This is a genomic window from Moritella sp. JT01 (assembly GCF_001574435.1).
Taxonomy (GTDB): Bacteria; Pseudomonadota; Gammaproteobacteria; order Enterobacterales; family Moritellaceae; genus Moritella.
Genome location: NZ_LOCN01000007.1, coordinates 115,344 through 224,182, shown reverse-complemented (window position 1 = coordinate 224,182; position 108,839 = coordinate 115,344). Strand labels below are relative to the sequence as shown.

The following is a 108,839-nucleotide window of genomic DNA, read 5'->3' as shown; positions in this document are numbered from 1 at the left end:
TTAAGGCTAGCCGCCTAAGTCATTTGTGGCGGTAGGTAGTACCGACACGTTAAATGCTTGTAAGAGGTTTTAGAAGCCTAAAGTGATTTATATCACAATGCTTAAACTGTTGACGACAAGAATCACCTTGCTTTAGCTGGGTGAGCTTCAAAAGCACTTTTACCATGTAGGATATTGTTGGCTTTAACCGCGAGCAGTAAGGCAATAGCCAAAGATAAAAAGGAGACCACTACGGCAAAGCCAAGGGTGAAAAAGACAGATCTTAAATATTCAGCTGAATTAAAAATAATGCTGTAGTTTTCTAATCCGACAAATGTAGATGATAGACCCCAAGGATCTTCTAACATAAATGATAGATAAACGGCTTCAGCGGCTGGATAGAAAAAAAACACAGCGATAATTGCAATTTGTGGTACTAAAAGAATATAAGGCAATGCCGAGTGGGTAAATTGTTGGCGTTGTTCCACAATAAAAACCTAATGAATTAAAAGGAATAGGTTAACTGTGGCACACACGATGTGTACCACAGTCAGTAATAGGCTATCGCACAGTTCGAGCGAAACGATTTAGGATAACCTGGCTTTCTTTATCGATATTGTTAAGCGCTTTTTCTACCGAAGTTCGGTTAGCAAATACGTTATCAAACTCACGATGCATGACTTCTTGGATTTGTGAGTAGAAACCTAAACGGTACCCTAGTGTCCATTTACCACCGGGTAGACTAAGTTGTTTAATGCCCACTTCTGCATCTGGTTGTTCTTGGTAGTAACCTGATTTTTTGGTTAGCGCATAAGCCGCTTTTGTTACGGTTACGTAACCCGTTGACTTATGCCAAAACATTTGTGTTTCAGGACTTGTTAAGAAGCTAAAGAATGCGGCTGCAGCTTGCTGTTCTTTCTTCGGTTTACCATCAATAGCGAATAAAGCCGCACCACCAATAAAAGTACGACCCGCATCTTTATTAATTGATTTCCAGTACGGTAGGTAGGTTGTGCCTAAGTCAAAGTCAACGCGATTTCGTAAACCACCAAATGAGCCTGATGACCCCATCCACATGGCTACTTGCTGCCTTTCAAACGGTATTTGGTTTGTATCCCAATCTGAGCCGTAATATTTGTAATAGCCGTTGTCAGACCATTCTTTTAATTTGTTAAAGTGCATCTGCATATCAGGCGTATTGATCATAATTTTGCTTGCAGGTGCATCAAAGCCATTATTTTTATTCGCGACAGGTAAGTTATGACGAGACTTGAAATTTTCGAACATGATCCAAGGTGTCAGCGATTATGAGAAAGTGGCGTAACCTTGTGTTTTTAGTTTCTTAGCGACTTGTTCCATTTCTTCATAGGTTTGAGGTACGTTAACACCGACCTTATTTAGAATATCTTTATTGTAATAAAGTACAGGTGTCGAACTGTTGAAAGGCATGCCAATCATTTTACCGTTACTGTCAGCATAAAAATTACGAACACCCGCAATATAGTCTTGATTATCAATCGCTTTTTCATCTCAATCCTTAATGATTATCTAGTTAATACCTGTAAATGTGATGATACGTATTTAATCATCGCGTGATGACTGGTTCGGTTTTGATTGATGGGTTAATGAACGAATGGTAAACAAGGTAAATTATGGTCATGAAGAGTAAATACTCTTGAGTCGATTTGTAATATTGATTATCTTCACGTTTTTCAAAGGCATACTGTGCTTGCTTGATGCGCTATTTAAAAAATATTTAGCCATCAGATTCACTACCGTCTTAACTATTTATCACTTTTACTATCAATTTAAGCATCGACTTAACTAATAATGGGATTGTTCATGAACAACATAAATAAAGCGCTATCTTTCACATTGGCAACACTTGTATCTACGTCAGCTCTTGCTGACACGATAGACACCGATGATTTTTCTTTTGGTGGGCGTGTTGAAGGGTGGGGAGGGCTTGTTGATAGTTCTTATGAAGATAATTTACGTGTTCGTTTAAATGGTCAAGGTAAACACCAAATCAATGACGCTATCACGGCGGTTGGTAAATTGGAATTTGAGGCTACAGGAATGCAGTCTTCATCTGATAAAATTAGCGATTATACACGTTATGCATACGTTGGCGGTGAGACTGCTTACGGAACACTAACATATGGTACTCAAGATAATGCTGTTACATATCTAACTGATTTTACCGATATGGCTGAAATTTTTAGTGGTTATACAAACACTGGCATTGTAGCAAGTGACGATAGGGCTGAAGATACAATTCTTTATAGCCTGACCAAAGGTGATTTTAAATTTAATGCATCTGCTAACCTAAAAGGAAATGTAAGTGGCGGCGGCGTGATGCTTGCTTATCAGTTACGCAAGGACATTGAAGTTAGCGCAGGCTATGCGAAAACAGAAACGATGTGGTATAACAAATCCTCATCAGATGTATACATGCTTGGTGCTCGTTATACTAAAGATAGTTTTTTACTTTCAGGCTTAGTACAACAAGGTACTATATATGATGCTGACTTCGATGCCGTTGATGCATTTGCATCTTATGAATTTGGTCAAAACAAGGTAAGTGTTTCATATAACTATTTAAGTGCTGACGATAAACGCCATTTATTAGATGTTAACTTTATCGCATTTGAGTATGGTCGTTATATTGGTGATTTAGCGCTATATACTGGCTACAAAGTTGCATTAAGCAAGGACACTTCAGCTTCAACTGGCACGAATGCTGATGAATTTATGTTGGGTGCTCGTTACTCTTTCTAATACGGACTTATAATTCAGTAAGTAAAAACATTAAAAATAGAAAGGCACACTTTAACGTTTTGTTGAAGTGTGCCTTTTTTGTTTTTACTAAAGAGCTCTAATGCCTAATCGGATTGTCTACACTAGAGATTGCTAATTTTCGTTGTAGCTTCTTAATTTATAAACGTATGTGCGCACGTAATGCTGCATTCAAGTTAGATTTTTGTTTGATGGGTTAACGTACTAATGGTAAAAAAAGTAAATTATGGTCATGAAGAGTAAACACTCTTGAATCGATTGCGAATATTGATTATCTTCACGTTTTTCAAAGGCATACTGTGCTTGGTTGATGCGCTATTTAAAAAAACATTTAGCCATCAGCTTCACTACCGTCTTAACTATTTATCACTTTTACTATCAATTTAAGCATCGACTTAACTAATAATGGGATTGTTCATGAACAACATAAATAAAGCGCTATCTTTCACATTGGCAACACTTGTATCTACGTCTGCTATTGCTGACACGATAGACACCGATGATTTTTCTTTTGGTGGGCGTGTTGAAGGATGGGGAGGGCTTGTTGATAGTTCTTATGAAGATAATTTACGTGTTCGTTTAAATGGTCAAGGTAAACACCAAATCAATGACGCTATCACGGCGATTGGTAAATTGGAATTTGAATTTTCAGGACCGCACACTTCATCTAATGGCATTAGAAATTATACGCGCTATGCATACGTTGGTGCTGAAACTGCTTACGGAACTCTCACATATGGTACTCAAGATAATGCTGTTACATATCTAACTGATTTTACCGATATGGCTGAAATTTATAGTGGTTATACAAACGACAACATTGAAGCGAGTGACGATAGAGCAGAAGAAACAATTCTTTATAGTTTGAGCAAAGGTGATTTTAAATTCAATGCATCTGCTAACCTAAAAGGAGATGAAAATGGCGGCGGTGTGATGGTTGCTTATCAATTACGCCAAGATGTTGAAGTTAGCGCTGGTTATGCTGCCACAGAAGCGACTGGGCGTAACTCAAACTCATCAGATGTATACATGCTTGGTGCTCGTTATACTAAAGATAGTTTTTTACTTTCAGGCTTAGTACAAAAAGGCACTATATATGATGCTGACTTCGATGCCGTTGATGCATTTGCATCTTATGACTTCGGTGAAAATAAGGTAAGTGTTTCATATAACTATTTAAGTGCTGACAATGCACCCAATCTACATGTTAACTTCGTAGCATTTGAATATGGCCGTTATATTGGTGATGTCGCTCTATATACTGGCTACAAGGTTGCACTAAGCTCGGATACTTCAGCGGGTGGTGGTCAAAATGCAAATGAGTTTATGTTGGGTGCTCGTTACTCTTTCTAATACGGACTCATTCATTTAAGTCTAAATTTAGGCAAAATAGCTCTGTTCCTTCAAGCCGTTGACGACTCTTATAAGTATCGTTGACACCTTGAGGGAATGGAGCGTTTTATTTATACATTTAAATTAATATAAGCAAATTAATACAAGCAAATTAAAAGGTCTTTGCTATGAGAAAAAGTCTCATCATTTTATTGTTTACGACATTTATATCTGGTTGTGCGGGTCTCGGTGTAGCGACTGTAGGTGCCGTTATGTATTACAAAAGTCAAAACCATGAAGTCGCAACTGTCGATATTAAGGCATCTGCGAATAACGTTTATAATGCCGCTCTTAATATTTTGAATAGTAATCCTGACGTAGAAATTGAGAATCAGGACGATGCTGCAATGCTGTTAGATATTCGCCAGGCGGATACCGCTGCGACTATTAAAGTCGCGAAAATTAATAGCAATATTTCTCAGCTGACAATCAGTGCTGATGCGAGTGTTAATAATGGCGTCAGTAGTGTTCTAGGGGGGGTATTTAGAATCTGTAAGGAGCTTAATGTTGAATGCGAATTGAGTAAACAGTAAATCTCGTCACGTGCTACAATTGATAGTCGATAAGAAAGAGGGAGTTGTAGTATGTTCGGAGTAACAGAACTGTGGTTATTTGTGGTATCAGGCATCATGTTAAACTTGATCCCCGGTCCTGATTCTTTATATGTTATTGGACGTAGTGCAAGACAAGGTTTTCGTGCGGGTTCTGTCGGCTATTTTAGCCACATCGGCGATGGCATTTACTGTGGTTAAAGTAATTGGCTGTATATACTTGTTATATATTGGTTTCAGTATGCTGTTATCAAAGAGTAAAGCGGCTAATGTTGATATTGAAGCGAGTGCCGAAAATAGAAATACATCATTATCAAATATCTTCTTTCAAGGTTTTTTGACCAATGTGTTAAATCCCAAAGTTGCCTTGTTCTTTTTAGCTTTTGTCCCGCAATTTATTGCTATGGATTACCCAGACAAAGCGCTGTCATTTATTTTTCTTGGCGTGATTTTCAATATTAACGCGATGATCTGGTGTCATATTTTAGCTTGGTCATCATCGTCAATTAGCGGTAAGGTTAAACATAACCAGCGCTTAACAACTTATTTAACGAGATTCACAGGCGGTTTGTTTCTGTTTTTCGGTGTTAAATTAGCGATGAGTAAACAAGGCTAATTTCGTACAGTTCCCACTTTTGATGTTTAGACCATATTGGCTATAATTAAAAACCAGTAAGTGACTTGCTGGTGAAATAAGGGCCAATAATGCAATTTATCAATAATTACAGAGGAATTGCTATTCTACTCATAGTGTTGATTCATGCCATTGGCACGATCAATAATGATGACTCTGCAATATTATTCGGCATTGGCTTGTTACTCGAAAACTCGACAATATTATTTGTTGTTGTTGCGGGCTATTTATTTTCGGCTTTATCAGTAAATTTTGATTACCTTAAATTTCTAAAACATAAATTTAAGGTAATCATTGTACCTTATTTTTTCGTCTCACTTCCCGCCATCGTAATTTACATGACAGGTCTTAAAAGTACCCATTTTTGGATTGATATGGACTGGTTTCGTAGCCTAAGTCTAGCCTACCAATATTTGTATTTAATGGCTTCGGGTTCTCACCTTGTCACGTTATGGTTTATTCCGATGATTATTCCATTTTACCTTCTGAGTCCGGTTATTCTTTATATCAAAAGTAAGTGTTTATTAGAGGCTTTTTTTATCGTGTCATTAGTGCCCGCTTTGTGGTTTGGTCGGCCGTATTTTAGTGAGAATAATTTGATATGGAGCGTGTATTTTTTGCCTGCTTATTTACTGGGCATGGTGCTTTGGCAGCGACCGCGTATTTATGAAGTACTGGTCGAATATAGCGGATATATTTTAGTCGGTTATATCGTTGTTTATCTTTCTAGTACATGGTTTTCTGCGTTTAGTTCGTCGGTTGATTTACTGTGGAAGATGAGCTTGTCTGTGATTTTAATCGCCTGCTCTAAACGTCACCTATCGAAGAAGAATCGGTGGTTAAATATGTTTGCTCACTTAAGTTTTTATCTGTTTTTTGTGCATGGTTATTTTATTGGTGTGATTAGAATTTTGTATAAACACTACTTTAATACCGAGGTGAGCGGCATTATTGCAGCATCGGCCAGTTTCTCAATCACAATTATATTGTCGTTATTGTCTTTTGTTATTATTAAACTGATTCTAAAGGAAAAATCAAAAATATTTGTTGGTTTATAGCCCTGCGGTTATGACTAATACTGATGTCGTTTATTCGCTGTCATGTACGTAAATCGAAAGGGGGCGCTATGTTTTTTAATGATTTACGGTTATTTAAAAATAATACTGCGTTGATCGATGCGAAAAGTGGTGAACAAATCACTTATTGTGAGCTTGATGATCAAGTTGATGTTTTAGCGACGGAGCTTGGTTGTCACAAAGAATTAGTGTTTATTGAATCAAGGAATACGATCAAATCGGTAATTTGCTATTTAGCATGTCTAAGGGCCAATAAAGTTATTTATCTTGCAGATGATTTTGAGAATGAAAAGTCCGCGCAACTCATTCATTATTACCAACCGAACCTACTTATTGATGGGTTTGGGCATATCCGCCATCATTCACACCGTGTTTATCTTTTACATACTGATTTAACCTTGTTGTTGTCTACGTCTGGCACCACAGGTACCCCTAAGTTTGTTAAATTAAGTTCGCATAACTTGCAGTCAAATGCCGAGTCTATTGTCGAATACCTGCATTTAAATAAAACGGATATTGCGTTAGCACACTTAAAGCTACATTACTCTTATGGTTTATCAATTTTGCATACGCATCTACAAGTCGGCGCATGTACTGTTTTTAGTCAGCAAAGTGTATTGGACACGGGGTTTTGGGACGATTTAGTCACTTATTCCGCGACCAGTTTTGCGGGTGTTCCCTATACATTTGAAGTGTTATTAAAAACCAATTTTGATTTTAGTTGTTATCCAAGTTTACGTTATGTTACTCAGGCTGGTGGCAAGTTAGAGGATTTTTTAGTGAAGGAATATGCTTTGCAAGCGCAGGTAAATGATATTGAATTTTTTGTCATGTATGGGCAAACAGAAGCATCACCGAGAATATCGTATCTTCCACCCGAGTTAACGGTGGACTTCCCCGGTTCTATTGGTCGTGCTATCCCGCAGGGTGAATTGTTTATTGTTGATGATGAGGGGCAAAAGATCAATGCGTTAGACATACCTGGTGAACTGGTATATCGAGGTGAAAATGTGATGATGGGTTATGCTAGGTCGATTGATGATTTAGCGATCGATACAACCCCGTCTATGTTATTTACGGGAGATATTGCTTGTCGAACACAGCATGACCTTTTTTATCTTATTGGTCGGACTAAGCGCTTTGTTAAGTTGTTTGGGCTACGTATTAACCTTGATGATGTCCAAAGCTTTGTGAAAAAGCGGTATCCGCACAGTGCGGTGACCGGGAGCGATGAAAGCATTATTATTGCGTTAGAAAACGCTCAAAGTGGGCAGGGTAAAGTGCTAAATGGTGCTGAGAGTAAAGCGCTGATCACTCGCTTAAGTGACGCTTATGCGTTGCCACGTGATAAATTTATGATCTTGACGTTTCAATCGCTTCCACTACTCGAAAATGGTAAATATGATTTACGTACTATCGAGCAGCAAGTTTATAAGAAACACAGCATCGGTTTTTTACAACGCTGGCTTAATACCATCGCGGCCATTCTAGAATTGGATACAAAAGAATGGGACAGTATCTCTTGTCTATTTATGGCGGCTTTAGGATTAAAAGTATTGACGCTAAGTGACAATTTTAATGATTTAAATTCAGACTCATTGTCATTTGTCTATTTATCTGTAGAGCTCGAACATTGTTTAGGTAACGAACTTCCTGATAACTGGCAAACGTGTAGTATCGAAGAACTTGAGTTAATTTATACTGCTGTACGGTTTGATGATTGAAGTAGTTTGGGTATCTAAACAATTATATCTTTCGTTACTGTTAATGATAAGTTAACACAAGGTTTCTTTAAGGTTTAAACCACCCCTATAGGGTTATTTTTGAACTTGTTGATTTAGATCAGTTTTTTAGTTTTCCAGTACGCTAGTATCCCGATTAATTAATTTAATCAAGGAGGCTATGTTGGTTAACACGTTTAAAACCCTGCTTAAATTTATGTTAGGGAGTATCAGGGATCTTGCTCCTATCATTCTTGTCATCCTATTCTTCCAGTTAGTTGTTATTCAGCAACCTTTACCGAATGTCGGCCAACTGCTTATTGGTGTTCTGTTCGTATTATTAGGATTAACCTTCTTTATTCATGGCCTTGAACAAGGCTTATTTCCTATTGGCGAATCTATGGCTCACGCATTTGCGCGTAAGGGCAGCGTTGGTTGGTTGTTAATTTTTGCATTTTGTCTTGGTTTTGGTACGACGGTTGCGGAACCTGCATTAATTGCTGTTGCAGCAGAGGCGGCGAGGGTTGCCGCGAGTGGTGATCTAATCGGGTCAACACAAGCGGCAATGGATGAATATGCACAAGGTTTAAGAATGAGTGTGGCCTTGAGTGTCGGTATTGCGATTGCAATTGGTGTGCTGCGTATTATCAAAGGCTGGCCATTACAGTGGTTCATTATTGGTGGTTATATATTGGTGGTGATCATGACTATGTTTGCGCCAGCTGAAATCATTGGTATTGCTTATGATTCGGGTGGTGTAACGACGTCAACGATTACTGTACCGCTCGTAACTGCATTAGGCGTGGGACTTGCTTCTTCTATTAAAGGCCGAAATCCGATGATTGATGGCTTTGGTCTTATCGCGTTAGCGTCGCTTAACCCGATGATTTTTGTAATGGCTTATGGAATGGTGATGCTATGACCTTTATTGATATGTTAAATCAAATTGGCTCGACAATCATGACTACGTTTCATGACGTTTTACCTATTGCCGCGATATTATTTGGTTTCCAGTTTGCTGTTATTCGTAAACCTTTACCTAATTTAGGCCGAGTATTAATGGGTTTTTTGTGGGTATTACTTGGTTTGTCACTGTTTTTGATTGGCTTAGAGTGGGCATTGTTTCCACTTGGTCGTTTGATGGCGCAACAACTAACAGACCCTATGTTTCTTGCCAGTGTTAACAATATCGATGTTGTGACTGGAAGTGTACGTGAACTGGTTTGGAGTGATTATTATTGGGTATACCTGTTCGCATTCTTCATCGGTTTTGCAACGACGATCGCGGAACCGTCTTTGATTGCGGTGGCAATAAAAGCCAATGAAGTATCGGGTGGTGCGATCGGCATTTGGGGTTTACGTTTATCCGTTGCGCTAGGTGTCGCGATTGGTATCTCGCTTGGTTGCTATCGTATTGTAGTGGGCGACCCTATTCATTGGTACATCATGGCGGGTTATGTGGTGGTTGTTTTACAAACCCTTGTCGCGCCAAAGTTAATTATCCCACTGGCTTATGATTCAGGTGGTGTAACGACGTCTACAGTCACAGTGCCGCTCGTTGCCGCATTAGGATTGGGGTTAGCAGAAACGGTGCCGGGGCGTAGTCCGATTATCGATGGTTTTGGTCTTATTGCCTTTGCAAGCCTGTTTCCGATCATGTCGGTGATGGCGTATGCACAAATATCGCAGTGGGTCAGTACGCGTGACAAGAAAATCGCTACCCACTAATTAGCGAATGTTGACGAGTCAATACAGTTAAAAATTATGAATTGTTGGAGAAAAAAATGCATTTTAAATTAATCGTCGCCTTTGTCGAGGCTGGTCTTACTGATGGGATCATGGATGCTGCGCGCAGTGCCGGTGCAACAGGTGCCACTATTATTAATAACGCGAGAGGTGAAGGCTTAAAGCAATCAAAAACCTTCTTTGGTTTGACGCTAGAAACGCAGCGTGATGTTTTATTGTTTATTGTTGAAGAGCATTTAAGTCGACATATTTTAGAAGAAATTAATAAAGTCGGCCAGTTTGATGAAAAGCCGGGTTCGGGTATTGCGGTTCAAATCGACGTGGAAGATGCGGTTGGTGTGAATCATCAAATTAGTCAATTAACTAAAGTTGTGGAGAATGAACTGTGACCAAAAATTTAATTAAAGCCAATGCTGTGATGACGCAAGATTATATTTGTATGGATGGTATGCAGACCATTCGTGAAGCGATTGATGCGATGAAAAATAATGATATCAAAGTGATCATCGTGAACAAACGTGACCAACATGATGCTTACGGTATTTTGGTATTATCAGACATCGCCAAGCAAGTATTAGCCAAAGACCGTTCACCCGATCGCGTTAACATTTATGAAGTGATGGCAAAACCAATCGTATCTGTGCCGCCGCAAATGGATATCCGTTACTGTGCTCGGTTATTTGAGCGTTTTGGCTTATCTCACGTACCTGTGATTGAAAATGAAGATATTCTAGGTTTGATTGGTTATAAAGAGCTGGTTCTACACGAGCTGTAATACGTTAGTCGAGTCAATCAATGATATGAAAATGGCGGCCATGTCACTATTATTGCAATAGGAAGTAGCCGCCTTTTTATCATTTTTGACGAATTAAGTCAGACGTTGATAATGATTAAGATGCTAGCACTAGAATGATGAGTACAGGGCAAACAATACGTACATACCAAGGCCATATTTTCCAAAATAAACTATCTTCGAGCTCTGTACTGCCTTGTTTAATTTCGGCAAGTAGTTGGTCTCGACGCCATATCCAACCCACTAATAATGCGAAGATTAGCGAAAGAATAGGCTGCGCATAAACGGTCGTTGCTGTGATCACTAAGCCAAACAAATCGGCAAAGTTAAAGATGATCACTGCTGAAATCAACGTAATAATACCGCCAATCCACCAAACTACTGTTGAACGGTCCTTATTCAATTCTTCGGTCGCACAAGATACAGGTACTTCTAACATTGCGATTGATGACGTTAGGGCGGCAATAAGCATTAATACAAAGAACAAAATGCTGATAACAATGCCCATCGTACCCATGGTATCAAACATCGCAGGTAATACATTAAACACTAACGTATCAGAGCTAAGCAGGGCTCCGGCAGCATCATAAATTTCAACGCCATTTTTCTGTGCCACGAACATAGCAGGTAAAATCAGTAGACCCGCACCAAATGCAACGCCAGTATCGAGTAATGCGACTTGCATGGCTGTTGTTGGAATATTGGTATCTTTACTTAAATATGAGCCATATACCATCATTGCACATACGCCCAACGATAATGAGAAGAACGCTTGACCCATCGCACTGATCACTAAGTCTGAACTTAGGTGTGAGAAGTCGGGAACAAGGTACATTTCAAGACCTTCACTCGCGCCATCGAGTGTTAAGATATAAGCGGTCAGCAAACCAAATAAGATGAACAGTAATGGCATTAAACGTGAAGACCAGCGTTCGATACCATCGGTAACGCCGCTTTTAACAACGTTGATAGTCATTAACATAAAGATAACCATCATTACCAAGTTACGTTCTGTACCAAATGCATTCACCCATTCAGCCGCAGCATCAAGACCGATAAGTGTAAACAGTGGAGACAGTAATGAACCTAATAACCAGCCCGCAACAATTGCGTAAAAGCTTAAGATCATTGATACCGCAACCATACCTGCAATACCTAAACCAGCAGCAGCCATTTTTTGTTTTGGCCAAATCGATTGAATGGATTTAATTGGATTAGCTTGACCGTGACGACCGATGGTTAGCTCTGCCACGAGTAATGGGTAAGCTAGAATAAACACCATGAATAAGTAAACAAGTAAAAATACAGCCCCACCGTTACTCGCTGCTTGTGTGGGGAAACCCCAAATATTACCGACACCGACTGCAGAACCTGCTGCTGCCATGATGAAGCCGAATCGAGATGAAAATTGTGCTCTTGAACCTGTTGCCATTTTTATTCCAACGTATTTCTTGCCGAGTTAGTGGTTAATTTTGCGAATTGTGTACATGGTCTATTGTGGTGTAAACCTTTCTGTACACGTGAGCAAAATTAGATTTCAATTGTATTGGTGACAAGTAGAACAGTTTTATCGTATTATTAAAAGCCCGAAGGGCATATGTTTCATTTATTAATGTGTGTGCAGTTTATAATTTAACCAATTCATTTATATTTAGCTTATCCACCTCATCTGAATCTTTATACTCAATATATAAAACTACAGCAGCGTGCTCTGGTATTATCCCAGATCTTACTCTCATTCTCTAACCAGCTGAATTTGATAACCTATGATTTTCTCCAAACTTAATAGTAAAACACTCCATTTTTCCGATCACAAAAAGGGATTAATAGCTTCAATATTCGCTTCTTGTTTATTTGCATTGCTGCCCTTGTATGTACAGTTCCAACCGACCTGGCCAGAAACAGGTGTTGCCGGAGGCGCTGGTCATTGGCTAGCCGGGCAAAGAGTGTTGTGGAGCGCTGTTATTATGCTATTGGGTTTAATCGTAGTAGGGCGAATATCATTGTTGTGGGAACAATTAAAACAATGGCGATTATGGCCGCGATTTTTACTTTCCGCCTGTTTAATTGCGCCACAGTTTTGGATTTTTATCTGGGCGCCTCTACAGGGGGAAATACTCTCGGTGGCATTAGGCTATTTTGCGCTACCTCTGACGTTGGTTGCCGTTGGTTATTTTGTCTATGGTGAGCAATTAACCCGTGCACAGTTATTCGCATGCATCATTGCAGCTTGTGGTGTTGTTTATGCTTATGTTATTGCTGATGGCATCTCTTGGATTGTGTTTGTGATTGCTTTAGGTTATCCGCTGTATTTTATGAATCGCCGACGTTACCCAATGGCGAGCGATCTGGTATTCACCTTAGACAACATTTTTTTACTACCAGTTGCACTGCTTGGCATGCTTTATTTACAACCCTTTAATGATTGGCTACAAATCGACGTCTGGTCTTGGGCTTATTATCTAGGACTCGCGATTACAGGCACACTACCGATGTTATTATTTTTATACGCTTCACAAATGCTCCCACTTAGCCTGTTTGGTTTATTGACTTATTTAGAGCCGACATTAGTTTTTTGTGTTGGCTTATTACTTGGTGAGCGCATTGAATTAATCCAATGGCCAATCTATGGGGCTATTATGCTTGCCTTGGTATTAATCGCTGTAGATAGTTATAAACGACGCGGTTAGTACTATATTGGGAATAATGAATGCGCAAATTAGGAATGGATTGATCTAAGCCATATTTGGACATCAATGGCTTAGAGTATACGGTTCTCATTACAGAAAGTGCTCTTCTCCGCGTAGGTGAGCACCGCGTTAATGGGAAAAATATAGGTAATGGCTAGCTAAGCCTACCTTGTAAAATGTTTAAATCATTGCATGGTAAACCTTACATTTCTTCTTCTTCGTTCTCGGCTTCATCCATCTTAATCGCTGAGAATGGAACTGAGGTGCACTCTTCCCATTCGTCACTATACGGTAGCCATACACTATACGTATAGAAAGGAGAAATAATACCATCGACTATCGCTTCAGTCCCAGCAGGGACATCACTTGTACAGCCGCATTCATCAATACTGCATGCCTTTGTAAATACAACAGAGCTTTCGATTTCAAAACTCTTATTAAAAACAGCAGCCTCAAGCTTTCTTAGGCGTAAATCGACGTCATCATCTGCAAAGGCATTGCCCGATAAGCATGCAAACCCCATTAATGTCGTTAACGTTATTATTTTTAGTGACTTCATTTTAATTCCTTTTTAGTTATTTTTGAGTAACTTTCCATGTTAGGTCGGAAGTATTCCACGGATCATTATGAGGTACAAGAGCCTTGTCTTTAAGTGGGTCTGGTAGTTCTGCCATTGTGGTTAAGCGCATAATTTTAATATCTCCACTGGGATCTACTTCTCATTCATTCACTCGCTATAGCTAATGACATCATTGCTTCCAAAAGGATTGTAAGCACATGATTTAAAACCAATAAGGTACATAATCACTAATGTCGAAACTTAAGGGGATAATAAACAAGATGGACAAACAAATAGCCCCCGATGGCCGTAATGCCGAACAGTTAAGAAAAATATGTTCGGTTAACTGATCCTTCTCAGCAGTCAAAATCCAAGTCTTCTAAAACACTTGGATTTTTTATGAGCATATTACGGGAAAGCCAAAGCTCTAACTCATTTCGGGGCATAAGTGAGTTACAAAATAGATAAACCTTCTGCTAGCTGCTTGAGATGTTCTTAGCTCATTTTTCAGACACTCACCACTGACGTGTTGTTAGTCACGATAACGGGTTTGCGAATGGGCACTGTTGCGTATCGTGTCTATAGTTATCCATAGAGTAACCTCCTGTATACCCAATGACTTAAATGTAAATAACTGTGCGTCTTCAGGGTATCTGTAACCCAAGGTTGGAGAACCGTTTATGGCAAGCTACATTGAATCGAGAGAGTCGGGAGCATCGACCGATCTATTTGACATGGCTGAACAATATCCATTCAGCGATGTGCACTTCTGGCGAGACCCAGAAACACAATTACAAGCAATCATCGCCATTCATAGTACTCAATTAGGCCCTGCTATTGGTGGCTGTCGAATGATTAATTACCCTTCAACTCAAGCTGCGGTTAAAGATGCATGCTGCTTAGCGGCTGGTATGAGCTATAAAACAGCAATCAACCGACTACCTTTTGGTGGGGGTAAAGCGGTTATTTTAAAACCTGCACATTTAATGGATCGTAAGGCGTTATTTACGTCGTTTGGCCGCTTTGTCGAAAGTTTAAATGGTCGCTATATTACGGCAATGGACAGTGGCACGACGATTAATGATATGGATATTATCGCCAGCCAAACCAAGCATGTTATGTGTACCACAACCGCAGGATTAGCCTCGGGTGATCCCTCTCCCCATACGGCGAAAGGCGTTTATTACGGTATAAAAGCCGCGGTGAAGTTTAAGTTGCAGCAGGAATCGCTTGCTGGTCTTCATATTGCTATTCAAGGGGTAGGTAATGTGGGTTATGCATTGGCTAAGCTACTGCACAATGACGGAGCTAAGTTAACCGTTGCTGATCCAAATAAACAGGCAACACAGCGACTTATTCATGAATTTGACGTAGATGTTGTGACTGGTGATGCGCTTTATGCTGTGAATTGTGATGTCTTTTCACCGTGCGCATTAGGCCAAGTTATTAATACCAGTTCTATCGCTCGATTAAATACCTCTATTATTGCAGGTTCTGCAAACAATCAATTACAAAGTCGCAGTATGATTGACGCGTTGGCAGCAAAGGGGATTTTATATGCGCCTGATTATGTCATTAATTCTGGTGGCGTATTACAGATTAGCTACTTAAATAAACCCGATGTGATGCAGCATAAGCTGGCGGCGTTGTATGGCACATTACTGGATATATTTACCCAAGCAGAGCAACAAAATAGGTCGACGGTTGATGTTGCCAATGGTTTAGCTGAAAAGATACTGACGGAACCATTCGCAGGAGCTAATTATGAATAAACATACGGTCAAGGCTGAAAATATATTCCGCGTCGGTTATACCCAATATCTGGATGAAACAGGCAGGCTATCAGAATCATTGCAACAGATTTCTATTGCGGGCGTTAGCAGTGAATTACTTGTTGAGTTTTACCGTTGGATGTTATTTACCCGTACTTTTGATTGCAAAGCAATTGCGCTGCAACGTACTGGGCGTCTTGGCACCTATGCCTCATGCCTTGGTCAAGAAGCGGTCGGCACCGCAATTGGTAAAGCGATGCGCAAAGAAGACGTGTTTATTCAAGCTTACCGAGAAACGGCCGCAGTACTTATCCGTGGCGTAAAACCGGAAGAAATTTTGATGTATTGGGGGGGCGATGAACGCGGTATGGATTTTCAGGGGCCGCGAGAGGATATGCCTTGTACCATCCCAATTGCGAGCCAGTGTTGTCATGCTATCGGTATCAGTTATGCGATGAAGTTACGGAAAGAACCGCGTGTTGCTGTTGTTGTTTGTGGTGACGGGGCAACATCCAAAGGTGATTTTTATGAATCCATTAATGCTGCAGGCGTGTGGCAGCTCCCGGTTGTCTTTATTATCAATAATAATCAATGGGCTATTTCTCTGCCGCGGAATGATCAATCGAGTTGTGTAACCCTAGCGCAAAAAGCCATTGCAGGCGGTATCAGTTGCGAGCAAGTTGATGGCAATGATGTTATTGCTTGTTATATCAAAATTAAGGACGCTATCGACAGAGCCAGAAAAGGCCAAGGCCCTCACCTGATTGAAACAATTTCTTATCGTTTATCCGACCATACTACCGCCGATGATGCGTCTCGATATCGTGATGAGGATAACGTCGGGGAGGCTTGGCAGAAAGAACCCATGACACGACTACGCCGTTTACTCTTAGATGAATTTATTATTGATAACACAGGGATAGAGCAGCTAGAAAAAGAGTGCAGTGATGAAATTGACGCTGCAGTGGCGCGTTATCTTGCTATTCCCCCCGCGTCGCCAACCACGATGTTTGAATATTTGTATGAAACCTTGCCCGACCATTATTTAGATCAATTAGAACAAGTCAGAAACTCAAGTTTGCAGGGAGGTGAAGAATGAAAGACATGACTCTCATTGATGCAGTCAATAACGCCTTGTTTGATGCAATGACAGAAGATAAAAATGTCATCTTACTGGGTGAGGATATTGGTGCTAATGGTGGTGTGTTTCGCGCGACGGAAGGACTGCAGTCTGAGTTTGGTCGTGAACGCGTCATTGATACCCCATTAGCGGAGTCTCTCATTAGCGGTATGGCAATCGGTTTAGCGGTACAAGGCATGAAACCCGTAGTCGAAATCCAATTTATGGGCTTTATTTATGCCGCGTTCGATCAGTTTTTATGTCATGCAGGGCGAATGCGCAATCGTACGCGTGGCCGTTTAACCTGTCCTATGGTATTACGTGCGCCTTATGGCGGTGGGATCCATGCGCCAGAGCATCACAGTGAAAGTACTGAAGCTATCTTTGCGCATCTTCCAGGTATTCGCGTGGTAATCCCATCTTCTCCTGGACGTGCCTATGGTTTATTGCTTGCTGCTATCCGCGATCCCGATCCTGTGGTGTTTTTAGAACCGAAACGTATTTATCGATTACAAACTGAATCTGTCGAAAACAATGGTAAAGCACTGCCGTTAGATGTGTGTTTTACCCTGCGTGAAGGCTCGGACGTGACCTTAATTAGTTGGGGGGCGATGTTATATGAAACGTTGCAGGCTGCGGATCAGCTAGCAGAACGCAATATATCTGCTGAAGTTATCGATCTTGCCACGATTAAACCGATTGATAAAACCACGATATTAAGCTCAATTGAAAAAACGGGCCGCTGTGTGATCATATCAGAAGCCGCACGCAGTGGTGGCGTTGCGTCAGAAATTGCAGCCATTATTGCGGAGGAAGGGCTGATGACGTTATTGGCACCCGTCATGAGAGTGAGTGGTTATGACACCATTATGCCACTGGCTAAAATGGAAAAATATTATATGCCAAGCGTTGAGAGAATTATTTCCACCGTTAATAATGTCATGGAGTTCTGATGCATATATTCAAATTACCTGATTTAGGGGAAGGACTGCCCGAAGCTGAAATTGTTGAATGGTTTATAAAACCCGGAGATGTGGTGAAGGTAGACCAGTTAATGGTGTCGATGGAAACGGCAAAGGCAATTGTTGAGATCCCGTGTCCAGAGTCCGCTACCATCGTGAAACTGTATGGGCAAAGCGGTGACATTATTCATACTGGCGATCCGCTTGTTGAGTTCTCTGAAGAGGGCGTGACATTATCGAGTAAAGTAGAGGCAAACACCGAACAGCCTAAAGCGTCGACATCTGTGGTGGGAGAGCTGCATACATCCGAAAGCAAGTTAAAAGAGACGGCGCAATCGGTATCGGGAAACAGTATCGGGGTGAAAGCAACCCCCGCAGTACGGGCATTAGCGCATCGATATAATATTGATTTAGCGATTGTGACCCCGTCTGGAGCACACAGCACTATTACAGCAGCAGATGTAGAGCGTGTAGTGAAAATATTTGCGGACGTGGGTGAGCTAGTCCCATTGAAAGGTGTGCGTCGTAGTATGGCAAAAGCGATGACGCAAGCGCATGCCGAAGTTGTCCCTGTGACGATACATGATGATGCGAATGTGTCGACTTGGTTTACTCAAGGTGATATCACCGTCCGGCTGATTCGTGCAATGGCGCTCGCCTGCGAAGCGGAACCCACATTGAATGCTTGGTATGACAGTCATTCGATTGGTCGTCGTATTATTAAATCGATGCATTTAGGTTTGGCCGTTGATACTCAAGATGGTTTATTCGTACCCGTGATCCGAGATGCACAAAGCTATAGCGCTGAGGCGATGCGCGACAAAATTAATACCCTCAAAGAATTGGTATCACAACGCAAAATTGCGGCCGATGATTTACGTGGTAATACCATCACCTTATCTAACTTTGGCAGTATGGTGGGTAAATATGCAAATCCTATTGTTATGCCTCCCACTGTTGCAATCTTAGGTATTGGGCGCTTATTTCAGCAGTTGGCCTACATGACACCGGGTGAGGGCGATATTATTGAGCATACCTTATTACCCTTGTCTTTAACTTTTGACCATCGCTCTATTACGGGTGGTGAAGCGGCTCGATTTTTAGCGGTGTTAATGGCTGATTTAGCCCTAGATAGTTAATATGATATGGCGAATGTAAGTGAGCCAGATTGAAAGTAACATTTATCGGAGTGAAGAGTGATGAAAACGACTTCAACCAAGTTTCCTTTGCGTATTTTAACTGCGACCTGTTTATTTGACGGCCACGATGCTGCGATTAATATTGTGCGGCGGTTACTGCAGGCTCGGGGAGTTGAAGTCATACATTTAGGTATTAACCGATCGGTTCATGATGTTGTCACCGCGGCATTGCAAGAAGATGTTGATGCTATTGCAATGAGCTCTTATCAGGGCGGGCATAATGCTTATTTTAGTTACTTATTATCGAGTCTTGCTGACGCTGGGGCTAAGCCCGCTATATTTATTGGCGGCGGCGCGACTATTACCGCTGATGAAGCAAGGGCATTAGAGGAGCAAGGTGTTTCGCGTGTTTACACCAGTACGGATGTGCTGTGTTTAGATGAGATGATCAGTGATTTATTACAACGCTTAATCGCGGTTAAGCCCAAAAACAAAGCAAAATTTAATGTAAAAAAATCAGCCGTTGAATCTGCAACCGATATGTATCTGGGGCAATTAATCACGGCTATAGAGCAGGGTAAGATTAAAAGTCCAAGTCGCGTTACAGCGGCTTCTGTCACGTCCGCTAAAAAATCGCTGGTGGTGGGGATCACAGGGACAGGCGGTGCGGGAAAAAGTACGTTTAGTGATGAATTATTACGTGCGTTATTGCAGCTCTATCCTGATATCAACATTGCGTATTTAGCCGTGGATCCCAGTTGGCAAAAAACCGGAGGTGCCTTGTTAGGCGATCGTATTCGCATTAATACCTTGCCACATGACCGTTTGTTCATGCGTTCTATTGCCACACGACAAGCCAATGTATCAGTGAGCCAGTCATTGCAAACTTGTGTGCCAATGTTAATAAACCAAGGTTTTGACCTTGTGTTAATTGAAACTGCGGGCATTGGTCAAAGTGATAGTGCGATTGTTGAACTGGTGGATTTCAGTCTTTATTTAATGACCAAGGACTATGGTTCCAGCAGTCAATTAGAAAAAATTGAGATGTTACAATTTGCCGATGTTGTAGTGTTGAATAAAGCAGATCAGCAAGGGAGTGAAGATGCGTACAATGCTATTCAACAGCAATGGCGTTTTAACCAGCAGCAAGCGCTGGCCACGAATGGCGAATTACCTATTTTTCCCGTTGTTGCAAGCCATTATAACGACCATGGTTTTAGTCGTTTTATAGCATTTTTGATGACGAAGCTGTGTTTTACACCAGAGGCTGGTTTAAAGTCGCATTACCAACAAATACTGACAACATATCCTCGTTATGATTGGACGTTAACAGAAAGCCTGTTACAGCTGCAAACGCCAGATTATCTCACCGCTATTTATAACCATTATGTACAAGTCACAGACCAAAATCAGCAGCAAATAGAACAAGTACGCCAACTGCATAGTTGCTATCAAATGTTGAGTGATTTGGGTGACCCTTGTTTACCTCCTAAGTTAGCCCGTTATCCACAAGCTGATTTAGAGAGTGATATCGATGCGGATAGTTTCTTAGTGACAGATGCGTCTTTGAAGGTGTTATTACCCCCGTTACGATTACGCTATAACAAATTTCTTGCGCAGATAACGGTACCACTTAGGCATGCACTATTGGCTTGGTTTAGAGACGATGAAGAATTAGCGTTAAAACGTATCGAGGAGGGGGTTGATACAATTGGTTCTCATCAAACCTATGGTGAGCATAAAGACCATTTTGTCAGCTTAAGTGGTACCGTGATCCCGCATGTAGCCAGACCAAACGAAAATCACTGGGATAACATTACGGCATTTCTGCTTAATGAGAATATCCCTGGTCACTTTCCTTATACCGCGGGTGTATTTCCAACACGACATAATGATGAAGACCCGACGCGGATGTTTGCGGGAGAAGGTTTACCCGAAGATACCAACAAACGTTTTCATTATTTAATTAAAGGTCAAAAGTCGATTCGGTTATCGACGGCATTTGATCCTAATACCTTGTATGGACATGATCCTGCAATAAGCCCGGATATATGCGCTTGTATTGGTATGTCGGGGGTGTCTATTGCAACGCTTGATGATATGAAAGTATTGTATTCAGGCATTGATTTATGCGATGCCGCAACCTCGGTATCGATGACAATTAATGGCCCCGCGCCGATACTGATGGCTTGGTTTTTACATACCGCCATTGATCAGCAAGTCGAGTTGTATTTAACACAAGCGAACTTATGGTCAAAAGCCCATAAACAGATTAAAGCTTATTTTTCATCTTGTGGTATTACAGCTAAGCAAAGACCTGTTTACCGTGACGTATTACCTGAAGGGCATAATGGGTTAGGGCTCGCGCTATTAGGTATTTCAGGGCAAGTATTGATGGTCGAATTACTTGGATTACAGGATGAATACATAACGCTTAAACAAGCCACTTACAATAAAGTCAGAGGGACATTACAAGCCGATATTTTAAAAGAAGAAATTGCTCAGAATGAATGTATTTTCTCATTGGATTTTGCGCTGCAATTAATGGCGGATATGCAGGGCTATTTTAGTGCGAATGCTATCGTGAAATTTTATCCCGTCTCTGTGAGTGGTTATCATATTGGTGAAGCGGGAGCCAATCCGATAACCCAATTAGCCTTTACATTGGCCAATGGATTTACCTTACTCGAATATTATTTAGCGCAGGGATTGAAGATCGACGATGTGGCACCAAGGCTCAGCTTCTTTTTTAGTAATGGTATGGATCCTGAATATGCAGTGATAGGGCGGGTTGCTCGCCGGATATGGGCCCGCACATTAAAATCCGTTTATAATGGTAATGATCGCAGCCAGAAATTGAAATATCACATTCAAACATCGGGGCGCAGTTTGCAATCGAAAGAAATAGATTTAAATGATATTCGCACTAGTTTACAAGCCATTTATGCACTTTGTGATAATTGTAATAGTTTACACACGAATGCTTATGACGAAACTATCACAACCCCGACTGAAAACTCTGTTTATCGTGCGTTATCGATTCAATCCATTATTAATCGTGAGTTTGGGTTAAATAAAAATCAAAACCCGCTACAAGGCAGCTATGTCATTGAGCTGTTAACCGATCTTGTCGAAGAAGCGGTGTATGCTGAATTCAATCGCTTAGCACGACGAGGTGGTGTGTTGGGGGCGATTGAAACGGGGTATCAACGCGCTCAAATCCAACAGCAAAGTATGTATTATGAGAAATTAAAAAGTACAGATAAATTTGATATGGTCGGGGTTAATTGCATGTCTAGAAGCCATGGACACAATGATGGCACTGACACGGTGAAGATGAGTGAGAAACAGCTAGTGCGTTGTCCTGACGCAAAGAAAAAACAGCAAATTGAGGCCATATCACAATTCCATAAACAGCATAAGGAACGCAGTGAATGCGCATTGGTTTCGATGAAAGTAGCGCTATTATCAAGGAGTAATAGCTTTGGAGCATTAATGAATGCAGCACCTACGGCTAGCTTGTCGCAACTGGCGGATATTCTATATTTAGTCGGTGGTAAATACCGTCGAAATATGTAGGAAATCGATAAAACGCACACATTGGTCGCCATTACATAGGTTTAAATCTTAATATGGAAAGCAATATTGTTTGTTTGATTATGTGATACGTTTCAAATGAAAGCTTGTATTGTTGTTTTTTTATGTTACATTGGTCACATCTTCTCGAGAAGATATAAAAATGCTCAAAGGATGAGTCCGTTAAACCGCCTCCAAGGAACCGAGATCAACTGAGCCATTTGGTTCGATTTTTGATTAATGATTTAGAAGGTGACCCCTATGAAAAATTCAGTACCTGCAACACCTGTTTTTGGTGATTTATATAACTCGAAATTCACTTACCCAAGACATTTAGGCTACTAATTTCTAGGCATTCAGAATTTGACGCCATCTATCTATAGATGGCGTTTTAGTTTCTGATATTCGACGTCTGCCCGTTATACTTTATCTCTTACCGTTTTATTTGTTCAATTTCATATACCTTCGTACTTACTTTCTCATTTGATTATTTTTTAATGAGTTACCTCTCTTTTTATCCTCGATATTTTAAAACACCGCATTCTGCTGTAATTCTGGTTATACTGGTGAGCTAAAATCGAGTTACGATCAGGAATTGATCGTTTAGTCTTTAAACAGAGGAGTGTTGTTTTGACTCAGTTTCGTCCTTGTATTGATTTACACCAAGGTAAAGTAAAACAAATTGTTGGTGGTAGCTTGAATGATCAAGGTGCTGCGACTAATTTTATCAGTCAATATGACGCGGCATATTATGCCGATATTTATCGTCAACATGATTTACGCGGTGGCCATGTGATTGCATTAGGCCCCAATAATGAAACTGAAGTGCTAAAAGCATTAGAAGCATGGCCTCAAGGACTACAATTTGGTGGTGGTGTTAACTTAACTAACGCCGCCCGGTATATAGCGGCTGGCGCATCTCATGTCATTGTTACATCATATCTGTTTGATGGTGACGAGTTTAGCTGGGAAAAATTAGCGCAGTTAAAAGCATTAATCGGAAAAGAGCATTTAATTTTAGATCTGAGTTGTAGAAAAACGGCACAGGGTTGGAATATTGCAACGAACCGTTGGCAGACAATCACGAGCACCGTCATAAATGCAGACACATTAGCGCAACTTTCTGAGCATTGCGCTGAGTTTTTGATTCATGCTGCTGATGTTGAAGGGTTGCAAAATGGCATAGATCAAGAGCTTGTTACTTTACTCGGTCAGCATACGACAATACCAGTGACTTATGCTGGTGGCGCTCGCAGTATTGATGATCTTGCTTTAGTTGAGCAATTATCAAAGGGTAAAGTGGATTTAACGATAGGCAGTGCGTTAGACATATTTGGCGGTTCTGGTATTACATTACAGCAGTGTATTGATTGGAATCAGAGTCATTAATACTGACTAATTTAGTTGGCTTTATGGAATTCTTTCATAAAGCCATTTAAACAATGGCCCAACATTATTTAAACTTTCATCATAATTAATCATTTCTGTCATAGAACATCCACATAATCCATTTCATATATATTCTAAAAACATTCTAAACAATAATTAAAACAAAGGTTTCTACAATGAAATGGAATTTTACTCGTCGTGACTTTCTTGCTACGTCAGCAAAAGGTGTTGGTATCGCAATTCTTTCAAATGGCTTAGTCGCTTGTACTGTCGAAGATGATATCGAGCGTTATAATTTGGTTGAAATTGACTCTCAATTCAAACATGGGGTTGCCAGTGGTGACCCGACTCAATCAGCCGTTATTATTTGGACTCGACTTAGCCCTGAACAAGAAAATACATCAGGTAATGATGTGATTAGAGTGGCTTGGGAAGTCGCGCTAGACGAATCATTCAACCAATTAGTGACGACGGGTGAAACGCTGACTAGCGCATCAAAAGACTTTACTGTTAAAGTTGATGCAATTGGTTTAGAAGCAAATACACGTTATTACTATCGCTTTACTGCTCGTGAGCAAGTATCTATGACAGGTACAACAAAAACATTACCTGTAGGCCGGGTGGAGCAAGTAAAGCTCGCGGTCTTTTCTTGCGCCAACTATCCTGCTGGTCATTTTAATGTTTATGACTTGGCTGCACAGCAAGACGATATTGATGCTGTATTGCATTTAGGCGATTATATTTATGAATATAGCCGTGATGGTTATGCAAGTAATAACGCCGACGCGTTAAATCGTCAGGTATTACCTGCTGGAGAGCTACTGACATTAGAAGATTATCGTCTTCGTTATGGCCAATACCGAAGTGACGCTAAACTACATGGACTACATCGTAAAGTACCGTTTATAACTGTATGGGATGATCATGAAGTTGCTAACGATACGTGGAAGGACGGGGCTGAAAACCATAACGAAGATGAAGGTGATTTTGAGGTTCGTAAAATGGCTGCATTACAAGCCTATTTTGAATGGTTACCAATCCGACCATGGTTCGAAGGTAATAATTTAGAAATCTACCGTTCCTTCCAATTTGGCGATTTACTTGACTTACACATGTTAGACACTCGTGTTTTAGCACGTGATAAGCAGTTAAATCATGCTGATTATTTTTTCCCGAATAACGACTTTATCCACAACGGCTTACCAGAACGCTTTGATGAAATTAAATTCAGGGGCGATGCAATGAACAGCGATAGAACATTGCTTGGTAAACCGCAGCTCAGCTGGCTACAAAATAAGCTTGAAACATCAAGTTCGCGCTGGCAGTTACTTGGACAACAAGTATTGATGGGTAAAATGCACCTATCAGCTTCTGTTGTTAACAAGCACCTTAGTTTTGTGCAGTTTGCTAAAATGAAAAAATTAGTCGAATTAGAAGTACGTAAACAAGCTAACGACACGACATTAAAACGTCGTGAACTGGCTTATTTAAAACTCAATCAGTATAAATTGACTGAAGAAAAAAAAGCGTTAATCAAGATGCCATCAATTCCGTATAATCTAGATGCTTGGGATGGTTATGCGTATGAGCGTGAAGAAATTCTGGCTACAGCAAAAGCAAGTAACAGCAACCTTGTTGTTATTGCTGGTGATACACATAATGCATGGGCAAGTGATCTAAAAGATGAACAGGGTGACGCTGTGGGTGTTGAGTTTGCAACATCTTCGGTATCATCACCCGGTATGGAGTACTATCTTCAAATTGCTGAGGTACTACAAAGCGAAGTACAAGATGCTGTGGTTGGTTTGGTCGAAGGCTTAAGGTACGCTAATCTACGTGACCGTGGTTTCATGACGTTGACATTCACAGAAGATCGAGTACGTACTGACTGGCGTTATGTGAATACTGTATTATCAGGTGATTATTTCGAAGATACGGATAAGAATTACAGTGTGTTTTGTAACCATGACGAACATCAAATTATACCTGTGTGAGTAAGTTAGTAATTGATTAAATACGATTAAAACCAAACAACCTGTTATATTTAGACGTAATTACCGAGTAATGTGTGAGGGATATCAATTTTCACTGTTATTAATCGAATCTAATATAAAAACATCTTTATAATCGTATATATATACAATAATATGCCATTTCAGTTTTGTTTTGTGGTTTATTATGAGTGGTATCAAAGTTTCTGTGGATCGTATTCAAGTGGGTAATTACGTTAAGTTACCTTTAGGTTGGTGCGATCATCCTTTTATGTTCAATAATTTCAAAATTGATACTCAAGAAAAACTGCTACTTATTCGTAAGCTTGGTATTGCGCACGTGACAGTTTACCCACAACGCAGCGATAATGGCTTACTACCCCCGCCATTGCCAAATGCTGCACCGCAAGCAGAGTGCTCTGCTATGCGTGATGTCGATATTGAGCAGATTAAGCGTGAGTTATGGGAACGTAAACAGGAAAAAATAGAAAAGTTAAAAAGCCATCGCCGTAAAATAACCAAAACAGAAAAAAACTTTCAATCAGCTATGATCCAAGTGCGTTCAGTTATGGGGAAGCTGTCTAGTCGACCTCTTAATGCGATTGATGAGGCTGAGCAACTCATCGGTGATATGGTTGATTCTCTGTTAAAAGAAGAACATATCGTTTTACACTTAATGAGTGAAACCAAAGAAAATGAAAATATTTATTACCACTCATTAAATGTATCAGTGCTTGCAATGCTTGTCGCCAAGATGAAAAATTTAGATGCCGATTCCATTAAGACTATTGGTATGGGCGCGTTGTTTCATGATATGGGTAAGTTGAAAGTACCCCCGCAAATATTACGTAAAAAGACAGAACTTACCAACGTCGAGCAAAACTTTTTAAAATTACATCCTAAATATGGACTCGATCTTGTTAATTTAGTGAATACATTTCCGGATGCAGCGAAGGCTATTATTGCGCAGCATCATGAGCTATTAGATGGTAGTGGCTACCCTAAAGGCTTAAAAGGTAATGATATCGACCTATTTACTCAACTTGTGAGTGTCGTGAATAAATACGATACACTTTGTCACCCTAATGATGTAACGAAAGCACGAGTACCGTCTAATGCCTTATCTTGGCTGTATAAAAATAGCGCGAATAAGTATAATCAAAGTGATTTAAAACTGTTAGTGAAGGTGTTGGGCATTTACCCTCCAGGCAGTGTTGTACGATTATCAAATGATCAGATAGGATTGGTATTGTCAGTGAATTCAGATCGATTATTGTATCCTAACATCCTTATTTATGACGTGGAAGTACCTCGGGCAGAAGCCCCAATCATTGATCTTGAAGAGCGTGAGCTGTCAATTACAGGTGTCATTAAACCGGATAAATTGCCTGAACATATTTATGAATACTTAAACCCGAGAAGTCGTATTAATTATTATTTTGAAAGTGCGCAAAATAATAATTAATTAATAGGTTTATAATTAGAATGTTTACACTATAATTGCAGCGAGCTTATCTTAAAGGTGTCCAGTTTTGAATACGCAACAACGTGGTTTTACTCTTATCGAATTAGTCATTGTTATTATTGTTCTTGGGACACTATCTGCTACCGCAGTGCCCCGATTTTTGAACTTAGCTGATGATGCTGATATCGCCGTTGTCAAAGGAACAGGTGGCGCTTTAAAAAGTGCAGTAAACCTTGCGCACAGTAAGTGGCTAATAATAGGCTCTCCAGCTGATCACAATGCTCGAAATGATTTACCATTGTATGGTGCTGGTTTGGATGGTCAAATTGATCTTAATACTGCAGGATGGCCTGCGCAGAGCTATGCAGGTTCTGATACAGTATTAAACGCTGATAATGCAGCTGATTGTACTTCTTTGTGGAATGCAATTTTAAACACTGGCAGTGATAAAATTGATGAGTTAGCAACGAGTGAACCATATATTGTAGAATATCAATACAAGGGAATTTGCCTTTATAAGTGGAGTAAAAATACTGAACTATACATTCGTTATGATTCCAATACTGGTGATGTGAGTGTTCATGTATCGTAATTTAAAAATGCAATGATATGTATTTGACACATTTTAATCCTTTCTTTAAATGCTTAAAGCCTTAAATAAGCATGTTTACATTCTATCTAGAATAAAATTATTTATTTTGGATAAGCTGAAATACATTATAAAACAATAGTATTAAACCTTCTGAATTAACCACCATAAATTTATTTACAAACGCTGACATAACGCTCCATAATTTCAATTTAGAATGCATCTTTTCTAACGCTAAACGACATGTTCGGTGTATTTATAATTATAGAGAGGATGTCAATGACATTAGTACAATCGACAGCTATGGCTGTTTTATTATCTGTTTTCCTAACTGCTTGTGGCGGTGGCGGCGGTGGTTCTACGACTACTAAAGGGAGTCATACGAAGGATACAGATGGTGACGGTGTTATTGACAGCCTTGATGCATTTCCGAATGACAAAAATGAAACAAAAGACAGTGATGGTGATGGCGTAGGTGATAATGCCGATGCATTTCCGAATAACAAAGATGAAACTAAAGACAGTGATGGTGATAGTGTAGGTGATAATGCAGATGCATTTCCGAATGACAAAAATGAAACAAAAGACAGTGATGGTGATGGCGTAGGTGATAATGCCGATGCATTTCCGAATGACAAAAATGAAACAAAAGACAGTGATGGTGATGGCGTTGGTGATAATGCCGATGCATTTCCGAATGACAAAGATGCTCATTCATACAAACCCAAATTTGATGTTGGCTTTAGCGATATAGTTAATCTTAACGATGATGCTAATACAAAAACTGAAAAGGTAGAAAATATCGCGAGGCTGGTAAATGAAGCTTACGATAACACAGTGCAAAAGATAATTGCTGCTATTGCAGACGAATCGGGTGTTGGACCAGAAAGCACGTTGGAAGGTGCAGTCGCAACCTGGAATTCTTTGTCGAAGAAGGAATTTGATTATACTGATCACAAAGGTATAAAGTACTCTTTTTCTTTGCTCGAGTATCATAATGAGTCTTCTTTTCGAGTTATGATTCGCAGCAGCATTGATAAAGATAAAAAAGAGAGATTGTACACTGTACCTAGTTCTGAATTTTTTAAGAAAGAAATTTTAGAGTCCAATACTGATGATGCGGTCGATCGTAAGTTGAAACAATTTTCTAATAAGCCTATGCACGTACGGGCAACGATTACCGTAAGGGACGACGAGACTGTATGGATGAACTGGTCGAGTATGCGTAAAGATTTACCTAAGATGAATGCTTACATGGACGTTTCTGAATCTATCGTCAGATATATAATTAATACTGGCTTGCCTAAAGACATCCCACAAGGATTTCCTAGCGGGAATGTATCATATGATAAAAATACTGCTGAACTTAAACTTGGGCATGGAAAAGTTCAAGCGAATTATATTCAAAATAAAGACACATTAGAGTGGATTAAATAAACAACGTCTCTTTGTACGTCTAAATTAGTCATCATGGCTGGTTTAGACGCCAATCATATTTGAAATCGATACTCCCTGGATCTTGTTGAAATAATATCAACGCTTGTTTTAATAAAGGTCTTGCATAGCGTTTAAAATGCTCAATCAGAGCCTGCTGATTATCCCCGAAATCTTCCGAATACCACTTGTAAATACTTGAGACCTCTAAATCGTCGCCTTGAATTGAAACGCCTCTTGGATGATTGATATAAGCATAGGCACCTGCAGTTAATAGTTGTTCGGTATTACTTGCCATAAATGCCGTGGCAGATAAATTGGGGCAACCATAACTGGCACAGTTTACGGCATAATGGATACGCGGATCTTTCCAAATAGGGCGCAGTATTTCATGCTCTATATCATTCAAGCTGAGCGTTTGACCATTGACTGTCACCGCCTTATCATCCCACGGACCAAAAGAAAAGAAGCGTTCGCCTAATTTTGTAATGGATTTTACCGGATAATTTTCAAGAATCAGTTGTATGGTCTGTGCGTTATATAAGTTTATCCAGTAGGCTTGTTGCTGTGCTTTAGTGTGTTGCAAGGGGTTGATGTTTTGCAGTTGAACGAGATATTGTCTGAGAATTGCTTTGTCTGCATTGGTCACGTTTTTGTAATTAAACAAGTTAATCGCATTCTTATTTTTATCCACTATTAAATAGCGATTTAAAACATATTGCCATTGACTGTGGTCGATATCCTGCGATGTTGCTTCGTTACTTTTATTCCAGTAGGCCGTCGTTGTCGCCATGACATTAATAGAGTAGAAGCCACTAAATAACATGATTAGTAGCCCAATAACTATACGTGTTTGTGGCATTAATAATTTTAAGTTGTGGATCACATTGATACCTGTTTTTGTATTTATATTAATAGTATTAATTCCATTTTATAGGGTTAATTATAGCTCAATAGTATTGGGACTATGACATTTACACGCTGGGATCGTGGTTTATATTTACTTTATTATTTAGTCATTTGATTACATTATTTTACATTTTTTTACTGTATTCGCCGTATACACTTTGGCGGTTTTTGGCTATCTTCCGCACTTCATATTTTTATTAATAAATATTTATTATTGTTTGGAGTGTTAGTGGTTTATAAGAGTATCTGTTTCTCGTTGTTGTCTTCGGCATTACTCGTGACAAGCAAAGTTAATGCAGAAGATGTTGCCAATATAATGACTGAAAATAATGGGATGGAAAGGCCTGCGTTTGATACTAAAGTTGCAGTAGTTCCTTTAGTCATATCAACTGAAAGATTGGGTGCTGCACTTGGTGTATCAGGAGTAATAAAACATGCTGGGCAACCACAAGCATCAATATTTGGTCTTGGTTTGTACAGTAATAATCACAGTAATATTAGCTTTATCTCATTTAATAATTATACATTACCAAATGTAAAACAATGGCTGTTTTCAACAGAATATTATCGTGGTGACTTTAAATCGGGGATATATTTTCTGCCTACGGCAAAGGCGCCTGAAGATACCTTGTTGACTGATGAAATAATCGCTGAAGGTGTTGAATCATCTCTCCGTGTGAATGCAAGATACGTATTACCATGGGGGATAGGTGTTAATGGTGCCGCGCGTAGCCTTGTCCGCCAACATAGTGAAACAGGGGGTAATCCACTTGAATTTGGTGTTACAAGCATTAATATTACCCCGTTTCAACAAAGACGTGATGTGGTAGGTTATGGTTATTTACCTGATGTTTCGCAAGGGTTAGAGTTACAGTTTGATTGGGATAATCGCGATAGTATTGGCGATACGACGTCGGGTAGCCAAACTCGATTTACTGTGCGACGTGACTTCGGTGATGATGACCGTAATAGTTGGACTACATGGCAATTAGATCAAAGCGCTTATGTTTCTTTTGATGAAAATACTTTGTTTAAAGAACAAGTATTGGCATTTAACTATTATCTTGCAGACACACCAACATGGAATAGCGGTTCGGAAGCCGATCAGAAACATCGTCCACCCTCTTTTTCTGGTATCAAACTTGGTGGTTTTAACCGGCTACGTGGTTATTTACCAGGACAATTTCATAGCCGAAGTGCCGTTATGTATAGTGCCGAATACCGAGTAAAGCCACATTGGCAGCCGTTACATCATTTACCATTTTATAATTTTCCTTGGTGGCAATGGTCAGCATTCGTTGAAGCTGGTCAGGTTTCAGATACTTTTGATTTAGTGGAATTAAATAGTGACTTGAAATGGACTGCGGGTTTAGGGTTACGATTTAACGCTGAAGGTGTGATTGTACGTATTGATTACGCACAAAGTGAATCAAATAAACAATTATGGTTTATGGTTAACCAACCATTCTAGCGGAAAAATAATAAAGCCGTAACAGTGTGTAATTTAATCGGATACTGTCACGGCTTTTTAGGAACAGCAATGAGGTATTATTTTTTGAACATTGATTTTAAATCAGCAAATGGGTTATAAGTCGCTGAATCTTGATTATTATCACCCGCTTCAATTTCTGTCGCGTATTGATCATGTTCGGTATATTTAGAATGCTCATTGTCATGGCAATATAAGCAAAGCAATTCCCAGTTGCTACCGTCATTCGGGTTGTTACTGTGGTCATGGTCCATGTGGTGAACAGTTAACTCTCTTAAGTTAGAATAAACAAATTCGCGGGTACAGCGGCCGCATATCCAAGGGAATAACTTAAGTGCTTTTTCGCGATAACCTTGTTCCATGCGCTTATACGTTACGCTGGTACCTAAAGTATCTGATGACATAATTGTTCATCCATAATTATAAAAAGGTTATTGTAAAAGTATATCTAGCACTGATCAATAGCTATTTTAGTCTGTTCTAGGCTACCAGATTAAAACTGGATCAGGTAAAATATGTGCAATTCAAATTACCAGTATCCAATCTTACTTATGTCAGTTTCAAAAATAGATTCAACGGCTCTTAAATATCTGTCAGCCTATTCAGACCAAGTTCAAAGCAAAGTAAAGCTGATGTTAGAAAAAGACACGCTAGGTCAATTTTTATTAACGAAGTATCCGAGTACACATTCAATTACCAGTGACAAAAAGTTACGTGAATTTGTCATGGATCTTAAGAATAGTTATTTAAAGAAATCATCGCCTATCAGTAAAATCATTTATGATCCTAAAATTCATGTGGTTAATAACGCGCTTGGTTTACATACTTTTGTATCGCGGGTGCAGGGCAATAAATTAAAGAGTAAGAATGAGATCCGCATTAGCGAAATGTTTAGGCGCTGCCCAGAACCTTTCTTGCAGATGATCACGGTACACGAACTGGCGCACGTAAGAGAAAAGAATCACGACAAAGCCTTTTACAAGCTTTGTGAGCATATGTTACCTGATTATCATCAGTTCGAGTTTGAAATGCGTTTGTATTTAACACAGGTTGAATTTAGAGGTGAGATCTATTAGTTAAGCGGAACTAACAGAGTCTGTGAAATATTGAGTAGCAGTTACTTCATTGTCACTTTACCACCAACCATTTTATAAGCGGGTGTACCTCGAATTAACGTGTCTCTTGCAAAGACTTGTCCACACTTAGGGCAAGTACAAGGGGTTTCACAGTAGTCTGTCACGATCCGCTCTTTAAAACATTTAACGAGATTGCCTTTACCGCCTTTACGGTATTTAAACAGCAGTGTTTTACATTTTTTGCATGATATTTCAACTGTTTGAGTTGGGCCTTTTTTATTCGGTTTTGCCATTTAAATGTTTCGTATATGAAAGTAGTATTAAAGTGACTACAGTTTACACGCTTCTGGTTCATCGACAAATCAATAAGCATAGATATTTATATTCTAATAATCATACTTAATGTCCCATTTTTAGTGTTGTCATGAGCGTGTAATACTTGATTTAGTTATGCTTGTCGTTCAGGATAAGTGATTAGATTAATAAAGGCTATTTCCTCAATGTCGGCGTCGCATAAAACAAAACAAACCTCGAATAACGTCAAACTTTGGATTATAAGCCTGCTTATTCTTGTCCTATTAAGTGTCGCGATCATGTTTACATACCGCGAACGCATTATCATGAAGGTTAGCAATCATTTTTCAATTCCCTACGGTGTTAAAGTTGCACAGTTACATGGATTAACGATTAAATTTGATATGCAACAGCCCTTTTTTATCGATAAAATTATGCTTGACCAAGTTAAGCTAAATGTTGATTATTTGCAATTTGAGCAAGCAATGCAGGACCAAAATACCGATCAAGTTGGGGTTCAAGTTGTTACTGTCGTACCCATATTACCCGCGTTACCGGATTGGATACCCGATCTTCATATTGAAAATATAACCGTGCAGGGCACTAATCTACCTCCTTTACCTGACGTATCAAAAACACAAAGTCTGTCTTTATCGAATATTAATTGGGAACAGCTTGACCTTAACCTTATTGATTTTAAAGCCATAGATTTCAGATATGTCGATAACAACGCTGAATTTGGTTTTTCAGTGTGGCAGCAAGATCAACGCTTGCTACAAGTTAAGTTGAACTACGTATTAAAAGAGACCAACAATACAGATAGCCGCAAGTTACTTAAAGTGCAACTGAACACGGACTTAAGCAAACTTAGTGCAAGCGTTAAGCATGTTTTACCCGCGTTTAATGCCGAATTTTATGGTATTGCAATGCTTGATGTAGACGTTGACTTACAGCGGATGGAACGTATTTCCTTAAGGTTCTCATTGGTTGACGGGGCAGTGAGCTATGATCAGCAAAAGCTTATTGCGAATGCAGACTTTTCTGTCGATACGGAGTTAGTACTGGATGATAAATCGTGGTTGCCTGAACACGTCAAGTTGAACATAACGGACATTGCACCTATTACGCTGACGGCAAAAACGTGCGCATCGTTTACTGCATTATTGAGTGTGGACAAAAGTGTTTGTCAGCCGTTTAGTAACAATGCATCACCAACACTCGCCCCTATCGTTATCACGCCTAAATTACCTTTATCTTTACAGGCAGGGATACAAGAACGCGATATTACTCGTTGGAAAGTACAGGCCAAGCAAGCCGCGATGACAGTAATGATGTCTGATAATATGTCTAACAATAGCCTAGCAGTAAAGGTGGATGAATTGATGTTAACGCCTCAATCTTGGCAGAGTAATTGGTCGTTAGCCGTTATAACAAATAGCCGTTATTTCAGTGAGCTGAATGTACCGTTCCAAGTGACATCGAAAGGTCACGTAGAAGTTAACCCCACGGATACATCGATAAACACCAAGCTCACAGTTAATAGTGGAACATTAACCGCACATAAATTTAAATATTCAGATGTGTCGAGTGAGAATATCAAGGTTTCTTTACTTGACGCTATGACGGTGAATATTAGCAACAATAGCGTATTACCGTTCGATTTTGCTTTATCGACAGTGTCGTTTAATAATAAATATCAGAATGAATACAAGATAGATAGATTTACGGCGCAGCATCGGGGACATTTTAATTCCCAAGCTTTGAGCGTGAGCTCAGATTGGCAGTTAGATGATGTGGTAATGAAAAGTACAAATACCGTTACGTTATTAAATTTAACGCCGTACAAAATTGCAGGGCATTGGCAATACCTTCAGCAAGCAATTCCTTCTTTAGTAACTGATAAATATCCTTTACCCGTAGGGCTATACCTACCTGGGTTGGTGGAAAGCAGGCTTGATTATCAGCTGATGTTAAATGAAAAACAAGGTTATTTAACCGCAAGTATGTCGGGTGAATTCACTGCCGATAGTAGTACTTATAATGACATAACGGCCACCGATATTAATGCGAATTGGCGTTGTAAGATTGAGGCGGCCAAACCTGATTTAGTGGCATCTTTAAATACCAATTGTCTTATTAACAGCAACATTTCATCTGTTGATATGGGGCCTGTCGCGACCAATGTTAATTTTACTGGCTTGGTGACGTTTGCTCATGAACAGTTACAAGTGGCGATTGATAACGCCTCAGCAAATGCGTTTTCTGGTACAGTGTCATTGGTACCATTGTTAATTACCGATTTTGATCATATTGTTGGTCAAGTGCGTGTTCGCAATCTATCTTTACCTGAGGTACTTGAATTATATCAAGTTCCAGGTGTTAAAGTGACTGGATTATTAAAAGCGGATATCCCTTTTATTGCTAAAGGTAGCGCAGTATCAATAATCGATGGCACGATAGAGCAGCAAGGTGCCGGTGGGGTGATCCAAATAAAGGATAATGCCACGATAGATCAGTTAAAGTTAACACAACCGCAATTGCGTTATGCTTTAGAGCTGTTAGAAAATCTGCATTATGATAGTTTACATAGTGATGTGAATTTTAAGCCGAGTGGAGATACTAAATTAACGATTAGTATTAAAGGGCGGAACCCTAGTATTGAACGCCCAATTGAATTTAATTATTCCCACGAAGAAAATATATTGCAGCTATTTCGTAGTTTAAGAATTAATGATGCGATGTATGATGCGCTTGATAAAATGAATAACCCATAAGGATATAATATGAAAGCACTGTTATTTAGTGCAAGTTTACTTGTACTTATTGCTGGTTGTACGCCGACAGTACAACTTGCCGTTCCCGATAAGCCAATTGTGATTAATTTAAATGTAAAAATTGATCACGAGATTAAAGTGAAAGTAGATAAAGAGCTAGATGATGTGTTTAGCGATGATGAGTTATTCTAGTCAAATGGAGATTACAATGAGAAGAATTTTTTCAACCTTGATTATTTTAGTCGCTATGTCATTTTCGGTACAGGCGATTGATTTACAAGACGCGAAGCAATCAGGATTGGTTGGTGAGCAAACGAATGGTTACCTTGGCGCTGTGAAACCAAGCAGTGAAGTGAATGCATTAGTTAAAACGGTAAATGATAAGCGTAAAGCTAAATATCAAGAGCTAGCAACCAAGCATAATGTGTCGGTTAAGGCCATTTCTGTACGTGCAGCGAAAAAAGCAATATCGTTGACAGAAAAAGGTCAGTTTATTGAATCTTCTCCAGGTCAGTGGAAGAAGAAGTAACGACAACTTAATTAAATAAAAAGCGCTATTGAATATAGCGCTTTCTATTAACGGTTGGTTACATTAATTACGAATAAGAGTGTTGTTACTCACATCGTATGAAGCTGTATGGTCAATGCTCAGTTTAAAGAGACTCTCACCAGGTTTTTTAGTTTCTCGAGCTTCTAGTTTACCAATGTCTACTGCCTGACTATTATAGTCATGCTTAGTATAAAATGAATTTTCGTCGTCATTGTTATTATAATAAGCCACCATTCTTTCTTTATTATTCCTGAACGTATATTGATATCGTCCATCAAATTCGCCACTTTCATTAACAGTTTTAAGTTTAACTATAAATTCATCCTGTTTTGTCACTGCTAATTTAATTTCAACTTGTCCTATATTATGGTCGTTAATATAATAGTTTTCCGCAATAACCGTCACCATATATTTTAATTTCGTTGTCGCTATAAGTTTCGCACTTATATTACCGAGTTTAGGGTGAACCCAATTTGGCTTTGAGTCATGGGTATATTTATATTCTTTCAGTTCCTCTACCATACCGCTAATGTCACGAAGATTGTGTCCCGAACTTTCGGCTCCACTATTAAACCGTAGAACTTGAGATTTAAGTGTCGGGTATCGATCAAACTCGCCAAATGCAACTATAGCGTAAACTTCAATTATGGTTTCAGCAGCATTATCTACCACATTGAGGACTTTTTGGATGTTATCTTTGACGCTCTTAGCGTCTGGGCTATCCTGACTCGTGACGTTGGCAAGTGAGGGTAAAAGAGCATTATCACTAGGTCCATATAGTCCTGAAAGCGTTCTATCTAGCTTGAACTGTTTTTCTTTCGTCGGAGTCGTCGGTTTTACCGGAGTGGTTTTATCACCACCACCGCCACATGCAGTGAGAAGTACCGACAATAAAGTCGTGACTACGAGGGATTTAATAGATTTCATTTGGAATATCCGTCTTTATAGAGTGAAAATCAAAACGAATATATCGTTTAACGTTTTTCATATAATTATTGGTGGCGGATTATACTTATCAGAAAAAATTTATCAAAATGTTATTTGTCAGTAAATGTAAGAATTCTATCTTTTTGGAGATTTATGATTTTTGTAAATTCATTGTGGTGATTTCCACTGTATAAGCCCTATTTAAGGGGAATATTAAATTAATCAGCGTGTTATTAATCTTATAAAAATGAATGTTAGTGACAAATCAGCCCTGCTATGATGAATAAATTACATCATAGCAGGGCTTCTTATATAGCTATTTTAAGTCAGCTATTCTAATCGATTTCACATTGGTATAGCGACCATCAGGTGTAGTTGGTAATGCTAGTTCACCTTCATTAACTTGCTTACGAGCGATTTCGCGTTCAGCATGATGGCCAGTAAGTCCAATCACTGACCAGTCATTTTCTGCTTTACCAATGATCTTGCCCTTTTTAACTTCAGAGATATAGCGGATAGTTAGGTTTCTAATTGTGCCTGCTTCTTCGCCATATTCTGCTTTAGAGTCAGATAAAACAGTAAATGTACGTCCTTCTAATACACCACCTTTTTTCGTTAAGTGGCCCATACGATAAGCGTTCATACCAATGTGGATGACAGTTTTATCTGTAACAGGTTTACCATTCATTGCTAATTCAACAATTCGCTTTCCTGCAGGCTGGCGAAGATCAATTTTATAAGTAACACCGCCAAACATATCATGCGTGCTGTATTTCGATGAACGACGTTTTTCATCAAAGCTGTAAGTTAAATCACCATCATGTGTCTGGTTAAAATATCCTGCAGACCATTCCATATATTTCTTAAGATCTTGGCCTGTCATTGCATAAACAGTATATTCACCGCCAGCATATTCATAGTTATAAGCAATATCTTTTGCTGTAACCGCCCCAAGATCCATTTTAGGATTCATATTGTCTAGGTGAATAGCAATTACATTCGCTTGTGGTGCAAAATGAAAACCAACATCCTGAAATAAGCTGGTTAATCCGGTATCGTGTAATTGTGTTTCTGGTATACCGTTTATTCTATTTTTTGGTGTTAATGTTTCGCCACTTAATGTACCAATAACACGATTTGCATTATCACGTAATTTCTGATGATAAGGACTGAAAATAGTTTCAAGTTGTTTATCTGATACTTGATTGTTCATATTATAAGTAAAACTATTCTTATTAATTAGGTTAACTTTACCGTTATCTTGTCGCGTAAATGTCAGATCAATACGTGATAACGCTCGACCATATTTATAGGGTTCGGTAATGATAACGCCATTAATAACGACTTTATCTATTTTTACATGCATGTGACCAGCTACGATCGCGTCGAGTTCCGGATTAGCTCTCGCAATATCCCCAACACTGGTATCTGCGATATTATTTTCGTTGTCTATTCCCATATGCGCCACCAACACAAGGGCATCGACTTTGTCTTTAATTTCAGCAATCACTTTTTTGACTTCAAGGCTTGGGTTGGTGAAATTAATCCCATTAATTCTATCGCTGCCTTTTGCAAAGTGTTCAACCATTGGCGTATCCATACCAATAATGCCGATTTTGATACCATCACGTTCTACTATTTTATAGGCAGGAAGAAAACGACGCTTATCATCATGAAAAATATTACCCGCAAGCGGCGTATCATTGAAAGTGTTAAATGCATTGTTAAGCGCATCTAAACCAAAATCAAATTCATGATTGCCTAATACCCAAGCATCATAATGCAATGCATTAAAACCTAACATCATAGGATTAACTGGCTCATGCTTAAACGTCTCTATCCCGTTACCTTGGATCGCATCACCGGCATCGACTAAAATAACGTTTTTTTCGGTGTTGCGGATCTCTTTCACTTTGGACGCAATTTGGCTAAGACTTCCTTTTGGATTCGGTTTATCTGTAGAGTAATCCCAAGGGATAAAGCGTCCATGCAGATCGGAAGTACCAAGAATGGTCACATTTACATTTTCAGATGCAAATGAAGGTGCGATGAACAAAGGTGCAAAAATTAATGCGGCCAGTTTTACTTTCATGGTATAGCGTCTCTAAAATAATTAAAATATCGTGAATCATACACAAGCAGTGTAAATACACTAAATATAGTAGCTTAAATAGGGCGAACAGTTTATTCATCCTCAGTTTTAGTCTGAAAATCGAACTCTACAAGGGGATGATATACACTAAAAAGAAAAACTCTTGTTGAGCCGCTAGGTTTTGTTTATGAAAGGGAGTTTGAATTTAACTTTAAGTTATAAAAGGCGCTATTGAACATAGCGCCTTTTATTTTTAACGAAACTTTTATTTTCGGGTTAGTGTGTTATTACTCGCATCGTAGGATGCTCTGTATTTTATGTTACTAGTGCTTTTAAATGGTAACTCACCAACAGTGATTACCTGACTGTTATAATTATGGTTAATTAAAATTGAACTATCGTAGTCATTGTTACTATAGCTGACTAGCATTCTTTCTTTATCGCTTCTGAAGGTATATTCGTATCTTCCATCAAATTCGCCGCTTTCATTAATAGTTTTAAGTTCTACGTTGAATGCACCTTCGTCTAATTGAGCTAGTTGAATCTTAACTTTACCTATATTTTTGTCGTCAATATAATAGCGGTCCGAGGTGACATTCCAAAAATAAACTTCACCGCCTGCATGGGTTAGGGGTGCTTTTATATTACCAAGTTTAGGATGAGGCCATGAATGTCTTCTATTATGGCTTATTTGTTGAAATCCCAAGTTATTTCTTATCGAATTAATGTCATTAACGTTGTAAATACTCTTTAACTCTTTAACTTTAGCGTCAAGTGTTGGAAGTTGTTCATCGAATACTGAGCTGCCAAACATAACCAGAGCATTAACTTCAATAATTGTCTCTGCAATATTATCTACCACCTTAAGGACTTTTTGGACGTCATTTTTTATGTTCTCAGCGTCTGGGTTATCCTTACCTATAACATTGGCAAGTGGAGGTAAAAGAGCATCACCATTCGGCCCATATACGCCTAAAAGAGTTCTATCTAGCTTGAACTCTTTTTCTTTTACCGGTTTTGTCGGTTTTACCGGAGTTGTCGGTTTTACTGGAGTTGTCGGTTTTACTGGAGTCGTCGGTTTTACCGGAGTCGTCGGTTTTACCGGAGTTGTTTTATCGCCACCGCCACCGCCACATGCAGTAAGAAGCACCGACAATAAAGTTGTGGCCACGAGAGATTTAATTGGGTTCATTTGGATTATCCGTCTTTTAAAGTTCACAAGTTCAAACGAATATATCGTTCAGTGTTTTGCATTACATTGTTGGGTGGCGGATTATACTTATCAAATAAAACTTCTCAAGCCTTAATTTGTAAATGAATGTAATCGTACTATCTTTTTTTAATTTAATGATGATTTGGTTTTTTGTGGTGATTTAGACGCGGTAGAAAATTATTTTGGGGAATATTAAATTAATCAGCGTGTTATTCATCCTCAGTTTTAGTCTGAAAATCGAACTCTACAAAGGGATGATATACACAAAAAGTAAGACTCTTGTTGATCCGCTATTCTAGATTCAACCTTAATGAGTTTGGATCTCGGCTTCCGAACATATCGAATACTGTATTGGATTATTCGCCAAGCACAGGGATGTTGGTACGACTGCATTATAAATTTTAATTACAAAACAGCCCAACAATGATGAATAAATTACATCTTAGCTGGGCTGTTTTATATTCGACTATTCAGTACTATTCAGTACTATTCAGTACTATTCAGTACTATTCAGTACTACTTAGGTACGAGGTTAACCAACCGCTGGGATCATTTTCGCCATTTGCAAAAACTGCGATGTGATAATCAAACAACCCATTAGGCTTGCAAGCACGAGCGTTACGTTACCACCGATAACTCTATAACCATTTGCTTGTGCTTTACGTTGTTTAGACACCATAGCAACTGGTAAAAAGATTGCAAGGATAACCAGTGCGATTGCTGCGTAGCCTAGCGCTGTAATGAAACCTTGTGGGTAAAACAGTGCGAAAGCCAGCGGAGGTACAAATGTGACCAATGCTGTTTTGACACGGTGTGATTTACCGTCTGCGTTAGTACTATCGTCGCTGTCATTATTATGAATACTCGTATTCGCGCGTTTCATCATGCCTGATAACAAATCAAACAAACCTAAACTCACCCCCAAGAATGAGGTCGCGAGGGCAAGGTCTGCAAAAATAGAGACTGATTGACTGACTTGCGGCTGTTGTAACACTGAGCTGAGCGATGCAATGAAACTGGTTAACGAGTTGTTTGCCATTAAAGTCGTTTGGCTTAACACACCTTGCGTTGCAACTTGCCATAGCAGGTAGATAACAAGTGGCGCAGATGCACCGCAGATCATCACTTTCTTCAGTGTTTTAATATCAATACCGACATAACGTACGATTGACGGAATACTGCCGTGGAAACCAAACGAAGTGAAAATTACGGGTAAAGCCGATAGCAATAATCCTTGCTCTACTGGCATTTCTAATAAATTAATAGACTGCACGTGTGGAAATAACAGACTGAGCGTGAGTGCTAAGACAATAATTTTTACGCTAAACAATACACGGTTTACGATATCAACCGAATGCGTGCCAATCGACACCACAGTCGCGACAATGATGGTTAGTAACACAGCACCAAATTGTGGGGTTAATTCTAAACTCAATAAATCGTTTATTTTGTTGGTTAACTGCGAACCGCCACCGGCAATATACGCGGCACAAAGGGCATAGAATAAGAAGAAAGAAGCAAATGTTGCGAGATATTGACCGGGTTTACCCAGTAAATTTTTTGCAAGCGAGTTAAGTGTCGCATCTTGTTCGGCATGCTGATGTATTTCTAACATCAACAACGCTGTATACGTCATTAATGCCCAGTTGACGATAATCAAAAAGGCGGCGGTATAGAAACCTAAACCAGCTGATGCAAGGGGTAAAGCTAACATACCGCCACCAAGTGCGGTACCAGCAACAATAAGGGTACTTCCTACTATCTTACTCACAGTTATAAAACCTTATTCACAGTCATAAACATTCCATTACGGATTGCAATTAAAAATTCGTAAACATTTGTTTACAATAAACACCTTAAATATTCATAAACCATTAAGGTGTAGCGAGTTTACTTATTTTATATGGGTTAGTGCAATGTAAAAAGTGTAAAAAGTGTAAATTGTATCGTAAAGTAATTGTTACACCTGTCTGATCTGGTTTTTAATAGTATTAATTTCTGCTGTCGATTGGTTGGTAACCTTGTGCGGACTACGAACTTTATCAATTACGTAGTACTATAGGGGGTCTTTTATTTGCTCAGATAATAATCCTTTATGTTTAAGTTTTTTGAAAAATGGTCTTCGGCTTTTCCCAAGCATCAACCTGAACAGCCGCCGCAAGATATGGTGGCGTTTTGCCGTTATTATACCCGTGGCTTTGAGTCGCCTTTATTAGCGATGGCAGTATTAAGTGCGATGATTGCTATTTTAGAAGTGTCATTATTTGGTTTTATGGGGCAACTGGTGGATTGGTTATCAAACCATGAGCCACAGAATTTCTTAGACGATGAAAGCGCTAGCCTCATTGGCCTAAGCGTATTGATACTGGTGGTGATGCCATTGTTGGTATTATTACATTCATTAATCATGCATCAGACATTACTGGGCAATTATCCTATGTCTATCCGCTGGTTAGCACATCGTTATTTGTTACGTCAAAGTGTGTCTTTTTTCCAAAGTGATTTTGCCGGTCGTATTGCCACAAAAGTGATGCAAACAGCCTTGTCTGTACGTGAAACCGTGATGAAATTACTGGATGTATTGGTCTATATCTCGGTGTATTTCATTGCAATGCTCGTGATGATTGGCCAGGCTGACATACGACTCATGTTGCCTATGCTGGCGTGGTTTATTGGTTTTGTCGCTATTCAATTGTATTTTGTGCCGAAGCTTAAACAGATCTCGACAGAGCAAGCCAATGCACGCTCAATGATGACAGGGCGATTAGTCGACAGTTATACCAATATCACCACGGTTAAATTGTTCTCGCATAACTCTCGTGAGATGGTGTATGCCGAAGAAGGCATGGACGAATTTCTTGTGACGGTGCATAAACAGATGCGTTTGGTTACGGGGTTCACCTTTTGCGTCGAGTTATTAAATTATTTATTACTCTTTGGTGTTGCTGCTATTTCGATCATGCTGTGGTTAGACGCCAGTTTAAGTGTGGGTGTTATTGCTGTCGCGATCAGTTTGGCGTTACGCCTTAACAGCATGTCTAAATGGATCATGTGGGAAATTGGTGGTCTGTTTGAAAATATGGGCACAGTGATCGATGGCATGAATACCTTAGCCAAGCCTATTGATATTGAAGATAAACCAAATGCTAAACCGCTAATTGTATCAGCGGGTGAAATCGAGTTTGATAATATTAGTTTTCATTACGGTGAGTCAGCTGGCGTGATTGATAACTTAAACCTTAAGATTAAGCCGGGTGAAAAGGTCGGTCTAGTAGGGCGCTCTGGTGCGGGTAAGTCGACCTTGGTTAACTTGTTAATGCGTTTTCATGACGTGGAGTCGGGTGCGATCAAAATTGATGGTCAAAATATCAGTGATGTCCAGCAAGACAGTTTACGTGGTCAGATTGGCATGGTTACACAGGATACATCCTTACTACATCGTACTATTCGCGATAACATCATGTATGGCGATCCGGATGCGAGTGAAGCGCAATTGCTTCAAGCAACAAAACAAGCATGTGCGCATGAGTTTATTAGCACCTTAACGGATACCTTTGGTAATAAGGGCTATGACGCACAAGTTGGCGAGCGGGGGGTTAAACTTTCGGGTGGTCAACGTCAGCGTATTGCTATTTCTCGCGTGTTATTAAAAGATGCGCCGATTCTGGTGTTAGACGAAGCAACGTCAGCGTTAGATTCTGAAGTTGAAGCAGCCATTCAGGATAGCTTAAATGAACTGATGGACGGTAAAACTGTCATTGCAATTGCGCATCGTCTGTCAACAATTGCAGCGATGGATCGTCTGATCATTTTAGATGAAGGCCGTGTTGTAGAGCAAGGCTCACACAAAGAGCTCTTAGCGAAACAAGGTATTTATGCACAGCTCTGGGCGCATCAAACTGGTGGCTTTATCGGTGAAAATGATTAATCGTTCTTAATTACAGATTTGTGCAGCTCATATATTATTCAATGTGCTGAGCTGCATATATTCATTTACTACACAAAAACCACTCTATAAACCCTGCTGTTATATAAAAGTACTACTTTGGTGTTGTTTTTTGGCTGTTTTGGCTATTTCGTTTATAGCGTATTGATTCATATCAATAGTTATTTATACTGCAAGCGTAAAATATGAATAATAATAGTTATCATTAGGATTAGGTGAAGATATGAAGTTAGCGCTATTAAACGATGGTGTTGTCGCTAAAATTACCGATATGTCAGGCTTACCTGCTGACACGCGAAAGAAGTTAATGGTAATAGGTGTGCTACCTAATACCCAAGTCACATTAATTCGTCGTGCGCCAATGGGTGACCCGTTACAAATATCTGTGCGTGGAGTCTCGGTTGCGATCCGGAAGAAGTTAGCACAACAGATTGAAGTTGAGGTCGCTTAATGTTGTATCAAATCTTAACTATTGGTAATCCAAATAGTGGTAAAACAACGCTATTTAATGCGTTAACGGGTGCGAATCAACGTGTTGGTAACTGGGCCGGTGTGACGGTTGATAAGAAAACCGGACGCTATAGCCATGCGGGTGATGAGTTTTTATTAACTGATTTACCGGGTATTTATGCCTTGGACAGCAGTAACGAAGTGAATAGTGTCGATGAAATGATCGCGTCGAAAGCAGCGTTGGATCATGCGGCAGACCTGATCATTAATGTTGTCGATGCTTCGTGCTTAGAGCGCAGTTTATATATGACACTGCAATTGCGCGAGTTAGGTCGTCCAATGGTGGTGGTGTTAAACAAGATGGACGTATTAGCGCGTCAACGCCAAGTTTTAGACGTTAAAAAATTAGAAAAAGCCCTTGGCTGTCCAGTACTCGCACTCTCTGCAAATGCCAAAAATGAAGTGAGCAGCTTTAAACAAGACTTACACTCAATTGTGCAAAGAGGCGTGGTTACTGTCCCGCTTGCGATGGACTACGGAACAGAAATAGAAGCGGCGATTAGTGAACTAGACGTTTATTTTTTCGATCACGATGCCGCCCCACGTTCACTCGCTATTCGTGCACTCGAAAATGATGCGTTAATTGTCGATCTTATTAGTCTTGATGCCTTGATTGTGATTGCAGACATTAAAAATAAAGTCGCAGAGTCAATTGAGACCGATTTCCATATTGCCAACGTTCGATATACGTATTTACACCAACTTTGTAATAAGGTGCGTCGTCAGGAAGGTAAATTAAGCCGTTCATTCAGTGATAAAGTCGACCAAGTGGTGTTGAATAAATACATTGGTATTCCATTCTTTTTTGCTGTGATGTACTTAATGTTTATGTTCTCTATCAATATTGGTGGTGCATTCATTGATTTCTTTGACATTAGCTTTGGCAGCGTACTTGTTGATGGCGGACACTATTTATTAGATGGATTATTGCCTGTTTGGCTTGTTACTATTATCGCAAATGGTATTGGCGGTGGTATTCAAACTGTTGCCACTTTTATTCCCGTGATTGGTTTTTTGTATTTATTCTTATCGTTACTTGAAAGCTCGGGTTATATGGCGCGTGCTGCATTTGTACTTGATAAAGTAATGCAACGAATTGGCCTCCCTGGTAAAGCATTTGTTCCGTTAGTATTGGGCTTTGGCTGTAACGTACCTGCCATTATGGCAACGCGTACACTCGAACACGAGCGTGAGCGTCGTTTAGCTGCGGCTATGGCACCGTTTATGTCATGTGGCGCACGATTACCTGTGTATGCATTATTCTCGGCGGCATTCTTCCCTGAGCATGGCCAAAATATTGTCTTTGCGTTATACATTATTGGCATTTTAGTGGCGGTATTTACTGGGCTCATATTACGCTGGAGTTTGTATCCTGGCCGCAGTGATAGCTTTATCATGGAAATGCCGGATTATGAATTACCGACAATGCAGAATATGCTTATCATCACTTGGCAAAAACTAAAACGTTTTGTGTTTGGTGCGGGTAAAACGATCGTGTTGGTTGTCGCATGTCTTAGTTTCTTTAATTCATTGGGTACTGATGGCAGCTTTGGTAATGAAGAAACTGAAAGTTCAGTATTATCGAAAGTTGCACAAGTAGCAACGCCGTTACTTGCACCTATTGGTATTAAAGCAGATAACTGGCAAGCAACCGTGGGTATTATTACGGGTATTTTTGCCAAAGAAGCGGTTATCGGCACGTTAAATAGCCTGTATTCAAGTGCAGAGGAAGATGATGCTGAATTTGATTTATTGGCCAGTTTACAAAAAGCGGTATTATCAATCCCTGCGAATTTGGCGAATTTAAGTTATTCAGATCCATTGGGTGTTGATGTAGGTGATTTAACGGATATGAATGCGGTTGCTGACGATCAAGAAGTGGATGTGACAATCTTTGGTAACTTGAAAGAGAGCTTCAGTTCCGACGCTGCTGCTTTTGCATTCTTATTATTTATTCTTTTATACACACCTTGTGCTGCGGCAATGGGCGCTTATGTGCGCGAATTTGGTCGTCCATTTGCTGTATTCATTGCTGGCTGGACTATGTTCTTAGGTTATTTTGTTGCCACTATGTACTACCAAATCGTTGAGTTTTCAGCACACCCTGCATCAAGTATGGGCTGGATAGGCTTCTTCAGTGTGTTGATGTGCGTTGTGATTGCACTACTGAAAAAACAGGGAAATAAAATAAAACTACAAGAGGAACAGGGCAAATATGATTTTAACACGTCTGAAAGATCATCTTGTTGTTAACGGTAAAACCAACAGAACTGAGCTAGCCAAAACCTTTGGCATTAGTGAAGACGGTATCGATGCGATGCTGGCACTTTGGATAGCGAAAGGCAAGATATCGACAACAATCAGCGAACGTCCTCGACTGGGACAATCAAACTGCGATGTTTACTATCGTTGGAATGACGAGTGCGAACTTGCGGTCACTGTTATTAACTAAAACTGTGTTCAGCTAGACCAGATCTAATATCATCAATAAAAAGGCAAATACTTGACTAAATAAGTTGGGTATTTGCCTTTTGTCAATTACAGACCTTTTGTTACCACATATACTCAATCTCAATTACTATTTAAAAGGTTAAATCAATGCAAATTACAGACTTGGCGGCGGAACAAAAAATCCTCCCAGTATTACGTCTTGGCTTTCGTCCTTTCTTCTTAGCAGGCGCTTTGTTTAGTATGGTTGCATTGTTGTTATGGGGCGCAATGTTATCTGGTTATATTACCTTTCAGCCTTACGGTGGCGGCTTGTGGTGGCATATACATGAAATGTTGTTCGGTTTTGGCTGTGCAATAGTTGCTGGTTTCTTGTTAACCGCGATCCAGAATTGGACTGGGGTTCGTGGTATTTCGGGGCTACCCTTACTTGGTTTATTCATGCTTTGGCTGGCAGGTCGAATTGCTTTACTTTTACCCATGTTATTAAATGATTACGTTATCATATTGATTGATTTAAGCTTTCTGCCTGTAGTTGCTTATGTTTTAGCCAAACCCTTGGTAAAAATAAAACAGTACCGAAATTTATTTTTTGTACCTTTATTAGTTTTATTTACCTTGGCAAATATTGAAATACATTTGGCTAAATTAGGTTTAGCGAACATGACAGTCAACCAAGCTGCTTATGCATCCGTAATGCTAATGGCATTTTTAATGTCGATGATGGCTGGTCGTGTTGTGCCGATGTTTACTGCCAACGGGACTAAAACCGCAAAAGTATTACCACTTCCTTGGTTGGAAAAATTAGCAGCAGGCAGTTTAGGTGTTATTACCCTACTGTTATTAATTCACCCTTTATTTTCTGTTCCTAAGCCTGTATTTGGCATCTTATTTATTCTCGCAGCATGTTGCCAAGCCATTCGCTGGTATCGCTGGAAGCCTTGGATTACCTTGGGTGTGCCGCTGTTGTGGTCTATCCATGGCTCGTTATTTTTTATCTGGGCAGGACTATTTACCATAGGCATGAGTTACTTTATTAATGTCCCAATTGTTAACCATTTGTGGCATTTAATTACAATTGGCGGCATGGGTGGATTAATTTTGGCGATGATATCTCGTGTTTCACTGGGTCATACAGGACGTATGCTGCAACAGCCTAAAGCGATGTTCGTGGCATTTTTCAGTATTTTTATGGCGGTCATAATACGCGTAATAGGCCCTATTTTTTGGATGCAGTATTATATTACCTTTATTAATTTGAGCATTGTATTTTGGTTAATTGCATTTGGCTTGTTTGTTTATCATTACACGCCGATGTTGTTTAAAGCGCGACAGGATGGCCGCCCAGGTTAGAACCGTTTGACAGCTAAACAAGGTTTATATAGAGTGGCGGCATGTGCCACCTAAAATGAACTTAATTATGGATTTACTCCAGTTTTACAAGTGCTTAGCAGATGATACTAGATTGAAAAGTCTATTGTTAATACTGAGAGAAAATGAATTGTGTGTGTGTGAATTAACGCATGCATTAGAACAAAGTCAACCAAAGGTGTCACGCCATTTGGCCCTGTTACGTCAGAAAAAACTGGTCATTGATAGACGGCAGGGCCAATGGGTGCATTATCAAATTAACCCTAATATACCTGACTGGGCACAAGAAATATTGTCACTCACGTTAGCGAATAACTTGAATAGTATTCAACAAGAAGTACAGCGTTTAAGTTCAATGACATGTCGCCCTAATCGTGAAGTATTGTGTGATTAACCTAAAATAAACATTCAATACATTCGTTTAATATTATTTCTTTAAGCATGCCCCTGCCAGGATAACTTGCTGTTTTAAATTTATATTTGGCGATATTAACCCTGACAAAACGAGACTAGGTGTCACCTTGTTGTGTTACTATGGTAGTGAACCATAAACAGGGATGATTAATGAATAACATGACTAGTCACGCACTTGATGCGTATTTTGATGAATTACAAAAATTTAGTCAGCTGCTGTCTAAACAGGAAGAATACGACACGGCCGTTGCTGCAGCCAGTGGGGATAAATCTGCTCGGGACACGATGATCCAATCAAATTTGAGATTGGTTCTTATGGTGGCGAAGAAATATAAAAACTATTCACTTGATTGGGATGAGATAATTCAAGAGGGTAATACAGGCTTAATGCATGCGGTCGATAAGTTCGATCCAGAACGAGGTTGCCGATTTTCAACTTATGCAGTGTGGTGGATAAGAAACAATATTGAACAGTATATTATGAACCATTCTCGAACCATTCGTATCCCCATTCATGTTACACGCGTCTATAAACAGATATTGAAAGCTTCATCTGAACTTGGCCTTGATCTTGATACCAACGAAGGTATTACTAAAATCTCCCAAGAACTCAAAATATCACCTCGTAAAGTACTGAATATATTAGGTCATTATTTTAATGAAGGATCTTTAGATAAAGAGATCCGCAGTGGTGATAATTTATTGGCTAGCCTAAAAGATTTGGTTGCTGCTGAAGTGAATTGCCAGCCTGATATTCGTTATGAAAAATGTGATTATTATGAATATATGGACGCATTATTAGAATACCTGCCGGTACGTAGTCAAAACATTATTCGTTTACGCTTTGGTTTTAAAGGGCAGGACCCAATGAGCTTAGAAGCCATTGCACAGCTAATGGATATTTCCCGTGAACGTGTACGACAAATTATTCGTAATGGCTTGAGTCAAGTTAGAGAGCAATTATGTGCGAATGACTTAGTAAAAGAAGATTTTGATTTTGAAGCCGATTCTATTTGTACGACAGGTATTTAATGGTAATAAGGTCCGCCATAGATAAAATGGCTGACCTTATTTGTTGTTAGTCGTTAATGGCGGTTACTATGCTTTGAATGCCATATTCAGTAAGGAAATTAATTTAGCAGGATCATTTTTTATCTGTGTTATCTCACCTAAAGTGACGGCTTGTTCTGGGTTTACAGAAATAGTAATACTTTTCGGGTCATTAATAAATTTAACAAATGTCGCCGCCGCATTTGTCGCAAGTTTTATCTCTGCATCACTCAGTTCATTTTTCTTGTTTTCAAGATCTGCCGCCAGCATGGTATTTATCTTGTCTGATACACGCTGTTTTAATTCTTCAACACTGATGTCTGACGTTTGCGCTTCTTGTTTAAGCAGGCGTTTAACAAATGATTGGTCTGTGTAAGTAAACTCGGCAGCATTTAGCTGATAGTTCGGGTAAGAGAATAATAGGCTAATCGGCTGTTTCGGATCAAATTGGAAGTTAGCTAAGTTAAGCGAGTATTCCATTTTACCCATGTCTTGTGCACTTAGACCAAGCTGTAAATCCATTACGTCATTAACGTAAGTGTATTTTGTCGATAGGCTGATTAACATATTATCCGTATAACCAAGTTCTTTAAGCTGTTCTGCTGTTTTTGGTTCAATATCATCAATGCTAATAGAAATCCCGTTTAATGCGATGTCTAACGCGGCAGGGAATTCTGATTCTACATCAAACTTATTAATGGTTATTTCATTAATAGTGACAGGGGTTGCGCTGCCATCAACAGGGCTTAGTACTACGTTATGTAATTGAATTTTCTGGGTGATAGGTTCAACACTTAGATCGCCATATTTAACATCAATCATAGGCTGCATTTCGATGATCTTCGCATCAAGTTGTTTTTCTACTTGGTTTGTCATATAAAACTTACCGCCAGCATAACTTGCCGCAAGTCCGGCGATAACCACGCCTGAAACTAATTTAATATTCATGATGTCACTTATTGGTTGGATTGATTGATTTTATTAGATGTAATGAAAAATACACATTACTAGATAGATTATGTATTGGTTACCAAATTATTGGAATAGTTCAGCGGAATTTAAATAAAAAAACGAAGGTTTATCACTAAACCTTCGTTTTTATGCGCGGATAGATATCCTAATGCTTGATTATTGGCTTAGTTAATTAAGCTTTCATCTTTAATGATTGCTGTTTTACCATCATCACTTGCTAAGAAGCTTGTGATTTGGCTCTGTAGTTCGTCAGTAGCGGCTTGATTAGAGTTCGCGCCGTAAACAGCAATGGCAGAGCTATGGTTACCCTTGTTAATTAGCGCCACCTTCTTGCTTGTCTCATTATCCGTATAAATATTAACTAGACCAAGTTGGCTGATTAGTGGTGTTGTACCCGCAATTGGCGAGTAAGCTGCTGCGTAGCCAGCTTTCGGATCTAGGATATTCGGAATTGTCGAGTCACCTTTTACTTGTGCTAAGTAAACGGGTGTGTCCTTAGAAATCTTACGAGCAAGTGCAAATGGGTCGGCTGTTTCAAGCACCGTTTGAGCTGCAACCGCAAATTTTTGGAATGTAGCGTCAATTGTTGCTTGAGCATTTGGTTTATCTTTTACGGCATCATAGAATGCGTTAAAGCATAAAGTCTTAGTTATTGAAGCACACTTCGCACCCGAGAAGTTTCGGTAATCGGCACTCACTGTCTTCATTAGCCCATCTTTAACTGTGCCGCCGAAGTTTACAGAGCTAAGTAATAGGTATGGAATACCACCGCCTGGATTAGCAAATGCAGCTTTGTCTATTTTAAAGTATCCATCGCCATCACCAACGACACCGTCACCATTCGAGTCTGGTAAAGGTCGGTCTATCGTCGCTTGCAAGCTAATACCTGACATAGCCCCAAGAGAGTGACCAAAGAAACTTACTTTAGATATATCAAGAACATCTAATTCTGTACCTGGTGTTGTAGCGATCAGGTTAAGACCTGCACGTAAGCCGATTAGATCTGCAACAGCTTGACGTAAGTTATCACGAGCAACAGGTAAGTAAGTAAAGTTCATGAAAACGTCAGCATGTGCTTCATCTGTGACAGTGTTATCACTTAGTTTGCGTTCGCCGTGTAGTGGTAAGTCGATTGCCAATATCGCATAGCCCTTAGCCGCAAGCGCAGGGCCGGATGCTAGGATGTTTTCTTTGAGTGATGTGATACCGTGTTGATATATTACTACTGGAACTTTCGTTCCTGCATTAATATTCTTTGGAGTAATTAATAAGAAGTTAACCTTTTCAACAGATTTTACTTGTGGGAGAGGGCTGTACTTAGTAATGAGACGCTCAGAATCAAGCGGCTTACCATTAAGTGTAAATGATTGGCCAACAAGCTTAAACTGCTCTTTAGGGTCTGCAAGGTTTTTTGGATCAATTCCTGCTTTTACTAATTGTGTTCCAAGCTCTAATTTTTCTTTATCCGACCCTGAAGTTAATACACCAGAGATAATAGCTAAGCTCGGCATCGCACTTTGCCATGGAGTCTTCTTCCATTTTTCATCTGTTACATCTCGTTCTAAGAACGAAGGTAATTCAATAACACCTGTGTGCCCTTTTATCACAGCATCTAGAGCACCAAGCGGTTTAGGTGTTAGTCCTGATAGTTTATATAATTTGCTTAAGTCTGAGTTATTTGGATTTGCGCCGTCGTGCCAAACCGCGCTTGCATCTTTGCCTTTGCTTATCGCTAAAAGGACTTTTGCTGTCGCTGCTTTAACTGCATATAGCGCTTCACCAGCAGATGAAGTCGTAAACCAGCTTGAATAAATAATGTTTTCATAATCGGCGATGCCAGACTTATCCATCAAGCCTTCTACTTGCAAAACAATTTTCTGTGGTATTTCTAAGGCGCCGCCAGTTTGATCAATCTGTTTGTTTTTTAAAGCCGCGTAGTTATTCGATATACCCAGTTTTTGACCTGAACTATCAACTAAGGCATCGGTAATAGCATAGATATAGTCAGTACCGTGCTCTAAGCTACCGTTTAGTGGCAATACCGTTAACGATTTACCATCTGAGATAACGGTATAATCTTTACCTGCAGTTAATTCTACAGGGTCAGACATTACTTTAGCACTTGATACGTCTACTTTTGCGATTTTCACTGCGGCGTGAAGCAGTGCTGAATCTGTTGTTAGCGTTACGCCTGTTGGTAAATCAAGCTCAATAACGAAAGGCTGAGTTGGACTCCAACCGTCAGTATCACCCATCGCAACTTTGGGATTGTTACGGCCTGTAGGTTCACCTTTATCAAGTGGTATGTCTAAAGTGCCGTCCGATTTGTTCATCAATAAATAAGTTGGAATTGATACTGTTTTATCTGTAGAGATTAAATCGAATGCGATACTTGATTGACGGTTAAGTGAATTTGTAATTGTGTCATCCATACGGAGGTCTGTTGAATCATCACCGCAGGCTGTTAATCCAAGTGTGCTTGCTATAGCAAGAGCAAGAATTTTCTTATTTTTCATTAATAACTCCGAATTTTAAATATAATGATGATGCACTTAGAGAATGAGTTAAATGGGGATTTGTCTGCGGAACAAATTCTATTATAATATTAGATGTTTGCATTTACTATCCTTGTAATCTACTGATTCCAATTAACTATTTTTATATTTCTTAAATAAATGACTTAGTTTTTAGGTGGCCATTGTCATCCATTTATTATGGATATTAGGTCTGACCAGTATTATTAATTAGATGGTAGCTTAGTTCATTAATACTTAAGTGTTAACAGGTTGTCACGTATTATGTGAGCTGGCGCAATTTACAATCGTGATATTAGTTGGTTATAAATGGATTACATAAATTATTCGTTTTAAAATTAAAATTAACTTTACTTAATAAAATTAGCTGCTTACGTGATAGTGGTATTGTTTTTATAAATTTTCATGCTCATTTAAATAGATAGCTAATCAATATGTGTCAGTTAACATGTTTGCAACATAAGTCGCACTTTGTTGTTTTATTAATTGTTTTTTTATAGTCAGTACGATTAATTTTCATTAATCTATTTGCTATACCCATCACGTTTTATTGTGCTATTAGTGTATTTTTTATAGTCTGTTTGACTAATAATTATTATTAGTTGATTTGTATTGACCAGATTATTTAAACTCGTCTATCTATTCACTATCTATCATCTTGGGTGTTATGTCGTTGCTACTTGAATTATCCACACAGTCTAGTCCTTGCATGATCATTATTCGCGGTATTCCCGGTTCGGGTAAATCAACCCTAGCTCAACGCTATCTTCAATTAATCCCTGATGCTGTTCATTGTGAAGCGGATCATTACTTCATTAATAAGCAAGGTGAGTACTGCTACAATGGAAGCAAGATCAAGCTCGCTCATCAATACTGCCAACAAAATATACGTAATGGGTTAAGCAAGGGTCAATCCGTTATTGTCAGTAACACCACGATTAAACGCTGGGAGTTAACTGCATTGTTGGACATTGCGGCCAGCTATCATATCGAACCTTATATCATTCATTGTTGTGGTGAATTCACTAACACTCATAATGTACCTGCTGACGTCGTGGCAAAAATGGCATTGAATTATGAACCTCATCCTGATGAAAGCCGTTATATGCCCAGTTAAAACTGCTATGCCTCAACGTAAAGTAAGCTTTATGATTTTGACGATATAACTTGCTGCAAACCTGTGGTTTTGTCATATAACTGTCATAAAACTGAAATACAATAATGATGCGAAATTGGTATCGCATAACAGCTATAAAAGGCAACGTAATGAAGCAAGTTTTGGAAGTGTTTTGGCAGTTTTTTACATTGGGGTGGATCAGTTTTGGTGGCCCAGCTGCACATATTGGTTATTTCGAAAAAACATTTGTTCAAAAATTAAAATGGATAGATAGCGAAAGCTATGCAAGATTAATTTCGTTAAGTCAGTTTTTACCTGGCCCTGGTTCAAGTCAGATCGGTTTTGCAATTGGTTTACGTCGTGCCGGTGTTATCGGTGGTTTTACCGCGTTCATCGCATTCACATTCCCTTCGGTTCTATTGCTTTATATTCTAGCAACAACCAATGCTACACAAGATGCAGCATGGTTAGTGAGTATGACCCACGGACTCAAATTATTAGCGGTTGTCGTTGTTGCAGATGCGACGTTAAATATGTACAAAGGTTTCTGTAAAGAGCGCAGTACGGTCACAATCTGTGTGGCAACGGCGGCGGTATTACTGATGGTGCCGAGTCTATTAACGCAAATGCTGGTGCTTATCGCTGCGGCGGTGATTGGTATGCAGCTTAAAAAACCAAATGAAGCAACGCCAGTGCCCGCCACTAAAGGTAGTGTTAATTACTTACCACTCGTGATCTTTGCTGTGTTATTTGCGGGTTTACCGTTATTAACGAATTCACCTGCATGGTTAACTGTCTTTGCTGATTTCTACCAATCGGGTAGTTTAGTATTTGGTGGCGGTCATGTGGTATTACCTATGCTACAACAAGCGTTAGGTGATGCGATTGATACAGATCGCTTCCTATTAGGTTATGCGGCTGCGCAAGCGGTACCGGGTCCTATGTTCTCGTTATCTGCATTCTTAGGAGCGGACTTGTTAGTTAACTCACCATTGATGGGCGCGTTAATTGCGACGGTTGCTATCTTCTTACCGGGTTTCTTATTGGTACTGGGTTTTCATGGTGCATGGGAGTCGCTCGCGGCTAAACCTAAAGTAGCGGGTGCAGTATGGGGTATTAATGCGGCGGTCGTTGGCCTACTGATGTCAGCGTTATACCAGCCCGTATTTACCTCTGCGATTGTTGGTCCGGTTGATATGGCCGCGGTTATTGTTGGTTTCTTTGCGCTCCGTACACTGAAATTACCAATTATGGCAGTGGTTGCTGGTTTCATCGCATTTGGTTATGTAATGGGTCTATAACCTTATAATACTGGGTATTCAGTTTTCTATAAACAAGATATACTTTCGTAAATCGAATTAAATTGCGGATTAAATAAAATGAAGGATTACTACCCGAAACGGATAGTCTGTTTGACAGAGGAAACGACGGAAATGCTGTACATACTGGGCGAAGAAGCGCGTATCGCAGGTATTTCAGGTTTTACTGTTCGTCCGCCGCAAGCGCGACAAGCGCATCCGAAAGTATCTGCATTTACGTCTGCAAAGATAGATAAGATCCTCGATTTAAAACCTGACCTTGTTCTCGGATTTTCTGATATTCAAGCTGATATCGCCGGTGAATTAATCAAGCAGGGCATTGCTGTTCATATCTTTAATCAGCGTTCGGTTGAAGAAGTATTCAATATGATCATGATGTTAGCAAGTCTGGTTGGTGTGAGTGATAAGGCAGCGATTTGGTTACAAGAGATAGAAAGTAAGATTGAGCGTATTAAACTCAATGCGACTAAGTACAGCAAGCGTCCTAAAGTCTATTTTGAGTTGTGGAACGATCCATTAATGTCGGGTATTCAATGGGTCTCAGAACTGATTGAGATCGCAGGTGGTGACGAATGTTTTCCCGACCTTGCTAAAGAGTCATTAGCGAAGAACCGTATTATTGCAGATCCGACTATTGTGGTCGATGCGAATCCTGACATCATCATTGGTTCGTGGTGTGGCCGTAAATTTAAGCCTGAACATGTCGCTGCCCGAGAAGGGTGGGACAAGATCAGTGCAGTTAAAAACAAGCAATTATTTGAAGTTAAATCGGCAAATATATTACAACCTGGTCCAGCTGCCTTAACCGACGGTTTAGATCAACTTGTTGCTATTATCGAAGCATGGCAACAGCAGTACGCAAATGAAAGTGAGAATGCATAACTTGGAAATTGAAAGTATGACGAAATCAGTCGTTGATGAAGAAATTGTTAACATCGAAGAGAATGTAGAGCCAATGCCCGTTCCTGTGGCTAAGCAATGTTCAGAATGCCAAGCGGAATTTGGTTGTGGCGTTGCCTCGGCAATTGAGCTGGGTGGTTGTTGGTGTCAAGATTTACCTGCCATAATGCCATTAGGTACCTTGAGTGATTGTTTGTGTAAAGCATGCTTAGCCAAGGCCATCGGCGTCGAGATAACTAAACAGCTTAATGCGGCAGGTTCACCAAAAGCGCGTCTTGCACTAGCAGAACCATATCGTCATCAAACAGAATTAGTTGAGAACATCGATTTTACCATTGAAGATGGCCGTTATGTTTTTAGTGAGTGGTATCACTTAAAACGTGCTCGCTGTTGTGGTAATGGTTGTCGTCATTGTGCTTACAGATAAGCGAAGAATAGAGTAATTTGGATAATTAAAGTGATGAAAAAACAAAAAACGTTAGTGTCGTGGAGTACCGGAAAAGACGCCGCATGGACGTGTTTGCAATTGGCGAACGATCCATCTATTGAGATCCTTGGTATCTTTTGCTCAGTCAATGCGCAATATCAACGTACCGCGGTTCACTCTGTGCGGATTGAGTTGTTACAGCGTCAGGCTGCAGCAATGAACTTACCTTTGGATATTATCGAAATTCCTTATCCGTGCAGCAATATTGAATACGAAGCGATAATGGATGCGTTTGTTGAAAAAGCCAAACAGCGTGACGTCGTTAACTTTGCTTATGGCGATCTGTTTTTAGCGGACATTAAAAACTATCGTGTTAATAATCTAGTCGGCACTGGTATTGAAGCGATCTTCCCGTTGTGGGAATTAGATACCCAACAACTTGCAAGCGATATGTTAGCGGGTGGACAGAAAGCGATTGTTACCTGTGTTGACCCTCGGCGTTTATCTGCCGACTATGTGGGTAAAGTCTTTGATGAAGCGTTTATCGCCAGTTTACCAGAAGGTATCGATCCTTGTGGTGAGAACGGTGAATTTCATACCTACGTATTTGATAGTCCGTTATTTTCCAACGCCATTGATATTAAAACCGGTGAGCTGAATAGTGCAGGGCACTATACTTGGATAGACCTTGAATTGGCTTGATTTGTGGTGATTGTAATGTATAAATCAACGGATTAGAGCCACTATCCCAATATTCCGTTGAGCTTTCTTTTGGTAAAGTACCATCCCAATAATTATAGTTGTGCATGTTGATAGTTATTGGGTTGGTGACGCCTGCCACCACCTGAAGTATAGCCTGTGCCGGGGGCATTGAACCTAATACATAATATATAAAACAGAGTTGTACATTGCTATTTATTCATGTCATCGAATTTAGTTAAATCGACCCCACGTTCAGCAGCAAATGCGCGTATAGCCCGCAGTGTTGTCGCCGTTTCCGACAGGTGTCCGGCTACTGAGTGCAGCAAGCTTGTCGCTACCATCGCGTCATTTTCGATCACAGCCCGTAACTCGGTGGCACCGATTCGTAGAAATACACTGTCTTCTAGTGCAATTAAGTCTAATAGACGTGGCTCGTTATTGATGAGAGCCAAATCTCCGATCAATCGTCCAGGCAAAATTTCTGATACCAAGTGTTGCTCGCCCTGACTTTCTGGCCAGTATAATCCAGATGAACCCTTAACACACAGATAGGAAGCATCCGCTTCTTGTCCCGCTTTAAAAATCACGGTTCCCGCTTTTACTTTGTGCCATTGGGCACTAAATGCGAGCAGGCGTTGTTGTTTTCTATCAAGCCTTGCAAATAATTCTGCCTGCGCGACCACGCGTAATTTGCGGTTCAAATCCTGACGCGTATCTTCATCTTGAAGATCATCTTGACGCGCAATACCATCGATGCGCCCATCCACAATTTCGACGAACAAATCATAACTTTCTGGACTATGAAATTGGTTCTCAATGAAAATTTGAGTGGTGCTAGGCATCAATTCACTAATACGTTCGCGTGTCAACGCACGGGCATCACCATCATGGCTAGCCAATGCATTTCGAAGGATCAGAATATCAGGTTTCTTGATCCCAGCACGACTGAATGCCAGTCGCTCTCTGAACACCGCAGGCAGATTTTCGCCACCCTGAGTCGTCGCAACATCATATAAGGATTGCGCGACCAATCGTCGTAGACCATGTTCCTTTAGGACTTCAACAACAGTATCTTCAATCAACTTTTCACGAGCACCGGCCAAACTTGAAATACGTCCGAAAATGGCATTGCCAAGCACCGACATAACAGGAAAATATTGCTGTGGGTCAATCGGTTTAAATAAGCCATCTAACTTTGCTACCATATCCGCCGCGTTCTTCATCCGAATTTGCAAAATCCGCGCTTTGAACGAATCAGTGAAAGCGGGTCCTATCTGCTCGGCGGAAAACGCAAAGGGGACTGTCAGCATCAATGCAAAATCGTCGTGTGGCAACTCACTTTGGCCAACTAAGCGTCTTTTTGCTACGATCACTCTAAGCTGGTGATAAAGATCTTCATCCATATTCAAACGACGAAACAAGGGATGATCGGTACCATCTGTTCCAAATGTTTCTGTCAGTCCTTCGATTAGATTGGCAGACATTTGTGCAAGATATTCTGCAATCCCTTCGTCCTGCAACATCTGTACGAAATTATCCTCTTGTGACAAGGTTACTTGTGTCAGCATTTTTGTAGGAACAGCATAAAGCAGGTTGCTACCCAAGGGAGATACCGGATTGAATTTATCTGGATGAAAGGCATGCACAATATCATCTACACCGGCTTTGGCTAATCGCTTGGCTATTTCGGGCCGCAATTGCACAATCGCCTCGATCAGTTCTTGTTGAGTGTTTGGATCAAGGCGTGATCGCAAGCCTCTACGCACAATAATATCATCGGTACCCATTGCTTCAACCAACTGGAACCACCAGTCTTTGATCTCATTACATGATTGAAACCCTGCCATTTGGGGGGCAATCCAGTCCGATTCAAATGGGTCTACACTGTTACCAGCGCGGGCAGACTCTTGTTGCCAATCCGTCACATCAACCGAAATATCTGCGCCAAGGACAGGCTCATAATTAAATGGCATTAATAGATTTTCACCAAGTGTCCCTTGAAAAATATAAGGTTTGGAACTGGCATATCCGATGCGATTAGCGACAACAGTTTGATGCAAATCATTCATTTCGTGCCCGGCAATCTGCACAGAGCCTCTTTGTGGGATAACTTCGCGCGTTAATACATCTGCAAACGCGAGTGCAGAAGCTTCATTATTTGTCTGAATTGCAACGCGCGCGCCTTGTGGAATGGTCAAGCTAATATCTTCCAGTATTGCATGCCCATCTTTATCGCGCACCGTCACACTCTTGAATTCGATGTTACCCTTAAGGCTGGTAAGCGTATCAGGTTCGCCATCAAATAAAGCGTCTTTTACCAGTGTGTTTAGCGCGAAGCGTTCGATCACCACTTCCCAACGAAGTGCCATATCTTGGGTTTGGTTGTAATAAGTCAGCAATTCTTTCCAAGGCGACGACAGATCTTTGTAGGCTGCGAGCGCTGCAACCAAGGCTCCGACAGTGATATCTCCTTTGATCGCTAAATACCCACCAACAGAATAGAAAAAGAACGGTGTTAATTGATTGATGAAGTTGTTCAGGAACTTCATGAAGAACTTTTTTTGATAAATCTGGAAACGAATGCCGAACAGATTGCCCAAACGATGAGAAAACAATGACAGTCTGTGACGCATCCCGCCATTCATACGAATATCACTGACTCCTGCCGCAGTTTCGCCAATATCAGCAGCCAATTTGCGAATTTCTTGTATTCTCGCTTTATTCAGCAAATTAATCTGACGTTGTAATTTGGGGATTATCCATGCCTGCAACGGGATAAGGGAGATGGACGCAACCCCAAACCAGAAGCTTTGGGCAAATAGAAACGTCAGAATTGTCAACATCTGCCCAGCCTGAAACACCGGCTGTGACAGCATATCGCCCATAAATGAGCCCATAGGTTCCGCTTCAGATGTCACCATAGAAACCAATTCACCTTGGCTTGTGGTGCGGAAATACGAGCGCGGAAATCTCAACATACGGGTGACAAGTTGAAAACGAAATCGACGGAGTAAGCGCTCCGACAACACACCTTTCATGGTGTTTAGACGCATCTTCAATAAGCCATTAGCCAATACAGCGAATAGAAAACCAGCACAAAGCACCATCAAAAATTGGATCTGACTCAATGTCACACCGAGTAAAGAAACGTCTTCCCCAGTACCCCCAATAGCATCGTTGATAATGCGTTTAGGTAATTCCAGCGAAATGTACAAAATGGGGAAGGTCAGAAGCGTAATAGCGGTTAGAGCCAACTGATTTTTTTTTGAATATTTCCAGATAAACTGAAAAATGCTCTTTTCCATTCGCGGATTCCTTTTACTGACTGAGTGATAAAGCGCTGTTACTTTAATGGTTTACGTATATCAACTCAATCAAAAACTTTTAAACTTTTCAATATCAAGGCATACGGTTAATGAGTGTGAGTATAGTGGATCGAATAATCAATGTTCGCTTAGCTGCTGGTAAGGAGGGTGGGTTAATCCAGAATCCTCGGTCTTGTTGTTGCATCATAAGTTTAGCATGCAAACGGATCCTTATCGTGATTACAAAATGAGTTCAATTTATCCGCTGTGATCGTCACATCAGCTTCTAACAACTAAACTGGACAAAAAGTCCGCCTCAACTAAGCTTAATTCAGACATAAAGTCTGCTGAGGAAACATACGTTATGAGTCGAGGTACGGTTAAGTGGTTTAATGCTGACAAAGGGTTTGGATTTATCACCCCTGACGAAGGCGGTAATGACCTTTTTGTGCATCATTCCGAAATTCAAACATCTGGTTATGCCACATTAGAAGATGGCCAGAAAGTTGAATTTGAAGTGGGTAGCGGGCAAAAAGGGCCTTGTGCCACCAATGTAACAGCTATTTAAATTAATTATGCGCTAAAAGGATTAATCATCGAAATGATGACTAATCCTTTTTTTACGACCAAAAAACCGCTTAGAGGGCATTCATTTGCCTTCTACAGGGAATAAATATACATAAGTTTCAAATATCTCTCGGTTATCGTAAGCTATCAACTAGAAACCAGAGCCTATTATGCGCTATAATACGGCGCTTTAAATACGCACGTTTGTAATAAATTAACAAAACCGGGATTCAAAGGCATATGGCAGTATTAACTATTCTTACGGCACCAAACAAAAAATTAGAGATACCAGCTGAAAAAGTAACAGATGTAAATACAGTTCAAACATTAATTGATGACATGCTTGATACTATGTATGAAACAGAAGACGGTATTGGCCTTGCTTCGACGCAAGTTGGTCGTAAAGAAGCCGTTGTTGTCATTGATATTTCAGAGGGTCGTAATGAACCTATGGTATTAATCAACCCAGTTGTTGTTGAAGGTGAAAACATCGAATCGGGTCAAGAAGGGTGTTTATCTATTCCTGGCTACTACGCTGATGTTGATCGTTATACAAAAGTGAAAGTAACCGCATTGGATCGTGAAGGCAACGCAATTGAAATCAATGACGATGGCTTTTTAGCAATTGCAATGCAACACGAGATTGATCATCTTAAAGGTACGCTTTTTATTGATTACCTATCGCCATTGAAAAAGAAAATGGCATTAAAGAAAGTTAAAAAAACAATTAAAGAAATGGCCTAATAGGGTCTAGAGCAATGCTGAAGGAGCTAAGTTAAGTGAAAGGAAAAATTATATCGTACATTTCTGCAAAGAAGTTTGGTTTTATTTGTGGCGATGATGGCGAGAGTTATTTCTTACATGTGTCGAGCTTGCTCGATAAAGCCAATGAATCTAAATTGGTGAAGGATGTTGTTGTTGAGTTTGAACCAACAGAAACATCTAAAGGCCTTGCCGCAAAACAAGTACACGTACCAGATGTTAACTTTAAAAAACAGTTAGTTGCTTTTTTCACTGCAAAAAGCAACCAACCAAGATACGGGCATGTTGTTGCAAGACATACACTGAGCACACGTTTCTTTAAAGATCAAAACGAAGGTCGTAGCCATATTAAACAGTTGGCGGCAGATATTGGTTGTAATGCTATTTTAAATACAAATGTGGAAAAGAAGACCTTCTCTGGAGGTGGTGAAGATTTCACTATGTATTCATTTAGCGGTGATTTTGCATTAGTTACAGAAGATGTTCCGTGTAATAACGACGCGCAATGTGATGAGTCTGTAGCAATCATTAATACTAATATTACAGCCGTAGCAGGGCAGTTTCAGCGTGTGAATCGTAAAGAAATTAAAGCGAAAGCAAAGCAATTACGCAAGTTTAACCCACTGTTATTACTGGGTGCGGTTGTTATTCTAGGTGTTGTTTTCGCAATTTCGATGTAGCTCGTTGATACAGCTCGATGAAATAGTTCGGTGTTATTGAGCTAAGTCGGTCTTTTTGACATGATTTGAATGTAAAGCGGTGGTATTGAGTTAACTCGATATCACCGCTTTTTTATGTGTGTTTATTACATAAAAGCGTGATGTGTTAGGGCTATTTTATCTTTCACTCTGAATTAACTACTTATTTGTTGTAATATAACTACGACATTGTTGATGTAATTTCCTGAGGTTGTATGTATAAATTAGTCGCGTTAGATATGGATGGTACTTTACTTAATTCTCAAGGTGCTATTTCACCGCGTAATAAGCAGGCGATCCTTGCTGCAATAGCACAGGGTACACGTGTTGTTCTTGCTTCGGGTCGACCGTTAGAGGGGATGACCTGGGCGCTAGAAGAGTTGGGTATGATCGGCAATGATGATTATGTTGCTTGCTATAATGGTACCTTGGTATATCAAGTGGCAGGTAAGAAGTTGTTACGTAGTCAAACTGTGACTGGTGCCGACGCGAAAAACCTGGCGAGTTTAGCGAGTAAGTTAGGTGTTTATGTGCATGCATTCTCATTAAAGCATGGCCTGATTACGCCTAAGCATAATTATTATACAGACCATGAAGCTAAAATTAATGGCCTGACGATCACTGAAGTCGATTTTAGTACCTTAAGTGATGACGAAGAAATATTGAAAGTAATGATGATTGATGAGCCTGATAAACTGTCTGCGGCGATCGCTCAGTTACCCGCAGAGATTTATCAGCAATATAACATCTTGCAAAGCGCCCCTTTCTTTTTAGAGTTTCTACATACCGACAGTCACAAAGGCATAGGTGTTAAAGCCATCGCTGACCAATTTGGTATTAATGCAGATGAAGTGATTTGTATGGGTGATGCTGGTAACGATAAACAAATGCTGGAATACGCTGGTTTGGGTGTGGCAATGGATAATGCCAGTGATGATATTAAAGCCATCGCTAATCATATAACAGCAAGCCATGATGATGATGGTGTGGCGCTTGTCATTGAAGCGTTTATTTTAAAGTAATAGAACGCGCTATTCTATAAAGAGAAGATATGGGTCATGTTATTGAAATTTGACCCATTTTCTATTTACTTAGTCTTTAATCTCTTCTAGTTTTTCTATAATTTTATCTTTGTTATCGATCAGGTCTGATATCTTCTCTTGGGCTTGTTCGAATGCATCACTTTCTACGATGTTATTTATTTCATCAGTATAATTAACACCGATATAAATACCAAAACCAATTAAAATAATAGCGAAAAGTTTAAACATATTAGTTCCAATCTAATGATTAATTTATTGTTATCTATCATATAATACCAGCATTAAACTCTATTATGAAAGAGAACAATGGCAAATTTTAATACACACCTTAATGTTGCGGCCCTATTAACAGGTGTTTCTTCTGCAAGCTTAGTCGCGGCTGGCCACATAGAACTTAATACTGCGATTTGGCTTTGGTTCTTAGGGACAATTGGTGGATTGTTACCAGATATTGATTCGGATAATTCGACCTCCCTCGATACCATATTCAACATCTTTGCGTTTTCTGTTATTTTGATCATTATGCGTTACATGACGAGTGCGTATTTTGGTGAGTTGAGTTTCGTTGAAGTTATCGCGATACCCGTGGTGACTTATGGGATCATGAAGTACGGGCTCAGGACGATTTTTGAACGCTTAACCGTGCATAGAGGAAGCTGTCACTCGTTATTGTTTTTAGTTTTATGTGGACTGATCACGACTCAGATAATTGCGAATATCGATGGTATCGATTCTGATAAGGCGGATAGTCTTGCTTGGTTGTCTGGTGGTTTTGTATTTTTGGGTGGCTTTATACATTTAATGTTAGATGAAATGTACAGTGTTGACTTACGGAATATTAAGATAAAGCGTTCATTTGGTACGGCGTTGAAGCTAGTCTATTTGAACAGCAAGTTATTGGCGTTAGGCATGATAATAGCCGTTGGCGTACTTTGGAAAACGACACCCGAAATTGAGACAACACTGGATATGCTCTGTGATTGGTCGATGTTTTCGTTAGTTTAATACAGATAACGCGCGGGAGGTTAACGGAATAAGTGCTTAGCTGGTATCAGATAAGCACTTATTGTATTACGTATAAATGCGAAGAGTTAAAGTGCTTCGATATCCACAACTGATTGTGTGAATTCTGCTAGTTCAAGTTCTGCACATTCGCCTTCTGATACCCAGTTAAGGCCAACAATCACGTTATCTTCGTTTAGATCTTCAATCCAAAATTCAAGTAAATCAGATACCGAGATAGCTGTTGGTTTAAACGCTTTCCATTCATCACAGCAATGCTCTTGCGCTAATGCTTGAGTAGACCAAAGCGGCATTGCATCTGTGTCTTCAAAGTTTACTGAATCACAAACAACCCAATCTTCACCTGACTTGTCTTGTAAACCCCAAACTTGTTGGCTAGGTTTTGCGTCAGCAAAGAATTTCGTCAATATTGGATTTGTTTCTTTCATGGGGTTCTCATTGTATTAGGATTAATGTCGGCATTATACGTTTTTACTAAACGAATAGACAGTTAATATAGCATGTTATAGGTGTTGTGGTGTTTGTAAAAATAACAGATCTTAATTCGCGGACAATTGTCGAACAACCAACTATTGCGGGTATTTTTATGTCTATATATAGTGTTAAGTTAGAATTGATCACCGTAAAGTATATTTACCTTCTCATTTGGTATTACCGTACAGTCAGCCCCTTTACTATAAATCGTAAAGAAGCTGGCTAGGTACGACTCACTGTAAATGCTTAGGTAGATTTACTCTAGAATAAGTGAGCATTTTGCAGTTGCAGGTTAGTTTTATCATGAAAATATAATTGTAACGGTTCTGATTTGTTACCATATTTATCATATAGATAGAATTTATAGATACTTGGAAGGTGACTCGCTTGTCCTTTCTCACAAAGATTAACGACATTAGACTGACCTATTCTACACCAATCACCAGCTTCACGATTAGTATAAAATGATGTAATGCCTAGTGGCTTTTGATTAACAGGAATTCCTCTTGGTATATTAGTCAACGCTGTACTATTCATATCATCATTGTGTACTAGCACTGATGTGTTTGGATCCCACAATACGGCAAAATCAACTTTCATACTCCCGACCCACGCTCCAGACACATCGTTTGCTCTCCAGAAAAGGATCTCACCTTGACCACTTTTTGAACCAAGATTGACTGTCCCTCTCTCGTTACTTTTCTTTTCCATATACAGGAAAGGATAGTTATCATCATTATTTTGAGCGAAGAATTCCCAATTGTATACTTCCCTAAAACGTTGGAATCCATTCGACCAATTGTGACTATAAAGGGTACTCACTTTCATAGTAACATTTGTTGCAGAATAAGCTGTGGGCTGGACTGTAGTTAACACAATCGGGTCTGGTGATGATATGTTACAAGTATCATAATCTTCGCCATTAAGGTGAATTGATGCGCATAAACGATGAGTTACTCTGTCAACATTAGGTTCACCGTATTGAAAATAAATGTTCTGAGAGATAGAATTTTTATTGAGATTATTTTCCATTAAAGAAAGTTCACAATGTTGTTTCTTATCTCTCACGTAGTTGCCGTTTTCTTGGAATGTATAAGATAACCCCTCATGCTCAGTGAATTTTCCGACAGTATTTACATAATTTAAAGCGTGCTTGTTATTCCAATTATATATTGTTATTTTTTCTTGTAATTGGCTGTGTGAGAATGGCTCGGAAATAATATTATTATCCTTGTCAAGGACATCAAATTTAAGAATTGCTTTCGCTTGCATACGGCCATTAGCATATATTTCAGCATTACTTCCTGTATCTGATAATTCAGTCCATTGGAATGTTATATCATTTCCGATATGCCAATCACTTTCCGTAGCCTGGCTAGAGAAAATAGTAAACGAGGGTATTATTAGTAGTGCATACTTACTTAGTAATTTAAATTTCATCTGTAACTCCGACTTTATTTTATCCATGTCAACAATGTATTGATATAAGTAAATGTAATATTCACTTCTATTGATGATCGCTATAAGGCTCTTCCGTTCATCGTAAAGCGTAATGAATCGTACCAGAAGAACCCTGGAGCAAGTCCTGGTTTATCTGTTACGTAATGGTGAATAGTCATTGTTTCTGATTTATTACCATACTTATCAATTAATTTTATCGCTAGTGGATGATCCCAATTATCGGCGTGTCCTATATTTTCATCGTAACATACTGGCATACCATCAATACGGTACATACTTGCCACTAAACCATTTGGTAGTGGTGATTCTTTTAGTGGCAGAATGCAGTTCTTATGTTCAAGACCTGCTAGATTGGTCTTTGCTCCATTTCTATAAAGAGAAGCATACATTGAGCTATTATTAGAGCTAGAGTACTGTGAACCACGGATAAATCGGTGTCCTTGCTGATCGCTATGTTCGGATGGAAACAGCAAATCACCGTATTCAATAATTTCGTAATCCATAAAACGCTTACTATTTTTATCTGTAAATGTGTAGTTTGTTAGCGTAAAGCCTTGGTTAGCTGTATGTACCTTAATATCATCATTGCCATAAGTAACGGGTTTGAATGCAGTAACAGGAAATTTTTGTTGTCTTGTCTTGCAGCTATCATAAATGATAGGTAGATCATAATAATTTGACAGTGTTAAATTTAATGACGTACACATTTGCTGTGATGCTGGAGATGCACTTGTGCTTATATAAAAGGTTGTCTTAGCACTTTCTTGTTCAGTAAAACCACCGGAGTTATATTCAGGTACATTTGTCCCACTATGGCAAATATTAGTAGGTAAGTGTCCAACATACTCGCCTTTATTTACAGTTACATGCCATGGATTGGTACCATTATTATAAATATTATCTGTATTTTTCCAGTCATGATTTATATAATTTCCAGAACTCTCTTCATACAAAGATAAGCCTTCTTTATAATCATTTACGGTAATGTCTAGCAGTTCGGTGTCACCAGTCTCTGAATTTGTATATGTTGCTCTTAATTTAGTGTTAACTTCTATCTGTTGTTTATTATTAGAAAATAAGCCAGCTGATTCCATTTTGTCTAAACCGAAAACACCGACTTTATATTCTACATCAATACCAAAGGACTCATTAAAGCTATCATAGAATTCCTCGATTTTTACTTTATGCCCCTCAATGTCTTCCACTTCTTTATCATACAGATCATCATAACCAGGCTGGTGTAATTGAACGTAATTATTGACCAAAGAATATTCAATATACTTATATTCTTTGTTGAAGAAGTCAGCGAATATTATTTTTAATTCACCATGAGTAGGCGTCGTCCTACTTAGTGTTTTTGTCAGCGCTATATAGTTTTTCAAAAATCGTTCTTTTTCTTGTGCACTCGGATCGTTATCGTAATCTAGATTCTCTATTTCATCATAAAGAGCAACACGCACTAAATACCACCCAAAACTGCTAATTACTTCATCATCATCGTCTAGAATCCATACATCTTTTTCTTGTACGTACAACTCCATTGCCTTTTGAATTTCTTTACCTTCCCTAGTCGCAGATTGGCGGTTAACCATTTTTATTTCAAAATCTTTTTTAGCTAATGCAGACTCATACCAATCATTGTATAAATCCTGTTGCTGTTTACTAACATCATAGGGCTCGGTGTGAGCATTTTTTTGTATTTTGTTTTCAGTGGAAAGCGCATGTGTTGATATAGATAATAATCCTACAGCAGTGAGTAGGGTTTTAGATATCCTGCTGATGTTAATCATAATTCACCTTAATATACTATTTAAAAGTCGGGTTAGTTTACACTGCCTCAATATAGGTAAATACAACCCAGTGTTAAAGTACTGTTAAGTTATGCGAACAAGTGTAATTAAGGTTAAGTAAGTGTGTCTATTTGTAATCTTTTGTCATCTAATTTAAGTTTTTGTAATTCAAAAGTTGTATGTGAGTGTTGTTTGTTATTGTATGTGATGTCTTTTGTAGCTATTAGGTGTGGAGTAGTGGGCCTAAATAAAATTTAGAGCAATTACTTTTGATTTACTCTCAATAAAAATAATCAGAAGAAAAATATACTGGTTAGGATACAAAACGGTGGCCAAAATTAGTTGACCACTTAATTTTAACAACTGCTTTTTATTTTAAGAAAGGACTTTATTATGAGTGATATTGACGAAATTGTTTCGAATGCATTTAATTTTTCAGACCATTTAGTATCAGGGCCTAATCCAAAAACTGGTGGGTTTGGGGTTCAAATTAATCTGGGTAGTTTAATCGGTAATTTTACTAAAGGACCTGAGTTTACATTATCAATATCTTATTCTTTTATGAAAAGTAAGACAGAAACTTGGGCTGGAAATGGTTGGGTTGATAATATAGGTAAATATGATTTAAAAAATAACATGTTGTTTTTGACCAATGGTCGAAGTTATTCTTTACATAAAAAGGCAAATCCTTATTACAATAAACCAAATGATATGAAAATTATAAAACATACATCTGGTTCTTACGTGTTAACAGTAATTCATAAAGATGGAACAAAAGAGTACTTTCGAAAAAGTGATGGTTTATTATCAAAGATAACCAATGCACTTGGCGAGTCTTTATACTTTATTTACACAACAGATGGATTAATACGTTCAATAAGAGACTCGAGTAAAACAAACTCTATTACTATTAAGTACGATAGGTCTCAAGTTGAAATTATTAGCGCAACGAAAGAAGGAAAAAAAACGAGTGTTTTATTAAAAAAAGAGATTAGTGGAGGGCGATTAAGTTCTGTATCTTTACCTGATAATGAAGAACTTTTTTATAAATTTGAATATGATAAATTTTCAATTAATTTTGATGTGATTAAAACGATTACGCATCCTACTTTGTTAATAGAAAGATTAGAATATACTTCATTGCCTTTAATGTCAGGAGCACCTACAAAAAATTTACCTAGAGTACTTCATCATACTATTATTAATGGGAGAGATCGAACTAGGGTTGACTTTGATTTTAGTAAGCATAATTATTTAGGATCTGAATTAGCGGGTAAATTTAAACCTTATCTTGATCCCTTGTTAGAAATAAATAAACCATATAATTACTCTTCAATAGAAACGGTAAATAATAAGGGGGAAACACATTCAGTTAAGCGTACGTACAACCGTTTTCATTTATTAACCGAAGAGATAAATTTTGTTAACAACAATATGATAAGCAAAATTAAGTATGAGTACAATGATGATGAAAGACGAGACTTCACTGGACAAAAAGATAACTATAGCCTGCAAACAAGTGAAAGGAAGCGATACTATTTTGATTCAGGTGAACGCGAATCTGAAATTACCACTGCTTATGATCGATGTGGAAATCTAACACTAGAGGTAAGCCCTAGTGGAGAGGTTGAATATCAATACTATCCAGCTAAAGGAGGAGATGGTCCTCAAGATCCACACAATTTTATTAATTATATAGATAAGATAATAGAAAAACCAATTAATAAAGATGTAAATAAAGAAAGAAAAATCACGGATTATACTTACGATGTAATAGGCATTAATAAGGGCGGGCATAATATTATAAGGCCTGTTAAAGAAGAAAATACGCATTCATTTAATACAAGCTACGATTATTATGATGTTATAAATGATGACATGAATTTTGGTCTTGTACGTCAAGAAGTAAAATCATATGGAACATATTCAGTAACCGCCGTATATACTTACGAACTGCCTGGAAATGGTACGTTTGTCGTTAATGAATTAAGAAACTACCTAGATAAGATTGCCGAAAAAGGTAGTAGTATTATACATTCCTATAAACAAACTGCCTGCTTATTAACAGGACTGCCATTAGAAGAGGTTGACCATAGAAATTTAGTTACAAAGACAACCTACAATTCATTAGGGAAAGTACTTAATAAATCAGTAGCTTTTGGTACAAAACATGAGGTTGAATTTAACTGTAAATATTTATTTAAAGCACAAGGGTATGTGTCAAATTCAGTTATATTTATGAATGAAAATGGGAGTGAGTGCAAATATACTTATGATGGACAAGGTAATGAGATTAGTAAGTATATAAAAGATGCATTAGAAGCCGTTTGGGATTTAATAAGAACGAAAGAGTATGATTCATTTGGTAATGTGGTTTCTGAGACTAGCTATGACCAAGATATTAAATCTAAATGTGTAACAACAACTAAGTATAATGAGTTCAACGAAGAAATTAAAGTAACGAATCCTGATGGGACGGTTAAATTATTAATTAGAGATCCTGTTGCTATGACATTGACAGAATATAATCCTGGATTGTGCTCTGTTAAAACATATTTTGATGAACGAGGTCTTGAGGTTTGTACTGAAATTATTGATGCGTCAGAAATAACTTATGAAAAAACAATCAGGAGTTATGATGATTGGGGAAATCTTGAGGATAAAATTAATCATCTTGGGCACAAGGAATATTATAGTTATGATATATTTGGCCGTTTGAATAAAGTAATAATGGCTAATGGCCAAATTATAAAAAATAAATTTAGTGATAATTTTTCAGGTGAATTTATTCTTGAAAAATCATTAGATGGTGAACTACTCGGAAGTAAAGATTTTGATGCAATAGGCCGCTGCTATAAAAATAAAAATATGTCGGGAGAAACAGCCTATGAATATAGTGATAGTAAAGATTTAAACCCTACAGTTAAAATTATGGCTGATGGAACTAGGATAAAGATTACGAGTAATATTATATTGGATTGCATCACGGAAACCGAGAAAGAAGGGGCCGTTAATGATGAGTTTGATTTATTCCATCTGATTTTGACTCACGATGATATAACTGGAAATTTAGATGAAGGTGAAATAGATGGCATATTTACTGAATATAGCTACACACCAAGCGGTATATTGTCGAGTCATACAACGACAGTTAAAAAAGATGATGATAATAGCGGTGAGGTGAAATTTTCTTTGGATTACGACTACTCAATAAGTAATTGCGTACGTAGACAAGAGTTAACGTTTAATGATGATAATAGTCATCAAATTATTTATAGTCATGATCAACTTGGTCGAGTATGGTTTATTAAATTTTATGGTCTTGCTACATTAGAAATAACTTATAATGACTATGGTCAAATTGAATCTAAAGAACTAAAAGATTTAGGATATAGCCATTTATCTAATACAATTACGACATTATTTTCTTATGATAAGGTAGGCCGTGAAAAAGGACGTCAATTTTTTAAAAATGGCGTGCTAATAGAGGAAGCTAATCTGTCGTTTGACTGTATTGGGAAGGTAGAAGAGAGAAGTCATATTCGTGGGAAGGATAATGTTCTAACTGAGGTATTCACTTATTCTAATATGGGAAGGGTAGAAACGGTAACCAATCGAGGAACAGAACTTCCGTATGATAGCAACAATAACCCAATATCATTTCAGGCGTTTAGCTATGATGATTTAGGTAATATAAGAGAATGTTCCAGTGTATTGCAGGGGATAACGAGTAAAAACACGACGACTTATGAGTATATGCGTGATAACCCTTCTCGTTTAGAATCTATATCTAATAGTAATATTGATTATCCTAATATGTCATTTAGCTATGATACGAATGGCAATAGACTTAATGATGAAAATGAATGTGTATATAGCTATGATCATAATAATAAATTGAGGAAAGTAAGAAAAGGCGATCAACAGACAATCTATAGTTATGACTGTAATAATAAACTAACCAGACAAAAGATAAAGCAAGGTGATGGTAATAAAGATAGTTTATTTTATTTTTATGATAACGATGTACTTATTGCAGAGATGGTACCTTCTAGTGGAGAGAAAGTTTTCTACTTGATACATGATAATCAAAAAATTGGCCGTTTTATTGATATCAATGGGGATATATTTATTGAATACTACATTTGTAATCAAAATGGTTCTGTATTGTCAGTAATTGATTTTGATAATAATGACGTTAATTTTAATTATAGTTTATATGGTAATCGTAATGAGATGAATCATGCTTTAAATAGCCAAGGAGATAAATGATGTCTAAGAATATAAATAATCATTTATTATCTAAAATGGTATTAAAAAAGTCGAGTCAACGAAATATATCATTAGATGATACGCCTAATTTATCAAAGCGTAATTTTATGGCCAGAGGTTCAATTCTCATTGCATGCGGTGGTTTAGTTAATTTTTATCCCTCATCATCATCAGCAGTAGGTTTATTTACTGTGACACGTATACCATTAAGACCAACCATATCAATTTTAGTTAATCCTATCGGCTTTAATGGGGAACGTATAGACCCTATTACAAAAGGCTATAATTTAGGGGGGGGGTATCGACACTATAGACCATCGTTAATGTGTTTTATGCAGTTCGATTCAGACGCCTCTCCCTTTGGTGAAGGGGGGGTTAATGGTTATAGCTATGCTATGGGGGATCCCGTTTTATTTATAGACCCCACTGGACGTTCTATTAGTTTATCGGAAGCATTGCGATATACGTTTGCTTATATTATTAATGGTTTAACCCTTGTTGCAGGTGTAGTGACGGCGAATCCTCTACTTGTCGTAGGAGCTATAGCCGGAATTGCTGGAACAACATTCTCTCTAGCTGCTGCAACTCAAGAAGAAGGAACACTTAAGGATACCCTCAATTACGTGGGACTTGCTTGCAGTGTGGTTTCTGCAATAGCTAATTTGGGGGCTGCGACTCAAGCTCTGAGTTCCATATCGAATACTGCGTCAACGGTTAAGAAAATGCAAGGAGTGTGGAAAGTTGTAAACGAGTCAATATCTGTAACAGCTGCAACCCTCACTGTTGTAGGTACTGCAAGTGATAATGATGGAATAAAACAAGCAGGCGCTATAGTTGGTATAGTTGGAAGTATATCTAAAGTTGGATGTAACTTTAAAGCTAAGGGGCTTAAGCCAAAGTCACGTCAGCCTAAAACAAAGTTAGGTAACCGTTCAAGGAAGTTGGGATTCATGGGTGACGTTAAGGAGCTGACCCGTGGTGCTGATATTATCGTAGCTGGCCTTGATATTGATAAAAAAATTCGGAATGGATATTATTAACGCTATTATCACGTCTAATTTGGTGTGTTTTCTGAACCAGTTGTTGCTAAGGTGAGCGGGGCTGTTGTTTAATGCAATATTTGTATTTACAACTAAAGTCTACTTCTATATTGTTCGTTCATTGCTGCGGAGGGGTGGCAGAGTGGCCGAATGCACTGGTCTTGAAAACCAGCAGGGGTTAATAGCTCCTCGAGAGTTCAAATCTCTCCTCCTCCGCCATCTATTAGAGAAGCCGATACTTATTCATTTAAGTATCGGCTTTTTGCTTTCTGTATTTAGCTATGTAATACACAAAATTGTTGACCTAGAAAGTTGGAATTCCATTTCCAGAAAAGCTAATTTTAATATTATTTATTGTACTCAGGTCGATATTTTCCCAGTTATTTAATTTTATGGTCCAAGTTGTAAAAGGAGTTGGCATAAAATAGTTTAACGCATAATCAGATGCGATAGCGCCACTTGTCAGAATATTCACTTCTTGTGTTTGACTATTGACCAAATTGTAAATTATTCTTCTAAATAATGGCATGGCTGTAAAAGTGTAATTATCTTGATACCTTCTATCTTGATAAGTACCACTTGATAGTAGGTCAATGTTATACAAACCTGTCGGTAGTTCAGAGCCTTCTATCAATACACTGGCTTCATCTAGTCTTACTCTGTCGAAATCTGCAAATATGGTGCTATTTAAGGGTAAGGTGAAATGTAAAATACCGGTATTTTTAAATTCGGCTAACTGATCTATGTCACTAATGTTATGACTAATCGACGAAAAATCTTGTGGACGTGGGTAAAACCGATCCAAACTAGCAGCTTCCTGCTCACGCATAAACGCAAGATCCCGCGTATAAGCAGCAAATGACTTGTTTAACGACGGGGTGACAACACTCTCTTCTAAAGACCAGTAAGCAAACGCAGACTGGTAATTGGCAAGGGCGATAAACATAGGGCGCTTAAGGTTACTCAAGGTGCGAAAAAATGCGTCTTCTAACGCGTTAACTGCACTTGCATCGTCATCAATCGACGAAATAAGCGCTGATACCCGGTTGATATTGGCCGCATTAACTTGACTCGCAATTCTTAAATCAATCTGTCTTGATAACTCTTGAGCCAAATTAATCTCTGTTGCTGAAATCGCTTTTGCTTGCGCTGCAAGCCTTTCTAGCTCTGCAAGATATGGCGTAGCCCCTGGAACACCCGCACTAATCACAGGCGCAAAGTTAGCGCGAGCATCAATGAGGAATTCATCCCACACTAGATTCGATGCTTCCAGTGTAGGTACTGTATGCTGGATCGAATTATAGAATTTCGCGATATCATCGACCACAACTTGATATTTAACATCGTTAGAGAAAGAGTCGACAGCAGCTAGTGATTCTTGAATCTCACGCTGTTTTTTCGCAATATAATCTAATTGTTTCTTTAACAGGATTATTTTTGTGCCTAAGTCAGGGAGAGTCGCTATGAATTTAATTAAACCACTCGGGTCACCGCCAGCAGAACCTGCAATCGCGGTACCGGCATTAGCTATTGCACTGACTACATCAAACACGGTTTGTATGGTTGCACGGTCTTGAAAAGTCTCTAAACCTTGTCTAAACGCAATTTGAGCTTTAAGTATATTGGTATCTTGGCCTTGATAGTTAGTCGTTTGCTTAATAAGCGACTGTCTTAACTGATTGACTTGGTTAACGGACCTTTCAATAATCGCAAATTCAGCATTACTGACGCTTTGCAAATCTTCAAGCATGAGAAGGGCAAACTGCTTACGATCTGCAAGCACGATATTTCGATCAATATAGTTCTGATATTTGTCTTCATAAGCGCCCATTGCAGCTAAATAACTCGCATAGGTATATTCATACATATCATGGTTTAAGCTCGGCACATAATTAGGATTATTGTAAGAGAGTTGAATGAATTGCTTTAAGTTTGATACTTGTAAATAGAGTGACTTTAATTCTACGTTGTTAGCAATTGTAACCGGCGTGAACCTTAATACGCTTTCAACCCAGTCAAGCATTGCAACGCTAAGTTCTGGTGCGTTATCAAAAATAGATGCTGCCATGTCAAAAGAATGATTAAAAACAGCTAAGTATGGGCTAAGATCAATTGCGATCAAGCCGTCTATTTCATTCTTTATTACGGTCTTGTTATATACTGTTTCTGAGATAGTATAAATTTCACCAAAACCATCCGTTACTGGTTCCACAATATCAAACTCATAACCAGACGGGAGTAGGGTGATCACGTTTATATTATCATTAATGTTTTTTACAAATATTCCCAAGCTGACTGAGTTTGGCGTTCTTGCATCTATATTCAATGTGACGGCTTTATCGCCGGTAATGTTTCTCGCAAATATAAATAATCTCTGATTCGTTAAGTTTGTGATAACACTTTCAGTAACAACCAGTGTATCTGCAACAATTACGATTACATTCGGTTTATTAGTACCAGTCGTTAATGAATAATCATTTAAAATAGTACTTAAATCTAACAACATTCCCGAGGCTAAATAAGTCTGCCCATCATTGGTAATCGTTTTTTCAGTCACGCTCTCCGGTAAATTTTTAGGTTGTGCAAGCTTATAATAATCAACCCAGTCAGTGGCGTTAACGGCAAAGCTAAATAATAAACTGAGTGTCATAATAAAAGTGTTTAAAACTTTCATCTTATGTCCTTATGATCATCGAAATATGAATAATATTGATTGAGTCGATATAGGTCGTTACTGTTATTTATCTAACCCTGAATAGCGTTAGATAAATAGAGCCAGACAAATAGTGTTAATAAATATTTCTATTCCATGATCACATAAGCGTTTTGCGCAAATCTTCTCGCCTTAGTGCTTATTTCGAGCCATTTAGGCCCTACGGCTCCAGCTAGTGGACTACTAACAATACCAGCTACCATTAAATTGGCATTTCGTAAGGCGTCATCACTATCTAATGAGTTTAACGATGTAGTGAGAGAGTCAAAATCACTTTCTAGGCCCTGCCAGTGTTGTTGTACTTTTTTAAGTTTAGGAAGTGCATTTTCAATATGTGTCAGCATGTCATCGATGTTTGAGTGCGCGAGTTCGTAAGAAGCAGCAAGGTTAACCGCATGTTCTAAACTTGCATTTGCCGAATTTATTTGATTGTTTACATCTTCAATCAAATTATCTAACCTGTCTTTTCTAGCGCCTTCAATACTGCCACAAATAATTAAAACAAGCGGACCTCCTATTGCGCAGAGGCCAATATTACGTTTCGCTTCACTTAGATCGCTCCTGTAACCTGCTATTTCATCGCTTAACAGACGGATGTTCTCTCTTAACGTACTAATAGTAGCGCTGCTTAATAATGTTGAAAAATCGCCTTCAATAACATCAAGTTGTGCTTTTTGTGCTTCAACATCGGCTGAGAACTGCTTTAAATCCTCAACGGCCTTCGTTGTTGCTTGTTGTTGTAAATGTGTAAAGTTTTTCAATACATTTAAAAATGCGAGTGCTGCATCACGATTCACCGCTGCAGCCGAAAGGTTAAAGCTTATTGCGTTTTGTTGTAGTTGGGTGATCTGCTCTATCATCGGTAAGATAAGTTTCGGATGTATATCGCCGTAGTTTGCAAGCTGCAACGCTAAATCAACAATGCTTGGGTAAATAGTTGAGTTCCAATCATGACCGGACTGATTAATGTTGGTAAATTCAGTGAGTAAATTCTGATATTCATACGTAAATTCATCGTTAGCGGGGAATTTTGTGAGTGTGCGTAAAGATGCTTCTGTTTTTGGTAATGAAACTGCAGCCGTTGCATAGGCTTGAATTTGATACCATTCTGCGGATGAAAGTAAGGATGTATCTGACCCTGTATCAATAAATAATGAGTCACCTCCAAAATCGCCTTGGATAGTATCATAATCAAGAGGAGGAATTTCAGTTACGGTTTGTGCATGCAATAATGTTGAGCCTACGACAGATAAAGCAAGTAAGCTAATTTTGAAGCCACGTAGTCGTTTATTAGTTGTTTTCACTTTCATTTGTCTGTTCCTCTAGATAAATATCATTTTATTTTTACGGTTTAAGAAATATTAATCCTTTTCCGCGATAGGAATATGCCAGAGCGATATGATTATTTTTGGAACACAGATCGAAATTTTATATGTATTAAAATTTCCAATTATATTTATGATTATTTATGAGTATAAAATCATTGATTTATAAGTGTTTTATTTTTATTTTAAATATGTATAAAACGCAATGTTATTGCTAACCAGCACAGTTAATCGCAGTATTAATACATAAACAGGGGGGGATTTAGAAAATAATTTTTAACATTGTAAATTACAAAATATCTCCTACATAGGCACCATCTAAATTCTGACTATTTAAATTAGAACGTTCATCTTTATTAAATACTCAATAAGAAATATATAGCAATATTTAGCTTTTCAGGTTATATATGCTAATTGGCATATAAGATGTTAATTATTATGATGTTAATTCATTATCCTGATAGAAGGTTCCTTTCATGACATACCAAATTTCAAACAATGTCATTTTTTGTAAAATAAAAGCGAAGCTTAAAAGTCCAGTAAGGACACAGAAATTAAATTCATCAGAAAAAGAAATCATAGACTTGTTATGTATCAAAAGGGGGTCTGTTGTTTCTAAAGAAGAGCTGAAAGTAATAGGCTGGCCAGGACTGGAAGTAACCGATCAATCTTTAACACAAGCTATTTATTCGCTAAGAAAAAAATTATCATTATGTGGCGCGAATGATGTTATTGCGACTGTATTTAATCAGGGCTATACCGTTAAAAATGCGGAGGTATTATCGGAAGATGCGTTATTTTTACAAGCGCACTCTATCTATAAGATAAAAGCGACAAATATACTGCCATTTTTAATTTGTTTACTATTACCCTACATACTCTATGATCAGTTTCTACACAGTGAAAGTAATAATGAAGAATTGGGTTTCTTGTCTCCTCAAACAAACTATATACATAATGGCAACTATCTTACATTTATCTCAAATGAGAATATAAACAAAGATAGAAAAGTTATGATTGAAATGTTCTCTGATAAAATACCAACTAAAAGTAAGGTATTTTCTTTTATAACCAATAATAAAACCTATATTCTAGCTTGTCCATTAAGTAATAATGCCATTATGTGTGACAGTACTGTAAGCAAAGTATTAGAATTACCTGCCAATGAAGAGAATATTGCGGCTAATAAAGTGAAAGAGTGGTTCTCATTACAGCAAAAAATTAAAAGTGGGTTCCCGCTATTTACAGGGGTGATGATGAGCGCGACTAACTATATGTTTGTAGATGAACAACTCACCATAACGGATAAAGTGCGCTTTCTTTTCGATTTTAACAATCAGGTCAAAAGCGGATTTAAAGAATTCAAGATTAAAGATAAAACATATGAAGGGAAGTATAAAGGCTCTATATTATATTCAAAAAAATCAGATACAAAAAATACTTTTATTAGCCGTAGCGGTGATTTTACGCTTAGTTTTGATAACAACGTCGGTACCGCAGCGTTAATTATGAAAAATAGAACGATAGATATCATCCCTTTTAATCGTATCATGAAAGACAAATGGAGCAAAAAAATTACAGAAAAACGTGTCATTTGGAAGGTTGAAGAATGGGGGGACCAATCTCTATGGGTATCAATTTCCGCTAATAAGATGTGGTTGTTTGAAGAACATCCACTATATTAACTTTTACTTTCTGCATTGCGATATTTAAACCACAATGTTACTAATAGTAACTCTATTCCCTCATTGATTATTCAGATCTCTTATGACCACCGCTAAATTCACGCAAGGCTCTACGCTGTCTCATATCATTTATATGAGCTCTACAGGTGCTATTGGCTTAACTTGTCTTTTCCTCGTCGATTTACTCGATCTTTTTTATCTCAGTTTACTTGGTGAGAAACACTTAGCTGCGGCTGTTGGTTATGCGGGTACGGTGGCCTTTTTCACCACCTCAATTTCAATTGGTTTGTCTATTGCGATGGGTGCATTGGTATCTAAAGCTTTAGGGCAGGGGAAACGTGAGAGTGCAGAGTCTTATGTGACGAATGTCAGCGTCGTTACTATTTTTGTATCACTGATCATCATGTTATTAACTTGGTTTAATATTGCAACGCTGTTGAGTTTGTTGGGTGCCAAAGGCGAGACGTTACGTTTAGGGACTGTGTATTTACAAATCTTAGTCCCGTCAATGCCGCTAATGTCGATCGCTATGTCACTCGGTGCGAGTTTACGTGCAGTCGGTGATGGTAAACTATCTATGCTATCGACGATTGGCGGTGGTTTAGTGAATGCGATATTAGATCCTATTTTCATTTTTACGTTAGGCATGGGTATTGAAGGTGCGGCCATCGCGAGTGTGCTGTCCCGTTGCGCTGTATTTGCACTGTCATTTTATGGGGCTTATTCAAAGCACAAGCTATTAGGCCGTTGGCATGTCAATGATTTTAAAGCGCAATTTCCCTTTATTATGGCGATCGCGCTACCAGCAATGCTAACGAATATTGCAACGCCAATCGGTAATGCGTTTGTCACGCGTAGTATTGCGGAATTTGGTGATAGCTTTATGGCGGGTTATGCCACCATTAACCGTATTCTACCGGTTGCATTTGGGATGATCTTCGCGTTATCTGGGGCGATTGGACCTATTTTAGGACAAAACTACGGTGCTAAATTAATCCCGCGCGTGCGTAAAAGTCTAAAAGACGCATTATGGTTCTGTGCAGGTTATGTGATTCTGGTGTCTTTGATTCTGTATTTGCTCGAAGATTACTTGATCAGTGGTTTTAATCTGACTGGTGATGCGGTTGAAGTGGTTACTTTGTTTTGCCGTTTATTAGCGCTGACGTTTATTTTTAATGGCATGATGTTTATTGCTAATGCAAGTTTCAACAATCTGGGTAAACCTAAATATTCGACTTGGTTTAATATGGGCAAAGCGACACTGGGCACGATCCCATTTGTCCTTATTGGTGCCGAAATTGCGGGCGTTAAAGGAATCTTAATCGGTCAGGCGCTGGGGTCTGTCTTCTTTGGTATTGCTTCTATCATGTTGGCATTTAAGCTGATAAAACAAAAAGAATGTAAAACCAATAGTGATCAAGTGCTAGTAGATAAACTGACTGAGGTTACAACGACATCGACAGTGAATGCGTTGTCTTCTGAATGTTCGCAGTTTGGTATGTACAGCGAAGAATGTGATAGCAAAGGTTGTAACCTGTTGTTAGATGAAAATGGAAAAAATGTTAACTCTTAACCTGTAAGTAAATAAAAGAAACTAATAATAAAGTCAAAACTAAATTAGTACTTTAATTTTAACAAAGTGATGTAAACTCGATAATAATGCTTTCGAAAGAGAAACAAGTTCTTAATCGGGTTATTTTGAGACTTGCAACATTAGGCTCGGGTAATTAAGTAATACTTGTTTTATGTATCTAAATAAAAATTTAAATGGAGACGTATGTTACATCAAACCATTATAAAAATACGCGGACAAGTAAATAAGTTAATACCAATCCCGCTTCCTAAACTTATTGAAGGTGAAGGCTCGGTCGTACAAACAGCGGTAGTATTAAAAGAACTCGGCGGTGCTAAACCTATGATTGTCACCGATGCGATGCTTGTTAAACTTGGTATTGCGAAGCAATTAACAGATGCGTTAGAGATTGCAAATATTGACTACGTCTTGTTTGATGACGTAACCCCAGATCCAACATTGCAATTAATTGCTAATGGCCTGAAGTGTTATAAACAAAACGGCTGTGATAGCGTGATTGCTTTAGGTGGTGGTTCACCGATGGATTGTGCTAAAGGCATTGCGGCTGCTGCCGTTAAAAATGTCGACGCGAAGAAATTGGTTGGTTTGCTACGTGTGCGTAAAGCTTTACCGCCATTTATCGCGATTCCAACGACGGCGGGTACAGGATCTGAAGCGACGGTTGTTGCTGTGGTAACAGACCCGGATAAAAAACAAAAATTTACTATCGTAGACCCAAGCTTGGTGCCAGCTGTTGCCATTCTTGATCCGCTATTGATGTTAGGACTTCCGGCTAAAATCACCGCTGAAACTGGCATCGATGCATTAACGCATGCGGTTGAATCTTATATTGGTTGTTACGCGACAGAGCAGACGAAAGCGTATGGTTATGATGCGGTAAAACGTATTTTCGCCAACCTACCAAAAGCATATGCAGATGGCAGCGATGTAGAAGCCAGACGTCAAATGTCTATTGCTAGCTTTAATGCCGGTGTTGCCTTTACCCGTGCATCGATTGGTTATGTGCATGCAATTGCGCATCAAATGGGAGGGTATTACCATATTCCTCATGGCCTTGCGAATGCAGTGATCTTAGCACATGTCCTTGAATTCTCATTTGAGAGTGCATTATGTCGTTATGCTGAACTGGCTATTGCAGCAGGACTTGCGACGAGCGATGATACTCAAATTGAAGCGGCGCATAAGTTTGTTGCCGGTGTGAAGGCATTGAATAAAACCTTGAATATTCAAGCTGACTTCCCAGAGCTTCAAGCTGATGACATCCCTGAACTGGCGAAACGTGCAGTGAAAGAAGCGTATTGTGAATACCCTGTGCCGAAACTGATGAACAGAGTACAATGTGAGAGCTTGTTGAAGAAGTTATTACCAGCGAGTTAACTACGCTGTTAGTGGTGATGCTATTGATACGGTAGAGAGATGTGGCGAGCAATAGTTGGGTGATAATTAGATTATATTAAGAAAAGACATTCATAACGATAGCTTTATCGATATGAATGTCTTTTTTGTATTAGTCGTCGCGAGTCAGTACTTCTAATAACTCAATTTCAAAACTTAGATCTGAATACGCAGGGATCACTGACCCCATTTTACGTTCGCCATAAGCCAGTTCTGAAGGGACGAACAGTTTACGTTTACCGCCCACCTTCATCCCCATAATACCTTGATCCCAACCTTTAATCACACGGCCAGTACCAATTACACATTGAAATGGTTTACCTTTGTCGTAAGACGAATCAAATTGGGTTCCGTCATTTAAAAATCCACGATATTGCGTCATGATTAAAGCACCTTTCACGGCTTCTTTACCTTCACCTATCACGAGGTCTGTCACTTGTAATTCTGTCATATAGTTAATCTCATTAAAGTCCATCGAGAGGTCAATTTGGCCTCGTAATACGGGAGATATTATCATTAAATGCGCGCGAGTGTATGCAGGATCATGATCGGCACTATGAAAAACAGGCAGCCAGTTGAACTGATGCATATAATTAGTAGGTAAGGCAGTTGTAGCCTTATGATAACTACGTGTGTTCCATGGGTGTAATATGCCAAGATTATTTACTGCTATAGAAGTCTCGAATGATGTTGATCGTGAATTGAATACGCTTGTTCCGACGACAGAGCAGAACGTCGCTCAGGATACGAAACATATAACGCTGCGATTTATCGGTAATGTCACTGAAGCAGAAGCGACTGCCATTGAACTCGAATTGATATCCGTCAATGTCGACCCCTTTGCGTTGGCGGTTTCTGGTTGTCAATTTTTCAAATCTCATGGCGCTAAAACAATTTTTGTCACTAATATTATGCCAAGTGCGGCGCTGACCGACCTTCATCAACTCATCACTGTGGTATTGCTGCATCGGGGAATAAGCGTCGAGGAGCGTAAATACGTGCCACATATTACGGTGGCTCGTATTCATAGACCCAGTGATGTATTGATTGATTCGCTATTAGAAAAGGGTAAACGTGTCTCAACAGCGTTATCAGTTACCGGATTTGTATTGTATTGTGCTGAACATGATCCAATGCCAAAATATGTTAAGCGCAGGGAATATATATTCACTAAACCTAATACCTGAACAGTAATTAAGACCGTATTGTTGATGATATTAACGCTTGTAGAAGCCAAGATGGTTGGTTGTATTTTACTACCGATCGGCGCTATTTTACGGTTAGGGCCATCACACGAGTAGTCTTGTCGAATTAGGGGTTAGAAATGGCAGATTCGAAATGCAATATTATTATGACTAAGTACTCTATTGGTGACTTAGTGCATCACAAATTATTTGATTATAGAGGGGTCGTTATTGACATAGACCCGTATTTCCAATTGCCTGAAGAATGGTATCAATCAGTTGCTCGCAGTCGGCCGCCGAAAGATAAACCTTGGTATCATGTGATTGTCCATGATTCGACACGCTTAACCTATGTCGCAGAGACAAACCTAGAAGTCGACCAGAGTGGTAATAAAGTAAATCATCCTATGGTAAATAAACTTTTTACTGGTTTACAAAATGGGCACTATATTAATGCGCATAAAGCTAGCTAATTTTCCTTGTGACTACGACGTTAAAGCCTGACGTAAAAAACCTTGATTGTCTGCTAACTGTCGGGTGGCAGTACTGTAATCTACGCCGTTTAATTCCATTAAAATAGCCGATTTTACATGCTGGTTGGCTTGAACCAATAATGTTTGAGCGCGTTCGCGCTCTACACCGGTGACATCCATAATGATGTTTTCGCTGCGTGTAATCAGCTTTTTATTTGAGGTTTTAACGTCAACCATCAAGTTTTGATAAACTTTGCCTGTTCTCACCATTGCGCCTGTACTTAACATGTTGAGTACTAATTTTTGTGCTGTACCGGCTTTCATACGACTTGAACCTGTGAGTACTTCAGGACCCACAACAGGGGTAATCGCAATTTTAGCAATGGCCGCTATTGGCGAGTCATTATTACAACTGATTGCAATCGTGTTACAGCCGAGTTGATTGGCAAAATTTAAACCGCCAATCACATAGGGGGTTCGACCTGATGCGGCGATGCCAACAACAATATCGTGTGGTGTTAATTGGATCTGGTTTAAATCAACTTGCGCGGCATGTAAATCATCTTCTGCCCCTTCTTGGGCTTTAAACATTGCCGCTTCGCCACCTGCGATAATACCTTGTACTTGCTGGCTACCTACACCGAATGTTGGTGGGCATTCCGATGCATCTAATACACCTAAACGACCGGATGTACCGGCGCCTATATAAATCAATCGCCCGTTTTGTTGAAATGCATGCGCAATCATGTCAATTGAAGCTGCAATAAGGGGTAATTCAAGTTTGATAGCTTGAGTGATTTTTTCGTCTTCACTGTTGAATAGCTTAACAAGTTCTAATGTTGAAAGTTGATCTAGGTTAGCACTTGCTAAATTTCGTTGTTCTGAAGTAAGCGATTTTATATCCATAATAACTACACTCATACAATACAGACGCGGGGTCTACTGAAAGGATTGATAGGGATGAGTTTAAAACAGAAATGTATAGAATGCTAGGGCGCTTGTTTACATTCATGGTCGGCATAATATTGTTGCTTAATGGGGTGTATGCAAATGAATTATTGAATAAAAATAATATAAGTTGTATCGGTGAGAATCAGTCAATTAGTCAATTACAAGGGGAGGGGCATCGCTCTCCTTATGTGATAAAAAAGGGAAGTAAACGATATCGTAGTGATTTATTCTTTACTGTTAAGGGGGTTGTTACCAAGTTGAAACTGGGCCGTAATGCGGGTTTTTTCATGCAGCAAATAGATAAATCAACGTTGAGCCTCGCGTCAAAAGGGATTTTTGTCAGAACCACAGACATGACGAATATTAAGGTTGATACGAATGTATGCGTGACAGGTGTTGTTGAAGAATATTACGGTATGACGCAATTACATCCCACAGCAGAAGTAATCGTGCTTGGTGATGCTAAGGCGGTAGCGCCTACCAATATCGTTGTTGCAACCGTTGACGCTAACTTTAGAGAAACCCTTGAACGCTATGAGGGAATGCGTGTACGTTTGGTCAATATGACGGATATGCGTGTGACTAAACCTTTATATTATGATCGACGTTGGCAACGTTATAATATTATTCTTAGTCATCAGCAGATAAATATCCATCCTAATACGGCTGCTTTTCCTAGCAGTATTTTCGCTGACCAACATGCCCTGAATAACAAACAACGGCGCTTATACTTACAGCTATCTGGTCGTCCCACATTAATAACTAAATCTGATTATATACGTGTTAATGACAAGGTTGCTGGCGTTGTGGGTATTTTACAATTTAGTTATGGCGAATTTAGGTTAGTCACGGATGATCAGGTTTCTAAAATACAATTCACCCATTTAAGTGACCGTGAAACATTACCCCCGCGGACGACTCATCATTTGCGTATTGCTAGCTTCAATTTACTTAATTATTTTAATACCGTCGCTGGTGGAACTCATAATCCATTAAGGCAAAATAGGGGCGCGACAACACGATTAGCGCTACACCGACAAGAAACGAAATTGGTTAAAACAATAGTCACACTTGATGCTGATTTTATTGGTCTGATGGAAATAGAAAACAATGGATTTGGTAAAAACTCGGCGATTCAACGGTTATTAAGCTTAGTTAATCGTCAAATAAAGGATCCAGATAAACAGTACAAAATGCTGCAACCTGATCAGTCAGATTTATATCGAGGGCGTTATTTAGGCTCGGGAGCAATAACGGTTGCTGGCTTTTATCGGCCATCTAAACTTCAGCATGTTAGTACCCGCGTTATTGATCTGCCTATACAGCGCAGTATTTTGGGTAATGCTTATCATCGACCAGCATTAACGCCCACCTTTATGAGAGACCGTGGTTATGAAAAAGAAAGTGAACAACTCACGATTAGTGTTAACCATTTCAAATCTAAAGGTTCTAAATGTGTTGCAGATAAGCAACGCTCAGCAATGTTAAAAAAATTAAGAATCAGTAGCAGGAAGAACAATACTTCGCTGCAAAAATGGCAAAGAACCAAATTAAAATTCAAGCAAGATAGACAAGGGCATTGTGCAGGGTTTCGATCGTTAGCCGCGAGTGTATTGGCGCAGTCATTAGCGAGGCTAGGTGGGGATAAGATTATCTTGGGTGATTTGAATAGTTATCCCAAAGAAGACCCGCTGTTAGTGCTAACTGATTATAAACAAGCGCGCTATGCTTATTATAAGATAAAGGGCAGCACACACAGTTATCTCGGTCAGCAATTAATAGACCTTAAATTGGATAATGGTTTTGGTTATCATGATCCATTTATAAATGAAAATACCGATAGCTGGACTTACTCGTTTCAGGCATTGGGTCGTTTGGATTACATATTGGTTAATACTGACCTTTTATCGGATGTAGTGGTTAAAAAAGTATGGCATATTAATGCGGCAGAAAGTCGATTATTAAATAAGGACAAAGGTTTTTTAAATAAGATTGCATTCTCATCCGATCATGACCCTTTGTTTATCGAGTTAAAATAATACAACATAGAAATACCCAATTAATAAAATATCACTGTATAATAAAACTACCAATATTGAGGTGTGTCTATACTGTAATTAGCGGCTGAAATTATTGATGTATTGTTTTCGATTATTACTTATTTGGTGTGCGATGAAAAAAAAGTTAACTTACCAAGAATTAGAAGCACAAGTTGTAAAACTAGAAAGTAAATCTGAAAATTTACAGCAACAACTTGATCTTGCTAACCAAATAACAAGTGAATCGTTAAGATCGACGAGGCTATTACAGACCCTAGTCGATACTATCCCCTGCCCACTTTTTTATAAAAATATCGATGGCGTATATCAGCAGTGTAATGATACTTTTGCGCAGACAATATTAGGGATAGATAAAGAGCAAATCATTAATAAATCGTTATTCGATTTGAATGACTGTATACCGAATGAATTAGCTGAAATTTATCACGCTAAAGATTTATTATTACTTAAAAATCCAGGTAAGCAAGTATACGAAACTTCGGTGAAATGTGCAGATGGCTCTATTCGCATATTCACTTTTTATAAAGCATCGGTACTCGATGAACAACAACAGATCCTAGGGGTTGTTGGCGTAATGCTTGATGTGACTGAACTGAAGAAGCAAAAACGTGAGTTACGAGAAAATAACCGTCGTTTAGAAATGTGTTCACTCACAGATCCATTGACTGGATTATACAATCGACGTAAATTCAATGATGTATTTCCAGATAGTTTACGCGCGGCTAAACGCCACCATCGTTTATTAAACTTCGCTATTATCGATGTAGATAACTTTAAAAAATTCAATGATAACTATGGGCATGTAGCCGGTGATAATGCCTTGGTTATTATGTCTAATTTATTACAGAATAAGTTATTACGCGCTGACGATTATATATTCCGCTTAGGTGGTGAAGAATTTGGGTTGTTATTTTATGCCGATGATGAAATAGCCGCATCGCAATTTGTGAACGATATTCGTTTAGCAGTGCAAGGTCTAGGGATCCCGCATAAGGAGAATAATGGTTATTCATGTGTGACAATATCATTAGGCATGGTGACGATTAAATACACTGATAAAGATATGTTAACTTTGTATGAAATGGCAGATAAATTGTTGTACAAAGTGAAGAACTCAGGGAAAAATCAGATATTAGCCAAACTCGTTTAAGGCGTACCTTAAACGGGTTTGCTTTATCACCTTTGACGAGGTTTATTATTTACCTTGGTTCAGTATTACCGTTAGGTGTCGTCTTATAGGAAGGCGTCAGCCATTTTCTGACTTAATTCAACATGATGTTGCATGGTCGAAAATTGTCTGGTGATACTCTCAGGCCCAAATGCATAGACAGGTACTGGAGAGGCTGTATGTGTGCCTGTTCCCCAAACCACATTTTGCGCGGCACCTAGTGCACGGCCAATTAAGTTTGCGTGAATTTCATCGCCGTATACGTAGAACTCTTTAAAGTCATTCACTTTCGGGAATTCCTTCGCACTTAAGTATTTATGACCATCGACCTGATATTCATTTTTTTCGCGTAAACCAATCGGCGCAGCTTGTTCTGGTGTGACTTTAAACGCGCTGTAACTGTTTATCGCATCAGCCCATTGTTGTCCTGTGCTATCTTTGAAGTCCCAATCGGCACTGACTTTATCCATCATTGCATAGAAAGTACCGCTTTGCGCATACAGCTTATCAAGTTGTGAAAGTGCGCCAAAGTTGAAGTTCGGTTTGTATTCTTTACCTTGCATGCCATTACCGGTTAAATGTTGTGCGGCAGGTAAATTATTACGAGAGTAACTGAATCCGAAGCTACCTGTTTCATGATCGGCAGTGATAATGACAAGGGTATCATTACGATCTTTTACCCAGTCATAAACCGCGGCGACTGCTTCATCAAACTTTACTAATTCATGTAGCATCCAGCCCGCATCGTTAACATGGCCAGCCCAGTCTATTTGTCCACCTTCAATCATAAGGAAGAAACCATCTTCATCTTTAGATAATATATCTAAGGCTTTCATGGTCATGTCACGTAATGATGGTTGTGTGCAGCTGTTGTCTTGTTTGCATGCTGTATAAGCAATGCCGTCTGCCATGCCTGAGTTTGCGAATAATCCCAGCAGCTTAGTGCCTTCAGCTGCGGCGAGTTGCTCTTTATCGAACGCAAGGTTGTAGCCGTATTGTTCTTTGGCCTCTAATAATAAATTACGTTGGTCTTTACGTTTTGATTTTTTGTAAACGCTGCCAGGCATACCTAAAGCGGCCATTTGATCACGGCTAGCCTGGTTGGTTTTAATGTCTGCGGGTAGGAATACTCGTGCACCGCCTGATAACATCACATCGACACTACCTGATTCGATTAGCTGCTCTGCGATCTTGGCTTCATACGAACGGTGTGGTTGATGGGCTGCGAATGCAGCGGGTGTTGCATGGGTAATACGGGTGTCTGATACTAGACCAGTTGCTTTACCTTGTGCTTTAGCTTTTTCTAAGATTGTCTCGACCACATTCCCTTGGCTATCTAGACCGATCATTTCAGATCCGGCTGCAACGCCTGTCGCGAGTTGAGTTGCAGAGCATGCTGAATCAACAACAAGGCTACCATTACTCCCATAAGGGGCGTTTAACGATAAACCCATTTGACCCGCATCAGCGAATCTTGATAATGCGGTTTTATTGCCTTTATCGTTATAAATAGAAAGCGGGGCACGCTGTGCATATTCTTCTAACAGACCCACTTGTTGAGGTCCCATACCATCGCCAATCATCAAGATTACATTTTTAACTTTGGTTATTTCTGGCGTAGTTACAGCTGAAGAGTTGTTACAAGCGCTAAGAAATACGCTTGAAATCGCAAGCATTAATACACTATTTTTAATCATCATAAATCCCTGTAAATGGTTAATCTAGTTGTTTTTATTGCGGGTAGGTTATAATGACCATGTTACATTTATGTGAAATTGTTAATAATATATAAAATAATTTTGATAAATAGTTGTGTTGCGTTCAGTAACTATACTAAATTTTGTGCTTATAGCTTCTCGAGTAGGTTTATCTGTGACAATTAAATTATTAAATACAACAAGGTGTTTAAATATGAGCATACCTTGTTGTATTTTATGTCTAATTAATCTTTTAATACCGTGATAAGCTCGCGCTTAAGTATTTTACCTACGGCACTTTTTGGAAGTGTATCGCGAAACTCAATATTGCGTGGTATTTTATAAGCGGTTAAATAACGGCGGCAGTATGTTTGTATGTCTTTGCTCGTCAGTGTTTTATTGGTACTGCATATAAATACTTTAATCTGCTCACCTGTGATTTGGTGAGGGATGCCAACCGCAGCCGCTTCTTCAATATCAGGATGTAATCGAAGTACTTCTTCAATTTCAGCGGGGTAAACATTGAAGCCAGAAACTAAAATCATGTCTTTTTTACGATCTACAATAAAGAATCCGCCGTCTTTATCCATGCGTGCTATATCGCCAGTCGAAAACCAACCGTCACTATCAATTGATTGAGACGTTGCTTCTTCCTGCTTCCAATATCCAGCCATAACCTGTGGTCCACGAACTTGCAGTTCGCCAACTTCATCGACTCCCAATGGCTGCTTATCATCATTCACGATACGCATTTCTGTTGATGGTAGTGGGACGCCAATACCCGCTGTATATTCTTGCTGAGTGTGTATACCACTACACACAACAGGTGAGCATTCTGTTAGGCCGTAGCCTTCGATGATTGGCATCCCTGTTACTTTTTGCCATTCTTTTGCAACATCTTCTTGGGTTGACATGCCTCCCGCGATGGTAAAACGACAGCTGCTGAAATCTAATGCGCGGAATTTTTCATTCTTTAACATCGCGTTGAACAGAGTATTCAAACCAAAAAAGGTAGTAAAAGGATAATTTTTTAGTTCTTTGACAAAACCGTCTATATCTCGAGGATTAGTAATTAATAAATTACGCCCCCCAATCATCATGATAAACATCAGACTTACTGAATTAGCAAAGATATGGTAAAGCGGTAGGGGAGTAACAACATGATCATTAGACATAAGTGTACGCGGAGAGAATTGACCAAAAACTTGTAATACGTTAGCGACAATATTGCGATGCGTTAACATTGCACCTTTTGCTACGCCTGTTGTACCACCTGTATATTGTAGATATGCAATATCTTCAGGTTTACATGCGGGGCGGTGGTAAGATCGTTTACGTCCAGTGGCTATTACTTTACGCATTGAAATTGCATTGGGAATGTGAAAGTCGGGGATCATTTTTTTAACGTACTTAATAGCGAAGTTAACCAAGGTACGTTTCGGTTGTGGTAATTGATCGCCTATACTGGCCATGATCACATGCTCGATACTGGTTTGCGGTAATACCTTTTCCAGATTATCGCCAAAATTGGTAATAGCAACAATCATTTTTGTGCCTGAATCCGCCAATTGATGCTGCAATTCTCGTTGGGTATAAAGGGGGTTTACGTTAACCGCAATGAGTCCGGCTCGAAGAATACCAAAAAGCGCAATTGGGTACTGCAGTAGGTTTGGCATCATTATTGCGCAACGGTCTCCTGGCTGCATCTTTAGATCATGTTGTAGATAAGCAGCAAAAGCGCGACTTTGTACTTCAAGTTGACGAAAGGTAAGTGTTGCGCCCATGTTCAAAAAGGCGATTGAATCCGCGTGTTTTTTACAGCTCTGTTCTACGATATCTAAAATACTGTCATATTGTGATGCATCGATGAATTCTGGTACATCACTAGGGTAGCGATTTAGCCAAGCTTTTTCCATGTTGTCACTCTCTGTAGGTCGAGGTGCAGTAGAGTTACTGCTCTAAAATGATGGATGTTGGCAGATCATAACCCTGTTAGATGGATATGCAAATTATTATCTATTAATTAAATCATAAATTAGTGAAAAAAAGCATTGGATTATGACTTTACATATTTTTGTTAGACAATGGGGGGTAAGACGATAATAAGTTGATACAAGCTTGATGGATTAGTGTTAATCATACAGAGAGTATGGCTTTATATACAGGACTTTAATGTAGGAGGGAGGCTCTTGGATTAAAGTCCTGTTGATGTTATCAACGAGGGCTTTATGGTCTCATGTGTATAGTTTATCGGTTTGCATTTTGACGAAATAATAACAGTGACGTTAGCGTTAAGATGAACCAGAACGACAACGCACCACCTGAGGAATCATCATCAGGAGTTGACTTAGTATTGGTAATCCTCAAATTGAGTGCTTTTGTTACAACGGTGTGACCGTCGCCTACCGTTAGCTGTATAACAATATCGGTATCACTACTGACTTCAGGTAAGGATAGCTCTATTTTACCTAGTGCTACGTTGGTTAACTGAATGTCGATGTTGTTCGGTAAAGTCCATTGGTAAGTCAGTAGATCATGATCAATGTCGCTAGTACTTGACGCATCAATGATGATATTCGTTAGTTCAGATGCAGTACTCGGCACTGACACAATCACGTTTGGTGCGTTATTTTCTATTTCAGGATAAACAGCCGCAGTGATAGACACGCTATTATTCGTGGTTTTATCTATATCATAATGACCACCGTCTTCGATCTGGATTAATATACATTCATCCCCTTGATTTAAGCCATACACATAGCTTTCATGCATTATCTCGGGGCAATTGCCGTTGAGGTTGAATGGCGCAGAAGATACATTGTCATGCGTGCCAGCGCTGAGTATTGACCAGCTAGATAATTTAGTATGTAAATACAAGAATGAATTGGCAGGTAATGGTTCTGTCGGGACAACAATGAACGCAGATTCACCACTCGGTTTTTTACTTATTCGCACATTGATTAACACACTTGCTAATAGTTGCTCATCAACATGAATTGAATTGGTATTTACCGGAATATCATTGAAATGAATATCTGCAAACTCAGCATCAGCACCTTTACTTTGTAAGTTAATATCGCCAAGTGATAATTTACTTGAAGCCTTAACAAATAAGGGGAGGTTACTGCTACTTAAGGGTAATTGAGTCGTATTATTATTGGTATCGAGGTAGTCAACAATACCATCACCATCGGTGTCAGCATAACCTTCATCTTGATCGTTAATACCATCCTTGTCTGTGTCTTCTAGCCCTAACGCTGGTAGCGTATTTGTGACCAATACTTGGATTGTTAGCTGATTATATAACAGTGCCGCAGTATTCGTTTCTGACACGGTTATATCGACAGAGTAAGTACCCACTGGGATCGTAGCTGGGTCAAATTCGATACGGTTACCATTATTCTGAGTGAGTGCCGCTTCGAATTCACTCGGAAGGTCGAATGAAACTGCATGCTGGTCTGCTAAATTGATATCATTGATCGATACATCAAGATAAGCTAAACCAAGACTTTTTTGCACTAAAGTCACAGCTTGTTGCGCTTGCTTAATATTAACACTCAGGTTTGGTGCTTGATTATCGCTAATGAGTGATATTTGGCTGGTGCCACTGGCGATGTGTGCATTCACCGCACCGTCTAGACCGACAGTGATACTGTCACCGGAGTGGTTCGCTGGAATATTGAATATTAACTTACCAGACATACCATGGTTAATACTTAACTGCGATTGTATCGGTGTTATTAATCCCGTTACTGTGTAATCAATTTGCACAGGATATTGCGCTGCCTCGCCATTGAGGTAAACGGGCACGATGACTTGATTACCGACTGCCGTTTGGATTTGAGCCGGTATTGCAATCTGTGGATTGATGGCAACAGTAACTTGTGCCGTCGTCGTATTATTTGACTGATCCACAGCCTGAACGTTAACAAGGTGTAATCCCGATTTTAATAGAGAAGGTGTTGTTATTTGTGCATTAATATCACCATCTACAAGATCACTTGCTTGTAGGTGTAACAGCGGAGTTAGATCTGTAAATATACCCTGGCTAGAAACTTGATAGAGTGGAGATAAATGAAATTCTGGTGCAATCGTATCTCTAATTCGTAATATTTGTGTTGCTGTTGCACTGTTGCCTGAGTGATCCGTTGCAGTCCAGATAATGTTATGATCACCTATCGCTAGGTTCGCCGTTATATTGTGGTTTACTTGAACGGGTAATCTGCCGTTATCACTGACTGTGTTAGGCGGTAAGGTGAGGGAACTAACGTTCGTTAATATTCCAACTGCTTCAATCTGAATATCAGCAATAGCGCTAAACGTTGGCGCTTGCATCTCTCCTACATTGCTATCGCGAGGTGCGCTATCTTCACTGTCTGGCACACCGTCAGCATCTGTATCACTGTTGTTGATGTCAGAATCTATCTGGTATTCTACTAAATTAGTAAGGCCATCCTGATCAGGGTCAAGTGACGCATCGGTTGGATCGTTTGGATCCAGACTATTGTCTAACTCCCATTGGTCAGGCATGCCATCATTGTCACTGTCTTGAATAGCTGGATTAAAACTGACGTTGTCGATCCAAGCGCGGTCTTTACCGGTAGATACACTGCTATCTTTACGGTAAACCCATTTAATCGTGTGATTGCCAGCTGAAATATTGACCGTGTGTGTTGACCAGTTTTGAGCGCCTGAAATATTGGTCATAGCTTGGTCATCAAGATAAACGGTTAAATAATCATAGTTGGATTCTGACTCAACTTTATAATCATAGGTTAAAGTCCCCTCATTAAAATTTCCATTCCAAGTGATAGTTGAATTCTGATTATGCTCTATATTTTGGGACATTAATGAATAGTTGCTATTTTTTGCTTCATCATTACTGACCTCCCAACTTGCGTTGGCATTTGCATCGCTAACCCAGCCTTGTGGTAACTGCAGGTCTTCGAAGTCGTATGAAACGTTTCGAATCGATGGCGGCTGCTGACTTGCATCGCTTGGATCAGTTCCTGCTTGAAATTCTGACAGGTTAGAAAAACCATCATTATCTAAGTCATCAAGTGCATCAAGATTGTTAAGCGGGTCTAAGCCATACGATATTTCCCAGCCATCAGGCATTTGATCGTCATCACTATCTGCGTTGTTCGCTAAAGTCCCGAGTTGGAATTCGGTCAAATTATCTAAACCATCGCTGTCTAAATCAGTATTCGCATCCGTTGGATCATTTGGATTAAGGCTATTACTGATTTCCCATGAATCTGTCATACCATCATTATCACTATCTAGACCCGTTGAGTAGAATGCTACATTATCTAGCCAAGCACGATCTGCGCCTTGCGAGACACTTCCATCCTTATTATAACGGAAACTAAGCGTATGCAGACCTGAAGATAACGTGTGGTTGAAATTTTTCCATTCCTCGTCTCCAGATGCTTGGAGTACTTGTTGATCATCGATATATAGTTCAAAGAAATCATAGTCGAGTTCGCTATCTATTTTATAGTCAAACGAAAATGTACCTTCACTAAATAAAGCACTCCAGAGCAGTTCAGCAGTTTGGGTATCAGCAATGGTTTTATTCGCGAGTGAATACGCGCCTGTTGACGGGACCTCGCTGACTAGTCCCCAGTTGTTATCTACATTAATTAATTGGCTTGGTATCGTTGCATCTTCAAAATCGAAGAGAGCGTTTGTGACAATTTCAGGCGTAGAATTTGAATCGAAAGGGTCTGTACCTAATAAGTATTCATCAATATTCGTTACGCCATCAGAATCTGAATCGAGTTGTGCATCGTTAGGATCTAATGGGTCGAGTCCAACGCTAATTTCCCATTGGTCGGGAAGTTCGTCATTATCTGTATCTGTATTATTCGGATCTGTACCATAAATTGATACTTCTTCATAATCTGTTAAGCCATCGCCATCAGAGTCTGGAATGGTTGGATTGGTGTCTGCAAGGTATTCATTTAAGTTTGATAAACCATCTTGATCTAGATCCTGTGACGCGTCAGCTGGCGTCGTATAATCTAGGCCATAGGATTGTTCCCAATAATCAGACATGCCATCATGATCTTGATCACTAAAAGGGAGGTTGTTACAAGTGACGCCAACTTGTGTAAAAGCATCGATTACGGCAAAAGTGTCATAACCTTTATCTGCGCTTGCGTTGATTGCACCACACGCGCCATCGACAAAATCTGTTGATTGAGTCCAATAAAAGCGGTTGGCATCAAGCATAATCGAGAATGCTTTTTTGATGTTCCACCCCGATGTGTTTGAAAGAATATAAAAGGCGCGATTAAATACACCACTGCTGTAGTGTACATCTATACCGTTATAATAGTCATCTGCATGGCCAATTGATCTACCATCAAGAGTCGGGTTTTCAAAAAAGCGGAACGCGCCGCCATTTTTGGTTATATCGGCACCCATTAGCCAATCATTATTACCGCGTACAAATAACTCTGCGGTTTCACCCGCCATGTCAGAAAACGATTCGTTGATACCACCAGACTGACCATTATAAATCAAGTCTGAGTTCTGGTCAGTGAAACCGTGGCTGACTTCATGTGCGACAATATCAAGTGAGACCAAAGGGTAAATACTGCTATCACCATCCCCAAAGGTCATGCTGGAGCCATCCCAAAAGGCATTGGCGTAATTAGTTTGGTAATGAACTCGCATGACTAATTGAAACGTCAGTGGCGCTAATCCATACCAGTCATTGTACATATCAAAGACTGCACTACCAAAGGCATGAGCATCGTTAAGCGGAGAGTATGCATCATTTATTTCTTTATATTCATTACGCGAACAAGTAAAAGCAAAGGTGTCACTGTTAGTTGAACCGTGTTGTAAATCAATGGTTCGGACGTTTTCATTTTCGAGCAAACAATCATTACCATTTTGCGTTACATCTAGTGCTGTGTAATCAGTACCGTATTCATATCTACCCACTTTCGCGTTACCGCCTGGCCCCGTTGCAGCCGCGTGTTGTAGGTTATTCCATGAATCGATAATAACGTTGGTGTCGGCATCAACTAATAAGATAGGTTGTGCGATGTTACCTTGATCATCTTCAAGCTTAAATGAGACATACCAAACCAGTATTGCTATGTTCTGTTCATTTAAGTGAATGTAATTTTTAACTTCAATGTTGGATACTTGGGCGTTTTCATTTAAACCAAATTGTTTTTTTGCTTTTACGATGAGCGTTGTTTGTAATTCTTCACTGGGTTTCGTGTTTGCTAATGCAGAGGCCGAAAGCTTAACATCTAATTCAATGTTCTTTAATTGTTTGCCATTTAGCGCATAAATTCGACTCTTAGCATCACGATGAACGGCTATTTGATGACCCCAAACAGGAATACCTAAGTAATTTTGTTGATACTTATTGTGAGTTCTGTCTGTCTTTTTTGTTTTGCTTTGGCCTGCAAACGTTTGGGTGGAAACTTCTGGTAATAGTTTAAAGCTGTGGGGATTGCTTTGAGTGCTACTGAGCGAAAATTGACTCGCTAAATTAAGGTGACTTTCGATACTTTCTGCATCTTTAAAATTGAACCGATGAGATTCGGCTGCTTGGGCAACAAAGCTCGCTGATGACAAGCTAAGCAGTAAGTATATCTTGGTGATATGCTGCATTTATTTAATATCCTTATTTATTCGGCACTCCGTTATGACTCGTGTCCGAATATAATGCTGCGTACTTTAAACTTCCATATTTCTTAAGGTACTGATTAAAACTAATAATTTAAGGGTAATAGCCCTGTTCAATCTTATATTTTGGATTGATTTTATTGCTTAGTCCATACTCGAGCTACTTAATCTCATTTATAATATTGGGTTTTATTGGGCGTTTACTTCTTATTTCTAGGCTTTAATTGTTGATATTATTGTTAATTAATATTTATTAATGTAGTTAGTCTTTTATTTTATGGCGAGATAGTATTTTCCAAAATCAGATGTAAGACGTATATAAGGAGTAAATAAGTCATTAGTATGAACATTCACTTAGATAAAATCATTTATTGGGGGAAGCTACAGTAAGCTTGTTACGGTTACTCTTCGCTCGAGCGTTACCAAAAAACAGCCGCAAATACAGACTGTATCAAGAAAAATCTAAGTTTTCTCCAGTTAAACGGTAATAGACCGTAATGAACGTTATAATCACACCTAACTTTCAGTTTAATTTAGGCCTAAATATGAGCTTTAACAGCTGAGAGTCTTCTTATTCAAGTGTAACCAATAGCGGGTTAAATATAGGGCAGGTAGAAAAGTTGAAAACTGAAGAGAACCACTGGAATATTTGTGCTGAATGTAAGGGGCGCGGGAAAGTAAGTAAGCGGCTCCGAAAGAAAGTAAGACTCCGCTACCAGCGAGAACTAGAACAATTTGAAAGAACCAACCGCGAAGGGATTGCTCCCGTCCGCCCTAAGGCTCACCTTGATGCCTGCTCGCACTGTAAAGGGTCTGGGCTGATTCGTTCTGCTATCCCTGCCTTCGTTGATGGACCGGATAAAGAGAACTACCCACACCTTGCTATTATTGGCGGTGGCATCGGTGGGGTGGCCCTTGCTGTGGCTTGCCTTCACCGTGGCATTCCTTTTACGCTTTATGAACGCGATAGCGGCTTCGAAGCTCGATCTCAAGGTTATGGGCTTACTCTGCAGCAAGCGAGTAGAGCGATCGAGGGGCTGGGTATTTTCTCGTTAGAGGACGGCATAATTTCAACCAGACATGTGGTTCATACGACAGAAGGAAAAGTGCTCGGTGAATGGGGGATCAGAAAGTGGGTGCCGTCAGACGACAAAAAGTTACCCAAACGCACGAATGTACATATCGCGAGGCAGTCGTTACGCTTAGCTCTGCTTGAACAGCTAGGTGGACATGATGTGGTGCAGTGGGGCCACCAGTTGGTCGATTTTAAACAATCTGAGGGTGAAGCTGTTGATTTGAGCTTTCAGGTTGAAGGCGAGATGAAGTACGCTCATGCGGATCTTGTCGTTGGGGCGGATGGCATTCGTAGTTCGGTGCGCAAGTTGCTGGTGGGTGAGGATGCTTCGCCCTTAAATTATTTAGGCTGTATCGTGATTTTGGGGATTTGTCCTTTGGCTGATCTTGAAGATGAAGGTCTTGATCGTGCTTTACTGGACTCGGCCACGGTATTCCAAACCGCTAATGGTCATGAGCGGATCTACATCATGCCTTATGCATCGGACTCGGTGATGTGGCAGCTTAGCTTTCCAATGCCAGAAGAAGAGGCTAAGGCCTTGAGTGCGAAAGGAACTAAAGCGCTAAAAGAAGAAGCGTTGAGACGATGTCAGTGGCACGATCCCATCCCTCAAATTTTAACGGCGACGCAGGAAGTGATGGTTTCTGGTTATCCTGTGTATGACCGAGCGTTACTCGAGCCTGAATTGTTGCAGAAAGGGGCTAACGTGACCTTGATCGGAGATGCTGCTCATCCTATGAGTCCATTCAAAGGACAAGGCGCGAATCAAGCGCTGCTGGATGCGCTGGCACTGGCTAGGGTAATTACAAAAGAATGTAGACCCTTGTCTAAATGGCGCGAAGCTGGCGTAAGGGAAAGAGTGTTAACTGAGTTTGAAGCCGAAATGTTGGAACGCAGTGCGAAGAAGGTGAAAGGTTCAGCAGAGGCTGCTGAGTTTCTGCATACCGATATCGTGCTGCACGAGGGCGATGAACCGAGAGGGCGCTGTCTAGACAGAAAATAGGACAATGAAGACGAACACAAATAAGGTCATATAACATGACGCTTGTTGTGGCTTAATGATGTTGTATACTGGAGTTGGTGTCTTGTAACAGGCACCTATTTTTTAGTTTTTGTATCTAAAGGTATGACTATCATCCAAAATTTCGATTCTGACAGGAACGACGCCTTGATTTTTACTGCTTATTTTTTCAAATGCTTTTTGAGAAAGGTCTATTACTCTAGCTTTAACAAATGGCCCTCTATCATTAATTTTGACATCGACAGACTTGTTGTTAGCCGTATTAATAACCCTAACGACTGTACCAAATGGTAGGGTTTTATGCGCGGCAGTATATGCTCTCATATTGTATTTCTCTCCACTCGCTGTAAGCTTTCCGTGGAATCTTTTACCATACCAAGAAGCTTGACCTACAAGGTCGTGAGATTTTGAGTAGGCTATTGTTTTAGGTGACGCGCTTGTCGATGCGGATGTAGATGAACAAGCTGTCAGCACGGAAAGGACTAGCATTGTAAATATAAGACTTAACTTTTTCATGTTATTTTAATACCACTTTTTTAAGTAATGTTGCATATTATACCTATTTCTTCATATCATTAATAATTCATCGCGGTGTGAGACATCAACATTTAAGTTTGTTCCAAAATCCCCGCTAGCTTGCTACGCTGTTGAGCTTAGCTTTATATTTTCAAGGAAATTTTATGATCTATTCAACCACTGAGTCAATTCCAGGCAAGGAAATAGAAGAAATAGTAGGTGTAGTGACAGGTAACGTTGTTCAGGCCAAGCATATAGGACGTGACATTATGGCCAGTTTAAAAAGTATTGTCGGTGGTGAAATTCGAGGTTACACAGAAATGTTAACGGAAGCTAGGGATATAGCAGTTCAACGTCTCATTGCAAATGCGCATGAAAAGGGGGCAGATGCTGTTGTAGGCATTCGTTTTACTACAAGTGCAATTATGGATGGCTCATCTGAAATTATGGTCTTTGGAACGGCAGTTAAATTAAAAAAATAACGCGTCCTTAAAAAGAATAAAATAGTTACCTCTGCTCGTTATTCACAATTTTCAGCTCATTTCAATTAGTCGCGAGTGGTCTAGGTAAAAGACGCAGTAAATCAAGACGTCGTACGCTTACAAATGTTAACATACGCCGTAAATTTACAGGCATGGTCATTTTCTAGTGACGTTAGGTAGAGAACTATAATGGTTTCGGACTACGAAAAAATAAAATTATTGTTAAAAAACAAGAGTAAGAACAATAATAAAGAAGACCTTGCACGCCTGCGTAAAGAGATCCCTACGTTTGAATGTACGCCGGGTTGCCACGATTGCTGTGGGCCAGTAACGACGTCTGCAGAAGAAATGTCGCGCCTGCCATATAAAACAGATGCTGAGCATGAAGCCGCATTAGATGAGTATAACTGCGTACATTTAGGCCCTAAAGGTTGCACTGTGTACGAAGAACGACCGTTGATCTGTCGACTGTTTGGTACAACACCGAAAATGCCTTGTCCCAATGATCGTCGACCAGATGAAATGATTGACGTTAAAGTCGAGGGGCAGATCCATCACTACATCAGAAATACACGACAAGTGTTGGTGTAACTAAAAAATTAATCAATTAAAACGTTACGGAGATAAAATGGAATTTATTCTGAATAAGTAGCAACATTAAACTCGGCTAATCCTTAGAGCTTGTCTGGTATTAACCAAAGCATAGGCCGCCGAGTTTTGATAATAAAATAGAGGTAATGGGTGTTAAAGGTAACGGGTATTAAAGAGAGTAATAGAAGTCAATTGAATAGCGAATATGACGAGCAAGGTTACTTTGTAATAAGAAATTATTTTAATACAAATGAGATTTTAGCACTGAGAGAAGTAGTATCAAAATTCCATGAGCGCTGGAAAGAAGACAATATACAATTCTATCGTTCAGAAGCGTTTAATTCGTCTGTCATTACCGGCATCGATTATTTAGAGTGCGACGATCGGCTGAAGCTTTTCAATTTTATCAGTTCAAAAAAAATGATGGATGTTGTCGAATCGGTTATACCGGCTAATCCAGCGTTTATGAATACCCAATTATTTTTCAACCCCGTTAACCCTAAACAAAAAGATTTCTGGCATCGCGACTGCCAATACGATCATGAGGTTGAACAGCAAAAAATAGCCGTGCAAGAGACGCAAGTGGTACATCTTCGCGTGCCTTTGTTTGATGAACTCGGCATGGAACTCGTCCCTGGTACGCATAAGCGCTGGGATAATGAAGAAGAGTTTAATGTACGACAGGAAATAAAAGGCAAAGTGAGCAGTGATAGCCTCTCTACCGGTAAGGTGATGAACTTAGCCGCTGGCGACTTACTCGTTTTCTCAGCTGATATGATCCACCGCGGTTTATATGGCATGGATCGGTTAGCGCTGGATATCTTAGTGTTTGATCCAGATGGGGATTTTGCTGACTATGTCGATGACGAATGTTTACCGAGCATTGAAATGCTGGATAAGATTGATGACCCGAGATTATTCATGAGTACGCTCGACTTAAAGGCGCAGTGTTGATTGCGCCGAAAAATATCAGTTAGCGCTTCAACATAAGGTCTGCCAATATATGACCGATTTCAAAGGAATATTATGCTTATCCCGATCTTGTTTAAAAGACCGCTGAAAGTCACTTTAGGTGCACTCTTGTATAGCAGTATGCTGGTGAGTAATGCCAATGCATGGTCTGAACATAGCCTCATTACCTATCCAATACTGAATACCATGCCAGAAGTGGCAGCGCAAGCACCGATTAAAGTCGAAACCTTAGCCGAATTTGTGACAGCAGAGGCGCAAGGGTTAGAAACGTTGTTAGCAACCAATGAAGACTGGTTACGCCAAAACTTCCCGTATTATAAACCGCGTCCAGATTCCTTAGCATTTGATGCCGCTGGCCAAGACTTACAAACAAGTTTCATTCATGCCATACGTATCAACCCGAATGCACGTGTTAACCCATATATTCAGTTATTACCTGGGCAGGATAAACAAGGCCGTCGTCGAATGGATTCGTCAGAGGTTACCGTATTTAAAAGCCTAGACCATTACAACACCATGACCTTTGTTGAAGTGAAAAGTGGTGAGATGGTAACGCCAATCGAGGTGTTAGTATCGGCTAATGATGACCCAGATAATGGTTTAGATATTGGTTTGTTTGAAGACAGCAATACCGACGCGGGTAAACTGTATGGTTTTGGTAAACAAGCCTTTGGTAATCCGGCATTAGAATACAGCTCGCAAGCACCTTTCCATATGGGTTTCTACCATGAATCAAGTGTGCTCTTTACACTCGCGCCGTTCTTACGTGATACCTTCCCTGACTATCGTGTCCATATGTACAAAGCGTTATCTGAATATGCCTTTCGTACTGGCCATGATTATTGGGGTTGGCGCTTTATGGGATGGGGGATGCATTACATTGGAGACATTGCACAGTCATATCACTCAACATTACAACCGGGTGTGAGTACTGCGTCGAGTATCTGGACAAATGCCAAAGATATGATGGGTTTCCCGCAAGCGAAAATAGATGCGATTCAATTGCTCTCTAATCGTCACTTGGTATTAGAAACATTTCAAGAGGTCATCACCAAGCAGGCCTATGAAAATAATGATTTTAGTAGCGTATTATTTAAAGCGTTAGAGCAAGAGACACCTGTTATTGAATACACAAATACGACATTTGTAGAGGTCTTTGCCAAAAAATCATATGACAAGTCACAGAAATTGGCTTATTACCTTGAACGTTGGGTGCCAGAGAAGCTAGTGAGTGACCCGAGTTTTGAAGTCGATGGTAGTAAGGAAGTCGACATGATTGTTGATATGATCCGAGAGCAAAATGGCGAAGAGGGGGTAACCCAAATGATCAACTTACTCGCTGAGTTTATGTCAGATCATAACGCGAATACACGCAGTTACGTTCGTTCAATTTTACGTCATAAACCTTGATATAATCGAGCAGTAAGCCAGCACTGTCGTCCCGTAATGGCTTACTGCTTTATTGCATATTAATTTTTGTATACACTGGCTGTATTAAACATCAATAACGATGTTTATTTTTTATTACTACCTGGTCACACAGATCGGACGTTACTCGGTACTTTTCATTTGATTCAAGATCGCGCTAGCCAAATGGCACTCTTCCATACCCTGGTACAAACCGGTAGCTTTACTGCTGCTGCACATACGTTAAGTGTGTCGGTTTCTCATGTCAGTAAACAACTCAAGTGTTTAGAAGCTGATTTAAACGTTAAACTTGTGCAGCGTTCAACGCGAAGCTTCACCTTAACTGATGCGGGTCAACAGTTTGCCCGTTATTGTGCTGACGTGGTAAGCAGTGTACAAGACGCTGATGTCATGATGACTAATCTGCAAGACGAAGTGACGGGTATTCTGCGTTTAGGTGTTTCGCAGTCATTTGGTACGATCCATATCATCCCGGCAATTGAACAGTTTCGTAAACTGCACCCAGACCTACATGTTGAAGTGAGTCTGTTCGATTATAAAGCCAATATGATTGATGACGGTTTAGATCTGTGGTTGACCAACATTGAAGACATACCCGAAGGTTATGTGGCTCAGCATTTGGCTGATACCCGCTTTGTGGTCGCTGCGTCACCAGATTATTTGATGCACCACTCTGCGCCACTACATCCGCAAGATCTTGAGAACCATAACTGCCTGATTTACCAAAGTCGTAAACGTAACTATGGCTTATGGTCATTCCAAAAAGGTGCTGACGCGTTATACATTAATGTTAATGGTGACTATCGTGTTGATTTAGCTGAAGCGATTCGCGATGCCGCGATATCAGGGTGGGGAATTGCCTACTTAGCCACGTATTTATTAACGGATGAATTTAGAACGGGCAAGTTGATACAGCTATTACCAGAATGGCAGGCGAATCAAAGCATGCAGTTCTATGCTGTATACCCAAGCCGTAAGCATTTACCGAAGAAAATTAGCGCTGCGATCACCTTTTTCAAAGAATATATTGGTCAGCCTTCATACTGGGATCGGCAATTAAAGTCACAGATTAAAATTTAACCTCAAGAAATTATCTTCTCATGGGGAAATATTATTTCCATATGGAAATAATAACCCAAATATCATTATTGAATTGTTATAAAACAAGTAACTAGCTATCACAACAAGCCGTTTGAATTTAATTGTAACAAGCAGGTAACTTATTGGACTTGCTGTAAAAATGGCGCAGACTACAATACGCGTCTTTATAATTTTAATCATTAAACAGGTTTGTTCCATGATATCTATTTTAGGCATAATAGTGATCCTATTAACGGCGTATTTCTGCTCTAACAATCGCCGCAATATCCCACTAAGAACTGTCTCGCTAGCGTTTATATTACAGATCACGTTTGCTTTTATCGTATTATATTTTCCAGCAGGAAAAAACGCATTAAATGGTTTTAGTGCGGGTGTATCAAATGTGATTGATTATGGCCAAGAAGGTATCTCGTTCTTATTTGGCAATTTAGTTGAAGGCAACTTTGTATTTGCTATCAATGTATTAGGTATTATTGTGTTCTTCTCTGCGTTAATTTCAGCGCTGTATCATATTGGTTTTATGCCGAAGGTGATTAATATTGTTGGTGGTGGCTTACAGAAATTGTTAGGCACTGGCCGCGCGGAATCGTTAGCGGCAACGGCCAACATTTTTGTCGGTATGGTTGAAGCGCCTTTAGTTGTTAAACCGTATTTAAAAGGCATGAGCGATTCGCAGTTTTTTGCTGTGATGACTTGCGGTCTAGCATCTGTTGCTGGTGGCACACTCGTGGGTTACGCGATGATTGGTGTTGAGATCAAATATCTTGTTGCTGCATCATTTATGTCTGCACCTGCTGGTTTGTTAATGGCGAAATTTTTGTTCCCGCCATCAACAGATAAACTAAGCGATGATGAGATCACTAAAGTTGAATTACCGCGCGCAACAAACGTTGTTGAAGCCCTTGCTGACGGCGCTATGGCTGGTTTAAGTATGGCGACAGCGATTGGTGCTACCTTGTTAGCGTTTGTCGGTGTTATCGCGCTACTGAATGGCATGTTAGGTGGTATTGGCAATTGGTTTGATCTGACATTAAGCTTTGAAATCATTCTAGGTTATGTGTTTGCGCCTGTTGCTTGGGTGATTGGTGTGCCATGGAATGAAGCGATTGTTGCAGGTTCGTTGATTGGTAATAAGATCGTCGTCAATGAGTTTGTGGCGTTTATTCAGTTGATGGAAGTAAAAGATCAGTTAAGTGAACATTCACAAGCGATTATTACCTTTGCACTGTGTGGTTTTGCCAATATCAGTACTATGGCTATCTTGATTGGTGGTTTAGGCAGTATTATCCCGGAGCGTCGTCAATTTATTGCCAAACATGGCTTCCGCGCTATCTTTGCTGGTGTACTGGCTAACTTGATGAGTGCCGCAATTGCTGGTGTGATGTTAAGTTTATAATTCACAGTTAGAAGTATAGATACAATAATTAACTTGAATTACAGATGTAAAAAAGGCTAACGAGTAATAACTTGTTAGCCTTTTTTGATCTAAATACGTCAAGGTACTTACGTATTAACTAAAATCACTTAGTCTTAGTTAAAAGTCACTTCAACTGTTTTCGCTACTTCTTTGGCTTTATCAATCGCATCGATGGTATTAATACCACGAGCCAGAGCTACACCTAAGCGACGTTGCCCTGCGATCTCTGGTTTGCCGAAGAGACGGATTTGACTGCCAGGTACACAAGCCAGTGCTGGTGCTAATTGATTAAAACCAATATTAGTCGAATGACCCTCTGCTAGGATAACGGCAGAGGCAGATGGACCATACTGTTGGATTTGGGTGATCGGTAGCCCTAACACAGCGCGTACATGCAAAGCAAATTCAGACAAGTCTTGTGAGATTAGTGTCACCATACCTGTGTCGTGCGGGCGCGGTGAAACTTCACTAAAGAATACGTCTTTACCTCGAATGAAGAGTTCGACACCGAATAGACCATAACCGCCTAATTCTTTAACTACAGCTGCAGATACTTTTTGTGCTTTGGCAAGCACATCATCACACATTATTTGTGGTTGCCATGACTCACGGTAATCTCCATCTTGCTGACGGTGACCAATAGGGTCGCAGAAATGGATGCCATCTACTGCACTGATCGTAAGCATGGTGATCTCGAAATCGAATTTAACAAAGCCTTCAATGATGATACGCCCTGCGCCAGCTCGGCCACCTTCTTGTGCATAATGCCAAGCTTGCTCGATGTCATCTTTATCACGAATAATACTTTGACCTTTACCTGATGAACTCATGACTGGTTTTATCACACATGGAATACCGATTTCTGCAACCGCGGCTTCATATTCAGTTTTATTATCAGTAAAGATATAAGGTGACGTTGGTAAGTTAAGGGTTTCAGCGGCAAGAAGACGAATACCTTCACGATCCATTGTTAGCTTGGTTGCGCGAGCTGTAGGAATGATATTGACACCTTCTTGCTCTAATTCAAGCAGGGTATCTGTCGCGATAGCTTCTATTTCTGGAATAACATAATGTGGTTGTTCAAGTTCAATCACACGTCTTAGGGCATTTCCATCAAGCATATCAATGGTGTGACTACGATGAGCGACTTGCATCGCGGGTGCATTGTCATAACGATCAACGGCAATGACTTCGACCCCTAAACGCTGAAACTCAATAGTCACTTCTTTTCCAAGCTCTCCTGAACCCAATAGTAATACACGTGTTGCACTTTTGCTGTTGGCGGTACCTAACATAACAGTTCCCTATTAATTGATTATAAATTTGGTGGTCAAACAAATGATAATTCACTAACTTGTTGTATTTTAAGTACTATAGTATATTTAACTAAGTTTCTAAGCAGAATGATATAGAAATTTGGATGGAAATGGAAGTTTTAAGTGGTAAATAGGTTGTAACATCTAAAAGTGAATGTTTTGTTTTTGTGTTG

General features: G+C 39.4%; 86 protein-coding genes, 1 tRNA gene and 1 pseudogene. 61 read left to right on the top strand and 27 right to left on the bottom strand.

The window, feature by feature from the left end; translation table 11 throughout:
• Positions 1–122: 122 nt before the first annotated feature.
• Complete coding sequence (locus AKG98_RS07640) at positions 123–467, bottom strand: hypothetical protein (protein ID WP_228140245.1); 345 nt, start codon at positions 465–467, stop codon at positions 123–125.
• A 73-nt stretch (positions 468–540) separates the two neighbouring features.
• Positions 541–1,479, bottom strand: a pseudogene (locus AKG98_RS07635) (extracellular solute-binding protein).
• A 342-nt stretch (positions 1,480–1,821) separates the two neighbouring features.
• On the opposite strand from AKG98_RS07635, the gene AKG98_RS07630 reads away from it, so the two are divergent.
• The 11 genes from AKG98_RS07630 to AKG98_RS07585 all read left to right on the top strand — a co-directional run bounded on the left by AKG98_RS07630 (position 1,822) and on the right by AKG98_RS07585 (position 10,673).
• On the top strand, positions 1,822–2,760 hold the full coding sequence (locus AKG98_RS07630) for a porin (RefSeq protein ID WP_067043719.1): 939 nt from the start codon (positions 1,822–1,824) through the stop codon (positions 2,758–2,760).
• Between the two features lie 435 nt (positions 2,761–3,195).
• On the top strand, positions 3,196–4,131 hold the full coding sequence (locus tag AKG98_RS07625; RefSeq protein WP_067043716.1) for a porin: 936 nt from the start codon (positions 3,196–3,198) through the stop codon (positions 4,129–4,131).
• A 167-nt stretch (positions 4,132–4,298) separates the two neighbouring features.
• On the top strand, positions 4,299–4,703 hold the full coding sequence (locus AKG98_RS07620; protein WP_067043713.1) for a hypothetical protein: 405 nt from the start codon (positions 4,299–4,301) through the stop codon (positions 4,701–4,703).
• 51 nt (positions 4,704–4,754) lie between these two features.
• Positions 4,755–4,922, top strand: coding sequence for a hypothetical protein (locus tag AKG98_RS22700; protein ID WP_228140244.1), 168 nt, complete (start codon positions 4,755–4,757; stop codon positions 4,920–4,922).
• Positions 4,903–5,337: a LysE family translocator gene (locus tag AKG98_RS07615; RefSeq protein ID WP_255358635.1), complete on the top strand. Its 435-nt coding sequence runs from the start codon at positions 4,903–4,905 to the stop codon at positions 5,335–5,337. The genes AKG98_RS22700 and AKG98_RS07615 overlap by 20 nt, the downstream gene beginning before the upstream one ends.
• Positions 5,338–5,426: 89 nt before the next feature.
• The gene (locus tag AKG98_RS07610; RefSeq protein ID WP_067043710.1) at positions 5,427–6,413 is read left to right on the top strand and encodes an acyltransferase; all 987 of its coding nucleotides are present in this window, start codon (positions 5,427–5,429) and stop codon (positions 6,411–6,413) included.
• 68 nt (positions 6,414–6,481) lie between these two features.
• A complete protein-coding gene (locus AKG98_RS07605) occupies positions 6,482–8,155 on the top strand; it encodes an AMP-binding protein (RefSeq protein WP_067043706.1) in 1,674 nt (557 codons plus the stop codon).
• Positions 8,156–8,333: 178 nt separating this feature from the next.
• Positions 8,334–9,074, top strand: a complete 741-nt coding sequence (locus AKG98_RS07600; protein ID WP_067043703.1) for a DUF1538 domain-containing protein — start codon at positions 8,334–8,336, stop codon at positions 9,072–9,074.
• Positions 9,071–9,880 (top strand): DUF1538 domain-containing protein, encoded by an 810-nt coding sequence (locus AKG98_RS07595; protein WP_083543913.1) that lies wholly within the window; start codon positions 9,071–9,073, stop codon positions 9,878–9,880. Before AKG98_RS07600 ends, AKG98_RS07595 begins: the two co-directional genes overlap by 4 nt.
• 56 nt (positions 9,881–9,936) lie before the next feature.
• On the top strand, positions 9,937–10,287 hold the full coding sequence (locus AKG98_RS07590; protein WP_067043701.1) for a P-II family nitrogen regulator: 351 nt from the start codon (positions 9,937–9,939) through the stop codon (positions 10,285–10,287).
• Positions 10,284–10,673: a CBS domain-containing protein gene (locus tag AKG98_RS07585; RefSeq protein ID WP_045110048.1), complete on the top strand. Its 390-nt coding sequence runs from the start codon at positions 10,284–10,286 to the stop codon at positions 10,671–10,673. Before AKG98_RS07590 ends, AKG98_RS07585 begins: the two co-directional genes overlap by 4 nt.
• 115 nt (positions 10,674–10,788) lie before the next feature.
• Here AKG98_RS07585 and AKG98_RS07580 read toward each other — a convergent pair whose 3' ends face one another.
• Positions 10,789–12,123 carry a sodium-dependent transporter gene (locus AKG98_RS07580; protein ID WP_067043698.1) on the bottom strand — a complete coding sequence of 445 codons (1,335 nt, stop codon included), beginning with the start codon at positions 12,121–12,123 and terminating at the stop codon, positions 10,789–10,791.
• A gap of 334 nt (positions 12,124–12,457) precedes the next feature.
• Between AKG98_RS07580 and rarD the strand changes: the two genes are divergently transcribed.
• A complete protein-coding gene (gene rarD, locus AKG98_RS07575; protein WP_067043695.1) occupies positions 12,458–13,381 on the top strand; it encodes an EamA family transporter RarD in 924 nt (307 codons plus the stop codon).
• Between the two features lie 202 nt (positions 13,382–13,583).
• Here rarD and AKG98_RS07570 read toward each other — a convergent pair whose 3' ends face one another.
• Positions 13,584–13,940: a hypothetical protein gene (locus tag AKG98_RS07570; protein ID WP_067043692.1), complete on the bottom strand. Its 357-nt coding sequence runs from the start codon at positions 13,938–13,940 to the stop codon at positions 13,584–13,586.
• A 680-nt stretch (positions 13,941–14,620) separates the two neighbouring features.
• Here AKG98_RS07570 and AKG98_RS07565 point away from each other — a divergent pair.
• From AKG98_RS07565 to AKG98_RS22695, 10 genes are all read left to right on the top strand, one after another.
• Complete coding sequence (locus AKG98_RS07565) at positions 14,621–15,712, top strand: Glu/Leu/Phe/Val dehydrogenase dimerization domain-containing protein (protein ID WP_067043689.1); 1,092 nt, start codon at positions 14,621–14,623, stop codon at positions 15,710–15,712.
• Complete coding sequence (gene pdhA / locus AKG98_RS07560) at positions 15,705–16,811, top strand: pyruvate dehydrogenase (acetyl-transferring) E1 component subunit alpha (RefSeq protein ID WP_067043686.1); 1,107 nt, start codon at positions 15,705–15,707, stop codon at positions 16,809–16,811. Before AKG98_RS07565 ends, pdhA begins: the two co-directional genes overlap by 8 nt.
• On the top strand, positions 16,808–17,785 hold the full coding sequence (locus AKG98_RS07555; protein ID WP_067043683.1) for an alpha-ketoacid dehydrogenase subunit beta: 978 nt from the start codon (positions 16,808–16,810) through the stop codon (positions 17,783–17,785). The genes pdhA and AKG98_RS07555 overlap by 4 nt, the downstream gene beginning before the upstream one ends.
• Positions 17,785–18,933, top strand: a complete 1,149-nt coding sequence (locus AKG98_RS07550) for a dihydrolipoamide acetyltransferase family protein (RefSeq protein WP_067043680.1) — start codon at positions 17,785–17,787, stop codon at positions 18,931–18,933. The genes AKG98_RS07555 and AKG98_RS07550 overlap by 1 nt, the downstream gene beginning before the upstream one ends.
• 60 nt (positions 18,934–18,993) lie before the next feature.
• Positions 18,994–22,512: a methylmalonyl-CoA mutase family protein gene (locus tag AKG98_RS07545; RefSeq protein WP_067043678.1), complete on the top strand. Its 3,519-nt coding sequence runs from the start codon at positions 18,994–18,996 to the stop codon at positions 22,510–22,512.
• A gap of 627 nt (positions 22,513–23,139) precedes the next feature.
• Positions 23,140–23,898, top strand: a complete 759-nt coding sequence (gene hisA, locus AKG98_RS07540) for a phosphoribosylformimino-5-aminoimidazole carboxamide ribotide isomerase (RefSeq protein WP_067043676.1) — start codon at positions 23,140–23,142, stop codon at positions 23,896–23,898.
• 176 nt (positions 23,899–24,074) lie between these two features.
• Positions 24,075–25,892 carry an alkaline phosphatase gene (locus AKG98_RS07535; protein ID WP_067043674.1) on the top strand — a complete coding sequence of 606 codons (1,818 nt, stop codon included), beginning with the start codon at positions 24,075–24,077 and terminating at the stop codon, positions 25,890–25,892.
• A gap of 184 nt (positions 25,893–26,076) precedes the next feature.
• Positions 26,077–27,354 (top strand): HD-GYP domain-containing protein, encoded by a 1,278-nt coding sequence (locus tag AKG98_RS07530; protein WP_067043672.1) that lies wholly within the window; start codon positions 26,077–26,079, stop codon positions 27,352–27,354.
• 67 nt (positions 27,355–27,421) lie between these two features.
• Positions 27,422–27,946, top strand: coding sequence for a type II secretion system protein (locus AKG98_RS07525; protein WP_067043670.1), 525 nt, complete (start codon positions 27,422–27,424; stop codon positions 27,944–27,946).
• Between the two features lie 276 nt (positions 27,947–28,222).
• The gene (locus tag AKG98_RS22695) at positions 28,223–29,380 is read left to right on the top strand and encodes a hypothetical protein (protein WP_067043668.1); all 1,158 of its coding nucleotides are present in this window, start codon (positions 28,223–28,225) and stop codon (positions 29,378–29,380) included.
• A gap of 31 nt (positions 29,381–29,411) precedes the next feature.
• Here AKG98_RS22695 and AKG98_RS07515 read toward each other — a convergent pair whose 3' ends face one another.
• Positions 29,412–30,263 carry a DUF547 domain-containing protein gene (locus AKG98_RS07515; protein WP_228140242.1) on the bottom strand — a complete coding sequence of 284 codons (852 nt, stop codon included), beginning with the start codon at positions 30,261–30,263 and terminating at the stop codon, positions 29,412–29,414.
• Between the two features lie 252 nt (positions 30,264–30,515).
• Between AKG98_RS07515 and AKG98_RS07510 the strand changes: the two genes are divergently transcribed.
• Entirely contained in the window at positions 30,516–31,757 is a 1,242-nt protein-coding gene (locus AKG98_RS07510; protein WP_067043666.1) for a hypothetical protein, read from the top strand.
• A gap of 77 nt (positions 31,758–31,834) precedes the next feature.
• Here the strand turns inward: AKG98_RS07510 and AKG98_RS07505 are convergent, their stop codons facing one another.
• Positions 31,835–32,179 carry a YajD family HNH nuclease gene (locus AKG98_RS07505; protein WP_067043663.1) on the bottom strand — a complete coding sequence of 115 codons (345 nt, stop codon included), beginning with the start codon at positions 32,177–32,179 and terminating at the stop codon, positions 31,835–31,837.
• 147 nt (positions 32,180–32,326) lie between these two features.
• Between AKG98_RS07505 and AKG98_RS07500 the strand changes: the two genes are divergently transcribed.
• Positions 32,327–32,851 carry a M48 family metallopeptidase gene (locus AKG98_RS07500; RefSeq protein WP_045110066.1) on the top strand — a complete coding sequence of 175 codons (525 nt, stop codon included), beginning with the start codon at positions 32,327–32,329 and terminating at the stop codon, positions 32,849–32,851.
• 41 nt (positions 32,852–32,892) lie between these two features.
• On the opposite strand, the gene AKG98_RS07495 is transcribed toward AKG98_RS07500, so the two are convergent.
• Complete coding sequence (locus AKG98_RS07495; RefSeq protein WP_067043661.1) at positions 32,893–33,144, bottom strand: hypothetical protein; 252 nt, start codon at positions 33,142–33,144, stop codon at positions 32,893–32,895.
• A gap of 207 nt (positions 33,145–33,351) precedes the next feature.
• Between AKG98_RS07495 and AKG98_RS07490 the strand changes: the two genes are divergently transcribed.
• The 3 genes from AKG98_RS07490 to AKG98_RS07480 are packed head-to-tail and all read left to right on the top strand — an operon-like array spanning position 33,352 to position 36,448.
• Positions 33,352–35,919 carry a YdbH domain-containing protein gene (locus tag AKG98_RS07490; RefSeq protein WP_067043658.1) on the top strand — a complete coding sequence of 856 codons (2,568 nt, stop codon included), beginning with the start codon at positions 33,352–33,354 and terminating at the stop codon, positions 35,917–35,919.
• A 9-nt stretch (positions 35,920–35,928) separates the two neighbouring features.
• Positions 35,929–36,111, top strand: coding sequence for a YnbE family lipoprotein (locus AKG98_RS07485; RefSeq protein ID WP_017219822.1), 183 nt, complete (start codon positions 35,929–35,931; stop codon positions 36,109–36,111).
• A gap of 16 nt (positions 36,112–36,127) precedes the next feature.
• Positions 36,128–36,448: a YdbL family protein gene (locus tag AKG98_RS07480; RefSeq protein WP_067043655.1), complete on the top strand. Its 321-nt coding sequence runs from the start codon at positions 36,128–36,130 to the stop codon at positions 36,446–36,448.
• Positions 36,449–36,511: 63 nt separating this feature from the next.
• Here the strand turns inward: AKG98_RS07480 and AKG98_RS07475 are convergent, their stop codons facing one another.
• From AKG98_RS07475 to AKG98_RS07460, 4 genes are all read right to left on the bottom strand, one after another.
• Positions 36,512–37,396 (bottom strand): hypothetical protein, encoded by an 885-nt coding sequence (locus tag AKG98_RS07475; protein WP_067043653.1) that lies wholly within the window; start codon positions 37,394–37,396, stop codon positions 36,512–36,514.
• Between the two features lie 316 nt (positions 37,397–37,712).
• On the bottom strand, positions 37,713–39,488 hold the full coding sequence (locus AKG98_RS07470) for a bifunctional UDP-sugar hydrolase/5'-nucleotidase (RefSeq protein WP_067043650.1): 1,776 nt from the start codon (positions 39,486–39,488) through the stop codon (positions 37,713–37,715).
• Between the two features lie 265 nt (positions 39,489–39,753).
• Positions 39,754–40,680 (bottom strand): hypothetical protein, encoded by a 927-nt coding sequence (locus tag AKG98_RS22450; RefSeq protein ID WP_067043647.1) that lies wholly within the window; start codon positions 40,678–40,680, stop codon positions 39,754–39,756.
• A 553-nt stretch (positions 40,681–41,233) separates the two neighbouring features.
• Positions 41,234–42,478 carry an aromatic amino acid transport family protein gene (locus AKG98_RS07460; protein ID WP_067043644.1) on the bottom strand — a complete coding sequence of 415 codons (1,245 nt, stop codon included), beginning with the start codon at positions 42,476–42,478 and terminating at the stop codon, positions 41,234–41,236.
• A gap of 318 nt (positions 42,479–42,796) precedes the next feature.
• On the opposite strand from AKG98_RS07460, the gene AKG98_RS07455 reads away from it, so the two are divergent.
• The 7 genes from AKG98_RS07455 (at position 42,797) to AKG98_RS07425 (ending at position 50,422) form a co-directional block, all read left to right on the top strand.
• Positions 42,797–44,629: an ABC transporter ATP-binding protein gene (locus AKG98_RS07455; RefSeq protein WP_067043641.1), complete on the top strand. Its 1,833-nt coding sequence runs from the start codon at positions 42,797–42,799 to the stop codon at positions 44,627–44,629.
• 241 nt (positions 44,630–44,870) lie between these two features.
• Entirely contained in the window at positions 44,871–45,098 is a 228-nt protein-coding gene (locus AKG98_RS07450) for a FeoA family protein (protein ID WP_067043637.1), read from the top strand.
• The gene (feoB, locus tag AKG98_RS07445) at positions 45,098–47,410 is read left to right on the top strand and encodes a Fe(2+) transporter permease subunit FeoB (protein WP_067043634.1); all 2,313 of its coding nucleotides are present in this window, start codon (positions 45,098–45,100) and stop codon (positions 47,408–47,410) included. Before AKG98_RS07450 ends, feoB begins: the two co-directional genes overlap by 1 nt.
• Entirely contained in the window at positions 47,373–47,609 is a 237-nt protein-coding gene (locus AKG98_RS07440; protein ID WP_067043631.1) for a FeoC-like transcriptional regulator, read from the top strand. The genes feoB and AKG98_RS07440 overlap by 38 nt, the downstream gene beginning before the upstream one ends.
• A gap of 146 nt (positions 47,610–47,755) precedes the next feature.
• A complete protein-coding gene (locus AKG98_RS07435) occupies positions 47,756–48,958 on the top strand; it encodes an NnrS family protein (RefSeq protein ID WP_067043627.1) in 1,203 nt (400 codons plus the stop codon).
• A gap of 67 nt (positions 48,959–49,025) precedes the next feature.
• Positions 49,026–49,370: a metalloregulator ArsR/SmtB family transcription factor gene (locus tag AKG98_RS07430; RefSeq protein WP_067045110.1), complete on the top strand. Its 345-nt coding sequence runs from the start codon at positions 49,026–49,028 to the stop codon at positions 49,368–49,370.
• Positions 49,371–49,540: 170 nt separating this feature from the next.
• On the top strand, positions 49,541–50,422 hold the full coding sequence (locus AKG98_RS07425) for an RNA polymerase sigma factor RpoD/SigA (RefSeq protein WP_067043624.1): 882 nt from the start codon (positions 49,541–49,543) through the stop codon (positions 50,420–50,422).
• 66 nt (positions 50,423–50,488) lie between these two features.
• Here AKG98_RS07425 and AKG98_RS07420 read toward each other — a convergent pair whose 3' ends face one another.
• Positions 50,489–51,388: a hypothetical protein gene (locus tag AKG98_RS07420; protein ID WP_067043621.1), complete on the bottom strand. Its 900-nt coding sequence runs from the start codon at positions 51,386–51,388 to the stop codon at positions 50,489–50,491.
• A 188-nt stretch (positions 51,389–51,576) separates the two neighbouring features.
• The gene (locus AKG98_RS07415) at positions 51,577–53,928 is read right to left on the bottom strand and encodes a VolA/Pla-1 family phospholipase (protein WP_067043618.1); all 2,352 of its coding nucleotides are present in this window, start codon (positions 53,926–53,928) and stop codon (positions 51,577–51,579) included.
• A gap of 685 nt (positions 53,929–54,613) precedes the next feature.
• Here AKG98_RS07415 and AKG98_RS07410 point away from each other — a divergent pair.
• From AKG98_RS07410 to AKG98_RS07390, 5 genes are all read left to right on the top strand, one after another.
• Complete coding sequence (locus AKG98_RS07410; RefSeq protein ID WP_083543912.1) at positions 54,614–55,063, top strand: ATP-binding protein; 450 nt, start codon at positions 54,614–54,616, stop codon at positions 55,061–55,063.
• 149 nt (positions 55,064–55,212) lie between these two features.
• Entirely contained in the window at positions 55,213–56,364 is a 1,152-nt protein-coding gene (gene chrA, locus AKG98_RS07405; protein ID WP_067043616.1) for a chromate efflux transporter, read from the top strand.
• Between the two features lie 111 nt (positions 56,365–56,475).
• Positions 56,476–57,264 carry a cobalamin-binding protein gene (locus AKG98_RS07400; RefSeq protein WP_255358619.1) on the top strand — a complete coding sequence of 263 codons (789 nt, stop codon included), beginning with the start codon at positions 56,476–56,478 and terminating at the stop codon, positions 57,262–57,264.
• Between the two features lie 16 nt (positions 57,265–57,280).
• A complete protein-coding gene (locus AKG98_RS07395; protein WP_228140241.1) occupies positions 57,281–57,709 on the top strand; it encodes a DUF5522 domain-containing protein in 429 nt (142 codons plus the stop codon).
• 33 nt (positions 57,710–57,742) lie between these two features.
• Entirely contained in the window at positions 57,743–58,411 is a 669-nt protein-coding gene (locus AKG98_RS07390; protein WP_067043609.1) for an ATP-binding protein, read from the top strand.
• 209 nt (positions 58,412–58,620) lie between these two features.
• Here the strand turns inward: AKG98_RS07390 and AKG98_RS07385 are convergent, their stop codons facing one another.
• Complete coding sequence (locus AKG98_RS07385) at positions 58,621–61,716, bottom strand: ABC transporter transmembrane domain-containing protein (protein ID WP_067043607.1); 3,096 nt, start codon at positions 61,714–61,716, stop codon at positions 58,621–58,623.
• 364 nt (positions 61,717–62,080) lie between these two features.
• Between AKG98_RS07385 and AKG98_RS07380 the strand changes: the two genes are divergently transcribed.
• From AKG98_RS07380 to AKG98_RS07365, 4 genes are all read left to right on the top strand, one after another.
• Complete coding sequence (locus AKG98_RS07380; RefSeq protein ID WP_006033612.1) at positions 62,081–62,284, top strand: cold-shock protein; 204 nt, start codon at positions 62,081–62,083, stop codon at positions 62,282–62,284.
• 239 nt (positions 62,285–62,523) lie between these two features.
• The gene (gene def, locus AKG98_RS07375; RefSeq protein ID WP_067043605.1) at positions 62,524–63,027 is read left to right on the top strand and encodes a peptide deformylase; all 504 of its coding nucleotides are present in this window, start codon (positions 62,524–62,526) and stop codon (positions 63,025–63,027) included.
• 35 nt (positions 63,028–63,062) lie between these two features.
• On the top strand, positions 63,063–63,725 hold the full coding sequence (locus AKG98_RS07370; RefSeq protein ID WP_067043604.1) for a cold-shock protein: 663 nt from the start codon (positions 63,063–63,065) through the stop codon (positions 63,723–63,725).
• 233 nt (positions 63,726–63,958) lie between these two features.
• Positions 63,959–64,765 (top strand): Cof-type HAD-IIB family hydrolase, encoded by an 807-nt coding sequence (locus tag AKG98_RS07365; RefSeq protein WP_067043600.1) that lies wholly within the window; start codon positions 63,959–63,961, stop codon positions 64,763–64,765.
• A gap of 69 nt (positions 64,766–64,834) precedes the next feature.
• Here AKG98_RS07365 and AKG98_RS07360 read toward each other — a convergent pair whose 3' ends face one another.
• Positions 64,835–65,014, bottom strand: coding sequence for a hypothetical protein (locus tag AKG98_RS07360; protein WP_067043596.1), 180 nt, complete (start codon positions 65,012–65,014; stop codon positions 64,835–64,837).
• A gap of 78 nt (positions 65,015–65,092) precedes the next feature.
• Here AKG98_RS07360 and AKG98_RS07355 point away from each other — a divergent pair, with 78 nt between their 5' ends.
• Positions 65,093–65,791 (top strand): metal-dependent hydrolase, encoded by a 699-nt coding sequence (locus tag AKG98_RS07355; protein WP_067043593.1) that lies wholly within the window; start codon positions 65,093–65,095, stop codon positions 65,789–65,791.
• Between the two features lie 86 nt (positions 65,792–65,877).
• On the opposite strand, the gene AKG98_RS07350 is transcribed toward AKG98_RS07355, so the two are convergent.
• From AKG98_RS07350 to AKG98_RS07340, 3 genes are all read right to left on the bottom strand, one after another.
• Positions 65,878–66,237: a DUF2750 domain-containing protein gene (locus AKG98_RS07350; RefSeq protein WP_067043590.1), complete on the bottom strand. Its 360-nt coding sequence runs from the start codon at positions 66,235–66,237 to the stop codon at positions 65,878–65,880.
• Between the two features lie 307 nt (positions 66,238–66,544).
• Positions 66,545–67,723, bottom strand: coding sequence for a hypothetical protein (locus AKG98_RS07345; RefSeq protein ID WP_067043588.1), 1,179 nt, complete (start codon positions 67,721–67,723; stop codon positions 66,545–66,547).
• An 80-nt stretch (positions 67,724–67,803) separates the two neighbouring features.
• Positions 67,804–69,534, bottom strand: coding sequence for a hypothetical protein (locus tag AKG98_RS07340; RefSeq protein WP_067043585.1), 1,731 nt, complete (start codon positions 69,532–69,534; stop codon positions 67,804–67,806).
• Between the two features lie 393 nt (positions 69,535–69,927).
• Here AKG98_RS07340 and AKG98_RS07335 point away from each other — a divergent pair, with 393 nt between their 5' ends.
• The 3 genes from AKG98_RS07335 (at position 69,928) to AKG98_RS07325 (ending at position 75,065) form a co-directional block, all read left to right on the top strand.
• Positions 69,928–73,806 carry an RHS repeat protein gene (locus AKG98_RS07335; protein ID WP_067043583.1) on the top strand — a complete coding sequence of 1,293 codons (3,879 nt, stop codon included), beginning with the start codon at positions 69,928–69,930 and terminating at the stop codon, positions 73,804–73,806.
• A complete protein-coding gene (locus AKG98_RS07330) occupies positions 73,803–74,846 on the top strand; it encodes an RHS repeat-associated core domain-containing protein (RefSeq protein ID WP_067043580.1) in 1,044 nt (347 codons plus the stop codon). Before AKG98_RS07335 ends, AKG98_RS07330 begins: the two co-directional genes overlap by 4 nt.
• 128 nt (positions 74,847–74,974) lie before the next feature.
• Positions 74,975–75,065: transfer RNA gene (locus AKG98_RS07325), tRNA-Ser, on the top strand.
• Between the two features lie 85 nt (positions 75,066–75,150).
• Here the strand turns inward: AKG98_RS07325 and AKG98_RS07320 are convergent.
• The gene (locus tag AKG98_RS07320) at positions 75,151–77,520 is read right to left on the bottom strand and encodes a hypothetical protein (RefSeq protein ID WP_067043576.1); all 2,370 of its coding nucleotides are present in this window, start codon (positions 77,518–77,520) and stop codon (positions 75,151–75,153) included.
• 128 nt (positions 77,521–77,648) lie between these two features.
• On the bottom strand, positions 77,649–78,869 hold the full coding sequence (locus AKG98_RS07315; RefSeq protein ID WP_067043573.1) for an alpha-xenorhabdolysin family binary toxin subunit A: 1,221 nt from the start codon (positions 78,867–78,869) through the stop codon (positions 77,649–77,651).
• Positions 78,870–79,360: 491 nt separating this feature from the next.
• On the opposite strand from AKG98_RS07315, the gene AKG98_RS07310 reads away from it, so the two are divergent.
• The 3 genes from AKG98_RS07310 to AKG98_RS07300 all read left to right on the top strand — a co-directional run bounded on the left by AKG98_RS07310 (position 79,361) and on the right by AKG98_RS07300 (position 83,540).
• Entirely contained in the window at positions 79,361–80,569 is a 1,209-nt protein-coding gene (locus tag AKG98_RS07310; RefSeq protein WP_067043570.1) for a helix-turn-helix domain-containing protein, read from the top strand.
• Positions 80,570–80,651: 82 nt separating this feature from the next.
• Positions 80,652–82,142, top strand: coding sequence for an MATE family efflux transporter (locus AKG98_RS07305; protein ID WP_067043567.1), 1,491 nt, complete (start codon positions 80,652–80,654; stop codon positions 82,140–82,142).
• A gap of 204 nt (positions 82,143–82,346) precedes the next feature.
• On the top strand, positions 82,347–83,540 hold the full coding sequence (locus tag AKG98_RS07300) for an iron-containing alcohol dehydrogenase (RefSeq protein ID WP_067043564.1): 1,194 nt from the start codon (positions 82,347–82,349) through the stop codon (positions 83,538–83,540).
• A 130-nt stretch (positions 83,541–83,670) separates the two neighbouring features.
• On the opposite strand, the gene AKG98_RS07295 is transcribed toward AKG98_RS07300, so the two are convergent.
• Positions 83,671–84,009, bottom strand: coding sequence for an FKBP-type peptidyl-prolyl cis-trans isomerase (locus AKG98_RS07295; RefSeq protein WP_067045104.1), 339 nt, complete (start codon positions 84,007–84,009; stop codon positions 83,671–83,673).
• A 199-nt stretch (positions 84,010–84,208) separates the two neighbouring features.
• On the opposite strand from AKG98_RS07295, the gene thpR reads away from it, so the two are divergent.
• Entirely contained in the window at positions 84,209–84,745 is a 537-nt protein-coding gene (thpR, locus tag AKG98_RS07290; protein WP_067043561.1) for an RNA 2',3'-cyclic phosphodiesterase, read from the top strand.
• Between the two features lie 137 nt (positions 84,746–84,882).
• Positions 84,883–85,215 carry a heat shock protein HspQ gene (hspQ, locus tag AKG98_RS07285; RefSeq protein WP_083543911.1) on the top strand — a complete coding sequence of 111 codons (333 nt, stop codon included), beginning with the start codon at positions 84,883–84,885 and terminating at the stop codon, positions 85,213–85,215.
• Between the two features lie 12 nt (positions 85,216–85,227).
• Here hspQ and murQ read toward each other — a convergent pair whose 3' ends face one another.
• Positions 85,228–86,121, bottom strand: a complete 894-nt coding sequence (murQ, locus tag AKG98_RS07280) for an N-acetylmuramic acid 6-phosphate etherase (RefSeq protein WP_067043558.1) — start codon at positions 86,119–86,121, stop codon at positions 85,228–85,230.
• Positions 86,122–86,225: 104 nt separating this feature from the next.
• Here murQ and AKG98_RS07275 point away from each other — a divergent pair, with 104 nt between their 5' ends.
• Both AKG98_RS07275 and AKG98_RS07270 read left to right on the top strand, forming a co-directional pair.
• Entirely contained in the window at positions 86,226–88,205 is a 1,980-nt protein-coding gene (locus AKG98_RS07275) for an ExeM/NucH family extracellular endonuclease (RefSeq protein ID WP_228140240.1), read from the top strand.
• Between the two features lie 133 nt (positions 88,206–88,338).
• Positions 88,339–89,376 (top strand): GGDEF domain-containing protein, encoded by a 1,038-nt coding sequence (locus AKG98_RS07270; RefSeq protein WP_067043552.1) that lies wholly within the window; start codon positions 88,339–88,341, stop codon positions 89,374–89,376.
• An 83-nt stretch (positions 89,377–89,459) separates the two neighbouring features.
• On the opposite strand, the gene AKG98_RS07265 is transcribed toward AKG98_RS07270, so the two are convergent.
• The 3 genes from AKG98_RS07265 to AKG98_RS07255 all read right to left on the bottom strand — a co-directional run bounded on the left by AKG98_RS07265 (position 89,460) and on the right by AKG98_RS07255 (position 98,732).
• Positions 89,460–91,091, bottom strand: coding sequence for an alkaline phosphatase (locus AKG98_RS07265; RefSeq protein WP_067043549.1), 1,632 nt, complete (start codon positions 91,089–91,091; stop codon positions 89,460–89,462).
• Between the two features lie 245 nt (positions 91,092–91,336).
• Complete coding sequence (locus AKG98_RS07260; RefSeq protein WP_067043546.1) at positions 91,337–93,007, bottom strand: AMP-binding protein; 1,671 nt, start codon at positions 93,005–93,007, stop codon at positions 91,337–91,339.
• A 331-nt stretch (positions 93,008–93,338) separates the two neighbouring features.
• Positions 93,339–98,732: a M4 family metallopeptidase gene (locus tag AKG98_RS07255; RefSeq protein ID WP_067043543.1), complete on the bottom strand. Its 5,394-nt coding sequence runs from the start codon at positions 98,730–98,732 to the stop codon at positions 93,339–93,341.
• 635 nt (positions 98,733–99,367) lie between these two features.
• Here AKG98_RS07255 and AKG98_RS07250 point away from each other — a divergent pair.
• Positions 99,368–100,825, top strand: a complete 1,458-nt coding sequence (locus AKG98_RS07250; protein WP_067043540.1) for an NAD(P)/FAD-dependent oxidoreductase — start codon at positions 99,368–99,370, stop codon at positions 100,823–100,825.
• 102 nt (positions 100,826–100,927) lie between these two features.
• Here the strand turns inward: AKG98_RS07250 and AKG98_RS07245 are convergent, their stop codons facing one another.
• Entirely contained in the window at positions 100,928–101,359 is a 432-nt protein-coding gene (locus tag AKG98_RS07245; RefSeq protein WP_067043537.1) for a septal ring lytic transglycosylase RlpA family protein, read from the bottom strand.
• A 164-nt stretch (positions 101,360–101,523) separates the two neighbouring features.
• Between AKG98_RS07245 and AKG98_RS07240 the strand changes: the two genes are divergently transcribed.
• From AKG98_RS07240 to AKG98_RS07210, 6 genes are all read left to right on the top strand, one after another.
• Positions 101,524–101,841, top strand: coding sequence for a heavy metal-binding domain-containing protein (locus tag AKG98_RS07240; protein ID WP_067043534.1), 318 nt, complete (start codon positions 101,524–101,526; stop codon positions 101,839–101,841).
• A gap of 189 nt (positions 101,842–102,030) precedes the next feature.
• On the top strand, positions 102,031–102,432 hold the full coding sequence (locus AKG98_RS07235) for a YkgJ family cysteine cluster protein (protein WP_067043531.1): 402 nt from the start codon (positions 102,031–102,033) through the stop codon (positions 102,430–102,432).
• 150 nt (positions 102,433–102,582) lie between these two features.
• Positions 102,583–103,386 carry a phytanoyl-CoA dioxygenase family protein gene (locus AKG98_RS07230; protein WP_228140238.1) on the top strand — a complete coding sequence of 268 codons (804 nt, stop codon included), beginning with the start codon at positions 102,583–102,585 and terminating at the stop codon, positions 103,384–103,386.
• A gap of 72 nt (positions 103,387–103,458) precedes the next feature.
• The gene (locus AKG98_RS07225) at positions 103,459–104,814 is read left to right on the top strand and encodes a hypothetical protein (protein ID WP_067043528.1); all 1,356 of its coding nucleotides are present in this window, start codon (positions 103,459–103,461) and stop codon (positions 104,812–104,814) included.
• 159 nt (positions 104,815–104,973) lie between these two features.
• Entirely contained in the window at positions 104,974–105,912 is a 939-nt protein-coding gene (locus tag AKG98_RS07220; RefSeq protein ID WP_067045096.1) for a LysR family transcriptional regulator, read from the top strand.
• A gap of 217 nt (positions 105,913–106,129) precedes the next feature.
• Positions 106,130–107,329, top strand: coding sequence for a NupC/NupG family nucleoside CNT transporter (locus AKG98_RS07210; RefSeq protein ID WP_067043522.1), 1,200 nt, complete (start codon positions 106,130–106,132; stop codon positions 107,327–107,329).
• Positions 107,330–107,463: 134 nt separating this feature from the next.
• Here AKG98_RS07210 and purT read toward each other — a convergent pair whose 3' ends face one another.
• Positions 107,464–108,645: a formate-dependent phosphoribosylglycinamide formyltransferase gene (gene purT, locus AKG98_RS07205; RefSeq protein ID WP_067043519.1), complete on the bottom strand. Its 1,182-nt coding sequence runs from the start codon at positions 108,643–108,645 to the stop codon at positions 107,464–107,466.
• Between the last annotated feature and the right edge of the window lie 194 nt (positions 108,646–108,839).

Excerpts from the sequence above, each read along its gene's own strand:
- AKG98_RS07630 (WP_067043719.1), top strand. The coding sequence starts at position 1,822 with ATGAACAACATAAATAAAGCGCTATCTTTCACATTGGCAACACTTGTA.
- AKG98_RS07625 (WP_067043716.1), top strand. The coding sequence starts at position 3,196 with ATGAACAACATAAATAAAGCGCTATCTTTCACATTGGCAACACTTGTA.
- AKG98_RS07620 (WP_067043713.1), top strand. The coding sequence starts at position 4,299 with ATGAGAAAAAGTCTCATCATTTTATTGTTTACGACATTTATATCTGGT.
- AKG98_RS22700 (WP_228140244.1), top strand. The coding sequence starts at position 4,755 with ATGTTCGGAGTAACAGAACTGTGGTTATTTGTGGTATCAGGCATCATG.
- AKG98_RS07615 (WP_255358635.1), top strand. The coding sequence starts at position 4,903 with ATGGCATTTACTGTGGTTAAAGTAATTGGCTGTATATACTTGTTATAT.
- AKG98_RS07610 (WP_067043710.1), top strand. The coding sequence starts at position 5,427 with ATGCAATTTATCAATAATTACAGAGGAATTGCTATTCTACTCATAGTG.
- AKG98_RS07605 (WP_067043706.1), top strand. The coding sequence starts at position 6,482 with ATGTTTTTTAATGATTTACGGTTATTTAAAAATAATACTGCGTTGATC.
- AKG98_RS07600 (WP_067043703.1), top strand. The coding sequence starts at position 8,334 with ATGTTGGTTAACACGTTTAAAACCCTGCTTAAATTTATGTTAGGGAGT.
- AKG98_RS07595 (WP_083543913.1), top strand. The coding sequence starts at position 9,071 with ATGACCTTTATTGATATGTTAAATCAAATTGGCTCGACAATCATGACT.
- AKG98_RS07590 (WP_067043701.1), top strand. The coding sequence starts at position 9,937 with ATGCATTTTAAATTAATCGTCGCCTTTGTCGAGGCTGGTCTTACTGAT.
- AKG98_RS07580 (WP_067043698.1), bottom strand. The coding sequence starts at position 12,123 with ATGGCAACAGGTTCAAGAGCACAATTTTCATCTCGATTCGGCTTCATC.
- rarD (WP_067043695.1), top strand. The coding sequence starts at position 12,458 with ATGATTTTCTCCAAACTTAATAGTAAAACACTCCATTTTTCCGATCAC.
- AKG98_RS07570 (WP_067043692.1), bottom strand. The coding sequence starts at position 13,940 with ATGAAGTCACTAAAAATAATAACGTTAACGACATTAATGGGGTTTGCA.
- AKG98_RS07565 (WP_067043689.1), top strand. The coding sequence starts at position 14,621 with ATGGCAAGCTACATTGAATCGAGAGAGTCGGGAGCATCGACCGATCTA.
- pdhA (WP_067043686.1), top strand. The coding sequence starts at position 15,705 with ATGAATAAACATACGGTCAAGGCTGAAAATATATTCCGCGTCGGTTAT.
- AKG98_RS07555 (WP_067043683.1), top strand. The coding sequence starts at position 16,808 with ATGAAAGACATGACTCTCATTGATGCAGTCAATAACGCCTTGTTTGAT.
- AKG98_RS07550 (WP_067043680.1), top strand. The coding sequence starts at position 17,785 with ATGCATATATTCAAATTACCTGATTTAGGGGAAGGACTGCCCGAAGCT.
- AKG98_RS07545 (WP_067043678.1), top strand. The coding sequence starts at position 18,994 with ATGAAAACGACTTCAACCAAGTTTCCTTTGCGTATTTTAACTGCGACC.
- AKG98_RS07535 (WP_067043674.1), top strand. The coding sequence starts at position 24,075 with ATGAAATGGAATTTTACTCGTCGTGACTTTCTTGCTACGTCAGCAAAA.
- AKG98_RS07530 (WP_067043672.1), top strand. The coding sequence starts at position 26,077 with ATGAGTGGTATCAAAGTTTCTGTGGATCGTATTCAAGTGGGTAATTAC.
- AKG98_RS22695 (WP_067043668.1), top strand. The coding sequence starts at position 28,223 with ATGACATTAGTACAATCGACAGCTATGGCTGTTTTATTATCTGTTTTC.
- AKG98_RS07505 (WP_067043663.1), bottom strand. The coding sequence starts at position 32,179 with ATGTCATCAGATACTTTAGGTACCAGCGTAACGTATAAGCGCATGGAA.
- AKG98_RS07500 (WP_045110066.1), top strand. The coding sequence starts at position 32,327 with ATGTCAGTTTCAAAAATAGATTCAACGGCTCTTAAATATCTGTCAGCC.
- AKG98_RS07495 (WP_067043661.1), bottom strand. The coding sequence starts at position 33,144 with ATGGCAAAACCGAATAAAAAAGGCCCAACTCAAACAGTTGAAATATCA.
- AKG98_RS07490 (WP_067043658.1), top strand. The coding sequence starts at position 33,352 with ATGTCGGCGTCGCATAAAACAAAACAAACCTCGAATAACGTCAAACTT.
- AKG98_RS07485 (WP_017219822.1), top strand. The coding sequence starts at position 35,929 with ATGAAAGCACTGTTATTTAGTGCAAGTTTACTTGTACTTATTGCTGGT.
- AKG98_RS07480 (WP_067043655.1), top strand. The coding sequence starts at position 36,128 with ATGAGAAGAATTTTTTCAACCTTGATTATTTTAGTCGCTATGTCATTT.
- AKG98_RS07475 (WP_067043653.1), bottom strand. The coding sequence starts at position 37,396 with ATGAAATCTATTAAATCCCTCGTAGTCACGACTTTATTGTCGGTACTT.
- AKG98_RS07470 (WP_067043650.1), bottom strand. The coding sequence starts at position 39,488 with ATGAAAGTAAAACTGGCCGCATTAATTTTTGCACCTTTGTTCATCGCA.
- AKG98_RS22450 (WP_067043647.1), bottom strand. The coding sequence starts at position 40,680 with ATGAACCCAATTAAATCTCTCGTGGCCACAACTTTATTGTCGGTGCTT.
- AKG98_RS07455 (WP_067043641.1), top strand. The coding sequence starts at position 42,797 with ATGTTTAAGTTTTTTGAAAAATGGTCTTCGGCTTTTCCCAAGCATCAA.
- AKG98_RS07450 (WP_067043637.1), top strand. The coding sequence starts at position 44,871 with ATGAAGTTAGCGCTATTAAACGATGGTGTTGTCGCTAAAATTACCGAT.
- feoB (WP_067043634.1), top strand. The coding sequence starts at position 45,098 with ATGTTGTATCAAATCTTAACTATTGGTAATCCAAATAGTGGTAAAACA.
- AKG98_RS07440 (WP_067043631.1), top strand. The coding sequence starts at position 47,373 with ATGATTTTAACACGTCTGAAAGATCATCTTGTTGTTAACGGTAAAACC.
- AKG98_RS07435 (WP_067043627.1), top strand. The coding sequence starts at position 47,756 with ATGCAAATTACAGACTTGGCGGCGGAACAAAAAATCCTCCCAGTATTA.
- AKG98_RS07430 (WP_067045110.1), top strand. The coding sequence starts at position 49,026 with ATGGATTTACTCCAGTTTTACAAGTGCTTAGCAGATGATACTAGATTG.
- AKG98_RS07425 (WP_067043624.1), top strand. The coding sequence starts at position 49,541 with ATGAATAACATGACTAGTCACGCACTTGATGCGTATTTTGATGAATTA.
- AKG98_RS07420 (WP_067043621.1), bottom strand. The coding sequence starts at position 51,388 with ATGAATATTAAATTAGTTTCAGGCGTGGTTATCGCCGGACTTGCGGCA.
- AKG98_RS07415 (WP_067043618.1), bottom strand. The coding sequence starts at position 53,928 with ATGAAAAATAAGAAAATTCTTGCTCTTGCTATAGCAAGCACACTTGGA.
- AKG98_RS07410 (WP_083543912.1), top strand. The coding sequence starts at position 54,614 with ATGTCGTTGCTACTTGAATTATCCACACAGTCTAGTCCTTGCATGATC.
- chrA (WP_067043616.1), top strand. The coding sequence starts at position 55,213 with ATGAAGCAAGTTTTGGAAGTGTTTTGGCAGTTTTTTACATTGGGGTGG.
- AKG98_RS07395 (WP_228140241.1), top strand. The coding sequence starts at position 57,281 with ATGACGAAATCAGTCGTTGATGAAGAAATTGTTAACATCGAAGAGAAT.
- AKG98_RS07390 (WP_067043609.1), top strand. The coding sequence starts at position 57,743 with ATGAAAAAACAAAAAACGTTAGTGTCGTGGAGTACCGGAAAAGACGCC.
- AKG98_RS07385 (WP_067043607.1), bottom strand. The coding sequence starts at position 61,716 with ATGGAAAAGAGCATTTTTCAGTTTATCTGGAAATATTCAAAAAAAAAT.
- AKG98_RS07380 (WP_006033612.1), top strand. The coding sequence starts at position 62,081 with ATGAGTCGAGGTACGGTTAAGTGGTTTAATGCTGACAAAGGGTTTGGA.
- def (WP_067043605.1), top strand. The coding sequence starts at position 62,524 with ATGGCAGTATTAACTATTCTTACGGCACCAAACAAAAAATTAGAGATA.
- AKG98_RS07365 (WP_067043600.1), top strand. The coding sequence starts at position 63,959 with ATGTATAAATTAGTCGCGTTAGATATGGATGGTACTTTACTTAATTCT.
- AKG98_RS07360 (WP_067043596.1), bottom strand. The coding sequence starts at position 65,014 with ATGTTTAAACTTTTCGCTATTATTTTAATTGGTTTTGGTATTTATATC.
- AKG98_RS07355 (WP_067043593.1), top strand. The coding sequence starts at position 65,093 with ATGGCAAATTTTAATACACACCTTAATGTTGCGGCCCTATTAACAGGT.
- AKG98_RS07350 (WP_067043590.1), bottom strand. The coding sequence starts at position 66,237 with ATGAAAGAAACAAATCCAATATTGACGAAATTCTTTGCTGACGCAAAA.
- AKG98_RS07345 (WP_067043588.1), bottom strand. The coding sequence starts at position 67,723 with ATGAAATTTAAATTACTAAGTAAGTATGCACTACTAATAATACCCTCG.
- AKG98_RS07340 (WP_067043585.1), bottom strand. The coding sequence starts at position 69,534 with ATGATTAACATCAGCAGGATATCTAAAACCCTACTCACTGCTGTAGGA.
- AKG98_RS07335 (WP_067043583.1), top strand. The coding sequence starts at position 69,928 with ATGAGTGATATTGACGAAATTGTTTCGAATGCATTTAATTTTTCAGAC.
- AKG98_RS07330 (WP_067043580.1), top strand. The coding sequence starts at position 73,803 with ATGATGTCTAAGAATATAAATAATCATTTATTATCTAAAATGGTATTA.
- AKG98_RS07320 (WP_067043576.1), bottom strand. The coding sequence starts at position 77,520 with ATGAAAGTTTTAAACACTTTTATTATGACACTCAGTTTATTATTTAGC.
- AKG98_RS07315 (WP_067043573.1), bottom strand. The coding sequence starts at position 78,869 with ATGAAAGTGAAAACAACTAATAAACGACTACGTGGCTTCAAAATTAGC.
- AKG98_RS07310 (WP_067043570.1), top strand. The coding sequence starts at position 79,361 with ATGACATACCAAATTTCAAACAATGTCATTTTTTGTAAAATAAAAGCG.
- AKG98_RS07305 (WP_067043567.1), top strand. The coding sequence starts at position 80,652 with ATGACCACCGCTAAATTCACGCAAGGCTCTACGCTGTCTCATATCATT.
- AKG98_RS07300 (WP_067043564.1), top strand. The coding sequence starts at position 82,347 with ATGTTACATCAAACCATTATAAAAATACGCGGACAAGTAAATAAGTTA.
- AKG98_RS07295 (WP_067045104.1), bottom strand. The coding sequence starts at position 84,009 with ATGACAGAATTACAAGTGACAGACCTCGTGATAGGTGAAGGTAAAGAA.
- thpR (WP_067043561.1), top strand. The coding sequence starts at position 84,209 with ATGCCAAGATTATTTACTGCTATAGAAGTCTCGAATGATGTTGATCGT.
- hspQ (WP_083543911.1), top strand. The coding sequence starts at position 84,883 with ATGGCAGATTCGAAATGCAATATTATTATGACTAAGTACTCTATTGGT.
- murQ (WP_067043558.1), bottom strand. The coding sequence starts at position 86,121 with ATGGATATAAAATCGCTTACTTCAGAACAACGAAATTTAGCAAGTGCT.
- AKG98_RS07275 (WP_228140240.1), top strand. The coding sequence starts at position 86,226 with ATGGTCGGCATAATATTGTTGCTTAATGGGGTGTATGCAAATGAATTA.
- AKG98_RS07270 (WP_067043552.1), top strand. The coding sequence starts at position 88,339 with ATGAAAAAAAAGTTAACTTACCAAGAATTAGAAGCACAAGTTGTAAAA.
- AKG98_RS07265 (WP_067043549.1), bottom strand. The coding sequence starts at position 91,091 with ATGATTAAAAATAGTGTATTAATGCTTGCGATTTCAAGCGTATTTCTT.
- AKG98_RS07260 (WP_067043546.1), bottom strand. The coding sequence starts at position 93,007 with ATGGAAAAAGCTTGGCTAAATCGCTACCCTAGTGATGTACCAGAATTC.
- AKG98_RS07255 (WP_067043543.1), bottom strand. The coding sequence starts at position 98,732 with ATGCAGCATATCACCAAGATATACTTACTGCTTAGCTTGTCATCAGCG.
- AKG98_RS07245 (WP_067043537.1), bottom strand. The coding sequence starts at position 101,359 with ATGAAAAAGTTAAGTCTTATATTTACAATGCTAGTCCTTTCCGTGCTG.
- AKG98_RS07240 (WP_067043534.1), top strand. The coding sequence starts at position 101,524 with ATGATCTATTCAACCACTGAGTCAATTCCAGGCAAGGAAATAGAAGAA.
- AKG98_RS07235 (WP_067043531.1), top strand. The coding sequence starts at position 102,031 with ATGGTTTCGGACTACGAAAAAATAAAATTATTGTTAAAAAACAAGAGT.
- AKG98_RS07225 (WP_067043528.1), top strand. The coding sequence starts at position 103,459 with ATGCTTATCCCGATCTTGTTTAAAAGACCGCTGAAAGTCACTTTAGGT.
- AKG98_RS07210 (WP_067043522.1), top strand. The coding sequence starts at position 106,130 with ATGATATCTATTTTAGGCATAATAGTGATCCTATTAACGGCGTATTTC.
- purT (WP_067043519.1), bottom strand. The coding sequence starts at position 108,645 with ATGTTAGGTACCGCCAACAGCAAAAGTGCAACACGTGTATTACTATTG.